This window comes from Caballeronia sp. LZ043 (assembly GCF_031451075.1).
GTDB lineage: Bacteria > Pseudomonadota > Gammaproteobacteria > Burkholderiales > Burkholderiaceae > Caballeronia.
Map to the genome: position 1 here is coordinate 453,644 of NZ_JARUXT010000001.1, position 115,343 is coordinate 568,986.

A 115,343-nucleotide genomic window follows, 5' to 3' on the forward strand; every position below is an offset into this window, starting at 1 on the left:
ACGCCGCGACGGCAACTTGCCGCCGGTACTCTGGTGTGTAATTCGGTCTGCCTTTGCGGTTCGATGATCGCGCATTCCGTGTGTCCAAAGTAGTCCCCATCACTTGAAGTAACGGACATTACTTTGAACACCGGCTTCAGCTCTGTCCATGCGGCCGCAGAATGACGCTTACAGCCGCGCCGCGGATGGTGCTTCCAAAGCTTGGAAGTCCCGGGCGTGGCCGGCTGCCGACCGGTTTCACCGGCGGCACCTAGCCATGCACCACCGGCGCCAAATCTGGCGGGCAATCGAGGAAACGCCAGACCAACGGATGGTAAGTAGTAAAGTAGCTTCCCCCTGCTAACTCCAGCCGCCGCCGCTCCACCGCCCCCGGGCCGGGAGTCTTCCGGCCACTCCCTTGCATGTGATTCCACCGCCGCTCACATCCGCGGCACGATGTCGTCGTTGCCCGCAAACAGACCCCCGGTTTTATTGCTTCCACGGAATGACCGTTCGCAAGACCCGGTGCATGGCCCGGTTTGCCGCATGCAACTGGCGTCAGAATCTGCAGCCTCTAGTCTCCAATTTGATGTACTTGCACATTGCCGCCCGGATTCATGCTCGCTTGTGCCGCGGCTTAACGATGTCATCAACGTCCTTCAATGCACTCGGTAGGGACCGCGGCCAGAGATGCGACCTCCCTCAGATGCGAGGGTTCGTGTGAGAGACATCCTATTTGTCTAAAGAATGCCTCGATTCGAGCCGTTTACTCAGTCAGCAAGCAATTCGGCGGAGCAAAACTGCACGCGTGTTTCAATGTGCGAGTCTTGCGCAAGTTGAATTCTCCACAGTGCTTTGGGAGCGGTGAAAGTAAAGGAATATGGAACCGTACGAGAACATCGTCATAGGCAATTTCTTATACAGCCTTGGGCTTACCGTCGGGCAGGAAAGCCACGGGTCAGTCCGGCCAATGTGCGTAAACTTAATGCAGCAAACACCGCTAGACGAAAGTCTGGGTGACCTGATGGTCTCAAACACGGGCGTGACGAGACTGCTTGAGTTCAAGCGCAAGAAAAACGACTCAATCAAGGAAGAAACAAAGCGCGAAGTCCTATCCCGCGCACTTGGCGCAGGCCAGCACATGCTAGCCATATCTCGGGAGATTCATTGGTACATCGAGACGTCGGAAGAGGAAGGTGCCTTCGTTTCCAGGGCGGTGCCGTATATCGACTTCGTGGATGAGACTGTTCCCGCCACCACAATAGAACGCTTCACGTCATCGGTCGCCAAGGATGCTGTCTCGAAGGTGATTGACGAAGCGACGCGTGCCTCATACGAGGCCTATCTAGCGTTGGTGTCTGTCTCGCACGGTGGCCTCCAAGGTTCATCCGGCGGATTGCTCATAAATTTAAGTCGGGAACAGGGGCTCCGCTACGTGCTCGTCCCAGACATAAGGGACCTGCTCCTGGACCATAGTCTGGTCCGCGAGGCGTACTTCGGGAGAGTGCAACAGCAATCTATGGAGTTAGAACGCGGGCATGCAGTAAGAAGCCGCCAACTGTCTTTAAAAAAAAAGCATAGACCGAGGTTTTGATTATGAATGGTGAAGTCCACGGCATGAAGTACGCCTATGACGCGCTGGGAACGTTGCTTGAGGCAGCAATGCGTGACCAGAAGTCGACGGCCGATGCTGTAAGAGCGATGAAATCCTTGACCGCAGCCATTGAGCAGCAGAGCCGGTCTATGCCCGCAGCAATCGTCGCCGATGTCAAAAGTCAACTCGATACAACAATCGAGGCCGCAGCAAAGACGCTCACTTCTCGGGTCGAATCGGCGAACTTGGCAGCAGATAGGGCAATGAAGGCGCTTGACCGTGCCGCGACCTTTTCGGTACTACGCATCTGCGCGCCCGTGTTACTGGTAAGTCTGGCGGCGATGGCTACATGGTATGGAGTGACCGCATGGTCCGTTTCCCGTCTTGAGCAGCAGAAGACGGACCTCGAACAGCGGGTCGCATATCTTGATAGCAGGGGCGGGCGACTCGACGTTACGTCGTGCCGGCTCGGCGACGGGCGCTCGGTGCCCTGTATCCGTGTCGATGAGACCGTATCGTACAAAGGTGGATATCGGATTCCGATTCGAGTGAAATAGCCTTCAATCCTTTTGATAGGCTTTCCGACCCGACACAACGCGGCGATGGTCGATGTCGGTGCTCGCCATTTGGCGGCGCACCGACATCTTTGGCGAGTGGTCTCAAATCAAACAAGCGGCCCAGATGGATTCCCACACGCGCGAACCAGAAGCGGAATCACCTGCTATAACAGCTACGGCGGCGTCCGAAGTTGTTCGAGATTTCGTGCGGGACGCCATGAAACGATTGAATGCCGCCATCTTTGCCGTCTTGGCAAGCCGGTACCAACGGGTTCTGTTCGTCGGCTTTGCACGTCTGAATGCGCCATTCGTTGCTGTCGCATCGGTAGGCGCTTCAGCGGCCCTAGAGCACGTCTTTCCGTCCAGCCTTATCAGCGTGGTTCTGCTAGCGATTGCCGGTCTTGCCGTGCTGAGCATGTTTGTTCGGGTGCGTAGAGAAAAATCGCTCTTGATGACCTCCGTGTACGGACGAACGATACGCGTACATCTTCCTCGCACTCAATTCAGGCCCCGTGACGCCCAGTGGCTAGCTTCGCAACTGCGAGAAGTAGTTCGCTTGGCAATGCGGGCGCGGGCAACGACAATCGCATTCGACTCACCATTGTTGGTGTCGTCCCGTACTTCTGCATTCCTAGCATCGCGTCTGCGTCAAGCGAGTGTGGCTGAGAAGACGAACCTAACTTTCGAGGCGGGCCATGCTCGGGAAGTTGGCCTTCTTCGGCAAAGGGCTTTTGGGCGGTACGCGCAAAGCTACTCACAGCTTCGGTCGGTGCGTCTGGAGGTCGGCGCAAATGGGCGATACCTTGGTCGCCGCATGCTGGTGCGCTTCGAACAGTAGCGGGTTCTGCTGACTGCGGGCCGTCTGATGACCCACCGCAAATCAATCGTATTGCCCCGAAAGACGAGTAAGCCCGCTCCGACGCACGTGGCGCCGCCCCAGAATGATTTCGGGCGTTCAATTCCCAGTCACGTGTCATCCGCTCGAACCGGGTCGAACGGAAAGGGGGCTGGATATGTTAAGCCGTCGATTACCGTCTCATGGTCGTCATGATGGTGTCCCGTGTGGGCTACAAAGAGCAAGTGCGCCGCCGATGCGAACGTGGTGAGTTGTTCACCGGGATGCTATCCAGGTCCGCAGACCAGAAGTGTCGCTACGGATTCCCAACAGGATAGCGCCGTCGCGGTGCGAATCGCTGCGGCCGTAGAAGTCGGCTCAGGCGCTGGTTGCGTCCCATTTGTGAATGTACACTTGCAGTTGCAGCTAATTTTAAAATAACCCTTGAAAGAGTATCGGCATGCGTTGGATTACAGCATTGAACTTACACCAATGGGCCGATACTATCCAGGCGAGAACGGCCTTTCCTAAACTTGTCGCCGATTTGATTAGAGCGACTGTGACCAGCATCGCTGACTTCCGGTTTCCCAATGGCGACAAAGGACAGGTCAGAGGTTTCGACGGGGAATTGGACGCACTCGGCGTTGCGCCTTATATCCCGGATGAAAAATCGATTTGGGAATTTGGGGTCACCGATGCGTCGAGTTCCAAGGCGACCAGCGACTATGAAAAACGTACTCTGCAAGTCGATGAAGCGACGCGCAAGCTGACCACATTTGTCTTTGCCTCGCCACGCGTGTGGGACAACCCGAAGGAGAAACTAAGTCATTGGGTTTCTGCGAAGCGTGACCTCGGACAGTGGAAGGACGTAAGGTACATCGACGGGGCGATGCTTGAAGATTGGTTGTTCTTGTGCCCCGCAGTCGCGGCGCGTTGGGCCAAAAATGTGCTTAAGGTTATGCCGCCGACTGGAGTGCGCAGCACCGAGGAGTTTTGGCATGAATTTGCATCTCGGTTTGCTCCGACGCTCGCCGAGGACGTTTTGCTTGCCGGACGAGAAGAGCAAGCTGTGGAACTCTTGCGAGGACTTAGTGGAGGCGTAGAAAGACCCGCCTACAGTGCTGACAGTCCCGATGAAGTCTTGGCATTCGCGATAGCCGCAATCCGGAAAGCCGAACCAGCGACGCGCTTTTTCTTTGAGGCAAGAACCTTAGTAGTCGACACGGAGGATGCAGCCCGTTCGTTCAACGGTCGAACCGACCTTATCTTTCTCCCGCGAGGGCAAGCTCGGGGACTCGCGGGCTTTCTCGCTCGGAGCGCTCCAACCATTGTCAGCGCGGGTGCCGACGAAAAACGCACTAATCATGTACTTTTGAATCGCCCTTCGAGTTCGGCACTCGGGAGGGCGTTTGTAGCCATGGGCCTTACAGAAGAGGAAGGTTATGCGATTGCAAGGCGTTGTGGTCGAAGTCTCGCCATCCTTGCGCGTCAGAGACCTAGCGGCACCGCGGTGACACCTGAATGGGTGGGTAGCGCCGATGCGTTGCTGCCGGCACTGTTTGCTGGGGCTTGGGAAGCAACGCGAAACTCGGACCAATCTGTTGTGCGCACACTTGCGTTTGATAGGGAATATGAGGCAGTAGAGGCACCGCTACGCAAGCTTGCCAAACTCCAGGACCCGCCGGTGGACCGCCTTGGAGATATCTGGACGATGCGTTCATCTGTCGACGCGTTCGTAAATCTCGGCCATCTGATTGGTCCGGAGCATCTCAAGCAGTTTGCTTTGGCAGCGAAAACCGTTTTTTCGTTCATACCAGCGACGCCGAGTGCTGATGACTTATTCGAAGCTCCATCCGAGCGGCAGTTGGGCCATAGTTCATGGCTCCGCGAAGGCATGATGACCATGCTTTTGCACATGGCTGTCCTGCACGAACAAGCTGATTTTTCCATTCCAGGGTCGACGCCCCAGCGATTTGTGGACGATATCGTTAAGGGGATACCCGCGCTTTCAAGCGACCACCGTCTCATTGCCAGCCTCGAGCGCAATCTCGCGCTACTCGCGGAGGCTGCGCCTATCCCTTTTCTTGACGCCCTCGAGCGCCTGCTCGAGGGCGACGCGTCGGCGATTCGGCCGATATTCGACGAGCAGAAGGGCTTTATTACCCCGCGTACATATCACACCGGCCTCCTCTGGGCGCTGGAAACCTTGGCTTGGGACGCTGGCCTGTTGCCGCGTGTCGCACTTTGCTTAGCGCGCCTCGCTGAAATTGACCCGGGTGGAAGCATATCGAATCGCCCCCTTATCAGCTTGCGAGAAATATTCCTAACATGGAGGCCGCATACGGCTGCGCCTTGCAAGACGCGAGTCGCGGTTCTCACTCAGATTATCCAGAAGGTCCCGGCCATCGCCTGGCCGCTGCTTGCCAAACTTCTACCCCAATTTCACGACACATCGAATCAAACGGCGCGACCAAAGCTGCGAGAGTTTGAGGCGGACCCTGAGGAGAAGCTCACGTATCGGTTGGTTTGGGACGCTCAGAACGCAGTAGTCAGACTTGCTCTTGCGCATGTTGGGAACGATGTCGACCGTTGGAGCACGGTAATAAGAGCTTTTGGTAACTTTCAGCCCGAGGTTTTCGAGGAAACTTGTATTCATTTAAGCCGAATGTTTGCTGAAACGTCTGGTGAGGTGCGCAATGACATCTGGGATACGTTGCGAAAAGAAGCCAACCGCCATCACGCATTTCCCGATGCCGAATGGGCGTTGGGTGCCGCTCAGCTGTCACGAGTTGACGCACTCGTGGATGAGTACCGACCAAATGACCCATCGCTTGAAAATACTTGGCTGTTTGACGACTGGCTACCTGCGATTGCGAAATCGTTTGCGACAGAGTCGGACCCTTGGGCCGAAATCGAGTCAGCGCGCCTTGGCGCTCTCAGGGAAATTGTTGAGCAAGGCGGCATCGGCGCGATAGTTGCGCTTCTCAATCGAGTCAAGCTTCCCCATCAGGTCGTCGGCGCAATACAGGCGTTGCATTTGTCACAGGACTTGTCAATTGAACTTGTGCGCATGACACTGGCGTCTAGCGAACAGCTCGACTTCGTTGTAGCCGCGCTGGTCGTGGACGGACTTTCCCGATATGGGGAGGAGTTCCTAGCGGCATTACGGCGAATCGTTGACTATCCGAAGCTCGAACCCGCGCGCGTCGCAAACATACTCATGGGATTGCCAGAAAACGACGATACGTGGACTCTGGTCGAAACTTTTGGGGAGGATACGAATACATCGTACTGGACCCGCAAGCAGCCAATCGAGGTGAGGGGCGACAAAGACGTATTGCTTCAGGCACTCGATAACTACGAGGCGAACGGGCGGGCGATATCAGCTATGCACGCGGTTGCTCGGCGCTTGCCTGATGTGCCGACTGCGTCGCTAATTCGATTACTCGATTCAGGTGTGCGTGAAATCAACACGTCTGGCAAGACTGTGGACACGATGACTCAGTACGTCGTAGAGCTGGTATTCAAAGAGCTTGAAACAAGGGACGACGTTGAGCCAATAGATGTAGCCAGGCGCGAGTTTGCGTATCTCCCATGCCTTGACCAGAGAAAAAAGCCGCTAGTATTGCATCGGCTGCTGACAGAACAGCCCATGCTCTATATGGAGGCTATCTGCGTTGTATATAAGACATCCGACGAAGATTCCACGCAGCTCACGGAAAACGAGCAGCAAGTCGCTATTGCCTCATACGAGTTACTCAGTGGAATCGAAGTAATCCCAGGGCAGAACGGTGACGATGTCGACGAAACCGCGCTTTTGAAGTGGTGTGAAGAAGTGCGTCGCCTAGCGGCAACGGCGAAGCGAAGTGATGTTACCGACTCCCGTATCGGGCACCTTCTTGCACACGCACCAGCGAGCAAAATTGATTTTGCTTGGCCACATGAAGCGGTGCGGTCAGCTATTGAGCTGTTTGCATCAGATGAACTCGAAAACGGCCTGATGGTTGAGCGCTACAACATGCGTGGCGTATATACCAAAGCCGTAGGTGAAGGCGGAACCCAAGAGCGTGCTTTGGCGGCGCAGTCGCTCGAATGGGCGAAAGCAATGCCCGAGTTCCCTCGGGCAGCGGCGCTCATGAGACGCATCTCTGAAGGATGGACACGTGACGCCGAGCGTGAAGATTTGCAGGCGGCACAGCGGCTCTTACGAGATTGAGTGTGATTTGCTAGGCCTTGTTGCTCGGCTCTATGAATACCGAAGCTACATTGTTCTGCCGGACAATTCGAAAACTATCAAACGCCGCCCGAGCTTTGAAAACCTCGACTCGCGCGTGCGTCGGCTGAACTGCCTCGGCGACGGTCTGGACGCTCGCGTTACACCGAGCACCTAAAATGACTTCTCGTAGCTTTATATGCGGCTCGAAGTTCAAATAGTACTTCCCGTCCTCTGGCGCTCTCTGGTCAAGGCGTGCAAACAGACGCCACTCTCGTTCGTACGACCAGTCTTTGAATTTTGTCGTGAGGATGGCATGCATCTGGTCTTCAAGTAGTTTCTTTCCGTGACCAATGTTAGCGAGCAACCCTGTTATGCGGTCTTCCTTGTAAGTGACCTCGTACGCGTCCGCTGCGTCCAAATCGAACCCGATGCAAACTCCCTGATGTTTGTTGCCGTAGTGGGCCCACATGACGGGACTTTCCCAGGAGCGCGATGTGCAAAGCATCCCAATTGTTTGTCTCCAATGCGAATGCAGCATCTGGTACACGCGGCGGGCGGTCTTTTCTCCCACAGCCGCCCCCAGTAGTTCGAAAGGGTCATTCAGCTCGGCAATAGTTGAAAGCTTGAATCGTTCTTCGCGAAGAATTTTTTCGGCCCATTTAAGTTCGGTCAGGTAGTAAAGTCGCATGCTTTTTTTCAGGGTCTCAGTGTTTATTCGTTCGCCGCAATAGTTACGTCGAGAGGGATGTTTCTGAAGCGACTCACTGCGGACACAAGTCATTGCATGTGAAAACGGTTCGCAAGTTCCATCAGCTTTGACAGATTCGTTTCGCCTGACACGCTAGCGTGTTCAGACAACTTCGTTATCACATCACGCGTACCATACGGCCAGTTGTTCGCATTTTCTGATAAAACTGCGGAGAGGAGGTCACACAGCTCTCTCGGATGGGTCAATATCGCTTCATCGACTTCGGCGCTGTGGTAAAGCGCCATAGACTGCGGGCGAAGTCTGACCAGGCGGGGAATCACCAATGGCGCGAGTTCAGCAAGTTGTTTTGGAAGGGCGAGACATAGCTCCACAAGCCTCTCTGACATTTGGTCTGTGCGAACCGCTTTCTGCCGTGGCCATACCGAAGCAAGGAAGTGGAGAACGAGTTTCGCAAATGGAGACGTCTGGTCTTGCGCCCAATGCTTCAAGTGAATTAGAACCATTGTTCTCAACTCGTCGTTCGCGTGAATGAGAACTTCGCGCAACTCATTGTCAGTCACTTCCTGTAATTCCAAATTCTTACGATTTCGGCCCCAACCGGCAAGGACCATTGCTGCTAGTGCAGTGGCGTCGCTCCGTCGCGAATCCTGCCGGGCCGCTAGTCTAAGAAATTGAGGTTTGAGCAGCGGATATAGTTCGACCTGCGGAATCTTGCTTGTCCATAGATAGCCAGCCCAAAATGCGCAATGCTCGGCCGATTCTCCTTCGCTATATGGCAACAATCGGTCTTTCGTCCAAACTGGACTGATGTGGAAAAGCCAGTTCAATCTGGCGGCCAAGAGGACAATCACGTGTAGTTGATGCTCTGCAGGCAGTTTCAAAAGGCCTGAGATTCTGTCCAGCCAAATATCTCGAATGCCCAAGGAGGAGTCTGACTCCTTGTAGTCAGGGTGGCCGAACCAAGTTTGCACCAGCTGGCCAGCGACGCTATTCATAGCCCTGCCCACCCAATCATGGTCCTCGGCATAGTTAGTTTCCACGGAAGGGTTCAAAGTCAATGAACGAAGCATTGCTTCCCACACTAGCTCGAATGCCTGTGGGCAGTGCACCCATAGTCGTTCACTATTAGTTGAAAGCCACTCGGAGACAGAACGTTGTATCTCCAACAGCTCTAGTGGGCTTAGACGCGCAATGCGCCCCGCTACCACCGTCAGGAATTGGCTGGACACATTCACAGACGAGCTGCCGTCGAGGAACTCGACCCACGCCCAAGCGACGAATCGCCCGCGGCGGGACTCGTGAGTGAGCACGCTAAGCGCGCGAGCCGGCTGCTTCGCTGATAGCCCTCGAAACGGACGATACGTAACCGCCGAACGTATCCGAAACTGCCGCTTTGCTTCTGCAGCGGCGAGCACTTGGTCAATAGGCAGCGAATTGAGAGCGACACTTTCGTAGTCAACGACTACCGACGTACCTTCTCCTACAGACGGGTGACCCACGAAGTCCAAGGCTTCTTCCGTCCAGCTGGTCGCAATGGCACGTAGAGAGGCAATAACAGATGGAGTATCAAAACGAAACGCGACGCCGTGGTCTGCTAGCCAATGAATGCGGTTTAGCCGATAGTACGCCGCAAGTTCATTATGGTCAGAACGTTCTTCTGCATAGGGAAATGGCCCGTCGACTAACCGAGCCTCAAGCGTGCAAATTGCTCTCTCGGTTAGGTCATTCCATCGAGTCTTCAGGGCGATTAAGAGGTCGGTTTCACAGGAGCCCAGCCAGAACGTGTCATCAGTGACTGTCGACAGGATTGTTGCTGCTTCGTCCGGCGTAGTAAGGTCCGCGCACCCCGTAGCCCAAATGAGCAGCCTCTCGAACACAGCGTTGTCGCGCGGCCATTGTTGCAACTCGCTTCGCGACGCGACTCCATCTATCTTGGCGAGTTCCAGCAGCATTGTTGCAAATAGTCGCACATGGCCAGTCAATCCGTTGTAGTTTGTATCGAGGATGTGACCTTCTGCATTGGACACTGAATCAAGGTGCAATCGGTCATGACCGTTCACTTCCGCTTCTAGGTCAACTGCCTGCCGAATGGTCTCCCGCAACGCGGCGACGGCTCGTGCGAGCATGTTCGGCGGGAACTTAAAAGGCTCGTGTGGTCGGGGATATTCGACGCTTACTCTGACAAGTTCAGCAACCGCGCAGTTTTGATTGACATCGGGGGCCACACTGTTGAATGGCCGGGACGCAGCAAGGCGAGGGTTATATATTGACATTGCCAAGGCGACTGTCGCCTTAGACCAGCCGTCTATGCTGGCGGCCCGCTCCACGGTGTATCTATCGCTATCGGGATTGACTTCCGGCTGTCGCCAACATCGAAGCAAAATACTCCAGCCCTGCCGGAGTGCCGGTGAATAACGGTCTGAATTGTGGACTAGTGAGCGCTCAATGTCGCGCTGAATCGACGGATGCAACGACTGCTGGTCCGCGGCCCACCACAGGGCAGCCGGCTGATGTGCAATCCTGCAAAGCCACCAGCCTAGATGTCCGAGCCGGGACGGCAGCGTCGAACTCTGCAAGTGGCTTGAACGAACGGCGGAAACTGCTGACTCGGGGAGATTGTCTCTATCTTCGACTGTGGTCAAGAACGCATCCCACGCCTCACTCGGGACCTGACGTGCTTCCAATCGATTGTTCGTGTTCGGTGGTTCCGGTTGAGCATCGCTGTCGATGCCGTAGTTATCGAATGGGTCATTCTTGTCATACGTCTCGGAATGCCAGTACAAACCCGGAAGCGAGTACCGGGCGGTCCGGTCAAAGACGCGCAGCCATTCTGCAGGCAACGTCAACGGTGAGTTCGCAAGCACCTCGGCTCCCGTTTTAGTAGCCGCAAGATGCGCGACCATTCCACGTTCATGTTTCGATAGCTGCGCTGGTCCGGCTTGGCCGGATTCGATTACGCGTCGGTACCAGCCGTCCGTATCTTTGGCCCTTTCTGCCCACGCCGATAGGGTGTTCCACAAGCCCGAGTAGTTGTCTGAACTATCGAATGTAAGCGGCGTGACCCCTCGGTGAGCCCACTGTTGTTTTGCTCGAAGTTCATCGCCTGAATGGAAGGCGAAAAGCGGATGGGCGGGGCGCTTGAATCGATTGAGAGCCTCAAGAAGGTACTGGACTGGCGGGTCGTCTGCCGCATATCCGACAAACACGATTGCGAACCGCTGCAAGAGTGCGAGAATGTATCTGGTAGCCCACCCATCTGATAGATACGCATGACCGAATTCGGCGCTTGAGAGTACAAACTCGTCGCCATCAGCATGTTTATATTGCTCATCAACGCGACCGTGCAGATGGATGATTCCTTGGAAATCGTTCTCGCGCTGCGGGTCGGGGAGATGCGGCGGAGTGAAAGAAGGGATGCTTGGATTGCATTCTTCGAATAGGCGGTCAAAATTTGTGGTAACAAGTCGCGGAAGCGAGCTTCGAGTCCGCGACAGGTCTAGCAAAGCCCGGTGTGGGCCTAGCGTATGATTAGGCGCAGGTCTAAGCGCGGTCACCACGGCTTCTCGAATGTCGGCCAGTTCAAATTCTCGTTCAAGCAGCCCGAACACTCGGTCGTAGGCCAACAAACCTCGAACACCCGACGTTTTCTCTGCGGCTCGGGCGTTCCTCAAAAGAGTTCTAGCTTCGCTATCTCCCGCAGAACCTAAGACCTGTAGCACGTTATCGGTGAGGGTTGCGAAGTCGGGCAATCCCGCTTCGGCTCTTGAAACGCCGGCTCCGCAAAAGAACAAGACCTGTCCTGCATCGCGGGCGACCAAAAGGTTGTCCGGTATCGATGGGCCGTTGGCAACGAAGCGCATTGTGGTCCCCGGTGTCGCGTATCAATGGATGGGTCGAACCTTCCCGAAATTCACAGCGTTTGCTTGCGAACAAGTAGCAACGTGTCGGTTCGAACCAAGTCCCAAACCGCATTCCAAGTCGGCGCGCTCTTGCAGCTTGCAAAGGCGTTTCCTAGGGCAACTATTGTCTTGCCCGCCGCGACTCTCAAAAGTGGCGACGCGTACAGATTGATTTTGCCAGAATATGAAAGCCGGCCGGTTTGGAGGTCAGACATCAAACCACATAATTTGGAAATCAGGACGTCGAGCTCTTCCTCGATGTGAATTCTTTGCTCGCTCTCAAGCAATTTTGTTAGTGCGTTGAGCTTCCGTTCAACCTGAAATTCAGCACCCCCACGCAGATTGGAAATTAGGTAGCTAATGCAACGTCGCGTCGATGCCGTTGGTTGTTCGTGCCTTGCGAGCCAAACTGATGCTGAATCAAGAGCATATCCGGTAACTGCCTCGTCTTGACTGCTGTCAAGATTGGCGATGAAACAGTCGAGCGCTGCGTCCTCGAACTCCGGCCACCACCTCGCACCGGCAAACAGCAGTGGACAAAGGGCTGAATCGATTCGCATGCCGGCATCCCAAATGGACTTGAACCAATCGTGATACCCGTGCGATTCGATGGCTTCGCGCGTCACCACGTCGGAAACGACGTAGTGAGTGACAGCAGCGATTGCTAAAAGACGGCCCGCGACGCCGGTGCGAAGCATGTCGTCAGTGGTTTTGCTTTCAGCTTCGATTGACAAGCGCTCACCTTCGCGGTGCCACCAGTTTCGCATTTTCTCCAACAAGTGCAGAAGCTCAGATTCTAACCACTTGACATCGCGACTGAAGATTGTACTGTTGGCGAGTTCGATGAAGAGAGTGTTATCTGGCATCCCTATAATTCGCCTACGCTCGCCGCCAATGTCCTCGTCACGTTCCATGTCCGGCACGTCTGTCTCGGCAAGCCAGTGTTTGAATGTTGACGTCACCTTCGCACGTTTATTTGGTGCTACTGGCCACATCAGAGCTATCGACCTTACAAACCCCTCAGCTCGCGGGAGACTTCCTTCCGGAACGTCGCGCCACACCAATGTTCCGAAACGTTCCTCTTGACGCTCCGTCATTTGCTTCGCAGCGAAAATCCAATGCAACGCCTTGAGATGCTGGGTCGCCTCGCTCGACTGGTTTAGAGAGGGCAACTGCTCAAGTTCATCGAGTAACTGGTCTGAAACAGTTGACAATGCGTGTTTCGGAAACGCGACATCTGGTCGCGGCAGCATTCTGGCAATGTCAGGCCACGAATAGCGGTTACCGGGCGAAGACGTCTTGCTGGTTGAGAGCACTAACAATCGCTCATAGAATTTCGCAATTTCATTCGCAGGAAGAAGAGACAGGGTCCGCTCGAATAAGGTCCGGAGCGACCGATGCATTTGATAATCCGACTGGAACAGCTTTAGACCATAGAGATGAATCGCCAGGTCGCATAGAGATATCGCTGATTCCACCTCTAGCCGGAAAGCTAATCTCGAAGCAATGTCTAGCATCGCTGAAAGTGAAAAACGAGTCGACCTGTCCAATCTGGTGTCTTCTGTTACCGATTGGATTCCGTTGAGGCACTGGCCGAAAATTGTACTGGCGCGCTCGGGACCAAGCATGGACACGATTGCAAGGTCGAGCGTATTCGCGCTTGAGCCCATTCCGGCACCAGCGCTGGCTCGCATAAGCAAGCGAAGGCTCGCGTTGGCAGCCCCCTTCAGAGACAGAATGCGAAAGCAGTTTTCCAGCGTCCGGGCACCGTAGCCCATGTTTCCAATAGCTGGCGGCAGTGAGACCCGCTCAATTAGCCGAACGTAAGTGTTCGCCGCCACCGCAGCCTCATTGCGGAGATACGGAGGCCTCTTTTCTGGCGGGACGCGACGTACGTCGAAATTGATAACGCTGCTATCGAGCATGCTTCCAGCGAGGTTCAGTTCGTATCTCGCGTCATCCATGATGGCGTATGGATGTTCCATATTATCTCGCGCGTTTTCGTTGCGTTCGACCTTCAGTTCCTGAACCTCCTCCACTTCAGTGTTTGCCTGTGCCTCAGCAATCCGCAATTGCAATCCAGACTCAGGAGACCACAAATCGCTCGTACTCGGAGCACTCTGCGAATTTGTCCCCGACAGATTCTTAGGGTCTCTTCGATTCGATGACATGAGAGCTTCGACAAGCCACTCACCCCATTGCTCTCGGGAGAGCAAATATGCAGATTCGCCGTCAAATTGAATAGCGTCTCTGATGTCATGCAAGCCACTTTTGGCAATTTCAAAACCTCGGGCGACAATATTTAGTTCACCGAAAAGCGCGCCAAGACGGATGCGCCAGTACGGGTCAACGTCGCCTCGTGTTACTGGGACCAACTTTTCAAGCAAATCGAGAGCGTCAACAATATGTCGATGCTCCAAGTGGTAAAGCAATTGCTCGTGAAGCAGGTCGCAGTGCTGCTCGGCCGAAAGTTGCTCATGTCCTAGCGCGTTGACCCAGCGTAACCATTTTTCGAAAGAGTTTCCGTCATCGTCTTCTCGTGCGTCACGCAGCATGGCCAGTGCCAACGTTGCCCGCATACGTACAATTTCGCTATCCGACACCCTCAACCTGTCCACACTGTCGGGCAACACAAAATTGACATTCTCGGCGCTCCGGTCTGTATCAAGCTCTTCTGCCATCAGAGACCAGTAAAACGGCAGCAAGGGCTTCATGACCACATCCATAATCCAAACGATTTCGTTTAGAAACACGACCCGTAGCCATTGCGGCAATTTTTCCTTTAAATCGTCGAACTTCTTCATCGCTTGCCCAAGCGAAGCTTGCTCGAATAGTCGGTCACGGTTGCCAGCAGGGGCAACAAGCCATCCCGGATACTCGACTCGGTTTTTTTGCACGATGAGCAACCAACCGACCAGTTCTTCCACGGTAGCGCCTTGATGGTTGAATTCGTGAGCGGGCCGGTGAAACGGCCATTTTGCGCGACGCACTGGCGGGTCGTCTTGCCAGTATGTGACCAGTTCAAGAAGTGCTTTACCGTAGTCCGACGTGCCATTGCCCTGCTGACCGAGGGGTTCAATATTGATGGGGTGGATATGTCTTTGCTCGAGAATCAATCGTTGACCCTCTGGGACAGGTCCACGAGTCACGTAGTACAGCGACGGTGACTTTTCTCCGAGATGGTCCCGCACCCATCCGGTCCAAGCCAGGAAGTTAGAGTCGTCACCGGAAAATCCAATCAGAACAAAGACATTCTCTAGCATTGACTGCTGGACGGTGTTGACGAATGGAGCGAACTCTCGCGGATAATTTCGGTAGTCCTCCTCGGTAACAATCAATCGTGTGCCTGAACGAAGCGTTCCGTGCAACTTGACAATGCGAGGCCTGCCATTCCGGCGAGAATACGCAACATCGCTCGCGGCGGTAACCACCTGATAGCGTGATTTGATGCGCGGAAAGGGAAAGCGGCGACGGTCAGCATCGAGCGTTCGCTCAAGCAGCGTGTCATAGTTCGTCGTGAAGACATCGGTCCAGTTTAGCGAGAGCAATCTGGTGTGTAATTCCCCCGGATTGACGACGCCAGCGTCAGGCAGCAACTCGTGAAGTCTCGCATCAAGCTGAGCCCGCTTGTGAAGCGCTTGGTACTCTTCCGCCAACCGAAGCATTCCGCTCGTCCCGCTAAAGCGACTCTTTGCCTGCTCCCGTGCCTTGCCCTCGGGATAAATGTCAGCAAGCAGGCCGTCCATTAGCGGCCCCCACAAAGGGAGCTTCTTGCCTCCGTCGGCATTTCGGCTGAACCCGGACCCAATCATCACTGCTGCGCGGCCCTCTTTGAGCGCATTTCGGATGGTACGTAAATGCGTCCCCTCTTGCATTTGGTCAATGATGTCGGCCGATTTCTTTTGCATATTCTCGCCTTCACTTCTTTTTCATTGTGGTTTGCGTCCTGATGACAGACATCGAACGTTAGTTAACACCTACGCCTAATTGCGGGCCATTTTAGTTGAAAACGGGTTTCCGGAGATGTGCGGACCTCCTGCTCGTACCTTGGACTTGCCCCCGCATAACCGGACACCCGGTCACGCTTAGGTTGGAGAAACTGCTTGCCGACGAAACTCACGAGGCGAGCGGTATTTCAGGGCGCTGTGCGGGTGTGACTCGTTATAGTGGTCGAACGCGATGGCCAGGTTTTGCAACGCCGTCCTGGCGTCGGGTTTCGGCATCCACGAAACGTAATCACGCTTCATCGTTTTAACGAAGCTCTCGGCCATCCCGTTGCTTTGCGGGCTTCTGACGGGTGTCGTGACCGGCTTCAGTCCGATTTTCCGAGAGAACTTTAATGTGTCGTCGGCAATGTAGCAGGAACCATTGTCGCTTAACCACTCGACTTCGGTTTCGGTCTTCAACGCGCCGGCGAAGCGGTTCTCGACGGCTTGAAGCATGACGTCACGCACCATGTCGCCAGTGTAACCGCCTGTGCTTGCGGCCCAACTCATGGCTTCGCGGTCGCAACAGTCGAGTGCGAAGACGACACGCAATGGAGCACCGTCATCGCAGCGGAACTCGAAGCCATCCGAGCACCAGCGCACGTTGCTTCTGTCCACCGCGACCTTGCCATCGTGCCGACGCGTAGACGAGGCTTGACGAGGGCGACGTTCAAGCAACAGGCTGTGGCGACGCATCACGCGATACACCCGCTTTGCATTGACGCGTGGTTGAGCCTGCGCATCCCGGCTTCGCCTCAGCAGCGCCCAAGCACGTCGGTATCCATATGTCGGCACGTCGCCTAACAGCTCGTGAAGTTCGGCCACAAGCGCCATGTCGTCGAGGACGGGCATCTTGCGGCGGTCGACCCAATCAGCCGACCGCTTCAATTTGACTGCCAGATTCGAGCGCGACACACCCAGGACTTCACAGACCGTTTTCAACGGTCGTCCCCCGGCAGCAATGGTGAGCGCGCAGTCAATTTTTTTGCTCGACCATACTCCACTGCTTCACGGAGGATTTCCACCTCCATCGTCTTCTTTCCCAGCAATCGCTGCAACTCACGAATCTGCTTCATCGCTTCGGCTAGGTCCGATGCCGGCACAACCTGCTCGCCGGCAGTGACCGCCGATAGGCTCCCGTCTTGATAGAGCTTGCGCCAGCCGAAGACCTGGTTGGCATTTACTTGATGCCGGCGAGCGACGCCCGAAACCGTTGCACCGGGCTCGAAGGTCTCGCGAACTATCGCCAGTTTCTCTTCAACAGAACGCCGGCGGCGCTGCTCCGGCTGGGTCAGAACTTCTAGTGGTTCCACGTTGTGACTAGGCTTAAACATAGGCAGAAGACTACCTCAAAATTTAAGCGTTGCCGCATGTCCGGTGTTTGCGGGGGCCGGCCCATACCTCCACTCAACGGATTTGGCGCAAAGCTCGGACAATGGGACGGGCGCAGCTTCATAGGTATCGATGTGTTTGTTCGGCCGCTCCTTTACGTACTCGACAGGTATTTGACCGGCAAAGAACTCGCGGTCGGCATTGAAGGCGATGACGGCCCCTTGATACTGGTGCCCGTCCGTCACTTGGACGACCGCGTCGAGCGGGGGCTTCGCGTCGAGGGGAGAGAGAATGTCGAACGAAAAGCTGATTTGTTCCTCCGTCTGGTCAGTCCGAACGATTATCTCAGGCAGCAGCTCGAATGGGTCATTGAACGCCCCAGGCTGGTTAGGCGGATGGACCCCCCAACTATCCGCTTCAGCGTGGAAACGTTGACGTACTTGAAGAGCAGGTTGCTCTCCAACAATGCCTCGCTTCAGTGTGTGGTGACATGCTGCTCGTTGCGCAGTAGACGCCCTGCCGGGTCAGTCTACATGGCAGCACAACCTTGGTCGACCGGGGTCAATGATTGCGACTGGGAGGAGGCGGGGGCGTATCATTCCAGTTCATGAAGACACCGTACGTCCACGCGAGACCAACGTCGTGTGCAACGACCTTTCCAGGAAGGACCCCCTCCGATGCCGATGTTGGACCGGCCGGAAAGCATTGAGGTGGCCAAGTCCTCTACGTGCCATGGCTTCGATGTACGGGCACAAGTCGTAATGCGGTACGCGCCAATTTGTTGGACCAAGTGCTTTCAGATGATGTCGCTCTCGTCGCAGCAATCAAGGAAGAGGCATTTGGTTCTGGTGCGGGGACGGCTCAGTAGCAGCCGACCCGAGTGAACCTGAGGGGAGCTGGAGGCGCCTGCACACGCATGTGCTTCCGGCTTTGTAGGAACTTGGGCAAAAATCCAGCCATCGCCTCGCGCTGCCCTGCGAGAATGCGATTGATACGTCAGAAGTGACTTGACCCGTGACGCAGGTTAAGCCGCCACGGAACCTTCTGGGCGTCGTCACTGGTCTGGCGCAAAGCCGACAATTATCAAACCGTAGGCTGTGTGTTCGAACGGTAAGGTAGTCATTGTTTCCCAGTCGATGACGTTCGAAAGCTCAAAATAGGAGCCCTCAATGCGGACCGCAGAGTCGACCGCGCTCCACAGGTCGCCCAGTGATTGAACCTTTTGGTTCGTCTCGATTCGTTCTGAGCCAGCCGAGAAGAGTTTGCAGGACCAGACGTTCTCAAGAAGGGTCAGCCACGAGACGAATTCCTTGTTCCCGCGCTTCATCTCCTTGAGACGTGAGGCCAAAGCGGCCCACATTTCAACGCTCCCATCGACGTCAATCCTATTGCCGGGATTTGCGCGCTCGCTTGCGTAACGGACCATATCAGATAAGCGTCGATTGATAGTCCGAGGCTTGACGTCCGGTCTGTCTCTCCAGCGGCTAAGCACAGGCACCAGCCACTCGAGCAGTGAAATCGCCCAAGTTAGCCTTTCATGGTTCTGACGCATGAGTATCGAAACTCCCACCCAAATGTCCTTTCTTCCTGGTACGGGTGCCCAGTCGAATCTACTTCCCGACATGCCGAATTCAATCTCGTCGGACAGGCTTGCGATGCCGTCAAACTGTTCTAACGCCTGAGTCCAGCAGAGGAAGTCACCTGCTTCCTTGAAAAGCAACGGTGCGTCAAAGTCCGACGGCGTGGCTTCCACCTCACCCGCGGGCGGGTCCATCAAAAGAACCTCTAACGTGTTATCCGGCGGCGCAAAGTAAGTCATCACGCACGCTTGCTCAGCTGGAACTGCGTTGACAGTGGTCAGTGAGCCTGCATCAAGCCATTGCAATTTTTTAAGCTTGCCCGCTTGGTATAAGCCCGATTTCAGGACTTCATTGTTTTGGTCTCCGAGTGACCCCTTGGTTTCGATGCAGGCCCAATGGCTGACGCGACCATCAAACCGTACTAAAAAGTCGGGATTGAGTGCCTTGCTCGCGCTCGTGACCTTGAAATTGACGGCATGACTGGAGAGCACGCCGTAGTGCCAGAACGCGCCAACTTTTCCCCACCTGTTTTCTTGCCCCCAAAGACCTGTTGCGACGCGGGCGTACAAAGTGCCTAGCAAGTATGAAAGAGCGGATTTCGCGGACTTCTCCAGTTCAGGAGCAAACGGCTGGAGGACCGATATTCCCCCTGTCCCCGACTTAATCAAGGACAGCGCCAAGTCTAGCTGGCGCCACAGATGCTGGTACAGCGAAACCCGGTCCTCAACAGGCATGGCCGGCATCGGTGCCGCATTCGCTCCGTATCCGCTGTCGAGTGCAGCGGCGAGCAAAGCTATGTATCCATGTAGCGTGGCGGGGTCCGGCAGTTTGGACGTGACTGGTGTTGCTGTTCCTGGTGTCGTCACGGCGCAGAACTGTGCTCGGAACGGTCCAGCGGTGAGCCTGAAATCGAGCGGGACGCTCGTCGAGAAAGGTTCGATATATTCAACGACGTTCGGCATGTAGTGAGCGACTCGGACGGTCTTTCCGGTTGGTATTGTGCGGTCCCCTGTCGATGACAGCATTGCGCGTGCAGGGCGTTGCTTTGAAGGAACCTTTGGCGCTGTGCATTATGCAACGGGACGCTCCGTTGCCGGTGGTTCAGGATTGGATTTGGAGGACGAGAGCATAGAAGGGAAGCAATGACCGCGGGCGTCCCTCCGGAAGGAGTGTGCGCGGCGCCCGGCCTGTGGAACGCGTAGGTTGAGCCGGCAAGCTCTAGCGACTAAAAGAAGAAGTGTCGCAATGGCGTGAGTGCCGCGCCGAGTGCAGATGCACCCCCGTCCATCAACAGTTGGGCGAGTGCGCGGGGTATCTGGCCACCAATGACATCGGCATTGGGGTCTATCAACCCGGAGATACCGTAGCACCTGGTCGCTGACAGTATGCTCGGCCGTGGAAGCTTGCCGAAGGCGACTTCATGCTCGGCGATGCGTTTGGTCATCAAGGCGGAGCATGTGGAGCAGTGGTTGAATCCGGACCCGAAGGATATGGCATCGGCCTACGCGATTCTTGTTGACCGACGTCGCCCGTATTAAGAGCACCGCTCGCGATGTAGCTATCACCAGCTCAAATCACCGATGGGCGCGCTGACATTTATGACCCGTTGAAAATAAGACGGGGCGCAAAGTACCCCGTTGCAAGCAGTCAGAGGGTGCTATCCCTCGGCGTTCAAGCTTTTTCGTATCCTCAATCATCAACGTAGCTGCGACACCTCGCTCGCCAGCGGCATCAGACGGGTAGCCATCCGGAGGTCATCGAAGTTGGTGCACGAGTAGTCGTGCGCGGGAGTGGTCACCGGCGCCTCGGCGGGCGCGCCGCAGTTCACAACCGTTCCCGAAATCGGACGATTGATGTCTTTGACCGTAATCGACGCATTCGAAGCGTCGGCCAGCGTGGTAGTCGACGTCAGCTTCGACAGCATCGTCGCCTTCGGGTGGCCGCCGTCGTTCGTAATCAGCCTGCCGGGGCGCCCACCTGCCGCAGCAGCTTCGAGCTTGCCATCAACAACAGTGGTGCCAACCGGCGAGCGCCGAGGAAGATAGGCCGCAACGAGGCCGTGGACGTGTCAATCACCTATGGCAACGGACCGCTGACGATGGTTGCAGCCTACCTAAAGGTGAATAATCCGGCGACAGCGGTCCGGGGCGTGGCGAGCGCACCTGTGGCAGGCGCGGCCTACACGAACCCGCTGTCTTCGCCTATGCCAAAGAACTTCTAGTAGAACCCGCGGTGGGATGAACCTGCTCCCTAGGACGCGGTCGCCTTGGCGGCTGCATTGGACTCGCCGATTGCACGATGAACATCGGCTCAATGCCGTGAAATCAGAAATCGACGAGGGAGTCACTTATATCATCGCTCGTCCACAGACCGCCGCACGTGACCTGCGATTTCTTACGTGAGCTTGCCTGTCCGTAGTCTTCGACCACATTGCCCTCTTGCCGACAACTGAGTCAGGGCGCGATGCATACAACGTTGTCCGTGGGATGCTCAACCAAGGGCGCACTTGGGTGGAGGTGTCCGCCGCTTACCTCATTGCAAAGGTTGGACCGCCGAGCTATGAAGACGAGACGAAGATGGTTCGGTCATACATTGCGGCGGCTCCCGAGCGGGTCGTTTGGGGCAGTGATTGGCCGCATTCTACCGAAAGGGTGAACAAACCGGACGATGCACAACTCCTCGATTTGCTGGCTGCATCGGCTCCCGATACGGTGACTCAACATTGTATTCTTGTCGACAATCCGGCGACTCTTTATGGATTTGGAACCGCAGCGACCTGACCGAGAATTACATTGAACCGGGACTGGTACACGTCGACTCATGCTCGGAACTGGGAAAACGCACTGAACGCTTGGCGCAGTGAACGTCGCCTTTTTCGTACCTCGACGCAGACTAATGCAGCTTGCTGGTTTCGGCATCTTTGCGTAGTACGTTCATCGCGCGGTGACAGCGCCGCTGTAGAACTGACCCTGTCGCGTGTCAGTTTTCGTGGACGTCAACAGACAGAAGATTGCAACCGACTCTCCTGCCTAAGTTTCATCGACGCGCGCCTTGCCGCGGGAAAGTTCAGCTAACGTGTTTCTCCGAGCGTCAGCGGCGCGCATTCTGACTAAGGCCTTCAACGCCCGCTTGCAGGTTCTGCCGCCCGGGATAGATAAGGAGGCTGGGTAGGTCGCCGAGGATTGCATTGATGTTCTAAACACGCGGCTACTCATCGATATCTCGGAAAATGGCTGCCGACGGGCTATCTGACGACGCGGTTGTACTGATTGGAGCGTCTGATGTCTCGGTGCCACGATATTCGTCTCTCATGTGGTCGAGATGTGAATCAACTAGTTGTGCCAATTCAGCTTTTACCGTCTTTTCGCGCATCGGAGCGGATAGTCGCACCAGAGCGACAACATCCTCAGATAAGTCATCGAAGAAACTGTCAGGGTCGTTGTCTCGCTGCCAGTCCTCTCTAGTGCGGACTACATGCTCTTCCAGCCGGTCGAGGACCTTTTCTTGAATATCGAGCAGCAACTGTTCCCTCTCTGAAGTTGTGAGCACGTCGAGAAAGCGGTCAGTGCGTACGACACTTCCGTCCGCACGGTCGAGTACCGCTTCAATCATTTGGTCTGCAAACTCTTGACGCTTGTGGTCGGGAAGCAAGCCAAATTCGTGAAGCCTGGCAAAGAAGTCGCTGTCTAAATCATCGGCTACCCGCTCATAGAACACAATCTTTTGCTCGATGAGGTCAGGCCGTTGTACGAGCATTTTTTTTGTGAACATTGAATCGGCCCGCGTGATGAGAAAGCTCTCAAGGTTGTACTTGGATGCGTCCGCGAAGCGCTTTACCAGCAAATCGTAAAACGACACGGGAACAACGACGAGCGAGCCTGCCAAAGCAACATTGGCGCATACGACTTCATTCATCAAACGCTCAACCTTGGCACCACGCAGATAAAGCTCCACGAGTTCGGGGTTTTCGGCAATGTATCGGCCCATGGCCTCAGCGATGGTTGGGTGTTTGAATCTCCAGTAGGGTCCAGTCTGACCTTGTGCATGGACGAGTAGCGTTTCGTTCAAGTCCTTTGCCGCCGACCTCACGGATGCCAAGCCAACCCCAAAGGCACTTTCGACCAGTGCTGTCTCGGGCGATGCCTCGATTGGCGATGGCACACGCCCGGCATTCACAAAAAGCAGCGCTAACGCAGCAAGATTCTCGGGCGTCAGCGTTCGAATCGTTTCTAGAAGAAACTCTGATGGGTTACCGAAAAATTGAATCAGTCCGGTTTGGCTTCTGCTCAGGCTGCTTGTAAAGATTGCATTTCCAAGTCTCCGGGCAGATTCCGGAAGGAAGTGATGACTTTCGACGACGGCGGGTAAGAAGGGCTTTATCTCCCGTCTGAATTGGGTGCTCTGGTCGCCTTCCTTGATATGGTTGTAGAGAATTTGCGCTTTTTCATCGGCTTTAAGCTTTTCAACCTGAATTGTGACGCTACTTTTGGTAAGTAGAGGCAGCGCGGACGTCTTCAGACCGTTCTTCGCGGCTTCCCATATGTACGTCCGCGAAGTGAACAGGAACTTGCTACCTTGCTTAATAGCACTTGCGATGTGAGGTAACACCCGGTTCCAGGCTTCGGTGTCGGACTTCTGGTATTGCGTCGCACCCCATGCGTCGTCGACCCAGAAGAACTGCTTCTCGTGCGGATTGATGCGGTCGCGAAGCTCGTTCGGCGAAGTCGGTTTTAGAGTCAAGCATCCCCAGATATCCGCAGCGCCAACCGCAAGACTTGCTCCGATTGTCGATTTCCCGGCAGCGGGAACCCCAAGGAGAAGCACAAATCCATGCTCGTTCAATGCGGCAACGCTTTTGCGATGGGCATCTGTCACGACGAGCTTTCTAATGTCATCACCCATCGAGCTCAAAATCATCTTCGCCTGCTCGTAAGCACGCTCGTCGAGGATGTTGCTCAAGTCGCCAATGCCGTACAGACGAGGAACAAGCATTCGCAACCGGGGAGACTCGTCTATTTGGCTGGTTATCCAGTCTCCTCCGAGCACGCGGCAGCGGGTCGCGCCGGCGGCAACGAATGCGGCCTCAATAGTCGCTGCGGAAACGCCCGAAACAGGGTGGTTGGTCAGAAGAAGGTAGTCCTCGGCAAGCCCCTGCTTCGCAAGCTCAGGAATTTTTGCAAGTTCATCGCTCACGTGTGAGAGAACCAGATTGCTATTGGCGATGGATGTGAACTTGCACTGAATCGTTGAGAATCCAGCACCCTCGCCGTCGTCCCATGTTCCGATAAAAGCGCCATCTCTTCCGCCGTCATGCGATGGTAGAAATCGTTGTACCGGGCGTTTAAGGCATTCCTGCGCCACCGACAGACACAGGTCTTGGAAAGCCTTCCACCCTAGGGAGTAAAGGCGATAGTCGCTGGCCAAACCGAACCTCGTATTTTGAAAAAGTCGCTAGGTGGTTACCGGATGGGCTTTACATGCCGCACACCGCGCGCATCGTTCATTGTTGGAGCAGCCCGAAGCCATGCGCGGCCTGTCGTCGGTGCAGTGTCGACTGGCTGCATCAATGTCCACCAAAGTTGAGTATCGTATCGCAAAGCTTTTCCAGTGAAGGGGGCTTGCCTCCTTTGTCGAGAGCTAGTGCGAGCTTTGCCCCAATGAGTAGCGGATTTTTGTGAAGCGACTTGGCGTTGCCGTAACTTGCGTGGGCTTCATTCTTTACGTCGTTGTATACGTTCTCGCCTAAAGATTCCTTCAGTTCCTGGTTGACCACGTCTCCGAAGTTCGTAGGCCACGCTACAAACGTATTCGCCCAAACGGTGTGCGTCGGGAAGGGGGCGCCATCCTCCATCGCAAGCAACCTAAACAATGACAGGTTATCTTTCTCATGCTTCGCTTTGTGATTCTCATGGCAATCAGCGTCACAATCGAACATACCGAAGACCGGTATCTGCAGTTGTCTGGCGATGATTATCGGACGTAAAAGACTACTTTTGCCGTCAACGGAGACGATGTGGCAGCCGAACCTGCGGAAATCGTAAAGTCGGTCCGTGAGGGCAAGCCAGGAGGTCAAATACGCGACATCTTCAATGCCCTCAACGAGAATGAGCCTTTGCGAGAAGAAGATTTCCGTCAAGGCCGGTTGAAGGATGGGTGCGATTCGCGCCAGGCTGCCCCGGTGGTCCAGTGGACGTTCGCCCGTAACGCGAGCAAGTTCGTCGTTGATTGATTTTGGGAGCGGCTGAATCACGGACGATGAATTGGAGGTCGAGTCACGTCGCACGAAACGAACGCTTTCAAAGGAATTACCGGAAACGAATAGCGGGCTATGAGTCGTTACAAGCACCTGAGAGCCTTTTTCGGCAAGGGTCGTCAATGTGCTCGCGAGATGCCGGGCTTGAGGAGGATGTTGGTAAAGTTCAGGCTCTTCACATCCCAGAATGAGCCGCGGTTCTTCTGTGTCGGTTTGACCAGCGAGCTCTTGTAGAAGTGCAAGCAGGAAGGAGCGTTGAAAGCCATGTCCGAATCGAGCTAGCTCACCAAAGAATGTTCCTTCACCTGCAATGATGCTCGCGAACGGCTCCTCAATTTTCACCGACTTGACTGGGTCCTGTTGCCAACTCACCTTCAGGCTAGCATTCGGGTGAGCCCATTGCATTAAACGGTTTTGCAGAGAGTTCGAGATTTCGTCTAATGCGCCTTGGCTCTCATCCAGGAGTTTTTGATACTGGTTTCGAGCCTCCTGTGCGACAGTCGTGAGACGTTCAGCGAAGTTCACTTTTGCACGAACGGAGCGTGCAAGAAGTTTTCCCAGCGCCGTTGCTTTCGTCTCTGACTGCTCCGTGCTCGCGTCCTTCACTGCGGGGACGTACACCCATTGCACATATTTACGCAGCCGGTCCGTGCCCTTGCTTACGCCATAGAACTGGTCTTCGCTCGCGATAAGTACACACTGTTCCGGGCGATTCGCTTCAAAAGTGCGAAGAGCGTCGGCCATCGCAGGGCCTGCCGCCGCCTTGGGCAGGTCGAACTGCTCCTGCAGCCTGGCATAGATACTCCGTAGTTCATCAATCTTCGCCTTGTCGCCCTGCCGCTCGAAGTAGGGCGCAAACTCAGTCATTGCAAGACGCTCTCCAAACTGACGGACTTCGGCGCGTCCCATTGCCGGGTCAAATGTGGCCTTCGCCGTCACAATGAGTCTGTCTTGGCGAACATAGTCCCTGAAGTCCTCCTTGGCCGCTTCACTCAGGTTGCAGAAGGTGACGGTGATTTCAACGGGCTGCGAGGTGTCTTTCTGGTGGAAATCCTCAGCAGTGAGATATTGGACGTCTGTCGATACTCCTTCGGATTCTCGGAAAAAGATATTGAGCGCAAGGAGAAGCGTCGACTTGCCAGCCCCGTTCGGACCCACAAGGCAGTTGTAAAAATCAAGCACAAAAACGGTGTGCTTGATGGTTCTAAGGTTCTTTATCTCGAGCTTCTCAATGTGCACGACGACCTCGCCACGTTATCCATTTTAGTTGACGTCTTGTTCAGCGCTCGCCTTCGGACAACAGGGGTGCATTAGCTGATGTCCCGCTCGAACGACAGAAGCCAATAGCAGAATAAGGAAAAACTTGCCCTGTGGAAAGCCCAAAGCCGAGGCGTGGCGAAGCTCAAGGCGCAAGGGAATGCTGACCTGACGGCTCTGTCGTTGACGCCATCCTCAACGTCTTGGAGGTGTTTCGGCAACCAGCGGTCGGCCCCATTTTAGACTTCACTGGACGCGTCGGCTTGGACAGCGCTCATTCAATGAATTAACGCGGGGTTTGAGGGCCTGCGCATCCATCCGTGGTGTTGAACACCCAAGAAAGGAGATGGTCGCGTCGCAGATGACTCTGCTATCGCAGCAATGGACTCTACCCAATTGTCCGCCGAGTGTCGGGCCCGGATAGGGCGTGATAATAGGCAGGACAGGTCCATGGCTCGATAGCCGAGGCGGGTGATGCAATCGGACGAACTATTGCTTCGAGCGCTAACGCGGCTCAGTTGGAAGTGCCGTGGTCTCAACGAGCGCAAGCCGACTCCTAAAACGACGAGCTGTCGCATCTACGCGTCTAAAACGGCGCTTTCACTCAGGTATCGCGCGAATTGCGCTGAAAACATAAAACCGCCGCCCTATATGTCCCGATACGTCGACCAGCGTCGCGTACAGGCACACCAGGGCCGCTATTGCACGCTCGTGGTCAAAAAACCCTCATCGAAACGATATGAAACTACTTGAACTCGAAGATTTGGCCGCTCTGCTTGGTCGCAGCCCGGAAACAATTCGCAAAGATATACGCCGCAACCCGATGGCGGTCCCGCCTCGCTTACACATTCCGGGCACACGCATGTTGCGCTGGCGTGAATGCGACGTGGATGCGTGGCTTGCGGAGCATGTTGTCGGTGGAGGGGCCAATGAATCTGCTTGACCAGCGGCTCGACATTCGCCGGGCTTTGAGTGAGCCCCCGCCGCCTCTTGACCATGTGTTGTCCGGCTTGTTGGCTGGAACGGTGGGTGCGCTGGTTGGACCTGGGGGCGTGGGAAAAACGATGCTCCTGATGCAAATCGCATGCGACATTGCGGCCGGCCTACCCGTCGGCGGTGGTGTCCTTACACCAGGCATGGTCTCGAACGCGGGCGCGCCGGTTGTGTTTCTGCTGGCTGAAGAGTCGCACGACGTGATGCGTTGGCGCCTGCAAGCAGCGTTACAACGCATTCAGGAGATGGCCGAATTCAAGGACGCGGGAGCCTGCGATGCGCTCGTCGAGCGATTGAGTCGACACCTTCTGGTGTTTCCACTGGCCGGTAAGAAGCGACTCAAGCTGATTGCTGACGGAGAAGTGGTCGAGGACGCGCTCATGAAAGTCGTCGAGATTGCGAAGAGTGCGAGGCTTCTGATAGTTGACCCGCTCAGACGTTTTCACTCGGGTGAGGAAAATGATTCTTCGCATATGACAACTGTGGTCGGAGCGTTTGAGCGGATTGCGATGCAGTCGGGTGCCGCGGTAATCCTGTCGCATCACGCGAATCGAAGTTCTGTGCTTGGTGGCGCGGGCGACCAAGCAAGTGCGTCGCGTGGCTCATCGGCACTCACCGACGGTATTCGGTGGCAAGCTAATCTCTCCGCCGTTGCAGAGTCGACGGCCAGTCATCTAGGTATCGCTGAGCCGCATCGGCGAAATCTCGTCCGCCTCGACATCGCCAAAGCAAACTATGGCTCCAAGGGCTTTGAACCGCTTATCCTCCGAAGGGACGCAAACTCCGGTGCGCTAGCTGTCGCCGGGTCATCGGGGACGACGCGACGTGTTTCCGCGAGTGACGTGGCGAAGACCAGGCGAACGTCCTCACGGCACACCGGAGCAACCAATGTCCGCTGAGCGCGTCGTGCGTTATGACCCGGCGTTCGCTTCGGCGGCCCTTTTTCAGCCGGTATTCAAAGGTTTCCGCCCGAGACTGGACGTCCGTTTTGATTTTAACGGTATCGGCTGGCGTTGGCGTGGGCCCGAACAGCTGGGCATCCCCGAGCAGACGCTGCTGCTTGTCTTGCTCGAGCTCGCGGCAGAGCAGAAAGCGGTTGAACCGGTGGATGAGACACGTCAGATTGAGTCGGACCTGTATCAGGCCGGCGAAGTACGGCGGCCTCGCACGGCCAGGCTCACGGTGAGTTTCTACGAGCTTTGTCGTCGTCTTGGCCGGGGTGCCGGCGGCAGCGCAACCGAGCAGCGACGTGCAGAGCTGAAACGGCTGTGCGAAGTGACGGTATGGTCGAAGACCGATGACGGCACAGAGTTCCAGAGCCGCCTGCTGAACTGGGAGGTCGGGAATGGAAAAGGGGTAACTGTGGTGCTGAACTGGAGACTTACGGAAGTCCTGTTCGGCGGTCACTTCTCCGTCGTCTGCCTTGATGAGCGCCTCTCCTTGAAGTCGGAGTGCGCGCGGGCGTTGCATTGCGCGTTGTCGCTCCGAATTCGTGCCGGTATGACGATGGCTTTCCACATCGACAAGCTTGCGAAATATATTTGGTCTGATGCGGGAGTCCATACTACATGGAGCCGGCGGACCGAGCATCGCCCTGAATCGGAAACACCTGCTGCCATCGCTGCCCGGCGCCGCTCGCGTGAGTTAAAGAAGGCTGTCACGGAAATGGCGGGGCTGAGCGCGTGGACGGTGAAACTCACGACGAATGGGGCGATACAGTTTTCGCGTCATGCGCTGACCAGAGTGGAAGAAACCTCGCGTCCTTGGCCACCAGAGCAGTCGCAGCTTCCCCGTCTGAGACAGGAGGCATCTCGAAGCCCCGCTGCGTTGCCCGGTGTCTGGACAATGTTTGCCCGACAGGACTCGTCGGCTGCCTCCAGCTGACGATTGCAATATGACGTGTCCATGGGTGACCCAGTCACGTCAAATTGCGAACGGTTTCACGTCGCAATGCGTCGGAGCCAGTTGCGTAACCTGTTGAAAATTAGAGACTATTTTGGCTTGTTGCGTGAGGCTCTATTTCAATCTAGTAAAAATGCCTGACATGGATTGCGAGAGCCTCCGGGGAAACGGGAGGACGCTCCGCTTCCGCCGGGAGTCATGTGCGAAGGGCGCGAGCCCTTCTTTGCCCATGGTTGCCCAGTTGTTGACCCCGAGGCATTCGCAATCTCAGACCGGAAAGGTAAAAGTCGGTCTGCAGTGACGATTGACACATGACAAGGAGAGTTGGCCCCGACCGCTACACTCAATGGCGGGCGCTTGGACTCACGCGACAACTGACAAGGATTCGTAGCCCAAGAGTCGCTTGGACGCTGCGCGTACATCGTGAATTGGGAAGACGCTGAGGTCCTCTTTGGACGCTTGCTCGCGGAGTTCATCGACCATGTCTGAAACGAGGTCATACTCCCGGTCTGAGTAAATAGGCAAGTCAGCAGAAGGGACCCAGGCCGTCAACTCAAATTTGTCCGGTGTGATAAATCCAAAGCTGTCTCGTGCTCGAGCCAGTCTCCACAGCGCTGCCGACGGTGCCCGAAGACGTACCGCACTCTTGCTTTTCGGGTCGATAGCGGCATAACAGGTCGCATAGGCCTGACCCACGTAGTCAATCGCGAAGCCCGTCGACGATTTCGACAAACTGAATGTCCGGTTAAAGCCGGCGTGAAGCGACGGCTTGCGGATGAGGACTTCCTTTTTTACCGATTGAGCGAACCGGTTCTCGAAGGCTGGTCGAACCACGCGTATGTCATCTTCCGATGACAAACTCGAGATAGTCGACCGGCGATGAAAGAGTGAGCATCTCTCCAGTGCTGCCTGAACTACGCCTTCCTCGTCTTCTGCATCGACATCGAAGGCCTTGCCAATCTGGATACCGCTCAGTGGGCTAACCCATTGGGAGGGGCGACCCTTGTGTACGCTCCAGTCGAGATAATCCGCTACGATAAGTGCACCGAAAGAATGGATAGTGATGCCTAAATCGTCAGGCAGGCACTTCAGGACCTTGCGTGTGACGACTCGCGCGAACGGTGTCCCACTCTCGAATTGGCCAAGGACGGCGATTGCAACCCGCTCGCCCGACGTTTCAATATCGAGATACACGAGACGAGCGCTTCCCGTGCACATGTCGCCGGACGATAGAAAAGTCAGTTGCTCGAAGATAGTCATTGCAGTGAAGTGCCAACGTCATTACGCCGGATGTTGAAGAGCTCAGAAAAGCCAAGCGCCTGGGACACTTCTTCGTGAAGACGGTCCACACTCAGTGCAAGATAGCGCTCCATCTGCTCGGCGAGAAACGCGGTGGACGCGACGTGTTCCAGCGGGATGCGCTCGACCGCGCTGATGCACTCCGCGCAGAATGAATTCACGGTCGGACGCAGGGCGTGACGTCGGGCGCGCGGCAGCTCGCTCAATCGGCGCAACAGATAGTTGGGGCCTGGACGGGGCGTCGTCGAGAAAAGGTTCATATTTTCACCTCCCATCGCTTTCTCGTGGTCGATGAGTAACGCGCCAACGCGTGGCGCCCAGACCAGGTTGTCGTCGTGTCGGTCGTCGTTGCCAATCAACGCATCGTACATCGCGATTCGCGCCAGCAGCGCATCATCAAGTTTAATGTGCGTTGCGAGAACCTGGTCGGACAGCCGGTCAAGTTGGACCGGTTGAGCGTTGGCAACATATTCCGTAGCGAAGCAGCGTTTGAACGGCGTGTCGCCGTATGGCCAGCCATCGGTCAGACGGTTTTTCTCAACCCAGACCCAGAAAGCTTCGGGCGTTGGGAGCCTAAGCTGTCGAGCAAGCCAGGCACACGCCGATTCGACTGAGAAGCCCCGGTCCGTCAGGAGCTTTACAACCGCGATGACGCTGCCCGTTCTGACCTGAATCTGGACACGCCCCCGCACGACCAGGTTCGTCGCATTCGACATGCGGTCTACCGGCCGGAACTGGAGTCGGCCTTCAGCAAAAGGTGTGGCGTCCCCACTTTTCGCTGCTTCGAATAAGCTGCTCATACAAGTCCTACTGACGCGCAGCAGGACTTGTGCGCGAATGCATTTGCGGGGAATCCGAGGGCACGATGTGTCGACCAAGGGCTCAATAACCAAAGGTCGCGAACACTTCATCTTGTGTGCCGCGGAAACATGGACACCAAGTATAGTGCATTTTGTCAACGCATTGAACTTACCGTCGCCAGCCTCCAGCATGAATCCTGACCCGCTGCGAATGACGGGACGCGAGGGCGACAGAGGTACCGTTGCGGACAGCGACGGTTCGCCCGCTTTTTCCCTTGGGCGTCTGCGCTGGGGAACTGCGGGCGTCCCCGGGATTGTCATCGCCCGCGTCGTTTCGGGCTCGCGCCGGGGCTGGAGGCGCGCAGCACGCTCAGGCCGATTCGGACGTCGTCGTTTGTTTCAACAGATGGCCCAATTGAAGTGCTGGAAAGGACAATTTGTGCATCGCATCGACGAGCAGTTCGAACGGCAAGCGTTTTTCTCCTTCTTCGTTTCGCCCGTACAGACTGTCTGGCGCATGTCCAATCAGTTCTTCAATGACCGCGTTGTCGATGCCAGACAGCAACCCAAAGGCTTTGAACGTATGCCGGAAACTGTGAAAGTCGAGGCGCGGGTCGTCGAGCCCCTCGGCATCTAGGTATTCGTTGAACCAGGTACTAAAAACTGCGCTGAGCTGGCCGTACTGGTTCGGCTTCAGGTCGGGAAAAATCAGACCGTCCGCGTCCTGCGTCGCGACGTAGTCGAGCCAGCCTAAGTTAAGCAGTGTTTGATGAAGCGGTACGTGTCGCATGATGCTGGCTTCGCCCGTGCGGTGTTCGCGCTTGGTGTCGTGCAGGTGCAGACACCACACTCCGGCGCGCTGCACGACGTCCCGCGTGCGGAGGCGGCACAGGTCTTCAAGGCGCGCGCCTGTATGCGGCCCAAGGAGCGGCAGCCAGTAAGCCGCCTCATGGGCGCCTTTTCCTGGACGATGACCGCTCACATAAACGCGGGATGCGTAAAGCAAATTGAGCTCGCCAATCGTGTACGCATCGCGCTGCGATTCGGGGGCGGTATCTTTGCGAACGGCCTTCCGGGAGAACTTCGCACGTCCGAAGGGGTTGATTTTGAGCTGAGTCGTCCGGCTCTCTATGGCATGATTCACGACAGCGGACAGAAGCGACAAAATCGTGTTGACGCGGCTTTTGCCAATTGACTCCCGGGTCAGGCATGCCGACTTGAATTGCGCGACATGCTCGGGCGCCACGGCGGAGAGCGGCATCACGCCCACCAGCCGCTCGAATCGTGCAACTTGCGCGCGCACTTCGCTCGCGGTCTTCGGTCGCGGCGCCGCGTCTTCGACCCACCGCTCGATAGCAACCGCCCAGGTGTCGTCCGGGTCGACCAGAGGAAGGGCGTGGGGTGTTTCGGCACCCTCTCCGTCAAGACGGCGTAACTCCTCTTCGACCACCCCAAGTTGCGCTTCTGACATAACCCGCAAGAGGGTCTCAAATTCTTCCGACACTGCAGGCAGCCAGACGCGCTCCCAGGTCAGAAATTCTTCAACCGATTCCTGGATATCCGAGAAATTCTCCGATGCGCGGGCGCGACGCAGGCTCGTGCGCGCTTCCAGCAGCAGGCTTCTGTGGGCGTCCGGGTCGTATCCATCGTCGTCGTAGAGGTCCGAATCGGCGGGCTCATGCAGCACCTTGCGGAATGCGACGTCGCAGTCCAGCGCGGTCGCCCTGAAACGCTCAACCAGCCGGGGAAACTGAGTCGATGTGACGCGTGTGGTTCCGTGTGGCTGTACGGTCGGGTGATACGCCGGTGGCTCGCTGACGGCGCGCAGGCCGTGCGGCCACCAGGTCTCCGCGGGTTCGGCTGCCGCCTGCGCTCGTGCAGGTGCAATCAGGTGGTTGTATTCCAGTGCCGCGGCAGACAGGCGGCTTATCGCGGTCGTCTTGCAAGGCGTCTCGAGGCTGCGCCAGAAATCCTTGCGATTGAGGAGGGGTTGCAGTTCGAGCGGAATCTTCCGTCGGTAGTAAAAGTTCGACGAACCGTGACGCGTGGTGAGATAGGGGTGCTTCATGACATGTCTCCAGAAAGGTAACAGTGCCGTGTAGCAACCCGTCTGCGGGAAATCGGCAGAACCTAAAACGGATACACATAACGCGCCGTTTTAGAGGATTTTTGCCGCAAGAACGCAAAAAAGCCGCTGTCCTTGTGGAACAGCGGCTTTTTCTTGCAACTGGTGGCGAATCAGGGATTCGAACCCCGGACCTGCGGATTATGATTCCGTCGCTCTAACCGACTGAGCTAATTCGCCGAAAGACGAGATTATGCAGAGGGCGGTCCGGGCTGTCAAGCCTTCCCCTGCGATTTATTAAAACAGCCCGCCCCGGCCTCCTCAATCCTCGTGATACACGTTCGACTTGCGCGTGTCCTTCACGAACAGCATGCCGATCACGAACGTCGCCAGCGCAATCACGATCGGATACCACAGCCCCGAGTAGATGTCGCCCTTGGCCGCGACGATCGCGAAGGCCGTCGCCGGCAGGAAGCCGCCGAACCAGCCATTGCCGATGTGATACGGCAGCGACATCGACGTATAGCGGATCCGCGCCGGGAACATCTCGACCAGCATCGCCGCGATTGGCCCGTACACCATCGTCACGAAGATCACGAGGATGGTCAGCACCACGATCGCCATCGGCCAGTTGATCAGCGCCGGATCGGCCTTCGCCGGATAGCCCGCGCTCTTCAGCGTGCCGGCGAGCGTCTTGTCGAACGCGGCGCCCTGGGCCTTGGCGTCGGCGCCCTTGCCGTCATAGGTGTTGACGACCGTTTCGCCCACCTTGATCTGCGCCAGCGTGCCCGCCGGCGCCGCCACGTTCTCATAGTTCAGGCCGGCCTTCGACAGCGCGCCCTTCGCGATATCGCACGACGACGTGAACTTCGACGTGCCCACCGGATTGAACTGGAACGAGCACTCGTCCGGATTCGCGATCACGACGATCGGCGACTTGAGCGTCGCGGCCTCGAGCGTCGGATTGGTGTAGTGGGCGAGTGCCTTGAACAGCGGGAAGAACGAGAGCGCGGCGATCAGGCAGCCGGCCATGATGATCGGCTTGCGTCCGATGCGGTCCGACAGCGACCCGAAGAACACGAAGAACGGCGTGCCGATCAGCAGCGCCACGGCGACCATGATGTTCGCGCTGGTGCCGTCCACCTTGAGCGTCTGCGTGAGGAAGAACAGCGAATAGAACTGGCCCGTGTACCACACGACCGCCTGGCCCGCCGTCAGGCCGAACAGCGCCAGCAGCACGATCTTCAGGTTCTTCCACTCGCCGAACGCCTCGGTGAGCGGCGCCTTCGAGGTCTTGCCTTCGGCCTTGATGCGCTCGAACACCGGCGATTCATGCAGCTTCATCCGGATCCACACCGACACCGCGAGCAGCAGGATCGACACGAGGAACGGGATGCGCCACGCCCATGCGCCGAACTGTTCCTCGCCGACCGCCGTGCGCACCGCGAGAATCACGATCAGCGAGATGAACAGGCCGAGCGTCGCCGTGGTCTGGATCCACGCCGTCCACGCGCCGCGCTTGTTCGAGGGCGCGTGCTCCGCGACATAGGTGGCCGCGCCGCCGTACTCGCCGCCGAGCGCGAGGCCCTGCAACAGACGCATCGCGATGAAGATGACCGGCGCCGCGATGCCGATGGTCGCGTAACCTGGCAGGAAGCCGATCAGGAACGTCGACAGGCCCATGATCACGATCGTCACGAGGAACGTGTACTTGCGCCCGACCATGTCGCCGAGCCGCCCGAACACGATCGCGCCGAACGGACGCACTGCAAAGCCCGCCGCGAAGCCGAGCAGGGTGAAGATGAAGCCGGCCGTCGGGTTCACGCCCGAGAAGAAGGTCTTGCTGATGTAGACGGCGAGCGAGCCCGCCAGATAGAAGTCGTACCACTCGAACACCGTCCCGAGCGACGAAGCGAAAATGACCTTCTTTTCCTCCGCCGTCATCGGTGCGTGCGAAACGCGCCCCTCAACCGTAGCCATGTACCGCCTCCTGTCCTGATCTGATTTTTCGAATACGTCGGTCCGCGACCTGGCGGTTCCGGTGCTACGATTATTGGAACGAAAACTTACGGCGTTCTGACGCGCGGCGTCAGGCCTTCAGCGCTGCCTTTGCTGGAAGAACGCAGCGATTTGACGGGATCGTGGTGCAAACGATCGTTTAATTTCGGGCAACGTCGGGCTTCGAACGCCCAAGCGAGGAAAAATCGATCCGGACGCTCAGGGTTTGTCCCGGGCAGGATAAACCCGCTGGAGGCTGACCCGTACAAGGGTTCCGGCCAGCCGGGGGCTGTCCTGATACACGTGATCCTCGATCGTGAGCGTGCCGCCGTGCATCGTCGCGATCTCCTTGACGATCGCAAGTCCGAGCCCGCTGCCGTCGCCTTCGCGCCCGAGAATCCGGTAGAAGCGCTCCACCACGCGCTCGCGCTCCGCCGCCGGAATGCCGAGCCCCGAGTCTTCTACTTCGAGATGCACGAGATCGAGGTTGTCCTCGTCCGTCCGCACGCGCACGGTGATGCGCCCGCCCGCGGGCGTGTAGCGGATCGCGTTGTCGATCAGGTTCGAGAGCATCTCCCGCAGCATCACGACATTGCCTTCCACCTCCACCGGATGAGGCGGCTCCTCATAGCCCAGGTCCATGCCCTTGGCGAGCGCAGGCTGCACCCAGTCGCGCACCGCGAGGCGCGCGAGCGCCGTCAGCTCGATACGCGCAAAGATGCCGCCCGCCGCGCGATTCTCGGCGCGCGCCAGCGCCAGCAATTGCGTGACGAGGCGGGCGGCATGTTCGGAGCTCGTCGCGATCTGTTCCAGCGAGCGCTGCACCTCCGCCGACACCTCCTGGCGCATCGCAAACTCGGCCTGCATGCGCAAGCCGGCGAGCGGCGTCTTCATCTGATGCGCGGCATCGGCGATGAAACGTTTCTGGAACTCCATGTTCTGTTCGAGCCGCGTGAGCAGATCGTTGAACGAGGCGACCAGCGGCGCGATCTCCGGCGGGGCGCGGTCGGCCTCCAGCGGCGAGAGATCGTCCGGACGGCGCGCCCGGATATTCGATTGCAGCGCATGCAGCGGCGCAAGCCCGCGCGACAGTCCGAACCACACCAGGATGATCGCGAGCGGCAGGATCACGAACTGCGGCAGGATCACGCCCTTGATGATGTCGTTGGCGAGCTGGCTGCGTTTGTCGAGCGTCTCGGCAACCTGCACCAGCACCGGCTGGGTGCTGGCCGGATCGCGTCCGGGCGCGAGTCCGGGCAGATCCACCGTCGTGTAGGCGACGCGGATGTCGTTGCCGCGCAGTACATCGTCGCGGAATTCGACGATGCCGGGCTGCGGCCGGTCGTCGTCGTGCGGCAGCGGCATGTCGCGGTCGCCGCCGACCAGCTCGCCGCGCGTGCCGAGCACCTGGAAGAACACGCTGTCGATGTTGTCGGCGCGCAGGAAGTCGCGGGTAGCGTCGGGGAGGCGCAGTTCCGCGACGCCGTTGACCGGCTGGATCTGCCGCGCCAGCACGTAGGCGTCGGCTTCGAGCGCGCGATCGAAGGGCCCGTTGGCGATCGACTTGGCGACGAGATAGGTCACTGCGATGCTCATCGGCCAGAGCAGCAGCAGCGGCGCCAGCATCCAGTCGAGAATTTCACCGAAGAGCGAGCGCGGATGCGCGTGCGCATCGGGCTCGAGCTCGTCGGGCGGCGCGAACGGGTTGGCGTAGCGCGCGTCGCGCTGGGTGTCGGAGTCGGCGGAGGCTTCAGCGGATGGCTTCTGCGCGCGCGATTCGGTGGAAGCCGACGACGCCATGCCGCCTACTTGTAGTGATGGCTGGCGGGCATCGGGTCGGCCGGCGGCTGCGGGCCCGCGCCGTTCGACGACGCGCCCGCTTTCTCCAGCGTGTAACCGAGTCCGCGTACCGTGATGATCTTCGCGCCGCTCGGCTCGATCTTCTTGCGCAGCCGGTGCACGTAGACCTCGATGGCGTTATTGCTGACTTCCTCGCCCCACTCGCACAGATGATTGACGAGCTGTTCCTTCGACACGAGCCGGCCGCTTCGCTGCAGCAGCACTTCGAGCACGCCGAGCTCGCGCGCGGACAAGTCGATGACCTGCTCGCCGATCGTCGCGATGCGTCCGACCTGGTCGAAGCTCAGCGCGCCATGCTTCACGACCGTCGGACCGCCGCCCGCGCCGCGCCGCGTCAGCGCGCGCACGCGCGCTTCGAGCTCGTTGAGCGCGAAGGGCTTGGCCATATAGTCATCTGCGCCGAGGTCGAGTCCCTTCACGCGCTCGTCGACGCTGTCGGCGGCGGTGAGGATCAGCACGGGCATCTGCGAATTGCGTGCGCGCAGGCGGCGCAGCACCTCCAGGCCGGGCATCAGCGGCAGGCCGAGATCGAGGATCAGGAGGTCGAAAGTCTGTAGCGAGAGGGCGGTATCGGCCTCGACGCCATGCTTCACATGGTCGACGGCATAGCCCGATTGGCGGAGTGATCGGACGAGACCGTCCGCGAGTATGCTGTCGTCTTCGGCAATGAGGATTCGCATCGTCGTGTGCGCCTTGGTACGCCCGCATGCGCGGCGAAGCGCAGCGGCATTGCCGGCACCGAATGTCGCCCGGCGCGGCGGTCTCCAGGTGTATCGCGGTTCTTGCGCAGGGCGTGCAACTTGGGCGACGCGGAAAAAAGCAGCGTCGCACCTTTACCTGCTTGCAAAAACTACTGTTTTTTTATACAGTGTCTGCGTGCGTGTGAAAAGGCCTTTCGAGAAGCTCGTTCGAGCAGCGGAAATGCCCGTGAACACCGCCTCAGACGCCGTTCATCATAGCAAAGGACGATTCATGGAAGAAAGCAAGAAAGGCCCGGCTGGAATGACTGCGGAGAAGAGCAAGGCCCTGGCCGCCGCGCTCTCGCAGATCGAAAAGCAATTCGGCAAAGGGTCGATCATGCGGCTCGGCGCAGGTGAGGCGGTCGAAGACATTCAGGTGGTGTCCACCGGTTCGCTCGGTCTGGACATCGCACTCGGCGTCGGCGGTTTGCCGCGCGGCCGTGTGGTGGAAATCTACGGTCCGGAATCATCGGGCAAGACCACGCTCACGCTGCAGGTAGTTGCCGAAATGCAGAAGCTTGGCGGCACGGCGGCCTTCATCGACGCGGAACACGCGCTCGACGTTCAGTACGCAGGCAAGCTCGGCGTGAACGTGCCGGAACTGCTGATCTCGCAGCCGGACACGGGCGAGCAGGCACTCGAAATCGCGGACGCGCTGGTGCGCTCCGGCTCCATCGACATGATCGTCATCGACTCCGTAGCGGCGCTCGTGCCGAAGGCGGAAATCGAAGGCGAAATGGGCGACTCGCTGCCGGGTTTGCAGGCGCGTCTGATGTCGCAGGCGCTGCGCAAGCTGACTGGCACCATCAAGCGCACGAACTGCCTGGTCATCTTCATCAACCAGATCCGCATGAAGATCGGCGTGATGTTCGGCAACCCGGAAACCACTACCGGCGGTAATGCGCTCAAGTTCTATTCGTCTGTGCGTCTGGATATCCGCCGCATTGGCTCGATCAAGAAGAACGACGAAGTCATCGGCAATGAAACGCGCGTCAAGGTCGTGAAGAACAAGGTCGCGCCGCCGTTCCGCGAAGCCATCTTCGACATCCTGTACGGTGAAGGCATCTCGCGTCAGGGCGAAATCATCGACCTGGGCGTGCAGGCGAAGCTGGTCGACAAGGCCGGCGCCTGGTACAGCTACAACGGCGAGCGGATCGGTCAGGGCAAGGACAACGCGCGTGAATTCCTGCGCGAGAATCCGGACATCGCACGCGAGATCGAGAACAAGATCCGTGAATCGCTGGGCGTGGCTGCGCTGGGTGAAGTGGTTGCCGTCAAGGCCGAAGTGGCCGACGACGAATAAGCGTCGAGCCTGAAGGACGATGCTCAGGCGCCGGCCCGGTTCGAAGACGGATTCGAAGGCTGATCCGGAGGCTGGTTCGGAGCCTGCTTCGGAGCCCGGTCCGGCTGATGAGGCAACGGAGGAAGGTTGTGCATCCGTCGACCGCTACGAACGAAGCAGCGAACGGCGCGGAGTCTCGCCCAAAGGCGCATTCCCACGCAGTGACAAGAAACTCGCCGACGCGAAGAGGTCTTTCGCGTCGGCGCGTCGCGTTTCCGGGGCAAGCATGGGCGGGCGGTCGGACGAGCCGGATACGGCATCGGACCTGGCGGCTGCATCGGACGCCTCTCTAAGCCACGCAAACCCCCGCTCAACGCGCCTCGCACACGCTCGCGCCCTGCTGAAGCAGGCGACCGAGCAGCCCCCAGCACAGCGCGCCAAACGCACATCGGCGTCCGTCGAGTCCCCGTCCACGTCCGCGCCCCGGCGCGCGCGGCCAGCGCCTCCGCCATTCACAGATCCCTTCGAAGACGCCGACCCCTTCGAGCCATTCGAGCAACGCGCGCCGGCTGAAGCACCACCAGCCGCGGCGGACGAAGCAGTGTTCACCCGCACGAGCCAGCGCACTCGCAAGACTTCGGTTGCCGAAGCGAGCGACCCAAGGCGTCCGAAGCGCTCGTTGAAAGGGCGTGCGCTCGCGGCGCTGTCGCGTCGCGAGTTTAGCCGGGCCGAGTTGTCGCGAAAGTTGAGTCCGTATGTCAGCGAAACCGATTCCCTGGACACCGTGCTGGACGACCTGGAACGCGACGGCTGGCTGTCGAACGAACGCTTCGTGGAGAGCGTCGTGCATCGGCGGGCCGCGCGCATGGGCGGCAGCCGGATCATCAGCGAACTGAAGCGCCATGCGGTCGGCGAGTCGCTCATCAGCGAGACCGCCGACAAGCTCGCGCAAACCGAGACCGACCGCGCCCGGGCCGTATGGGAGAAGAAGTACGGCACCTTGCCGGACACGCCCGCTGAACGCGCCAGGCAGGCGCGCTTCCTGGCGGCGCGCGGCTTCTCCGGCGGCACGATCGGCAAGATCCTGAAGGGCGGCGACGAGGACTGGAGCGAAGAGATCGTCGACGACTGAGCACAGCCGCTCGAACCTGCATCACGCCACACGGCAACAGGTATGCGCCGATCCTCAGGGGCATGTCCGGCCGGAAATACCCAATATGCTAAAATCGCACGGTTTTCTCCGTACCGGCTCACTTCCAGCATGCCTCTCTCGCCTCCCGCTCCCCGACACTTGCGCCATCGACGCGCAATTCGGCTGGAAGCCTTCGAGCGCGAAGATAGTCTGTGGGATATTGAAGCCTGTCTAACCGACGAGAAGCCGCGCGACTTCACACTCGCGACGGGCGTCCGGCCGCTCGGCCTGCCGATCCATGAACTCTGGCTGCGCATCACCATCGACCGCAATTGCACCATCGTCGGCGCGGAAGCATCGTCCGACTGGGCGCCCTATGGCGGTCTGTGCGCCGAGTCCAACACGGCCTATCGCAAGCTCATCGGCCTCAACCTCCTGCAGAATTTCCGCCGCGAAGCCAATCAGGTGCTGCGCGGCACGGTCGGCTGCACGCATCTCACGGAACTGTGCGGCGTGCTGCCGACCGCGGCTGTCCAAGCCTTCGCGGGCGACGTCTGGAAGATCGAAAGCGGCAATCCCTTCAAGCGGTCCGAAGCCGGCCAGCCCGGCAGCAGCGCGCCCGAAGAGCCGCCGTTCCAGCTCGGCCGCTGTCATGCGTTGCGCTTCGACGGTCCCGCGGTCAAGGAACATTACCCGCGCTGGTTCGGCCATGAGCCGGCCGCAAAAGAACCCACGGTCGCCACGCATGACGCAAGCGCGCAAACCAGCGAGCAAGCAGATCCGAAAGACAGGCGGGAGACATAGTTCGCCTCGTGCAGCACACCCGCTCACGCGGACGCACGGCAATCTGAAAAGAAGAATCGAAAGAATCAACGGTTCAAACACATAGAAGTTCACTCCAACTCTCAGACTGAAGGAATCACGCATGAAGATTCACGAGTACCAGGGTAAGGAAATCCTGCGGAAATTCGGCGTCGCGGTCCCGCGCGGCACACCCGTGTTCTCGGTGGATGATGCGGTCAAGGCCGCGGAAGCGCTGGGCGGCCCGGTTTGGGTCGTGAAGGCGCAGATCCACGCTGGCGGCCGCGGCAAGGGCGGCGGCGTGAAGGTCGCGAAGTCGATCGAACAGGTCCGCGAGTACGCGAGCCAGATCCTCGGCATGCAGCTCGTCACGCACCAGACCGGCCCGGAAGGCCAGAAGGTGAACCGCCTGCTGATCGAAGAAGGCGCGGACATCAAGAAGGAACTGTACGTCGGCCTCGTGCTGGATCGCGTGACGCAGAAGATCGTCGTGATGGCGTCGAGCGAAGGCGGCATGGACATCGAGGAAGTCGCGGAAAAGACGCCGGAACTGCTGCACAAGTTCGCCGTCGAGCCGTCGACCGGCCTGCAGGACAAGGACGCGGACGACCTGGCCCGCAAGATCGGCATTCCGGACGCATCGATCCCGCAAGCGCGCGCGATCCTGCAAGGCCTGTACAAGGCGTTCTACGAAACCGACGCATCGCTCGCGGAAATCAACCCGCTGATCGTGACCGGCGACGGCAAGGTCATCGCACTGGACGCCAAGTTCAACTTCGACGCGAACGCGCTGTTCCGTCATCCGGAAATCGTCGCGTACCGCGATCTGGACGAAGAAGATCCGGCTGAAGTCGAAGCGTCGAAGTTCGACCTCGCGTACATCTCGCTCGACGGCAACATCGGCTGTCTGGTGAACGGTGCTGGCCTGGCAATGGCCACGATGGACACCATCAAGCTGTTCGGCGGCGAGCCGGCGAACTTCCTCGACGTCGGCGGCGGCGCCACGACCGAGAAGGTCACGGAAGCCTTCAAGCTGATGCTGAAGAACCCGAACCTGAAGGCGATCCTCGTGAACATCTTCGGCGGCATCATGCGCTGCGACGTGATCGCGGAAGGCGTGATGGCGGCTTCGAAGGCGGTGGACCTGAAGGTGCCGCTGGTCGTGCGCATGAAGGGCACGAACGAGGACCTCGGCAAGAAGATGCTGGCGGACTCGGGCCTGCCGATCATCTCGGCCGACAGCATGGAAGAAGCTGCGCAGAAGGTCGTCGCGGCGGCCGAAGGCAAGTAAGCGCACGCGCTGCCTGCCTCAGAAGAGCGTTCCACCAGATACGAATGGCGGCGCGGGGCTCGAGCCTTGGCGACGCCAAACGAACAGAGGTCACTACATGTCGATTCTGATCAACAAAGACACGAAGGTCATCACGCAGGGCATCACCGGCAAGACCGGTCAGTTCCATACGCGCGCCTGCCGCGAATACGCGAATGGCCGTGAAGCCTACGTCGCGGGTGTGAACCCGAAGCGCGCGGGCGAGGATTTCGAAGGCATTCCCATCTATGCGTCCGTCAAGGAAGCAAAGTCCGAGACCGGCGCCACGGTTTCGGTGATTTACGTGCCGCCCGCGGGCGCTGCCGCGGCGATCTGGGAAGCCGTCGAAGCCGATCTCGATCTCGCGATCTGCATCACGGAAGGCATTCCGGTTCGCGACATGCTCGAAATCAAGGACCGCATGCGCCGCGAAAACCGCAAGACGCTGCTGCTCGGACCGAACTGCCCCGGCACGATCACGCCGGACGAGCTGAAAATCGGCATCATGCCGGGTCACATCCACAAGAAGGGCCGCATCGGCGTGGTGTCGCGCTCGGGCACGCTGACGTATGAAGCAGTCGGTCAGCTGACGGCGCTGGGTCTTGGCCAGTCGTCAGCGGTCGGTATCGGCGGCGATCCGATCAACGGTCTGAAGCACATCGACGTGATGAAGATGTTCAACGACGATCCGGATACGGACGCCGTCATCATGATCGGCGAGATCGGCGGTCCGGACGAAGCCAACGCGGCTTACTGGATCAAGGACAACATGAAGAAGCCGGTGGTCGGCTTCATCGCGGGCGTCACGGCGCCTCCGGGCAAGCGCATGGGCCACGCAGGCGCGCTGATCTCGGGCGGGGCGGACACGGCGGACGCCAAGCTCGAAATCATGGACGCGTGCGGCATCAAGGTCACGAAGAACCCGTCCGAGATGGGCCGTCTGCTGAAGTCGGTCATCTAAGACCGATGCGGACAAACTACGCGAGGGTTTGGTACTCTTACTGATTCCTTTCGTATGAGCCGATACCAAGCGAGGGAGCGTTGCTTCCTCGCTTTTTTTTCGGCTTCCGTTTTCGCTTTCACTCCGCACCATGCTCGAATTCTTCTCCACGCTTCACTGGGGAGCGGTCGTCCAGATCATCGTGATCGACATCCTCCTCGGCGGCGACAACGCCGTCGTCATCGCGCTGGCGTGCCGCAATCTGCCGGACCGGCAGCGCACGCGCGGCATCGTGCTCGGCACGCTCGGCGCCATCATCCTGCGCGTCGTGCTGATCGCCTTCGCGGTGCTGCTGCTGGACATTCCCTTCCTCAAGTTCGTGGGCGGGCTGCTGCTGCTGTGGATCGGTATCAAGCTGCTGCAACCGGATCACGACGAGCACGAAATTAACGCATCCGATCGTCTCTGGGCCGCGGTGAAGACCATCATCGTCGCGGATGCCGTGATGAGCCTCGACAACGTGATCGCCATCGCGGGCGCGGCGGAGGCGGCGGATCCGCGCCACCGGCTGACGCTGGTGATCTTCGGGCTGGTCGTCAGCATTCCGCTGATCGTGTGGGGCAGCACGCTGGTGCTGAAGCTGATCGACCGGTTTCCGATGGTCGTGCTGCTCGGGGCGGGGCTGCTGGGCTGGATCGCGGGCGGCCTGATCATCGACGATCCGTTCATCGACCGCTGGCCCGCGCTCAACACCGATTTCGCGATCTACGCGGCGCGAGTGGCGGGGGCGGTGCTAGTGGTGGCGTTGGGCTGGCTGCTCAAGCGCCGTGCGCTCGAAGCGGGAAGGCGAGCGGCAGGCTGAGGCTCTGTTGGACCTAGGCCATCTGGCTGACTGTCGCCTGAGGCGTGCACTGAATACGATCGAAGCGTCCTGTCCGCATTGCGCGGCAGGGCGCTTTTTTCGTTTTCCCGGGAGCAGAGATGACAACGTTGGTGCTGGGTGTGATGCACGCGCCGCGCGAGCCGCGCGTGTGGTGGTTGGGACGGGCAAGGGACATGCTGGTGCGGGGCTTTACGCTCATCGAGCTGATGATCGTGCTGGCAATCGTGGGCGTGGTCGCGGCCTATGCGATTCCTGCGTATCAGGATTATCTGGCGCGCAGCCGGGTGGGCGAGGGCATCGCGCTGGCGGCATCGGCGCGGCTGGCGGTGGCCGAGAACGCAGCCAGCGGCGCGGACTTCGCGGGCGGCTACGCGTCGCCGCCGGGTACGCGCAATGTCGAATCCATTCACGTCGATAGCGACACAGGGCAGATCACCATCTCGTATTCGACCCGCGTCGCGCCGGCGGGCTCGAACACGCTCGTGCTGGTTCCGTCCACGCCGGACAACGCCGAGACGCCCACCGCACGCGTGACGTTGAGTCGCGGCGTGGTGCAGGCGGGCTCGGTCACGTGGGAATGCTTCGCGGCGGCCAAGACGGTTTCGTCCCTGCCGGCGCCGGGTTCGGGGCCGTTGCCGGTCGATCCGGCCACCTTGCCGGCCAATCTTGCGCCACCGGAGTGCCGCGCGTGAGGGGCACATGAGTGGAGCGTCGTGACGCGGGATACCGCTGAGGTGAAGCATCAAGGCGCGGTGGCAGCATTTACGGGGCCACCGCGCCTTGCGGGTCGTTTTTGCGGCAAAGGCGGGGTTTTCGTCGTAAATCCGTTGGTTCGACGGACAGCAGGGACAAAGTTTTGTATAGTGCGCCGGTTCCCGACGTTCCCAGTCCCTCATGCCTTCCCAATTCGCGCGTTACCTTTGTTTTGCGGTCCTGTGCCTGGCGTTGACGATCCCTTTCGCCGTCGTCAACCACACGTATCCGATCCCGACTTTCTACGCCGAATACAGTGCGCTTGCGCTCTACCTGGCGCTCGGCGCGACCGTGGCGCTGCTGGTGCGCGTGGCGGAGCCGAAGGTGTCGTTCGCCTCGCCGGTCGTCGCGTTGATGCCGCTTGCCTTCGGCGTGCTGCTGGTCGCCCAGACCGTGTTGCTGCCGATCGCGCAGCCCTCCATGAACTGGCTGGGCGGCGCCTATCTGCTGGCGTCGTTCGTCGCCGTGCATACGGGCTTCGGGCTCGTGCGCGCGGGGCTTGGAGAGAAGGCGCTGCGCGTCGGCGCGGCGGCGCTGATGCTCGGCGGGCTGTTCGCGGTGTTCTGCCAGGTCGTGCAGCTGTTTCATCTCGAGGTGAAGTTCACGCCCTTCGTGGTGGCCTACAACGTCATGACCGAGCGGCGTCCGTTCGGCAACATGGCGCAGGCGAATCACCTGGCCACGGTCATTGCGTTCGCCATGGCGGGCGCGCTGTTCTTCGTGCAGACGCGTCGGCTGCCGCTCGTGGTGTGGGTCGCGGTGTCGGTGGTGTATTCGCTCGGACTGGCCTTGACCGTGTCCCGCGGGCCGTGGCTGCAGACGGCGGTGATCGTCGTCGGCGGCTTGTGGATGGCGTTCGTGCAGGGAAGGCCGCGCTCGTCGGACGGCTTCGACGGGCCGGGCAAGCGCGACCGGCGCGCGTGGCTCGTGCCGCTGCTGCTCGCCGTCGTGTTCTTCGCGGTCAATGCGGCGGTGCGCTGGGCCAATACCCGTTACGACTTTGGTCTCGCGCAGTCGGCGGCGGAACGCATGCAGGACGCCAACCAGATCGCGCCGCGTCTTGCGCTGTGGAAGTACGGCTGGACGATGTTCAGGACGCATCCGCTGCTGGGCGTCGGCTGGGGTGAATTTCCGCGCTATCAGTTTGAGATTGTCCGCGAGCTCGGCGGTGTCGAGATTGCCAACAATGCGCACGACATCTTCATCGACCTGCTCGCGAAGACCGGTGTGCTCGGCGTGGCGATCCTCGTGGCGGGCGTCGTGTTCTGGCTGATTCGCGTGCTGCGGGCGCCGCATACGCCGGCGCGTATCTTCGGGCTGTCGCTGCTCGGCGTGCTGATGATGCATGCGCTCGTCGAATATCCGCAGCAGTACATGTTCTTCCTGATGCCGGCGATGCTCGTCATCGGCCTGCTGGACACGCGGCCGCTACGGCTCGTCGCGCGGCCGGTGTCGTACGGCGTTTATGTCGTGCTGGTGCTGGGCGGGCTGGCCGCGCTGTATCCGACACTGCGTGACTACAACCGCGCCGAGGTGCTGTATTACGGGTCGCGGCCGGCGGAGCAATATCGTGACGCGCCGTCGCTCCTGTTCACGGCGTGGGGCGAGTACGGGGCGGCGACGCTCTTGCCCATCAACGCGCAGAACGTGCAGGCGAAGCTTGCGGCGCACCGGAAGGCCATCGCGCTGTTGCCGGGCGAGACGGTCCTGCGCCGCTATGCGGTGCTTCAGGCGCTCGCCGGACAGAAGACCGAGGCGCTCGATACGATGGCCCGTCTCAAGATCTTCGCGACCGAGTTGCACGACTGGCCGAAGCAACTGGCGGCGGTGTATGGATTGATCGATGAGGCGGGCACGCCGCTCACCGCGTTCAAGGCCGATCTGGTCAGGCTGTATGGGATGCCGAAGGACGAGCCGGCTGCGGCGGATGGGGATGATGAAGACAGTGATTGAGCATCGCGGCTGAGGCGATGCTCGGAAGGGCAGGTGTGCGGGCTGTCGCGGTGAGCGTGCGGCTTCACGCCGCCACCCAATCCCCCGACTTCCCCCCATGCTTCTCCATGACCCGAACGTTGTTGATGGTCATGCCGCGATCGACCGCCTTGCACATGTCATAAATCGTCAGCAATCCGACCTGCACGGCGGTCAACGCTTCCATCTCGACCCCAGTGCGCCCGACCGTCTCCACGCGTACTTCGCAATGCACGCCGGGCAGCGTCTCATCGATGGCAAAATCCACCGCAACCCGCGTGAGCGCGAGCGGATGGCATAGCGGAATCAGATCGGCGGTGCGCTTCGCGCCCTGGATCGCGGCGATGCGCGCGACGCCCAGAACATCGCCTTTCTTCGCGCGGCCATCGAGAATCAGCGCGAGCGTGGCATCGAGCATCACGATCGAACCGCGCGCAACCGCGACCCGGCGCGTCTCGTCCTTCGCGCCGACATCGACCATGTGCGCCTCGCCGGCGGCATCGAAATGGGTGAGTCCGGACATGGCGTCTCCTTCGAAATGGGCGCCTATCATAACAGCGTGAAGAGGCGCGGTTCCCGGCCCGCGGACCCCGTTTGCATCAAGACTCATGCAGCAAGCAGGCAGCAAATCCGGCCGCCGCGCGCCCTACACTTGATACGATAAGCCCGTTCCCTTTTTCCAGCCGGTTGCCGGTCCCGCATCGCCTTCGCGTCTCATGCCTTCGACACGTCCGAGCCGCGTGCTCGTCTTCCTGCTGTGCGTAGCCCTCGCCGCGCCGCCCGCCGTGCTGGCGCAATCGGCCGCGCCCGTCGGGAGCGCGAACACCGCCAACACCGCGAACACGATCGGCGGCACCGGGACGCTGGCCGCGTCGCAGCTCCGCTCGGCGCAGGAAGGCAGCAACCCCGGCGACCTGCCCGGCAACGTCGCGGAAGGCGTCTTCGGCGTCTATGGCGGCGCGGAAAGCCGCTTCGCCAACCGGCCGGGCACGATGTCCGGCCTGCGCGCGCCGCTCTCGTCGGTGCAGCTGCCCGATCTCGGCGACGGCTCCGGCGGCTCGCTGACGCCGCAAGCCGAACGCCGCGTCGGCGAACGGGCGATGCGCGAAGTACGCGCCGACCCCGACTATCTCGACGACTGGCTGATCCGCGACTACCTCGATTCCGTCTCCTCCAAGCTGTCCGCGGCGGCCGCGACGCAGTATCTCGGCGGCTATCGGCCCGACTTCGACCTGTTCGCCGTACGCGACGCCCAGATCAACGCGTTTTCGATGCCTGGCGGTTTCATCGGCGTGAATACGGGGCTGATCGCGGCGACCCAGACCGAATCGGAGCTGGCGTCGGTCATCGGTCATGAAATGGGACACGTGCTCCAGCGGCACATCGCGCGCATGCTCGGCGCACAGGAAAAGAACAGCTACACCGCGCTCGCCGGCATGCTGGCCGGACTGCTCGCGGGCCTGCTCGCGCACAGCGGCGATCTCGGCATGGGGCTCGCGATGGGCGGCCAGGCGCTGGCAGTCGACAACCAGTTGCGCTTCTCGCGCGCGGCCGAACACGAGGCCGATCGCGTCGGCTTCCAGATGCTGGCGGCGGCCGGCTACGATCCGTATGCGATGGCCGCGTTCTTCGAACGCCTCGACCGCTCGACGATGGCCGACAACGGCGTGCCGCCCTATGTGCGCACGCACCCGCTGACCACCGAGCGTATCGCCGACATGGAAGGCCGCGCGCGGCGCGTGCCGTACCGGCAGCCGCGCCAGTCGGCCGAGTATGCGTTCGTGCGCGCCCGCGCCCGGGTGCTGCAAGTGAATTTCGCGAGCGACTATCGCGAGGTGGCGAGCCGCCTGAAGGCCGAAATCGACGATCAGACCGCGCTCAATCCCGCCGCGAACTGGTATGGCATTGCGCTGGCGCAAACCCTGACCGGCGATTACGCCGCCGCCGACGAAGCGCTCGCCCGCGCGCGCAAGCTCTTCGAGGGAGAGGAAGCGAGCAGCGCGGCGGCGTCGGCGCAGGTTCGGCAGGAGAACGCGAAGGGGACGGGCACGGCGGCATCGGGCGTCAGGCCCGCGACGCCGCCACCGCGTACCGCAACCGCCGCCGATGCGAGCTCATCGCTACGCAATGCGGACTCGCTGACGACCGCGACACCGCTCGACCGCACGCACGCGTCGCTTGACCTCGGCCGCGTTCCTGCCCAACCGAAAGCCGCGTCGGTGCCTCAGGCGCGCTCCGTCGGCGATATCGCGCTGGCGCCGGTGCGCATCGAAGGCGGTCCCGCGCCCGTGGCGAAAACGCCGGCTGCTCCCGCGGCCGTTCGCAGTTCGCCCAGCCTCGACGTGCTCGACGCCGACATCGCCCGGCGCGCCGGCCGGCTGGACGATGCCATCCGGCTGGCGGCGAACGCCAGGAAACGCTGGCCCGAATCTCACGCCGCGCTCGATGTGCAGTTGCAGTCGCTGCTGGCCGCGCACCGCTATGGCGAAGCGCAGACGCTCGCGCGCCAGGAAACCCGCGCGGAGCCGACGCGCCCCGACTGGTGGCTCTATCTCGCCCAGGCGAGCAAGGGGCTCGACGACCCGCTGCAACAGCATCAGGCCATGGCGGAAAAGCTCGCGCTGGACGGCGCGTGGCCGTCCGCGATTCGTCAGCTGAAGGAGGCGCGCGACGTGAAGAACGCAAGCTTCTACGATCTGTCCGCGATCTCGGCGCGCCTGCACGACTTCGAGGCGCGCTACAAGGAAGAGCGCGAACAGGAGAAGAACGGCTAGTCAGCCCGCCGCCGCGGCCCGCGCCGCCGGACTCGCCGCGAAGCCGAAGCGTTCCGCGACCTGGGCGCGCGCGATCGGGCTGACGGCGAGATCAGCGCCCTCGCGCCAGTGGAACACGCCGCTCGCGCCGGCTTCATCGAGTGAAGCATGGTTCGCGAAGAGTTCGAGATCATGATCGTGCAGCGCCGCGATACGCGCGGGCGTGGCGTCGTCCGAGAACAGGATGTTGCCTTCATCGTCGAGCCACGCACGCGCCGGCTCGAAGTCGGCGCCGGCCTGATCGGTCAGGCGCAGGCGCCCGTCCACGTCCAGCAGTCGCACGATCCACGGCGTATAGCCCAGCTCGACATACACCCGCTGCGGCCCGTTCTGGAAGAACCACTGGCCGTCGGCATCGCATTCGTAGTTGCGGTTGATGAAGCCGAGCAGCGCGTCGTGGCGGATCGGCGTGCCGGGTTCTCCGGCAGCTTGCGCCGCGTCATCGCGCATGCGCCACTGGCCGCGCCGGTCCAGCATCAGCCAGCCCGTGCAATGCGGGACGTTGGGCCATTTGGCGAGCGCCTGCCTGACGATGTCATCCATGATCGGTCACGAAACGAATTGCTCCAGATAGCCGAACACGCGCAGCGACAGCCAGTCGATGCGGCCCGGAAACGGCCCGGTCATGAAGCCGACGTGTCCGCCATGATTCGGCTGATCGAGCGTGACGCGCGCCGACACTTCCGCCTGCGACGGCAACGCGAATTCCGGCAGGAACGGGTCGTTGCGCGCGTTCAGCAGCAACGCGGGCACGTCCACATGCTTCAGATGGGCGCGGACGGTCGCCGTCGACCAGTAGTGGTTGGTGTCGCGGAAGCCGTGCACCGGCGCCGTGACCACGTTGTCGAACTCGTACAGCGTGCGGGCGGCGAGCACGGCCTCGCGGTCGTACAGCCCGGGATACTGGCCGAGCTTCGCGAGCGCCTTCTTCTTCAGCGACTTGAGGAAGCTGCGCGTGTACACCATGCCGAAGCCGCTCGAGATCGCTTCGCCGCCCGCGTGGACATCGAGCGGCGCGGAGATGGCAGCCGCCGCACGGATGATCGACGCGTCGCTGCCGCGTTCGCACAGCCAGTGCAGCAGCACGTTGCCGCCGAGCGAGACCCCCGCCGCGACGATCGGCCCGCGATGCCGCTGCGCGAGCCGCCGCAGGATCCAGTCGGCTTCGGCGCCGTCGGCGAGATGATAAAAGCGCGGCAGCAGGTTCAACGGCCCGCTGCAGCTGCGGAAATGCGGCACCACACCGTGCCAGCCGCGCGCCTGGGCGGCCGCCATCATCGTGCGGGCGTAGTGGGAGTCGGAATTGCCTTCGAGACCGTGGAACAGCACGAAGAGCGGGGCGGTCGCGGCGGGTTCGGAGGCCGGGTCGTGCGCGAGGAAGTCGAGGTCGATGAAATCGCCGTCCGGCGTGTCCCAGCGTTCGCGCCGGTACTGCACGGCGGGCTTGCGGCCGAACAGCGCGGGCACGATGGTTTGCGCATGGCTTGTCGGCAGCCAGCGCGGCGCGCTGTAGAGCCAGTCCGCCGCGCCCGGCGTGAGCGCCCGTGCGGCATCGCGCAGTGCCATCGCAGGCGCCTTGTCCACGAACGACGAGTCGTGTGTCAACAACGGATCGCGCTTCATGGCCCCTCCCCGACAAACGTCTTGTTCAGCGCTTCATTCTTCTTAATGCAGCGGTCCCTGACCGTGCCGCAGCCTGGCCGCGTACTGTCCCGCTGTTTCCATCGGCATGGCGCTCGCGTGGATGTGCGCGATGCGCCATTCGCCGCGCTCATGAACCATCACGTAGGTCGCGTAGACCATGCGCGGCACGCCATTCGACGCCGCCGGCTGATGCGCCTCCGCAATCGCGTACACGACCGTGCCGAGGCTGTCGTACACGCGGATGTCGAGCGGCTCGATGGTCACCGGCTGCGCTTCGAACTGCTTGCCGAGACCCGCGCGGATGCTCTCCAGCCCGTGCAGGTGCGTCCCGTCCGGGCAGACGCACGTGGCGAATTCCTCGTCGAGCCACAACGACATGACCGCGTCGATGCTGTTGTCCGCGACGGCCTGATAGTAAGCATTGAGAGTATCGGCGGCGGCTTCGAAGAGGCGGGCGAAACGTGGCATGGCTCGTGGGTCTCTGGCATTCGATGCGGGCGCCGTCCGTGTTGCCGTGCTGCCGCGGGTAGCGGCAGGGCGGCGCGCTGCATCGGTCATTGGTCAAAGCATGCCCCCGTTCGGAGACATTCGCGTGTCCGCGCCCGCACACACACGGCGGCTAACCGCCTGAACCCGCCGTTATGGAGGAATTTCAGCGATGCGCGAGCAGCATGCCGCGCAAGTCGCCGAAAACCTGTTCGGCGGTGAGTTCGCGAAGGCAGTTCAGATGGCCGAGCGGACACTCGCGGGCAAAGCACGGACTGCATTCAAGATGCAGCCATTGTACCTTTGCGAGATCGGACAAGGGCGGCGTATGGCGCGGGTCGGTCGAGCCGTAGACCGCGACCAGCGGCCGTCGCGACGCCGCCGCGACGTGCATCAGCCCGGAATCGTTGGTGACGACCGCGCTTGCCCGCGAAATCAGTGCGCAGGCCTCGCCGAGCGAGGTCTGGCCGCACAGGTTGCGCACGTTGGGCGCGCGGTCCGCGATGGCCTGCGCGATCGGCGCGTCCTTCTTCGAGCCCAGCGCGACGATGCGGGCATACGGGAACGACTGCGCGATGAACTGCGCGAGCGAGGCAAAGTGCTCGGGCGGCCAGCGCTTGGCCGGGCCGTACTCGGCGCCCGGGCAGAACACGACGAGCGGCGTGCGCGTATCGAGATTGAAGCGCGCCGAGACGCGCGCGGCCTCGTTCGGATCGGCTTCGAGGCGCGGCACCGGCAGCGTCTGCGCGTCGGGGCGGGCGGCGGCCTCGGGCTGTGCGAAGCGGTCGACGAACGGCAGCTTCGCGCCGGGCGCGTAGGCGAGCGCGGCGTAATGCGCGGTCATCGGCGGCCGCTCGGTCTTCGGCGGATTCGCGTGGCGCACGTTCAGCAAGCCGTAGCGGCTCTCGCCCTTGTAGCCGATGCGCAGGTTGATGCCCGCCATCCACGGAATCAGCGCGGACTTCACGGAGTTGGGCAGCACGTAGGCGGCGTCATAGCCGACGTCGCGCAGGTCGCTCGCCAGCTGCCAGCGGCGCAGCAGCTGCAGCTTGCCGTGCGCGAGGTCAGTGGCGTAGACGTCGCGGATCTCGGGCATGCGCTCGAGCACGGGCGCGACCCACGTCGGCGCGACGGCATCGATCGCCATGCGTGGATGCAGCTTTCGCAGGAGCGTGAAAAGCGGCTGCGCCATCAATGCGTCACCGATCCAGTTCGGTGCTATAACCAGCGCGCGGCGCATCTGTCTTTATCCGATCTCAAAAAAGAAACGCGGCCCGTCGTCTTGGGGCGGGTCGTCGGGTGTCGTGGATTGCGTGGGAGCGCGGGCATGTGCCCGCGCGGAGGCTGTCGAAGGCGTCAGTGGCCGCCCTTGATCACTTCGCCGTCTTTCAGCTTGTAGCGCGTGCCGCAGTAGGGGCAGCGTGCTTCGCCGTGCGTCACGTCGATGAACACGCGCGGATGCGTGCTCCAGCGCTGCATCTTCGGGTTCGGGCAGAAAGCGGGCAGGTCCTTGGCGGTCAGTTCCACCAGCGGCATTTCCTTCAGGTCGCTCATTGCTATCTCGTGTCAGGTGTCGTGCGTTGCGTTTGCGTGCGTTTGCGTGCGTTTGCGGGCCGGAGCCGGAAGTACACGGCGGACGCGCGCCCGCCGTTTCGGTGCAAGCCTCGCTCAGACCTTCGAGAGCCAGCTCGCGTACTTCTCGTTCTTGCCGCCGACCACGTCGAAGAAGGCGCTTTGCAGCTTCTCGGTGATCGGGCCGCGCTTGCCGGCGCCGATGGTGCGGTTGTCCAGTTCGCGGATGGGCGTCACTTCGGCGGCCGTGCCGGTGAAGAAGGCTTCGTCGCAGGTGTAGACCTCGTCGCGCGTGATGCGCTTCTCGATCACCGGAATGCCGAAGTCGCGCGCCAGCGTGATGACCGTGTCGCGCGTGATGCCGTCCAGGCACGAGGCCAGGTCGGGCGTATAGATCTTGCCGTTGTTCACGAGGAAGAAGTTCTCGCCCGAGCCTTCGGAGACGTAGCCGTCGACGTCGAGCAGCAGCGCTTCGTCGTAACCGTCCGTGACGGCTTCCTGGTTGGCGAGGATCGAGTTCACGTACCAGCCGGAGGCCTTGGCGCGCACCATCGACACGTTGACGTGATGGCGCGTGAACGACGACGTCTTCACGCGAATGCCCTTGGCCAGGCCGTCTTCGCCGAGATACGCGCCCCACGGCCACGCCGCGATGGCCACATGGATGGTGTTGCCCTTGGCCGAGACGCCGAGTTTTTCCGAACCGACCCAGATGATCGGGCGCAGGTAGCACGACTCCAGGTTGTTTTCCTTGACGACTTCGAGCTGCGCGGCTTCGAGCGTGGCCTGGTCGAACGGCACGTCCATCTGGAAGATCTTGGCCGAATTGAGCAGGCGCTTCGTGTGTTCCTTCAGGCGGAAAATGGCGGTGCCCTGCGCTGTCTTGTACGCGCGCACGCCTTCGAATACGCCCATGCCGTAGTGCAACGTGTGGGTCAGCACGTGGATCTTGGCATCACGCCAGTCGATCAGCTTGCCATCCATCCAGATCTTGCCGTCGCGGTCGGCCATTGACATACGGTTCTCCTAGCTCTCGTTCAAGTGGGGTCGGGCAGGCCGCCCGGGGGTGTGGGACGGCGCTCGTGCGCGGGTTTGCGTGCGGTTCCTGTGTCGCAGAGTTGGACATGCCTGCGGGAGGAACGCGCGCCCGAGGCGCAAAGGCGGCGAAAGAGCGTCATTTTAGCGTCTTTTCGCAACGAAACCGATCTGGGCGCGTCTTTCACGACGCTATAATTTGCCTTTCGCCGCGGCTTGCCCGCCTCGTCGATCGCCGCAGCCGAACCGCGCGGTCGAAAACCTCCGGCGGCTTGTCCGGGCCCGCGCCTGCAACCCGAGCCTCGGGATTCGAGGCCCGCCGTCCGGCTTTTCCTCCAGGCCTTGCCCCGATCCATGTTCGACCGGCTGTCCGACACCAATCGCCGCGCCTTCTTCGAGGGCGTGCGCACGTTCTCTCCCGCCGTCCTGGCGACGCTCTCCTGGGGCCTCGTGACCGGCATCGCGATGACCAAGTCCGTCCTGACGGTGCCCCAGGCGCTCGGCATGACCGTGATGGTGTACGCGGGCTCCTCGCAACTGGCCGTGCTGCCGCTTTTCGCCGCGAAGCTGCCGCTCTGGACCATTCTGCTGACCGCCGGGATGGTCAATCTGCGCTTCGTGATCTTCAGCGCCGGGCTCGCACCGCATTTCGCCTATCTGCCGCTGAAGCGCCGCCTGATGCTCGGCTACTTCAACGGTGACATCGTCTACCTGATGTTCTCGAAGCGAAACTTCGCGACCGGCTGGCAGCCCGGCAAGGAAGCGTTCTTCTGGGGGCTGGTCGCGTGCAGCTGGGGTTCCTGGCAGATTTCCTCGGTGCTCGGCATCCTGCTGGCGAGCCTGATTCCCGACAACTGGGGCCTGGAACTGGCCGGCACGCTGGCGCTGCTGCCGCTGATCGTCTCGGCGATCGCCACGCGCTCGACTTTCGCGGCAGTGGCCGTGGCGAGCGTGGTGGCGCTGCTGTCGTTCGACCTGCCGTACCGTCTGGGCCTGCCGCTGGCGGTGTTCGCCGCGCTGATCGCCGGGACGCTGGCGGACCTGATCGCCGCCCGCGCGCGCCCGAAAGCGCCGGAAACCCCGCAAGCCCCGAAAGCCCCGAAAGCCGACCCCACGAGGACCGTCCGATGAGCGCGCTGCAAATCTGGCTGGCGATCATCGCGATGTGCATCGTCACCGCGCTGACGCGCACGCTGTTCCTGATCGGCGGCGAGCGCATGGTGCTGCCGCCCGCCGTGCAGCGCGCGCTGCGCTACGCGCCGGCCGCGGCGCTCACCGGCGTGGTCGTGCCGGATCTGCTGGAAACGTCCACCGGCATTTCGCTGGCGTTGTCGAACCATGCGCTGTGGGCGTCGGTGGCCGCGCTCGCGTACTACCTGTGGCGGCGCGGCATGATGGGCACGATCGCCGTCGGCATGCTCGTGTTCACGCTGCTGCGGCTCGTCGCCTGAGGCGAACCGGCCTCGCCAAATACGGGTCATCATCGATTGCCAGCTAAAAGCATTCAGGGTGATCGGTTAAAATGTGCGTCTTTTCCGAGTGAGCGAGGTCGAAAGTGTGTCCGGCAGTCACCCCGCTACGGTTGTCCACCTCGTCGCGCACGCTTTGGCCGCACCGGCTGCCGTGTCCGCATGACGGCGGCCCGCGCCGGATGCCCCTGTCCGACTCCTTCCTCCCGCCCATGGTCCGCGCCTCCGGTTTCGACGCGCGGCCCTCGCCGCCAGCCTGATCCGCGCGCGAGCCGTCCTGCCCGGCGGCCCGTGCGCGGCGACTCCACGAACCGGCCGGTTTCCCCACCGGTCTTCTCGCCCGAACCGCTTCTCTACCTACGTTGACTCCCATGACGAAAGTACTGCGTTTCACCGATCTGATCGCCGAAGGCAAAGTCTCCGGCAAGCGTGTCTTCATCCGCGCGGATCTCAACGTGCCGCAAGACGACGCCGGCAACATCACCGAAGATACGCGCGTGCGTGCGTCGGTCCCGGCGATCCGCGCGGCGCTCGACGCCGGCGCGGCCGTGATGGTCACCTCGCACCTCGGCCGTCCGACGGAAGGCCAGTTCAAGCCTGAAGATTCGCTGGCGCCGGTCGCGCAGCGCCTGTCGGAACTGCTGGGCGCGGACGTGCCGCTGGTCGCCGACTGGGTCGACGGCGTGCAGGTGCAGCCCGGCCAGGTCGTGCTGCTGGAAAACTGCCGCTGCAACAAGGGCGAGAAAAAGAACGACGACGGCCTCGCGCAGAAGATGGCGAAGCTCTGCGACATCTACGTCAACGACGCCTTCGGCACCGCGCACCGCGCCGAAGCCACCACGCACGGCATCGCGAAGTACGCGGCCGTGGCGTGCGCGGGTCCGCTGCTGGCCGCCGAACTCGACGCGCTCGGCCGCGCGCTCGGCAACCCGAAGCGCCCGCTGGTGGCGATCGTCGCCGGCTCGAAGGTCTCGACCAAGCTCACGATTCTCAAGTCGCTGGCGGAGAAGGTGGACCAGCTGATCGTCGGCGGCGGCATCGCCAACACGTTCATGGTCGCGTCCGGCCTCAACATCGGCAAGTCGCTCGCGGAGAAGGATCTCGTCGGCGAGGCGAAGGACATCATCGAGCAGGCGCGCACCCGCGGCGCCTCGGTGCCGATTCCGAGCGACGTCGTCACCGCGAAGGAATTCGCGCCCACCGCGAAGGCCGAAACCAAGCCAGTCGCCGCCGTCACCGACGACGACATGATTCTCGACATCGGTCTGGACACGGCCAAGGCGCTCGCGGCCCAGCTGGAAACGGCGGGCACGATCGTCTGGAACGGCCCGGTCGGCGTGTTCGAGTTCGACCAGTTCGGCAACGGCACGAAGACGCTCGCGCAGGCCATCGCCAGTTCGTCGGCGTTCTCGATCGCGGGCGGCGGCGACACGCTCGCGGCCATCGCGAAGTACGACATCGCCGACAAGGTGAGCTACATCTCGACAGGCGGCGGCGCCTTCCTCGAATTCCTGGAAGGCAAGACGCTGCCGGCGGTCGAAGTGCTCGAATCGCGCGCCGGAGCCTGAGGCGTTGGCGGCCCGCAATAGTCCGGCGAAGGCAGCAAGGAAGGGCGCGCAGGAAGCCGGCGGCGCGCAGGCAGAGGTACAGGAGGCGGGCGGCGCCATCGACGCCGCCGCGGAGGCCGCCCAGGTCATCGCCGATGCGGCGCGGCCGGAGCAGGCCGAACCGGGCGCGGAGGGCGTCATTCCCGCGACGCCGCCGGTCATCATCGGCGGCATGCCCGCTCACGCATTGAAGGACATCGACAAAGCGACGCCGGCACGAACCGGCGCGCGCGCGCAACCGGTGAGCAACACCTCATCGCAAGCGCAACGTGCTCGCAGCCTCAACACAGGCGTTCCTACAGAGACGAGGAAAGACATGCATCGCGCCACCAAGATTGTTGCCACCATCGGTCCGGCTTCGACAAGTCCGGACATCCTCCTGCAAATGCTGCAGGCCGGCCTCGACGTCGTTCGTTTCAACTTCTCGCACGGCACCGCCGACGACCATCGCCAGCGCGCCGAGATCGTGCGCGAAGCAGCGCGCCAGGTTGGCCGCGAAGTCGCGATCATGGCGGACCTGCAGGGCCCGAAGATCCGCGTCGGCAAGTTCGAGAACGGCAAGACCATGCTCGTCGCGGGCGAGCCGTTCATCCTCGACGCCAATTGCCCGCTCGGCAGCAACGAGCGCGTGGGCCTCGACTACAAGGACCTGCCGCGCGACCTGCGCGCCGGCGACACGCTGCTGCTCAACGACGGCCTGATCGTGCTCGACGTGACGCGCGTGATCGGCGAGGAAGTGCACACGGTCGTGAAAGTGGGCGGCGAACTGTCCAACAACAAGGGCATCAACCGCCAGGGCGGCGGCCTCACGGCGCCCGCGCTGACCGAGAAGGACATGGAGGACATCAAGACGGCGATGTCGCTCGGCGCGGACTTCGTCGCGGTGTCGTTCCCGAAGAACGCGACCGACATGGAAATGGCCCGCCAGCTCGCGAACATCGCGGGCGCGCCCTACGGCATCAAGCCGAAGATGATCGCGAAGATCGAGCGTGCCGAGGCCATTCCGGCGCTGCAGGGCATTCTCGACGCGTCCGACGGCATCATGGTCGCGCGCGGCGATCTGGCGGTGGAAGTCGGCAACGCGGCCGTGCCGGCGCTGCAGAAGCGCATGATCCGCATGGCGCGCGAGTCGAACAAGCTCGTGATCACCGCCACGCAGATGATGGAGTCGATGATCCACGCGCCGGTGCCGACGCGCGCCGAAGTGTCCGACGTGGCGAACGCCGTGCTCGACGGCACCGACGCCGTGATGCTGTCCGCCGAAACCGCGGCGGGCAAGTATCCGGTGACGACCATCGAGACGATGGCGGCCGTGTGTATCGAGGCGGAAAAGTCGGAGGAGTCACAGCTGGACCGCGATTTCCTGGACCGCACGTTCACGCGCATCGACCAGTCCATTGCGATGGGCGCGCTGTTCACCGCGTTCCACCTGGGCGCGAAGGCGGTCGTGGCGCTGACGGAATCGGGCTCCACGGCGCTGTGGATGTCGCGTCACTGGACCCACGTGCCGATCTTCGCGCTGACGCCGCGCGTGTCCAGCGAACGCACGATGGCGCTGTACCGCAACGTGACCTCGCTGCACGTCGACACCAACATGGACCGCGACGCCGCGCTCAATCAGGCGCTGGAAGTGGTGGTGTCGAAGGGCTATGCGGCGCGCGGCGACATGGTCGTGCTGACGGTCGGCGAGCCAATGGGCGCGGCGGGCGGCACCAACACGCTGAAGATCGTGCGCGTGGGCGATCACATCTAGGCAGCATGCGCAGGAAATAAACGCGCAGAACAGACGGAGGCTCATGCCTCCGTCTGTCGTTCAAAAAACCGAAAACGCCCCAGAGCGGAATCGTGCGCACAGAATTCGTTTCACCTTTGGAGTCTCACCACAATGCCTCTCGTATCAATGCGTCAACTGCTGGATCACGCAGCCGAAAACGGCTACGGACTCCCGGCGTTCAACGTCAACAATCTGGAGCAGGTCCAGGCCATCATGGCCGCCGCCAGCGAAGTGAACGCGCCCGTCATCATGCAGGCGTCGGCCGGCGCGCGGAAGTATGCGGGCGAAGCCTTCCTGCGCCATCTGATCGAAGCGGCCGTCGAGTCGTATCCGCAGATTCCGGTCGTGATGCACCAGGATCACGGCCAGTCGCCGGCGGTGTGCATGGCCGCGATCCGCTCCGGCTTCACCAGCGTCATGATGGACGGCTCGCTCGAAGCCGACGGCAAGAGCGTCGCGTCCTACGAGTACAACGTCGCGGTGTCGAAGCAGGTCGTGGACTTCTCGCACGCGATCGGCGTCACCGTCGAAGCCGAGCTGGGCGTGTTGGGCTCGCTCGAGACCATGAAGGGCGACAAGGAAGACGGCCACGGCGCCGAAGGCACGATGACGCGCGAACAGCTGCTCACCGACGTCGAGCAGGCCGCCGACTTCGTCAGGCAGACCCAGTGCGATGCACTGGCGATCGCCATCGGCACGTCGCACGGCGCGTACAAGTTCTCCAAGAAGCCGACGGGCGATATCCTCGCCATCGACCGCATCAAGGAAATCCATCAGCGCATCCCGAACACGCACCTGGTGATGCACGGATCGTCGTCGGTGCCGCAGGAACTGCTCGCGCAGATCCGCGAATTCGGCGGCGACATGAAGGAAACCTATGGCGTGCCGGTCGAGGAAATCCAGGAAGGCATCAAGCACGGCGTGCGCAAGGTGAACATCGACACCGACCTGCGTCTCGCGATCACCGGCGCGATCCGCCGCTTCCTGATCGAAAATCCGTCGAAGTTCGACCCGCGCGACTACCTGAAGCCGGCCCGCGAGGCGACCAGGGAAATCGTCCGCCAGCGCTACATGCAGTTCGGCTGCGAAGGCATGGCGGGCAGGATCAAGCCGGTGCCGCTCGAGAAGATCGCCGAGAAGTACAAGTCCGGCGAGCTCGCGCAGATCGTCAAATGACGGCGAATTGAGCGCCCGCTGAGCGTCGCGGTCTTTGTAAAGTAAAATCAACGGGTTCCGGCGACGGGACCCGTTCGCTTTGCCCCGCCGTCCCGGCTTCCGGCCCGCCAGGGTCCGGGGCGGCAGCCCACCTTTCCAGCACTCTTCGGTACACGACGATGTCCACGCTATACGAATCCACGATCAAATCGCTGCCGCTGCTCGGCCGCGGCAAGGTCCGCGACAACTACGCCGTCGGTCAGGACAAGCTCCTGATCGTCACGACCGACCGCCTTTCCGCATTCGACGTCGTGATGGGCGAGCCGATCCCGAACAAGGGCCGCGTGCTGAACACGATGGCCGATTTCTGGTTCGACAAGCTCGGCCACATCGTGCCGAACCACAACACGGGCATCGACCCCGCGACGGTCGTGACGGCGGACGAAGCCGCCCAGCTCGAAGGCCGCGCGGTCGTGGTGAAGCGCCTGGAGCCGATTCTCGTCGAGGCGGTGGTGCGCGGCTATCTCGCCGGCAGCGGCTGGAAGGACTATCAGGCGACGGGCGCGGTGTGCGGCGTCGAACTGCCGCCGGGCCTGCAGAACGCGCAGAAGCTGCCCGAGCCCATCTTTACGCCGGCAGCCAAGGCCGAAATGGGCCATCACGACGAAAACATCACCTACGACGAGATGGAACGGCGCATCGGCACGGAACTGTCGGCGACCATCCGGCGCATTTCCATCCAGCTGTACCAGGAAGCGGCGGAATACGCGGCGACGCGCGGCATCATCATTGCGGACACCAAGTTCGAGTTCGGCCTCGACAACAAGGGCGAACTGTTCCTGATGGACGAAGTGCTGACCGCCGATTCGTCGCGCTTCTGGCCCGCCGACGGCTATCAGGTCGGCACCAATCCGCCGTCCTTCGACAAGCAGTTCGTGCGCGACTGGCTCGAAACCCAGCCGTGGAAGAAGGAACCGCCCGCGCCGAAGCTGCCGGACGACGTGATCGCGAAGACCTCCGAGAAGTATCAGGAAGCGTTGCAGCGCCTGACCGGCCAGACGCTCTCCTGAGGTCGGCGGGAACAGGTCGAGTTTGACTGGCGCCGCTTGCCGGACTGTCTCAGGCGGCGGCGCATGCATTTCAAGGGAAACGGAATGAGCGAAGTACAGACCGGCGCGCATGTGCATGACGCGCCGCTCGTCGGTGTGTTGATGGGTTCCAGTTCCGACTGGGACGTGATGAAGCACGCCGTGGCAATCCTGCAGGAATTCGGCGTGCCTTACGAGGCGAAGGTGGTGTCCGCGCACCGCATGCCGGACGAGATGTTCGTCTACGCGGAGCAGGCGCGCGAGCGCGGCCTGCGCGCGATCATCGCGGGTGCGGGCGGCGCGGCGCATCTGCCGGGCATGCTGGCCGCCAAGACCACGCTGCCGGTGCTGGGCGTGCCGGTGGCGAGCAAGTATCTGAAGGGCGTGGACTCGCTGCACTCGATCGTGCAGATGCCCAAGGGCGTACCGGTCGCGACCTTCGCCATCGGCGAGGCGGGCGCGGCGAACGCGGCGCTGTTCGCGGTCTCGCTCCTGAGCGCCACCGAGGCGAAATTCGCCGATGCGCTCGCGGCGTTCCGCGTGAAGCAGAATCAGGCGGCGCGGGACATGGCGCTGCCGCCGCTGTAAGGACTGTGCGCGCGGCCTGCATGTCGAAAACGGGCCGCGCTCCCACTTATCATCCCGACGACGCTTTCCTGAACCGCTCGCCAGCCCCCCAGCCCCACGATGAACCCACATAACTCCCCGATCTCCCCCATCCTGCCGGGCGCCTGGCTCGGCATGGTGGGCGGCGGCCAGCTCGGCCGCATGTTCTGCTTCGCCGCGCAGTCGATGGGCTATCGCGTCGCCGTCCTCGATCCGGACGCGACGAGTCCCGCCGGCGCCGTCGCGGACCGTCACATCCGCGCCGCCTACGACGACCCGAACGCGCTCACCGAGCTCGGCCGCCTGTGCGCGGCGGTCTCGACGGAATTCGAGAACGTGCCGTCCGCGAGCCTCGAATTTCTAGCGTCCCGCACCTTCGTCAGTCCGGCCGCGAGCTGCGTGGCGATCGCGCAGGATCGCGTGGCGGAAAAGCGCTTCATCGCGCAGGCGGGCGTGCCGGTAGCGCCGCACGTGGTGATCGAATCGACCGAAGCGCTCGCCGCGCTGTCCGACGAGCAACTCGTCGCCGTGCTGCCCGGCATCCTGAAGACGGCGCGTCTCGGCTACGACGGCAAGGGGCAGGTGAACGTGCGCAACGTGCAGGAAGTGCGCGAGGCGCATGCGTCGCTGGCGGGCGTGCCGTGCGTGCTGGAAAAGCGCATGCCGCTCAAGTACGAGGTGTCCGTGCTGATCGCGCGCGGCGGCGACGGCAAATCGGCCGTGTTCCCGCTCGCGCAGAACGTGCACGTCAACGGCATTCTCGCAAAGACGGTCGTGCCCGCGCCCGATGCGTCCGACGCGCTGGTCGCGCAGGCGCAGGACGCGGCGCTGACCATCGCGGCGAAGCTCGGTTATGTGGGCGTGCTGTGCGTGGAGTTCTTCGTGCTGGAAGACGGCTCGCTCATCGCCAATGAAATGGCGCCGCGTCCGCACAATTCCGGGCACTACACGGTCGATGCCTGCGCGACGAGCCAGTTCGAGCAGCAGGTCCGCGCGATGACCGGCATGCCGCTCGGCGACACGCGCCAGCATTCGCCGGCCGCGATGCTGAACCTGCTCGGCGACATCTGGTTCGACGGCGACAAGTCGCGTCCGCCGGCCTGGACCGAGGTCGCGGCGATGCCGGCGGCGCGGCTGCATCTGTACGGCAAGGAAGAGGCGCGGCGCGGGCGCAAGATGGGGCACATCAACTTCACGGCGGCGACGCTCGAGGAAGCGCGCACGGCGGCGCGCGACTGCGCGCGCATGCTGCACATTCCGCTCGACTGAGCCTCACCGAAGCAGCAGGCCATGACCCTCCATTTCCCGAGCGCCGCGCAGATCGACGAGGCAGCCGCCTTGCTCGATGCCGGCGAGCTCGTCGCGTTCCCGACCGAAACGGTCTATGGCCTCGGCGGCGACGCCGAGAATCCGGACGCCATCGCGCGCATCTATGCGGCGAAGGGCCGCCCGGCGAATCATCCGGTGATCGTGCACCTGGCGCCCGAGGCCGATCCCGGCTACTGGGTGCGCGAGCTTCCCGCCGATGCCCGCAAGCTTATCGATGCATTCTGGCCCGGCCCGTTGACGCTGATCCTCAAGCGCGCAGCACATATTCCGGCTGCGGTGAGCGGCGGACAGGATTCGGTGGGCGTGCGGTGTCCGTCGCATCCGGTGGCGCAGCAGCTGCTGTCGGCGTTTCACCGGCGGCGTCTCGGCACCGGGCGGCAGGGCGGCGTGGCGGGGCCGTCGGCGAACCGCTTCGGACACGTCAGCCCGACCACCGCGCAGCACGTGCGCGACGAGTTCAGCGGCGCGGTGCATGTGGTCGACGGCGGTGCGGCGGAGGTCGGGATCGAATCGACGATTCTGGATCTGTCGCGCGGTTTCGCGGCGTTGTTGCGCCCGGGGCACGTCAGTCCGCAACAGATCGCGGACGTGCTGGGCGTGGCGCCGCGCCTGCCCGACGGTTCGGACGCCACCGCGCCGCGCGCATCCGGCACGCTGAAGGCGCACTACGCGCCGCGCACGCCGCTCGCGCTGTTGCCGTTCGCGGCGCTCGCGCCCTTGCTCGCCGCGCAGGACCGGTCGAGCGGCAGGAAGATCGCACTGGTGGCGCGGGCGTCGAGCGCGGGCGAGTGGGCCCATGCGCCGAACGTGCACTTCGTCGCCGCGCCCGAGGATCCGCAAAGCTATGCGCGCGATCTGTACGGCCTGCTGCGCGCGCTCGACCGGGCGAACGTGGAACGTATCCTGATCGAGAAGCTGCCTGAATCGATGGAATGGATTGCGGTCAACGACCGGCTGGGCCGGGCGGCGGCGGCCTTCGAAGCGGACGCCTGACCACATCCGAAGCATCCAAACAAAACCGCCCGGTCGAAATCGACCGGGCGGTTTGTCTTTGAGCGTGGCCTCGCGGCGGGCTTACTTCCCGAGTCCCGATGCCGCGATCGTCTGCTCGGCCTGTTGCGCATAGAGCGCATGCAGGTGCGTGGTCGGATGCACGGTGTCGGCGTACATGTAGGTCTGGTCCGCGCCGGCCTCGGTCTGCACCTGCGGCGAGCAGAACAGCGAAGTCGCGAAGTCCTGCGGGTCAGGCTCGCCGTATTTCGCGGCGGCCGCGGCCATCGCCTGCAGGTTGCACGCGGTGCCCGTGTTCGACACCTTGAAGCCGAGTTGCTGGTAGTTCGCGGTGATCTGCGCGAGCTTCGGCGGCACGTCCAGATAGATGACCTTCGACTTGATCTGCAGCCCTTGCAGCGTCAGGTCGAGCGCGTTGTTGAAGCCCTGCGATGCCGCGGTGAGCGCGCCGCGCGTGACGGCATCGCTCAAGGCGCCCTGCGGCGTCGTACCGATATCCGGCACGTTCGACACCAGCACGTGGGTCGCGCCGTGACTCAGGATCGACGCGACGATGCCGCCCAGCTGCTGCGCGGCCAGTCCGATCGCGGCGAAGGCGTCGGTCTGGCTGATCGCGCCGGCCTTGAGCGCCTGCAGGTTATAGAGGATGTCGTTGGCGCCGCCGTTGACGATGACGAGCTGGTTCGCGTTGAAGCTGCCATGCGCGGCCAGGTAGTTCTGCACCTGTGCCGAGACCGGCACGGTCAGCGCGCCGGCGTAGCTGTTCGGGTCGGTGGCGTGGCCGATGCCCATCGCGTTCGTGACGCGCGAGCCGCCCTGCGCGTAGCCCAGGCCGGTCTGATTCACCGGCGCGACGCCGAAGCCGCCGGTCATGGCCGGGGTCAGCGTGCCGCCGTAGTATTGCGCGACGTTCTGGACCCAGACCTGGCCCGGATTTGTCGTGAAGCGTCCGCCGCCGAAATTGGCCGCCGCGACCGGCGCGTAGGTGCCGACGTCCGACAGGCTGTCGCCGAACGACACCACCTGCAGCTTGACGCCGCCCGCGGGCGTGGAGTTGTTGTCGTCACCGCCGCCGCCGCATGCGGCGAGTGCGGCAATCGCGGCGCAGGCCGTCGCGGCCTGGGTCAGGCGCGTCAGGGCGGCGCGCATCGAGCGTTGCTTCTTCATGGACCTCGTCTCCGTCTTCTGGTGTTTATAGTTCGATCGCGGCGTTCGGGCTTTCTTTCCGGCCCTTTCGCCTCGCCTCGCTACCGCGAGTTTAAGTGATGCAGCGGATCCGGCCCAGGCGGCCGAACGCCGTGCCCGACAGCGTACACGCCGCACGCATTGTTCCGGACTCGACTTCGTAGAAGAAATCTTCGGTAGCCCGGGCTTTGGCCGTGCCTGAGGACGTGCCTGAGGACATGCCTGAGGACGTGCCTGAGGACATGCCTGAGGACGTGCCTGAGGACATGCCTGAGGACGTGCCTGACGACGTGCCTGAGGACGTACCCGCGCGCCGTATATCCGGCCGCTCTCAGTCCTCGACGCCCGCCTTGCGCGCGCCCTCGTAGACCCATTCGAGCAGCGCATCGTGCGCGGCGCGCGCGGCCTCGGCGCGCGGATCGTTGATGAAGCTCACGACCACATAGCTCTCGCCATTCTCCGCGCCGACATAGCCCGCGATGGCGCGCACGTCGCGTAGCGTGCCGGTCTTGATGTGGGCATTGCCGAGCGCGCCCGCGTTGGTGAGGCGGTTGCGCATCGTGCCGTCGACGCCTGCAATCGGCAGCGATTCGATGTACACCTGCGCCACCGGGCTTGCATTCGCGGCCAGCAGCAGGTCGGCGAGCGAGGCCGCGCTGATGTGCTCGTCGCGCGACAGACCCGAGCCGTTGTCGAGCACGAGACCGTTCATCGGCAGCGCGCTGCGGCGCAGGAACGCCTGGATGGCCTGGGAGGATTTAGCGGTAGTCGCGGGCGGCTTGAGTTGCGCCGCGCCGATCGTCAGGAACAGGTTGCGCGCCATCACGTTGTTGCTGAACTTGTTGATGTCACGCACCACATCTGACAGCACCGGGCTGCGATGCGTGCCGACCAGCCGTGCATTCGACGGCGTCGGACCTTCGCGCGTCGTGCCCTGGAAGGTGCCGCCCGCCTGCTTCCACAACGCGAGGAAGCCGCCCGCGAAGAAGGTCGAGTGATCGAGCGCCGCGACGTTGACGGTGCGCGGGCCGCAGCGCAGCGGATAGTCGCCGACGAATGACGCCTGCACGAAGCCGCCCTGGACCTGCGCCACCGAAGGCGAAGCCGCCTGCAACGAGCCGACGCAGGCGCCGCGCGTGACGCGCAGTTCGTTGTCGATCTGCAGTTGCGCGAGCTGCGGCAGCACGTCGATGGCCACCTGTCCGTCCGTGCCCGGCGTGAGCGTGAAGGACAGCGACTTGAACGCGTACAGCAGCGGATCCGGGCCGACGTTATAGGGCGCGGAATCCTCGTTGTCGAAGGCGGGCAGATCGCGCGTGGAGACGTCGAAGTAACGCTTGTCCAGCACCAGCGCGCCGTCGATGCCGTTAATGCCGCTCTTGCGGATCTGCTCGACGAGATCGATCAGTTCCTCGGGCACGAGCTTCGGATCGCCCGTGCCCTGGATATACAGATTGCCGTGCAGCACGCCTTGCGCATCGAGTTCGCCGTCGGCGTAGGCGGTGGTCTTCCAGCGGTAGTCGGGGCCCAGGATCGACAGGCCCGAAAAGGTCGTGACGAGCTTCATCGTGGAGGCGGGCAGCATCGGCTCGTTCGCGTTGATCGCCACGAGCGGCACCGGCGCGCCGACCCGCTGCACGACGACGCTCATCGACGACAGCGGCACATGCGCGCGCGCGAGCGCGGTCATGACCGAGGCGGGCAGCGGGCCGGCGGGCACGCTGATCTTCGCTGCGCGTCCGGCCTTTGCTGCCTGCTTCGAAGACGCGGCGCCCTTCGTGCCTTTGCCGCCCCTGGGCGCCCGTTCCGGCGCATGAGCCTGGGCTTCGGCTTTCGTGCCGCCGCGTGCATAGGCATCGGGCATCGCGCCGAGGGCCACGGCGCCGGCCATGACAGCGAGAGTGAACGGGGCAAGACGGCGGTACACGGAGCGGAAAGCGAGCGGCATGGACGAACGATCGATTCGAAGCGGGTTGGCGGGCAGCGGCTATTGTAGACAAGCTGGCTTGCGAAAATCGTACGAATGGGCTTGAGTTGCGGAGGGTTTCGGCATGCGCGCGACATGGGGCAGCGCCGGGCCGCAGCGCATGCATGACACGCTGTTAAGACCCGCTTAAGCCTGCGCCGGAGCCGCGCGGCTACAATGAACCGCGGCCGAGAGGACCGCTCCACGTAACCACCGATAGACATGTGCCATGCGAATCCTGCTTGTCGAAGATGACCGGATGATCGCCGAAGGCGTGCGCAAGGCGCTGCGCGCGGACGGCTTCGCAGTCGACTGGGTGCAGGACGGCGAGGCCGCGCTCACGGCAGTCGCGGGCGAGCCCTACGACCTGATGCTGCTCGACCTCGGCCTGCCCAGGCGCGACGGCCTCGACGTGCTGAAGACATTGCGCGCGCGCGGCAACGGCTTGCCGGTGCTGGTCGTGACGGCGCGCGACGCCATCGCGGACCGCGTCAAGGGGCTCGACGCCGGTGCGGACGACTACCTCGTCAAGCCGTTCGATCTCGACGAACTCGGCGCCCGCATGCGCGCGCTGATCCGGCGTCACGCGGGCCGCGGCGAGTCGCTCGTGCGGCACGGCGAGCTGGCGCTCGATCCCGTCGGGCACCAGGTGACGCTCGCGGGCAATCCGGTGGCGCTGTCGGCGCGCGAGTTCGCGCTGCTCGAAGCCTTGATGGCGCGTCCCGGCGCGGTGCTCTCCAAGAGCCAGCTCGAGGAAAAGATCTACGGCTGGGGCGAGGAGATCGGCAGCAATACGGTCGAGGTGTACATCCACTCGCTGCGCAAGAAGCTCGGCGCCGATCTGATCCGCAACGTGCGCGGCCTGGGCTACATGGTCGCGAAGGACGCCTGATGCGGTCGATCCGCCGCACGCTGCTCATCTGGCTGCTCGCGCTGGTGATTTTCGGCGTCGGTTTCGCGGGCTGGCTGATCTACCGGCAGGCGCTCGCCGAAGCCAACGAACTCTTCGATTACCAGCTGCAGCAGATCGCGGCGGCGTTGCCGTCGGAGCCGTTTTCGTCGGTGCTCAGTTCACGCAGCGAAAGCGACGAAGGCGTCGTGATCCAGATCTGGAATCGCAATGGCGTGCTGATGTACTACTCGCATCCGCGCGTCCCGCTCGCGCCGCATGCGGAACTCGGCTTCTCCACCGAAACCACGCCGCGCGGCGAATGGCGCGTGTATAGCGCGATCGTCGGCGACAACGTGGTGCAGCTCGCGCAGCCGCTGTCGATCCGCAACCGCGTCGCGGCCGGCGTCGCCTGGCGCACGCTGTGGCCGCTGGTGCTGCTGTTGCCGCTGCTGGGCGTCGCGATCTGGGTCATCGTCGGACGCGGGCTCGCGCCGCTGCGACGCGTGACGCATGCGCTCGACACGCGTCATCCCGAGGCGCTCGATCCGCTCTCCGACCGGCGTCTGCCGCAGGAAGTGCGGCCGGTCGTGCGTGCGCTCAATGCGCTGCTGTCGCGGCTGTCGGCGGCGCTGGACACCCAGAAAGCCTTCGTCGCCGACGCCGCGCACGAGTTGCGCACGCCGCTTGCCGCGGTGCAGATCCAGGCGCAGCTGGTCGGGCGTGCCCAGGACGATGACGCGCGGCGCGAGGCGCTCGCGGACCTCAACGAAGGCATCGCGCGCGCGACGCGGCTTGCCGAGCAGCTGCTCGCGCTGGCGCGGTCGGAGCCGGATGGCCAGGGTGCGGGCGTGACGGTCGACCTGTGCGCGCTGCTGGAAGGCTGCGTGCGCGGTTATGTGCTGGTGGCGCAGGAGCGCGGCGTCGATCTGGGCATCGAGGCGAGCGAGCCGGCGAGCGTCGAGGGCAACCCGGACGCGCTGCGCGTGATGTTCAACAATCTCATCGACAACGCGACCAAATACACGCCGCGCGGCGGCCGCGTGGATGTCTGCCTGAAGGTGCGGGACGGGCGGCCGCTGGTCGAGATTTCGGATACGGGACCGGGCATCCCTCAAGAAGAACGAGAAAGGGTGTTCGACCGCTTTTATCGCGTCGGCGAAGGCGCGGACCGGGCGCGTACCGATGTGGCCGGCAGCGGGCTGGGCCTGGCGATCGTGCGCAGGATCGCCGCTCAGCATGGCACGCGTGTGGAACTCGGGGAATCGCAGGCCGGCGGGTTGAAGGTATCGATCCGGTTCTGAGCATTGGATTGACCGGGTCTGCCGGACAGCGGTTCTTGCTGCTGACCAGCAGTTGGCGTGTTTTATCTTCTGACCGTCAGCGCTTGAATGGTTTCTTTTGGCAGCATTCATGAATGCTGCCTCCATCAGAGAAAGACGAATTTCATATCTCACCGGCGATTTTGAGACTTTACTCATACGCCGCCGGCATCCCGATTCTTAGAATTAAAAAAGCGGCAATCGACGGATTCCTAAAGATCCATCCGAGATCCACCGGAATTCCTGACACCACTCCCGTCTGTTCCAGAGAAGGTCGTCCGACGAGTGATCGGCGTGGGCGAGCGCGCGCTCGTCTGACTGCCCGGCTTCATTTCGAATCTTCCCTCTGTTTCGACATTGAGCGTGTCGCCGATTCATGCCGTCGAGGCGCCCCGGAGAGGCCGGGGTGTTCATAACAAAAAGATTCCTGGGAAAAGAAATGAATTCGAAGTTTGGAGCGTTGTGGGACGGCACCTTCCGGCGTGCCGTGCAGGCATGTGTCGAGGCGCGTGGCGAGGGCAGGCCAGGGCGCATCAGGCGGGTCACGTGTGGAGCGGGAGCGGTCACGTTCTTGCTGTCGGGAAGCGCATGGGCGGATATGTGTGCAAATAGTGGATCGGCCAACTTCAATTACACGTCAGGGAACGTCCTGTCGAACTGCGGATTATGGGGGAGCGGGGACATCATCGGCGACCTGCCTGCCGTCGGCATCTGGAACGCGATGGGCAGCGGCACCACGCAAATCGTTGCTTCGACGACGCAGAAAAAGCTGGCGTTCTCGCCAGGTACGTATATCGCCACGATGACTGACAGCGTGAACGGCGGCGTTTTGCTGTCGGGCATTGCGGCGGGCTTGAGCGGACGGGACGCCATCAATGTCGGTCAATTCAGTCCGATGGTGGCCGCGCTCGGAGGCGGCGCTTCACTCAATGCAACGACGGGTGCTGTCACCGGGCCTTCCTATGCGCTCGCCAGCACTAACCTGATTGCCGGCACGAGCGGCGCGGCGGGCGACATCGGCACGGGATTCTCCAAGGTCGATGCGGCGCTGGGCGCGCTCAACACGTCCGTGGCGAACAACACGACTTCCGTCGCCAATATCACCAATCAGCTCAACAACGGGGGCGTGGGACTGGTGCAGCTGGACGGGGTATTGGGCACCGTGACGGTGGCCAAGAACTCTGTCGGCGCGACGGTCGACATTTCCGGCATCACGGGCACCCGCACGCTGGCGGGCTTGACCAACGGCCTGGTGAACGGCGCGAGCACGCAGGCCGTGAACGGCTCGCAGTTGTTCGCGCTGTCAGGGTCGGCTGCGGCGGCGCTGGGCGGCGGCGCGGCGGTGGGCATCGACGGGACGATCGCGCTGCCTACGTTTACGGTTGGCGGTCTGCCGGTCAACAATGTCGGTGACGCGCTGTCGAACATCGACGCACGCACGACCCAGAACCTGGTGGACATTGGCGACATCAGTGCGCAGATCAACATCGGTGCAATTGGGCTGGTGCGGCAGGATCCGCTGACGCGCAAGATCACCGTTGCAGGCGCCTCCGATGGTGCGACGGTTGATTTCACTGGCCTCGCGGGCGCGCGTACGCTGATGGGATTGGCCGATGGCGCGGTGAACGGCGGAAGCACGGAAGCAGTGAACGGGTCGCAGCTTTTTGCGGTTTCAAGTTCGGCGGCGGCGGCGTTGGGTGGTGGCTCGTCCGTGGATGCGAACGGGCTGGTGACGATGCCGGCTTATTCGCTTGGCGGTCAGTCCGTGCAAGGGGTTGAGGCGGCGTTCGCCAACATTGATGGGCGCACGACGCAGAACACCACGGACATCAGCACGATCAACACGCAGATCAGCGACGGCACGATCGGACTGGTGCAGCAGGACGTTGCTTCGCGCGTCATTACCGTGGCGAAAGACACTGACGGCGCGGTGGTCGATTTCACTGGATCGGCGGGCGCGCGTACGCTGATGGGGGTGGCGAACGGTGCGGTGAACGGTGGAAGCAATGAAGCCGTCAACGGCTCGCAACTCTTTGCGGCTTCGGCTTCAGCCGCAGCCGCGTTGGGCGGCGGGTCATCCGTAGACATAAACGGCCTGGTCACGATGCCGACCTACACCCTTAACGGTCAACCTGTGCAAGGGGTAGAGGCAGCATTCACCAACCTCGACGGCCGCACGATACAAAACACCGGCGACATCACGAACAACACGGCCGCGATCAACAACATCACGAATCAGATCAACAACGGCACGGTGGGCCTGGTTCAACAAGACCCGGCAACGCGCACGATCACGGTTGGCAAGGACGCGCACGGCTCGGTGGTCGATTTCAGTGGATCGGGAGGTGCGCGCACACTGATGGGCGTGGCGAACGGCTCGGTGAATGGCGGAAGCACGGAAGCCGTGAACGGGTCGCAACTCTTCGCAACTGCCAATTCGGCCGCAGCCGCGCTGGGCGGCGGCGCATCCGTAGACGCCAACGGCCTGGTCACGATGCCGACCTACACCCTCAACGGTCAATCCGTGCAAGGCGTGGAGGCGGCATTCACGAACCTCGACGGACGCACGACGCAAAACACCACGGACATCAGCACGATCAACACGCAGATCAGCAACGGAACGATCGGACTGGTGCAGCAGGACGCCGTCTCGCGCGTCATCACGGTGGCGAAAAGCACCGATGGCACCGTGGTCGATTTCACGGGTATGGGCGGGGCGCGCACGCTGACGGGCGTGGCGAACGGTGCAGTGGACAGCGCGAGCAAGCAAGCCGTGAACGGTTCGCAACTCCACGGTCTCGCGAATTCCACGGCCGCAGCGCTGGGCGGAGGCTCCTCCGTGGACGCCAACGGCGCGGTCAGTCAGCCAGCCTACACCCTCAGTGGCCAATCCGTGCAAGGCGTAGAAGCCGCATTCACCAACCTCGACGGCCGCACGTCGCAAAACACGTCGAACATTTCAAACTTGCAGGTGAACGTCGCGAACAACACCGCCGCCATCGAGAAAAACACGACCGATATCGCCGACATCACCACTCAGATCAACAGCGGCACCGTCGGTCTTGTCCAGCAGGATCCGGTTTCGCGCAAGATCACGGTGGCGCAGAACGCCAACGGCACGGTCGTCGACGTGACCGGTAGCGAAGGCACGCGCACGGTCACGGGCGTATCGGCAGGCACGCTTTCCGCCGACAGCACCGAGGCCGTGAACGGCTCCCAGTTGTGGACGACGAACCAGCAAATCGCCGACATCACGTCGCGAGTGCAAAACTTTGCGGGCGGCGGCAGCGGCACGGTGATCGCCGCGCAGACCAACGACACACCCGCTGTCGCCAGCGGCACGGATTCCACCGCAATCGGCAACGGCGCCAATGCTTCCGGCAACAATGCGGTCGCACTGGGCAGCGGTTCGGTTGCCGATCAGGACAACACCGTGTCGATCGGCGCACAGGGCAAGGAACGCCGTGTGACCAACGTGGCGCCGGGCGTGAACGGAACCGATGCCGTCAACATGAACCAGTTGGGCGCAATGCAGAACAGCGTCAACACCGTGGCGCGTCAGGCTTTCGCCGGCGTCGCCGCCGCGATGGCCATGCCGAACCTGACGCCGAGCGCGCCAGGCAAGACCGTCGTTGCAGTGGGCGTGGGCAACTACAAGGGCTACACGGCAGTCGGGCTCGGCGGCACGTATCGTTCGGAAAACAATCGCTGGCTCGTGAACGGCGCCGCGTCGATCACACCGCACGGCGACACCGGCGTACGGGGGCAGGTGGGCTATGAGTTCTGAGCATCGTTGCATGAAACAGTCGGCTGTAATCAGACAGTAAAGCAGTTCGAAGCAAACGGTCGGCGGTGCGAAGGACGGCAGCCTTGACGGGCTGCCGTCCGAACCTTTTCTGATGCAATTCCAAGCCGGACACAACCACGCCCAGCCCCTCATGAACTTTAAGAAAGCTTTAAGCGACACCCCGTAATCTTGCTCCATCGAAATAGCGCGCTCCAGAAGAGCGCATCCCTCGTCAGGAGCACACGATGAACGCAAAGATCCTCACCCGTAGCGCCGTTGCAGCGGCGGTTGCCGTCGCCTTGTCAGCGGGCTATGTGGCCGGCCATAACAACGTGCCTGCTCCGCAGGTGATTTCGCCGGCTTCCGCGGCCATGATGCCCGCCGAAGCCGCCGCCAAGACCGGCATTCCCGACTTCTCGGGTCTCGTGGAGACTTACGGCCCGGCCGTCGTGAACATCAGCGCCAAGCATGTCGTGAAGCAGACGTCCAATCGTCGCAACATGAACCAGGTGCCGATGGATCCCGACGATCCTTTCTATCAGTTCTTCAAGCGCTTCGGCGGCGTGCCCGGCATGGGCGGCGGCGACGGCGGCCAGGGCGCCGATCGTCCGAGCGAAGGACTGGGATCCGGCTTCATCGTGTCGAGCGACGGCTACATCCTGACGAACGCGCACGTCGTCGACAACGCCAACATTGTCACCGTCAAGCTCACGGACAAGCGCGAGTACCGCGCGAAAGTCATCGGCGCGGACAAGCAGTCCGATGTCGCCGTGCTGAAGATCGACGCGAAGAATCTTCCCACCGTCAAGATCGGCGATCCGAACGGCAGCAAGGTCGGCCAGTGGGTCGTGGCAATCGGCTCGCCGTACGGGTTCGACAACACAGTGACCTCGGGCATCATCAGCGCGAAGTCGCGCGCGTTGCCCAACGAGAACTACACGCCGTTCATCCAGACCGACGTGCCGGTGAATCCGGGCAACTCGGGCGGACCGCTCTTCAATTTGCAGGGCGAAGTCATCGGCATCAACTCGATGATCTACTCGCAGACCGGCGGCTTCCAGGGCCTTTCGTTCGCGATCCCGATCAACGAAGCCATCAAGGTGAAGGACGCGCTCATCAAGACGGGTCACGTCGATCGCGGCCGGCTCGGCGTGACGGTGCAGGGCATGAACCAGACCCTGGCCAACTCGTTCGGCATGAAGTCGCCGCAAGGCGCCTTGGTGAGCTCGGTGGAACCGGGCGGCCCGGCCGCGAAGGGCGGCCTGCAACCGGGCGACGTGATCACCGCGCTGAACGGCGTGGCCGTCTCGGATTCGACGTCGCTGCCGTCGCAGGTCGCAGGCCTTGCGCCGGGCACGTCCGCGAAGGTCACGGTGTGGCGCGACAAGGGATCGAAGGACCTGAGCGTCACGATCGGCGCGCTGAAGGACGCCAAGACCGCCAGCGCGGACACCAAGGGCGACGACGACGCCGGTGCGCAGGATGCCCGCCTGGGCGTCGCGGTGCGGCCGCTCACGCCGGACGAAAAGCAGAGCGATTCGCTCTCGCGCGGGCTGCTCGTGCAGCAATCGAACGGCGCGGCGGCCAATGCGGGCATTCAGGCCGGCGACGTGATCCTGGCCGTCAACGGCCAGCCGGTGACGTCGGTGCAGCAGTTGAAGACCATGGTGTCGCACGCCGGCGACAGCATCGCGCTCCTGATCCAGCGCGACAACGCGCAGATCTTCGTGCCGGTCGACCTCGGCTGAGCCCGCGCTCCAGCATCGTGTCCGCGCCGCGGGCACGATGCATGCTCACCTGTTCCCCGGTGCCCTATCGCGTGAAACCGGTTGAAACCGGCGCATCGGGCGTGACGTCGCCATGACACCAGTGCAGTCTTCGGGCGTCGCGACATCGACAAAAAGGAGCAAGACATGACTAGCAAAATCACGGGCAAACTCACCGCTGCGCTGCTCACGGCGGCCTTGGGCGCAGGCATGACAGGCGGCGCGTGGGCGCAAGCCCCGGGCGCAACCACGGGCGGCAACACGGCCGATCAATCGAGCGCCGGCAATACCAACGGCGGCGGCCTGCCGCAAGTCCAGCAGCAGGGCGACGTGTCCTACACGTCAGGCGGCGTCGGGCTCGACGAATCGCACGCGTTGATCCGCGAGCAGGCGCACTGGCCGCTGTCGCTGCGCTTCACCGGACCGACCGCCGATTACCTTTCGGGCGTGCGTGTGCGCATCGTCGGCGGGAAGGGCGGCGAGGTGCTGAACACCGAATCGATGGGCCCTTACATGCTCGTAAAACTGCCGCCGGGCAGCTATACGGTGTACGCGAAGTACAAGGATCAGGAAAAGAAGCAGTCCGTCAGCGTGGCGGGTCCGGGCAAGGCCAAGGCGGCCTTCCACTGGAGCATTCAGTAAGCGATCAGGACAGCTGCCCGGGATAGCTGCAGGAGGGAGACAGGCCGTCGAAAACGCGCGCCACCCGGCCGGGGCAGTTTGTCCCATAATGAAGTCACGAGCGTCGGTCAGCAGGCGGGCGCTCGTGGCTTTTTCGTTTTCGGACGCCACGCAGGAGGCGCATCACGATGGGCACGGAACTGAACGACGCACATGACGCGGCGCATCGCATCGAGATCACGCCGAACAGCCGGCGCTGTCGCGTGATCCATCAGGGCGTCACGTACGCCGATACGCACGCTTCTTTCACGCTCCATGAAGGCGGCACTGACAAAGTGCATTATTTCCCGCGCGCCGACGTGAACATGGCGCGGCTGGAGCGCTCGATTCACGTGACGCATTGCCCGTTCAAGGGCGAGGCCACGCACTATCATCTGCTGACAGAAGACGGTCCGGTCGAAAACGCCGCCTGGAGTTACGAGGCGCCGCTCGACGCCGCAGCGAAGATCAAGGGCTATCTTGCGTTCTATCACGGACGTGTCGATCGCATCGACGAAACGTCCTAGGCGGGCATCCGTACAGACAGCTTTCCATCCACTCGGCGATAACGGACGCATGCGTTTCCCGGCCCGGAGGCTTGCATGGAAGTCACCGATGCGTTTCGCGTTCCGCTCGACCCGGATCACGTCCGGGAGGCGCTGGGCGATCTCGCGCTGGTCCGCGCCAGTCTCGACAATTGCGAATCCTTCACGCGCACTCCGGGCGGCGAGTACGCGCTGACGCTGATCGTGCCGCTTGGCGCGTTGCGTGCGCGTTACGCGATTCGCGCGCACCTGGCCGGGCGCACGCGTGAAGCGGCTCACGAGGAAGGCGCGCCCACCGGCGGCAACGAAGACGCGGGCGCCGGCTACGCGCGCACGCTAAGCTTCAAGGCGCGCGGAGAGGGCGTGGGCTCGCTGCGCGGACAGATCGCGGTGACGCTGAATCCGGAGGACGAGGGCCGTTCGACCTGGATCGAATACACGGTCTGGGCGACGATTTCGGGTCCGCTCGCGGGCCTGCCGCCGCGGCAGATCGAGAATGCGCTGCGCGAAGGCGCCGACGATTTCTTCGCTGAATTCTGCGAAGTGGTGCGGGCGAAGCACGGCTTTGCGTCGCTGCGCGCTGCGGACGGCGATACGCCGCGACGCCACGTGTTCCTGCGCCCGGGCGCGATGTCGACGGTATTGTCGCGACGCCCCGGCGCGACACGCAGCCTCGCCGCGGACCCGCACGCGAGCGGCGTGCTGCGGCATCGTCTGCATGGTCAGGCGTTCGGGCATCGCGAGCGCGACCATTCGCATGATCCGCATCCGCTCGGCCTGCCTGCCTGGGCCTGGGCGGCGATGCTCGTGTGCGTCGCGCTGTTCGCGTTCGTGGCGCAGTACGTCGGGCTGCAGTAAGGCAGGCCGCATGAGCGCCGATCGGACGCATCGGCGACAATGCGCCGGTCCAACCCGCGCTTATCCGCCGAGGAGCCGAACATGCCGCGCCGCGCCCTGATCGTCATCGACGTGCAGAACGAGTACGTCACCGGCAATCTGCCGATCGAATATCCCGATGTGAACGTGTCGCTCGCCAACATCGGCCGGGCGATGGATGCCGCCGAAAAGCACGGCGTGCCGGTCGTCGTCGTGCAGAACTTTGCGCCTGCCAGCGCGCCCATCTTCGCGCGCGGTTCCGCGCTGGCCGACCTGCACGAGACGGTGGCGTCGCGGCCGCGCGCGCATTACGTCGAGAAGTCGCTGCCGAGCGCATTCGCCGGCACCGATCTCGCCGACTGGCTGAGCGCCCGTGAGATCGACACGCTCGTGATCGCGGGCTACATGACCCACAATTGCGACGATTCCACCGTCAAGCACGCGGTGCATGCAGGCCTTGCCGTGGAGTTTCTCGCCGACGCCACCGGCGCCGTGCCCTACGAAAACCGCGCGGGAAGGGCGAGCGCGGAGGAGATCCATCGGGTCTTCACGGTGGTGATGCAGTCGCGTTTCGCCGCCGTGCTCGATACCGCCGAGTGGCTCGCCGCGCTGGAAAGCGGCGAGCCGCCCGCGCGCGACAACATCTACGCGTCGAACCAGCGGGCGCGCGCCGCGAGGTAACGCGACCTCAGGCGCTGGCCGGCAGCAGCAGGGCCGCGCTGGAGCGCAAAGCGTCGAAGCTGGCGTCGATGAGCGCTTCGGCATCGCGCTCCGGATCGACGAGGTCGGGCAACATCAGCGAGTCGTGCAGGATGCCCGTGAAGAGGCAGTGCAGCATGGTCGTGGCGCGGCGGGTGTCGAGCCGGGCGGGCAACTGCTGCTTGTCGACGGCATTGCGCAGCGCCCGCTCGATGCGCTCCATGCCGTCGCGCATGTTGTTCTGATGGCGCTCGCGCACCGGCCCCATCTCCTCGACGAATTCACACTTCATGAACAGGATGTCGAAGACGCGGCGGCGCTGCGCGTCCGTCGTGATGTTGTGCATGCACCAGACGAACAAAGCCCGCAGGCGCGCAAGCGGATCTTCTTCCTTGCCGTCCAGCGTGGCTTCGATGAGTTCGTCGAGCGGCAGCAGGCTGCGGTCGAACATCGCGTTGAAGAGGTCGCCCTTGTTGGCGAAGTGCCAGTAGATTGCGCCGCGCGTGACGCCCGCCGCCTGCGCGATGTCCGCCAGCGTCGTACGCGACACGCCTTTTTCGTAGAAGACCCGCTCGGCCGCGTCCAGAACGCGATTGCGCGTGGCCTGCGCTTCTTCCTTGGTTCGTCTGACCATATCGTCCGGTCCGTGGACCGTGTGCTCCAGATGCTGCCATGAAAGCCGCGCACGAAACGCGGCGATGTCGAAGGTTTGTCGTACGTAATCGATTCCCCGAGCGGATTTCTCTCGCGGCTTATCAGGAGAAACACGTACAGTTTTTTACATTCATTCGTGAATGTATATACAATACCACCCGTCGACCGATAGCCCAAGTAGCAGACCGCGAGTAGTATCCGAACCTAGCTTTCATTTCGATTGCCGTTCTGGCCGTCCATGGCCTCGAGGCGGCGCTCCACGAGCGTCGCGCACGGAATTGTGAAAGCCCGGCCGCTGGCCGGCGGTTGCGCTCACTGGTCTCACTGGTTGGTTATTGGTCAGCGTCTTGCGACGCTCGTGCGCGGCATTGCCCGGGGAAGGCCGCCGCGCACCCACTTCACTCTCAGTCTTAGACAGAGGTCGCTCCATGCGTGTCGAACGGGTACCACTCCGCTTAATCACCGCCGCGACGGCTGCCATGTTCCTGGCGGCGTGCGGGCAAAAACAGTCAGCCCCTCCTCCGCAGACGCCGGAAGTCGGCATCGTCACCGTCCAGCCGACGAGCGTGCCGGTCGTCGCCGATCTGCCGGGCCGCACCAGCGCTTTCCTGGTCGCGCAAGTGCGCGCGCGGGTCGACGGCATCGTGCTGCGCCGTGAATTCACCGAAGGCTCCGACGTCAAGGCCGGCCAGCGTCTCTACAAGATCGATCCGGCGCCTTACATCGCCGCGCTGAACAACGCCAAGGCCACGCTTGCAAAGGCGCAGGCGAACGTCGCGACGCAGAACGCGCTGGTGCAGCGCTACAAGGTGCTGGTCGCGGCCAACGCGGTGTCGAAGCAGGACTACGACAACGCCGTGGCGACCCAGGGCCAGGCCGTCGCGGATGTCGCGGCGGGCAAGGCGGCCGTCGATACCGCGCAGATCAACCTCGGCTACACCGACGTGCTTTCGCCGATCTCCGGCCGCACCGGCCTGTCGCAGGTGACGCCGGGCGCGTACGTGCAGGCGAGCGCCGCGACGCTGCTCACGACCGTGCAGCAACTCGATCCGATCTACGTCGATCTGACGCAGTCGAGCGTCGAGGGTCTCAAGCTGCGCAGGCAGATCCAGGAAGGGCGTCTGCAGACCGAGGGCATTCACGCGGCGAAGGTCACGCTGGTGCTCGAGGACGGCCGCAACTACACCGAGCAGGGCAAGCTGCAGTTCTCCGACGTGAGCGTCGACCAGAGCACCGGTTCGGTCACGATCCGCGCGATCTTCCAGAACAAGGACCGCGTGCTGCTGCCGGGCATGTTCGTGCGCGCGCGCATCCAGGAAGGCATGAACGACCACGCGCTGGTCGTGCCGCAGATCGGCATCACGCATGACCAGAAGGGCACGCCGACCGCGCTCGTCGTCAACAAGGACGACAAGGTCGAACTGCGCCAGCTCGTCACCGGCGGCACCAGCGGCAACAACTGGGTGGTCGACAGCGGCCTGAACCCGGGCGACCGCGTGATCGTGAACGGTGTCGAGAAGGCCAAGCCGGGCATGCAGGTGAAGCCGGTCGCCGCCCAGTTCCCGTATCCGGCATCCGGTGCGCAGGCGGCATCGGCGCCGGCGGCGTCCGATGCACAAGGCGCACAAGGCGCACAAGGCACGCAGGGCGCGTCGGCTCCGGCAAACGGCAGCGGCGCACAGCCGGCTTCGGCCTCGGCCGCCTCCGCTGCGTCAGGCGCGCAATAAAAGGGAGCCTGTTACATGGCAAAGTTTTTTATCGATCGACCTATCTTCGCGTGGGTGATCGCGATCATCCTGATGCTGGCGGGGATGGCCTCGATCTTCACGCTGCCGGTCGCACAGTACCCGACCATCGCGCCGCCCGCGATCCAGATCAGCGCGTCGTATCCGGGCGCATCGGCGAGCACGGTGGAAAACACCGTGACGCAGGTGATCGAGCAGCAGATGACCGGCCTCGACCACTTGCTGTATCTGTCGTCGACTTCCGATGACTCGGGCACGGCCACCGTCACGCTGACCTTCGCGGCGGGCACCAACCCCGACATCGCGCAGGTGCAGGTGCAGAACAAGCTGCAGCTCGCGACGCCGCTCCTGCCGCAGGTCGTGCAGCAGCTCGGCACCAAGGTCACGAAGTCGAGTTCTTCGTTCCTGCTGGTGCTCGCCTTCGTGTCCGAAGACGGCAGCATGAACAAGTACGACCTCGCGAACTACGTGGCGTCGAACATAGCGGATCCGCTCTCGCGTCTCGACGGCGTCGGCACCACCACGCTGTTCGGCTCGCAGTACGCGATGCGCGTCTGGCTCGATGCAACCAAGCTCACGAACTACTCGCTCACGCCGGTGGACGTGAAGAACGCCATCACCAACCAGAACGTGCAGGTGGCGGCGGGCGCGCTCGGCGGCACGCCGTCGGTGCCGGGGCAGATGTTGCAGGCAACCATCACGGAAGCCACGCTGCTGCGCACGCCCGAGCAGTTCGGCGACATCCTGCTGAAGGTGAACCAGGACGGCTCGCAGGTGCGCCTGAAGGACGTGTCGCACATCGAGCTCGGCGGCGAAAACTACAACTTCGACACCAAGTACAACGGTCAGCCGACGGCGGGCTTCGGTATCCAGCTCGCCACCGGCGCGAACGCGCTGGCCACGGCGAAGGCGGTCCGCGCGAAGGTCGACGAGCTGTCGAAGTACTTCCCGCACGGTCTCGTCGTCAAGTATCCGTATGACACGACGCCGTTCGTGCGCCTGTCGATCGAGGAAGTGGTCAAGACGCTGATCGAAGGCATCGTGCTGGTGTTCCTCGTGATGTATCTGTTCCTGCAGAACCTGCGGGCCACGATCATCCCGACCATCGCCGTGCCGGTGGTGCTGCTCGGCACCTTCGCGATCATGTCGGCGGTGGGCTTCTCCATCAATGTGCTGTCGATGTTCGGCCTCGTGCTTGCCATCGGCCTGCTGGTGGACGATGCGATCGTGGTCGTGGAGAACGTCGAGCGGGTGATGTCCGAGGAGCACTTGTCTCCACGCGAGGCCACCCGCAAGGCGATGGACCAGATCACCGGCGCGCTGATCGGCGTGGCGCTGGTGCTGTCGGCGGTGTTCGTGCCGGTGGCGTTCTCGGGCGGCTCGGTGGGCGCGATCTACCGGCAGTTCTCGCTGACGATCGTGGCCGCGATGGTGCTGTCCGTGATGGTCGCGCTGGTGCTGACGCCGGCGCTGTGCGCGACGATCCTGAAGCCGCATCCGGAAGGGCACACGGGCGAGAAGAAGGGTTTCTTCGGCTGGTTCAACCGCAACTTCAACAAGAGCCAGGACAAGTATCACAAGGGCGTGCAGCACGTGATCCGGCGCTCGGGCCGCTGGCTGATCATCTATATCGTGGTGATCGTCGCGGTGGGCATGCTGTTCCTGCGTCTGCCGAAGTCGTTCCTGCCCGATGAAGACCAGGGCACGATGTTCGTGCTCGTGCAGGCGCCGGCCGGTTCCACGCAGGAGTACACCGCGCACGTGCTGAAGGACGTGCAGGACTATCTGCTGAAGGACGAGAAGTCGATCGTCGAGTCGGTGTTTACGGTGAACGGCTTCTCGTTCGCGGGCCGCGGCCAGAACTCCGGTCTCGTGTTCGTGCGGATGAAGGACTACGCGGACCGCCAGCACAGCGACCAGAAGGTGCAGGCGCTGGTCGGGCGGATGTTCATGCACTTCGCGCCCTACAAGGACGCGATGATCTTCCCGGTCAATCCGCCTTCGATTCCCGAACTCGGCACGGCGGCGGGCTTCGACTTCGAGCTGCAGGATCGCGCGGGGATGGGGCACGCGAAGCTGATGGAAGCGCGCAACATGCTGCTCGGCATGGCGGCGAAGGACCCGATGCTCGCGCAGGTGCGTCCGAACGGCCTGAACGACACGCCGCAGTTCAAGGTGAACGTCGACCGGGAGAAGGCGAACGCGCTGGGCGTGGCGGTGACGGACATCGACCAGACTTTCTCGATTGCCTGGGCGTCGCAGTACGTAAACAACTTCCTCGACGTCGACAACCGGATCAAGAAGGTCTACGTGCAGGGCGATGCCCAGTTCCGCATGACGCCGGACGACCTGAACAAGTGGTACGTGCGCAATGCCTCCGGAACCATGGTGCCGTTCGGCGCATTCGGGACCGGCGAATGGATCTACGGTTCGCCGAAGCTCGAGCGTTACAACGGTATCTCGGCGATGGAAATCCAGGGCGCGGCCGCGGCGGGCAAGTCGACCGGCCAAGCCATGACGGCGATGGAAGCGATCGCGGCGAAGCTGCCGGCGGGTATCGGCTACGAGTGGACGGGCCTGTCGTATCAGGAACGCCAGTCGGGTTCGCAGGCGCCGATCCTGTACGGCATCTCGATCCTCGTCGTGTTCCTGTGTCTCGCGGCGCTGTATGAAAGCTGGTCGATCCCGTTCTCGGTCATCATGGTGGTGCCGCTGGGCGTGCTCGGCGCGCTGCTTGCCGCGACGCTGCGCGGGCTGGAGAACGACGTGTTCTTCCAGGTCGGGCTGTTGACGACGGTGGGTCTGTCGGCGAAGAACGCGATTCTGATCGTGGAATTCGCGCGGGAGTTGCGCATGCAGGGCATGTCGACCGTGGAAGCGGCGATGGAAGCGGCACGGCTGCGGCTGCGCCCGATCCTGATGACCTCGCTCGCGTTCATTCTCGGCGTGATGCCGCTCGCGATCAGCAACGGCGCGGGTTCGGCGAGCCAGCACGCGATCGGCACGGGCGTGATCGGCGGGATGCTGACCGCGACCTTCCTTGCCATCTTCATGATCCCGATGTTCTTCGTCGTGATCTCGAAGTTCAGCAAGAGCAAGGATGTGGCCTCGCCGGGTTCGGGCGGTTTCGATGGTCCGCATGGCGACTCGCACGGCCCGGATGCATCGAATAAGGAAGGACATTGAGATGCTTAAACATTCCTTGATCGCGGCCGCCGTGGCGCTGTTCGCCGCCGGCTGCACCATGGCGCCGAAATACGAGCGCCCGGCCGCGCCGGTCACGCAGGAGTTCCCGCAGGGCGGCGTCTATGCGACCCAGCCCGACGCGAACTCCACGGCGAGCAACGGCCGCACGGCCAACGGCCAGAGCGCGCCGGAGATCGGCTGGCGCGACTTCTTCGCCGACGCACGACTGCAGCAGATTGTCGCGCTCGCGTTGAAGAACAACCGTGACCTGCGCGTGTCGGTGCTGAACGTGCAGGCCGCGCAGGCGCAATACCGCATCACGCGCGCGGGCCTGTTCCCGACGCTCGATGCGGCTGCGTCGCAAAGCAAGCAGCGCACGCCGAGAAACCTGTCGTTCTTCGACCAGACGATCTCGAATACCTACAGCGTGGGTCTGAACGCCTCGTGGGAAATCGACTTCTTCGGCCGCATACAGAGCCTGAAGGACCAGGCACTGGCGCAGTATCTGTCGACGGCGGAATCGCGCAAGGCGGCGGAGATCTCGCTGGTGTCGTCGGTGGCGGACCAGTATCTGACGATGCTCGCCTACGACGATCAGCTCGTTGTCACGCAGAACACGCTGAAGACGGCGCAGGAGTCGTATCGCATCACGAAGCTGCAGTTCGACAACGGCACGGGTTCGGAACTCGACCTGCGCCAGTCGGAAGGCGTCGTGCAGCAGGCGCAGGCGAATCTGCAGGCCCAGGCGCGTCTGCGCGCCCAGGCCGAGAACGCGCTCGTGCTGCTGGTCGGCGAACCGCTGCCGGAAGGGCTGCCGAAGGGCATGCCGCTCGACACGCAGAACCTGCTCTCGGACATCCCGGCGGGCTTGCCGTCGGATCTGCTGACGCGTCGTCCGGATATCGCGGCCGCCGAGCAGTCGCTGCTCGCGGCGAACGCGAACATCGGCGCGGCGCGCGCGGCGTTCTTCCCGAAGGTGTCGCTGACGGGCAGTTTCGGCACGCTCTCGCCGAGCCTCGGCGGTCTGTTCAAGCCGGGCTCCGCCGCGTGGTCGTTCGCGCCGACGATCGATCTGCCGATCTTCGAAGGCGGTCAGAACGTGGCGAACCTGGATCTGGCGAACATCCAGAAGCGTGTCGAGATCGCGAACTACGAAAAGGCGATCCAGACCGCCTTCCGCGAAGTGGCGGACGGTCTGGCCGCGCGCGGCACCTACGACGAGCAGATCAAGTCGCTCGAGCGTTTCGTGCAATCGCAAAGCCGCCGGCTGGAGTTGTCCGACCTGCGTTACCGCAACGGCGTGGACAGCTATTTGACGGTGCTGACGGCGCAGACCGACCTTTACTCGGCGCAACAGCTGCTGATTACGGCGCGTTTGAATCGCCTGACCAACCTCGTCGATCTGTATCAGTATCTCGGCGGCGGCTGGATCGAGCATTCCGGCGATGCCCCGCGCCCCGCGGACGCGCCCGTGGACTACGGTTCGCAGAGCGCGCCGCAGCCGGCCTCGGCGCCGGCGGGCTGACGCCTTCCGTTCCGCTCGATGCAATGAAGCCCGGCCTTGCGCCGGGCTTTTTTTCGCCCGTAACGGGCCAGCGATGACAGCGTTTGTTGAAATTCAACAAGCAACGACAAACGTTGACGGATCTGCCCGATGATCGGGCGGACTGAACGCGCGCGCTCACTATAATCAATTGCTTGCCGCAGCAACTACTGCGTCAGTCTCTGTGGCCTGTCCGTGGGGTCGTCCGGCGTGTGTTGAGCGCCAGTCGAAACAACGCGGCGGGCTGTATCGAAACGCTGAAATCCCGCGATGCGAGCAAGCAAAAAGATTAGTCATCCCGAAATATTCCGATCCGCTTTCCGACACGACGCGCGGCGCTCTGCACGGCGCCTTTCCAGCGCGAGGTCCAGTCCGAAGTGCCAGTGATTCCCACCATCGGGGCTGCCTGAGCGGCCCTCGCATCGCATCTTGCACAGCGTGCGCACGGCCATCGTGTCCGGCGCGCGTGGCTGCGCACGCGCGGGTCCTCGCGGGTGCCCGCGGGTGCCCCTGGGTGCCCTGCGTCATTTCAATTTCAGTCATCAAAGAGGTTCGCGTTCCATGCGTCTCACACGGATTCCATATCGCTTCATCGGTGTCGCGACGGTCGCCATGCTGACCGCCGCCTGCGGGGAAAAGCGTCCCGCGATGACGCCGCACACGCCGGAAGTCGGCGTCGTCACGCTGGCGCCCGTCACGGTGCCCGTCTCGACCGAACTGACCGGGCGCACCAGCGCCTACCTCGACGCCCAGGTGCGGGCGCGCGTCGACGGCATCGTGCTGCGCCGCGAGTTCACCGAAGGCAGCGTCGTCAAGGCCGGGCAGCGTCTGTACAAGATCGATCCGGCGCCATACATCGTGCAGTTGAACAACGCCCGGGCGTCGCTCGCGAAGGCGCGCGCCAATCTCGACTCGACCACCGCGCAGGCCACGCGCTACAAGGTGCTGGTTGCATCGAACGCGGTCAGCCGGCAGGACTACGACAACGCCGTCGCCGCGCAGTCGCAGGCCGCGGCGGATGTCGCATCGGCACGGGCCGCGATCGACGCCGCGCAGATCAACCTCGGCTATACCGATGTCGTCGCGCCCGTCACGGGCCAGGCCGGCATCTCGCAGGTCACGCCGGGCGCCTATGTGCAGGCCGCCCAAGCCACGTTGATGGTGACGGTCCAGCAGCTCGACCCCATGTACGTGGACCTGACTCAGTCGAGCATCGACGGTCTCAGGCTGCGCCGGCAGATCCAGGAAGGGCGGCTCGCCACCCATGGCCCGAACGCGGCGAAAGTGAGCTTGATCCTGGAAGACGGCCGCGTGTACCCCGAGCAGGGCAAGCTGCAATTCAGCGACGTCACCGTGGACCCGTCCACCGGCTCCGTGACCGTGCGCGCGATGTTCGAGAACAAGGACCGCGTGCTGCTGCCGGGCATGTTCGTGCGCGCGCGCATCGAGGAAGGCGTGAATCCGAACGCGCTGGTCGTGCCCGTGCAGGGCGTGTCGCACGACCAGAAGGGCGGGGCGCAGGCGCTGGTCGTCGGCCGCGACGAGAAGGTCGCGCTGCGTCCGCTCGTCACCGGCGGCACCTACGGACAGAACTGGATCGTCGACAGCGGGCTGCAGCCGGGTGAGCGCGTGATCGTCGAGGGCATCGACAAGGTGCGTCCCGGCATGACGGTGAAGACGCAGCCGGCGCATCTGCCGGGCGCGTCCGCCGCAACGCCGGTTGCCGCTTCCGGCGGTTCCGGCGCCGGTGGTGCGTAAGGACGGGAGACACGCGCCATGGCCAATTTCTTCATCGATCGCCCGATTTTCGCGTGGGTGATCTCCATCATCCTGATGCTGGCGGGCGCGGCGTCGGTCGCGACCTTGCCGGTCGCGCAGTATCCGACGATCGCACCGCCCGCCATCCAGATTTCCGCCACCTATCCGGGCGCCTCGGCCCAGACCGTTGAAAACACGGTGACACAGGTGATCGAGCAGCAGATGAGCGGTCTCGACCATCTGCTGTACCTGTCCTCCACCTCCGACGACAGCGGCACCGCCACCGTGACGCTGACCTTCGCCGCCGGCACCAATGCCGACATCGCACAGGTGCAGGTGCAGAACCGCTTGCAACTGGCTACGCCTAACCTGCCGCAGGTCGTGCAGCAACTGGGCACCAGCGTGTCGAAGTCGAGCAGCAGCTTCCTGCTGGTGCTCGCGTTCGTGTCGAAGGACGGCAGCATGAGCCGCGAGGACCTCGCGAACTACGTGGCGTCGAACGTGCAGGACGCGGTGAGCCGTCTCAACGGCGTCGGCACGGTGACGCTGTTCGGCACGCAATACGCGATGCGCATCTGGCTCGACCCGAACAAGCTGACGCAGTACAGCCTCACGCCGGTCGATGTGCAGAACGCGCTGCAGACGCAGAACGTGCAGGTCGCGGCGGGGCAACTGGGCGGCACGCCCGCCGTGCCCGGCCAGGCGATGCAGGCGACCATCACGGAAGCCACGCTGCTGCGCACGCCCGAGCAGTTCGGCAACGTGCTGCTGAAGGTGAACCAGGACGGCTCGCAGGTGCGCATCAAGGACGTCGCGCGCGTGGGCCTGGGCGGTGAGAACTACATCTTCGAGACGCGCTACAACGGCAAGCCGGCCGCCGGCTTCGGCATCCAGTTGGCGACCGGCGCGAACGCGCTGGCCACCGCCAACGCCGTGCGCGCGAAGATCGACGAGCTCTCGAAGTTCTTCCCGCCGGGGCTGGTCGTCGAGTATCCCTACGACATGACGCCGTTCGTCAGGCAGTCCATCAGCGAAGTGGTGAAGACGCTGTTCGAGGCCATCGTGCTGGTGTTCCTCGTGATGTACCTGTTCCTGCAGAACCTGCGCGCCACGCTGATTCCCACGCTTGCCGTGCCGGTGGTGCTGCTCGGCACCTTCGCGATCATGTCGGCGGCGGGCTTCTCGATCAACACGCTGTCGATGTTCGGCATGGTGCTCGCCATCGGCCTGCTGGTGGATGACGCGATCGTCGTGGTGGAGAACGTCGAGCGGGTGATGACCGAGGAGGGTCTCGGACCGAAGGAGGCCACGCGCCGCGCGATGAGCCAGATCACCGGCGCGCTGGTCGGCGTGGCGCTGGTGCTGGCGGCGGTGTTCGTGCCGGTGGCGTTCTCGGGCGGCTCGGTGGGCGCCATCTACCGGCAGTTCTCGCTGACGATCGTGGCCTCCATGGGCCTCTCCGTGCTCACGGCGATGATCCTCACGCCGGCGCTGTGCGCCACGCTCCTGAAGCCGCTGCCGCCGGGACACGGGCCGAAGACCACCGGCTTCTTCGGCTGGTTCAACCGCGTGTTCGCTCGCAGCCAGGAGAAGTATCACGACGGCGTGTATCAGGTGATCCGCCGCTCGGGCCGCTTCATGATCGTCTATCTGGTGATCATCGCGGCGGTCGCGCTGCTGTTCGCGCGGCTGCCGAAAGCCTTCCTGCCCGATGAGGACCAGGGAACGATGTTCGTGCTCGTCGCGACGCCAGCCGGCTCCACGCAGGAACTGACGCAGCGCGCGCTCGACGACGTCTCGGGCTATCTGCTCAAGCAGGAAGGCGCGATCGTCGAATCAGCCTTCACCGTGAACGGCTACAGCTTCGCGGGCCGCGGCCAGAATGCGGGCCTCGTGTTCGTGCGCCTGAAGGACTTCGCCAAGCGCACCGGCGCGAAGGAGAAGGTGCAGGCGCTGGTCGGCCGGACCTTCGGGCACTTCGCCGGCTACAAGAATGCGCTGGTGTTCCCGGTGAATCCGCCGTCCATTCCGGAACTCGGCACGGCGGCGGGCTTCGACTTCGAGTTGCAGGATCGCGCGGGCCTCGGTCATGAGAAGCTGATGCAGGCACGCGCGATGTTGCTCGGCATGGCGGCGAAGGATCCGTCGCTGGCGCAGGTGCGTCCGAACGGCCTCAACGATACCGCGCAGTTCCGCGTCAACATCGACCGCCAGAAGGCGCTTTCGCAGGGCGTCGATCCGTCGGCGATCGACCAGACCTTCTCGATTGCGTGGGCGTCGAAGTACGTCAATAACTTCCTCGATACCGACAGCCGCATCAAGAAGGTCTACCTGCAAGGCGATGCGCCGTTCCGCATGGCGCCGGAGAACATCGACAGCTGGTACGTGCGCAATGCGTCGGGCGCGATGGTGCCGTTCTCGTCGTTCGCAACCGGCAGTTGGAGCTACGGCTCGCCGAAGCTCGAACGCTACAACGGCCGTTCGTCGATCGAGATCCAGGGCGTTGCCGCGCCCGGCAAATCCACCGGGCAGGCCATGACCGCAATGGAAGCGCTCGCGGCGAAGCTGCCGGCGGGCATCGGCTTCGAATGGACCGGGCTGTCCTATCAGCAGATCCAGTCGGGCTCGCAGGCGCCCGTGCTGTACGGCATCTCGATCCTCGTCGTGTTCCTGTGTCTCGCGGCGCTGTACGAGAGCTGGTCGGTGCCGTTCGCCGTGATCATGGTCGTGCCGCTCGGCGTGATCGGCGCGTTGTTTGCCGTGTCGCTGCGCGGCCTGGAAAACGACGTGTTCTTCCAGGTCGGCCTGCTGACCACGGTGGGGCTGTCGGCGAAGAACGCCATCCTGATTGTGGAATTCGCGCGCGACCTGCAGCTCACCCAGAAGATGGGTCCGGTCGAAGCAGCGATGGAAGCGGCGCGCCTGCGTCTGCGGCCCATCCTGATGACCTCGCTGGCCTTCATTCTCGGCACGCTGCCGCTCGCCATCAGCAACGGCGCGGGCTCGGGCAGCCAGCACGCGATCGGCACGGGCGTGATCGGCGGCATGCTCACCGCGACCTTCCTGGCCATTTTCATGGTGCCGATGTTCTTCGTCGTCGTGCGTTCGCGCTTCGGCGGCGACAAGGAGGACCCGCAAGCCGCGCTCGCGCACTACGACCAGAAGCGCCGCGCGGAAGCCGGCAAGGAGGGACACTGACATGCTGAGACTGACCTTGATTGCCGCCGCCATCGCGTGGCTTGCCGGCGGCTGCACGCTCGCGCCCAAGTACGCGCAGCCGGCGTCGCCGGTGCCCGCGGACTATCCCGCCGATGGCGTATATGCGGCGCAGGCTGCACAAAACGCGTCCGCCACGCCCGCCGCCGATGTCGGCTGGCGCGATTTCTTCATCGATGTCCGCTTGCAGCAACTCATCGACATCGCCTTGCGCAACAACCGCGATCTGCGCGTCGCGGTGCTGAACGTGCAGGCGGCGCAGGCGCAATACCGCATCGCCCGCGCCGGGCTGCTGCCGTCGGTGAGCGCGCAGGGCGGACAGACGAAGCAGCGCACGCCGCGGGACCTCGCGTTCGCCAACCAGACGATCCAGAACAGCTACTCCGTGGGCCTGAACGCGTCGTGGGAAATTGACCTGTTCGGCCGCGTGCAGAGCCTGAAGGACCAGGCGCTCGCCACCTATTTCGCGACTGCCTATGCACGCAAGGCGGCCGAGATTTCGCTGGTCGGACAGGTGGCGACGCAATACCTTCAAGTGCTGCAAGCCGACGATCTCCTCGCCGTCACGCGCGAGACACTGAAGAGCGCGGGCGATTCGTTCGGCATCGTCAAGCTGCAGTTCGACAACGGCACGGCGTCTGAGCTGGATTTGAGCCAGTCGCAAACCGTGATGGAAACCGCGGCGGCCAATCTGCAGGCGCAGGAACGCGCGCGGGCCCAGGCGGTGAACGCGCTCGCGCTGCTGCTCGGCGAACCCGTGCCGGACGATCTCCCGGAAGGCCAGCCGCTCGCTCGCCAGCCCATGCTGACCGACCTGCCAGCGGGACTGCCGTCGGACCTGTTGCTGCGACGTCCGGACATCATGGAGGCGGAGCAGAACCTGGTTGCCGCCAACGCGAACATCGGCGCGGCGCGCGCGGCGTTCTTTCCGAGCATCTCGCTGACCGGCAGCTTCGGTACGCTGAGTCCGTCGCTCGGCGGGCTGTTCAAGCCGGGCTCGGCGGCGTGGAGCTTTGCGCCGACCATCACCCTGCCGATCTTCTCGGGCGGCCAGAACGTCGCGAACCTGGACCTGGCGAACGTCAGCAAGCGCATCGAGGTGGCGCGCTACGAGAAAACCATCCAGTCGGCGTTCCGCGACGTCGCCGACGGTCTCGCCGCGCGCGGCACCTTCGATCAGCAGATCGCGGCGCTCGAGCGCGATACGGCTGCGCAGCAGCGTCGTCTGGATCTTTCGACGCTGCGCTTCCGGCAAGGTGTCGATGGCTATCTGAACGTGCTGACGGCGCAGCAGGATCTCTATGCCGCGCAGCAGACGCTCGTTTCCGCGCGCACACAGCGGCTGGCGAATCTGGTGAGTTTGTATCAGGCGCTCGGCGGCGGGTGGATTGAGAAGACGGGAGACGCGCCGCGTCCGGCGGACGCGAGTTCGTGATGGGCGCAGGCGTCGTGAGGCGCCTGCCGCTTACACGCCGCGCTACGCCTGCGGGTCACGCGAGCACACAAAAAAAAACGCCGCAACTTTCGTCGCGGCGCTCAACGCAAGCACTTCCTGGGACTACTCCATCATCAATGCGCGTCGCCTGCGTGCGCCGCGCCATCGAAATCGTGCGCGGCTTCGCGGATCTCGCGCCGCGCCTCGCGTTCCTTGCGCACGCCATTGAACACGATGTTCAGAATCACCGCCGTCACCGAGGCCAGCAGAATGCCGCTGTGGAGGATCGGTTCGAGCGCGTGCGGCAGTTGGGTAAAGAACTTCGGCGCGACGACCGGCACCATGCCCATGCCCACGCTGACCGCGACGATGAACAGGTTGTGATGATTGGTCGAGAAGTCCACGCGCGACAGCGTCTTGATGCCGTTTGCCGCGACCATGCCGAACATCACGATGCCCGCGCCGCCCAGCACGAACGGCGGCACGGAAGCCACGACCTGCGCCATCTTCGGGAACAGGCCGAGCACGACCAGGATGACGCCGCCGGTCGCGCAGACGAAGCGGCTCTTCACGCCGGTCACGCCGATCAGCCCGACATTCTGCGAAAACGACGTATGCGGGAACGAGTTGAAGATGCCGCCGATCAGCGTGCCCAGGCCATCGACGCGCAGTCCGCGCACCAGCGACTTCTGATCGACGGGACGTTCGACCAGATCGCCGACCGCGAGGAACATGCCGGTCGACTCGATGAACGTGACGAACATGACGATGACCATCGTCGCGACGGAGAGCGGATCGAAATGCGGCAGGCCGAAGTGGAACGGCAGCACGATGCCGACCCACGGCGCATGGGCCACGCCGTCCATGTTGACGCGGCCGAGCAGCGCGGCGATGACGAAGCCCGCGACGATCCCGAGCAGCACCGAGATATTGGCGATGAAGCCGCGCGCGAACTTGTTGATGAGCAGGATCAGCGAGAGCACGACGAGCGAGAGCAGCAGGAACACCGGGTTGCCGTAGTCGGGATTGCCGACGCCGCCCGCCGCCCAGTTGATGCCGACGCCCATCAGCGAGAGCCCGATCACCGCGATGACCGTGCCCACCACGACCGGCGGGAAGAAGCGCAGCAGCTTGCCGATCATCGGCGCGAGCAGGATGCCGATCACGCCGGCCGCGATGGTCGAGCCGAAGACATCGAGAATGCCGAGCGAGGGATTCGTGCCGATGGCGACCATCGGGCCGACCGCGGCGAAGGTGCAGCCCATGATGACCGGCAGGCGGATGCCGAAGATCCACAGGCCGAGCGTCTGGATCAGCGTCGCGACGCCGCAGGAGAACAGGTCAGCGCTGATGAGGAACGCGACCTGGTCCTTCGGCAAGCCCATTGCGGCGCCGAGGATCAGCGGCACCGCGACCGCGCCGGCGTACATGACGAGGACGTGCTGGATGCCGAGGGTCAGCAACTGACCGGCAGGTAGCCGCTCGTCGCACGGATGCACGGACGGATTCACCGAACTTGATGCCATGTCTCTCTCCTTTATTGCCTTCTAACAAGAATGGCCTCCACGTTAAGTGCATCAAAATGCATGAACAAGACCACGCGGCGCTATACGTCGCGTTCGCCCGCCGATATGGATCGGGCGCGGCGGCGCGGACGCAAACGTGCGCAGGTCCCGGCTACAAGGGGTTTGGCGCATTGCAAGGGAAATTCGTCGGGTCGTGCAAGGCGCACTTCCTGCGGTGCTCGTTATGATGTGCATTACCCCGTGCGTATAGTCGATTTTTGACGCGGGTCGCGCGGCGCAGGGGTAAACCCCCGTTTTGCGCGTTTTCCCTAAGGCCTTTTTTCGCTCCGCCGTCCCATGGTTTTTCCTGGAATCGATGCGCTTTACATCGCCGGTTTGTCGCTCGACGAACGCTTCCTGCGCGTCCTCGATCCGGACACGCGGTCCGACGGCGGGTTCACGGTCCGCCGCGAGAGCGCTTAAACTTGCGTACCCTCGAAGCCGATGCAACGCGCGCCGCGCATCATGAAGCGACGCTTCATATGAGCGGCGCATGATGCCCGCTATCGTCCAGCTCACTCCGGAATCCGCCATGCCCGCACCTTCGCCGTCCCATCCTGACTTCCGTTCGCGCGCCTTCCTGCTGGACCACGTGCTGCGCACGATGACCTTCTATCACCCGCACTGCATGGACCCGGCGGGCGGCTTTTTCCACTACTACAAGAACGACGGCACGATCTACGACCGCACCTCGCGGCATCTGGTGTCGAGCACGCGCTTCGTCTTCAACTACGCGATGGCCTGGAAGCATTGGGGCATGGACGAATATCGCGGCGGCGTGGTGCATGGCATCGACTATCTGCGCGAGTTTCACCGCAATCCGCAGACGGGCGGCTACGCGTGGACGCTGAACGGCCGTGAGGTGACGGACGCGACCAATCATTGCTACGGACTGGCGTTCGTCATGCTCGCGTATGCGAAGGCGGTCGAAGCCGGCGTCGACGAGGCGCGCGCCTATCTCGACGAAACCTGGGACCTGATGGAAGCCCGCTTCTGGGACGCGCCGCATGGTCTCTACAAGGACGAGGCGAGCGCGGACTGGGACGTGTCGGAGTATCGCGGCCAGAACGCCAACATGCACACCTGCGAGGCGCTGCTCGCCGCGTTCGAGGCCACCGGCGCCGCGCGCTATCTCGACCGCGCCGCGCTGCTCGCCGACAACATGGTGAACCGTCAGGCGGCGCTCGCGGGCGGGCTCGTGTGGGAGCACTACAAGCCGGACTGGTCCGTCGACTGGGACTACAACAAGGGCGACCGCAGCAACATCTTCCGGCCGTGGGGTTTCCAGCCGGGACACCAGACCGAATGGGCGAAGCTGCTGCTGATCCTCGACCGGCATCGTCCGGAAGCCTGGCATGCCGTGCGCGCGCGCGAACTGTTCGACCGGGCGCTGGAACGCTCGTGGGATCACGAGCACGGCGGCATGGTCTATGGCTTCGACCCCGAAGGCCAGTTCTACGACGAGGACAAGTATTTCTGGGTGCAGGCGGAATCGCTCGCGGCGGCGGCGCTGCTCGCGGAGCACGCGCGCAGCGCGGGCGACACGACGCTCGCCGCGCGCTACTGGAACGACTACGACCGCCTGTGGGCCTATTCCTGGGAGCATTTCGTCGATCACAAGTGGGGCGCGTGGTATCGCATCCTGACGCGCGACAACCGCCAGTACAGCGACGAAAAGAGTCCCGCCGGCAAGACCGACTATCACACGATGGGCGCATGCTACGAAGTCTTGAACGTCGTGCGCTGAACTGAATCCGCCAATCAAAACCGAGGAGCTGAACGATGAAGACGAAAGCCGCAATCGCATGGGAAGCAGGCAAGCCGCTGACGATCGAAGAGGTCGATCTCGAAGGTCCGCGCGCCGGTGAGGTGCTGATCGAAGTGAAGGCAACCGGCATCTGCCATACCGACTACTACACGCTGTCGGGCGCGGACCCGGAAGGCATTTTCCCGGCGATCCTCGGGCACGAGGGCGCGGGCGTGGTCGTCGATGTCGGACCGGGCGTCGGCACGCTGCGCAAGGGCGATCACGTCATTCCCCTCTACACGCCGGAATGCCGTGAGTGCAAATTCTGCCTGTCGCGCAAGACCAATCTCTGCCAGAAGATCCGCGCGACCCAGGGCAAGGGCCTGATGCCGGATGCCACTTCGCGTTTCTCGCTCGACGGCAAGCCGCTCTTCCACTACATGGGCACGTCGACGTTCTCGAACTACATCGTCGTGCCGGAAATCGCGGTGGCCAAGGTGCGTGAAGACGCGCCGTTCGACAAGATCTGCTACATCGGCTGCGGTGTGACCACGGGCGTCGGCGCGGTGGTGTATTCGGCGAAGGTCGAGGCGGGCGCGAACGTCGTCGTGTTCGGGCTGGGCGGCATCGGACTGAACGTGATCCAGGGCGCGAAGATGGTCGGCGCGGACAAGATCATCGGCGTCGACATCAATCCGGGCCGCATCGAGCTGGCGAAGAAGTTCGGCATGACGCACTTCATCAACCCGAAGGAAGTGGAGAACGTCGTCGATCGCATCGTGCAGCTGACCGACGGCGGCGCGGACTATTCGTTCGAATGCGTCGGCAACACGACGCTGATGCGCCAGGCGCTCGAATGCACGCACAAGGGCTGGGGCCAGTCGTTCATCATCGGCGTGGCGGCGGCCGGGCAGGAAATCAGCACGCGGCCGTTCCAGCTGGTCACGGGCCGCGAGTGGAAAGGTTCGGCGTTCGGCGGCGCACGCGGGCGTACCGACGTGCCGAAGATCGTCGACTGGTACATGGAAGGCAAGATCAATATCGACGACCTGATCACCCACCATCTCAAGCTCGAGCAGATCAACGACGGCTTCGACCTGATGAAGAAAGGCGAGTCGATCCGCTCGGTCGTGGTCTACTGAACCCGGAGGCCTTCATGCTGGAACTCGTGGAAGAGCACCGCTGTTTCGACGGCGTGCAGCGCATCTACAAGCACGACGCCCGAAGCATCGGCCTGCCGATGCGCTTCTCGGTCTTCCTGCCGAAGCAGGCCGCGTCGGGCAAGGTGCCGGCGCTGTTCTACCTCGCCGGCCTGACCTGCACCGAAGAAACCTTTCCGATCAAGGCGGGCGCGCAGCGTTACGCCGCGGAGCACGGCATTGCGCTGATCGCGCCGGATACGTCGCCGCGCGGCGCCGACATTCCCGGCGAGAAGGACGCGTGGGACTTCGGCGCGGGAGCGGGCTTCTATGTCGATGCGACGCGCGAGCCATGGTCGAAGCACTACCGGATGGACTCGTATGTGACGCAGGAATTGCGCAAGACGGTGATCGCGGAACTGCCGGTGCGCGAGGACCGCATCGGCATCTTCGGTCATTCGATGGGCGGGCACGGCGCGCTCGTGCTGGCGTTGCGCAATCCGGACATCTATCGCAGCGTGTCGGCGTTCGCGCCCATCGCGGCGCCGTCGCAGTGTCCGTGGGGCGTGAAGGCGTTTTCCGGCTACCTCGGCGACGATCGCGAGGCGTGGAAGCAGTATGACGCGAGCGAGCTCATCAAGGGCGATGCGGCCGCGCGCTTCGAGGGCGGCATCCTGATCGATCAGGGGCTGGCGGATCAGTTCCTCGCCGAACAGTTGCATCCCGACGTGTTCGAGCGCAATGCGCGTGAAGCCGGACACACGGTGAACGTCCGGCGGCACGAAGGCTACGATCACGGCTACTTCTTCATCTCGACCTTCGTTGGCGAGCATGTCGCGCATCACGCGCGGGTGTTGTGCAAGTGAGTTTGCAGGACGGCGCCGGCGAGAGAACTCAGTCGCCGCGCCGTCCGATCAGACTCGCGCCATAGACGACGGCGGCGAGCATGGTGATCCAGAAGCTCGTCGGCCAGTCGGTGTAGTAGGCGAGCGTCAGCCCGAGCCACGCCTGCCCGAGCGCGAACGCGGCGGCCAGCAACAGCCCTGACGACAGCCGCGTCGTGACGTTCTGCGCGGCGGCGGCCGGACCGACCATCAGCGCGAATACCAGCAACACGCCCACGATCTGCGTACACGCTGCCACTGCGAGCGCGGTGATCGCAAGAAACAGCACCGACACGAGCCGCAGCGACACGCCCTTGGCCTCGGCCAGTTCCGGTTGCAGCGACGCGAACATCAGCGGCCGCATGATGAACGCCAGCGCCGCGAGACTCACCAGCGCGAGACCGAGCAGTACGATCAGCGTGTCATGGCTGACGCCTAGCACGTTGCCGAACAGAAGCGCGGTGGCTTGGGTGGCATAGGCGGTGAAGAAGTGCAGGAACAGCAGGCCGAAGCCCAGCGACAACGAGAGAATCACGCCGATCGCCACGTCGCGGCCCGAGAGCTTTTCGCCGAGCGCGCCCATGCCGATGCCCGCCGCGAGCGTGAAGCCGACCATGCCCCAGAGCGGCGGCATGCCGATCAGCACCGCGCCGGTCGCGCCGGTGAAGCCGACGTGCGAGAGCGCGTGGCCCGCGAAGGTCTGCCCGCGCATCACCAGAAAATAGCCGACGATGCCCGCCAGCACCGCGACGATTCCCGACGCCGCGAATGCATTCACCATGAAGTCGTATTCAAACATTGTGCGTGTGGCTTCCCTTCTTGCCCTGAGCGCCGGCGTGCTCATGATGATGCGCATGGCCATGCCCGTGCCCGTGGTCATGATCGTGCGTGTGTTCGCCGTCTTCCTCGTGGGCGTGATCGAGTTTGTCGATCTCGACATCGCCCGACATCACGAAGATGCGCCCGTTCACCCGCATCACGTCGATCGGCGAGCCGTACAGCCGTGACAGCACCGGCTTCGAGATGACCTCGTCGACGGTGCCGAGCGCCGCGCGGCCGCTGCCGAGATAGAGCACGCGGTCGAGCGAGTTCAGCAGCGGATTGAGTTCGTGCGCCGAAAACAGCACCGTGATGTTCAGTTCGCGCTGCACGCGCCGCACCAGTTCCACCACGCCGGTCTGATGCCGTGGATCGAGGCTGATGAGCGGTTCGTCGAGCAGCAGGAGACGCGGATTGCCGAGCAGGCATTGCGCGAGCAGCAGGCGCTGCCGCTCGCCGCCCGACAGTTCCGACAGCGGCCGCGACGCAAGCTGCCGTGCGCCGACCAGGTCGAGCACGCGCTCGACTTCGGCACGCACGCGCGCATCGCGATGCGGCAGGCCCCAGCGATGCCCGTCCGCGGCCATCGCGACGAAATCGCGGCCCAGCACGCGGCGGTTGGCGAGACCGCTGCGGATCTGCGGCATATAGCCGATCGACGCATTGCCGCGCACCACGGCCTCGCCGTTGACGCGGATCGCACCGCTCTTCAACGGCACGAGGCCGAGCAGCGCGCGCATCAACGTGGTCTTGCCCGCGCCGTTCGGTCCGAGCACGCCGATGAACTCGCCGTTGTGGACCGTGAAGCTCGCGTCGTTCAGGATCTCGCGACCGCCGAGTTCCAGCGTGACGTGTTCGACTTCGAGCGCGGGTCGTGCTGCATTCATTGCTGCCATCCTTGCAGCGCGCCCGCGAGTGCGTCGAGCTGCGACTGCATCCATTGCTGATAGGTCTTTTTCGCCGGCAGCGTTTCCGTGACGCTGATGCTCGGCACGTGCGCGTCCTTGGCGACGCCCAGCAGGCGCTTCGTCAGCGCGCCGGTGGCCTGGCTGTTGTAGATCAGCACGTGCACGCGGCGTTCGCGCAAGTCCTTCTCGAAGGCGGCGATGTCGGCGGGGCTCGGTTCGGTCTCGTTCATCGACGCCATCTGGAAGCGCAGGTTACGCATCTCGAAGCCGATGGCATCGGCCATATAGCCGAACACCGGTTCCGTGGCCGTCACGGGCACGCCCTTGTAGTGCGCCTTCAGTTGCGCGACGCTGGCGTCGATCGGCTTCAGCGAGTCGAGGAAGGTCGCGAGACGGGCGTCGTAGTCGCTCTTGTGCGACGGATCGGCGCTCACGAGATAGGCGCTCACCGCGCGCGCGACGACCGGCATGGTCGCCGGGTCATACCAGAGGTGCGGATTGTCGCCGGCCTTCTTGCCGACGAGTTGCGCCGCGACGATCACCGTGCGCTTGTCGTTGCTCTTCGATGCCGCGAGCAGCTTGTCCATCCATGGATCGTAGTCCGCGCCGTTGTACACGACGAGCGACGCATGCTGCAACGCGCGTGCGGTTTTCGGGCTGGCCTCGAACAAGTGCGGGTCTTCGTCCGGATTGCTGAGGATGCTCGTCACTTGCACGTGGTCGCCGCCGAGCTGGCGGATCACGTCGCCGTAGAAGTTTTCTGCCGCGACGACCGGCACGCGCGCCGCCTGCGCGGAAGCGGTATTGCAAAAGCCGAGCGCGAGCGCGAAGCAGGTCAGGACGTGCGCGAATTTCATCGATTTCCTCGTGTGGTGGCGGTCAGAGCCGGGATGGGTGTCGTTGCTGGCGGGCGCTTCAGGCGCCTTGCGGGCGATGCTGCGCCCGATGTTTCTTCTGGCAGTCGGCGCACAGGCCGCTCAGTTCGACGACCTGGTGATGCACCTTGAAGCCATGCGCGGGCGGACTCGCCGACAGCGACGACGCGAGTTCGCGGCCCTGGATTTCGAGCGTCGCGCCGCATTCGTCGCAGATCAGAAACTGGCTTTCGTGCGGCTTGCCCGCATCGCAGCAGGCGACAAACGCGTTCTTCGATTCGATGCGATGCACGAAACCGTTCTCGACCAGGAATTCAAGCGCCCGGTACACGGTCGTGGGCGGCACGCGCGAGCCGCGCTGAGGCTGCATGGCGTCGATGAGATCGTAGGCGCCGATCGGCTTGTGCGCCTGAAGGACGAGTTCGTACACGTGGCGGCGCAGCGGCGTCAGCGCGACGCCGCGCTCGGTGGCCAGCACCTCGGCGCGCGCGAGCTTGGTTTCGACGGAATCAGTCATGACATTCGGGCCACGCGGAGCGTGAGCCAGGCAAGGGGTGAATGCGGAGCGGACCAGCCGCTCGCAATGCAATCCGGCGATGATATAACGTATCAACGGAAGATGCACGCGGGGTCAAGAGCGACCGTGCTCCGCGGCCCTCCGCCTTCAACGTTTCGACAGATGCCCGGCGAGTGCGTCGTGCATGATGGCGTAGATGAGCGGGTCGTTCGTCACACGGATGCGTCCCACATGCACGACTTTTCCCGCGACGGTCGTCACGCCGCGAACGAACTGGCAATCGTCATAGCAGGTCAGGGTTCCGCCGCTCGCGCCGTCCTGATAGCGGACCGACGGCGTCCTGCCGGTCCGGTTGCCCAGATACCAGACGAGCACGCGACGTTCGGCCGCGCCTTCGCCGGCGGACATCCGGGCGTATTCGAACGCGTCGCCCTGGCGTCCGATGTAGTAGTGAGCTTGCGCGGCGTCGTCCGCACTGCGGGCGTCCGCGCCCAGCAGGACGAGCGCGGCGGCCAGCCAGCGAAGTCTCGATCCGGACGCGCGCATGGCGTTCTTCTGAGACATGCGTCAGACGCGCGAACCCGCGCGCTGCGCCGTGCCGGACTTCCCGGACAGGGCGGCGGCGTCGAGGTCGATTTCCTGGGCGGCGACGAACTCGGCCATCGAACGCCATTCGGGCATGCCCTTCGGCGAGCCGAACGTCAGATCGTCGTCTTGCGGGACGTGGTCGGGGTCGGGCGGTGCGGTGAAACTGCGCTTGCGCCTGGCGACCGCCACCAGGGTTTTCGCTCCGGAGGGCGACACACGGAAGACCCGGATCCACGCGGGACGCTCGCCGAGCGCGGTGAGATCGCTGGCTTCCTCGTCGGCGGACGCGGCAACACGCGCCCAGCCGATGACGACGATCTGCGTCGTGCGGCCGGTTGAATCAAGCCGTTCCTGACGCTGCACGCGCCCGCCCAGCAACTGGAAGCGCGCGACCGGAATGTGCGAACGAGCGGGGAAGTATTCGGCAATGACCCATTTGCCGCCGGAGGAGACGATCGGGACGTCCCTGCGGCGCTCGTAGCGATAGATGTCCGTCAGGCGATGCAGCACGGCTTGCGGAACGTGTGCGCGCGGGAACGAATAGCGGGCGGGCTTGAAGTCGTCGGTTTCGGATCGGACCGAGTTGTGCGCGTTCATGTCGAGCTTCAGGCGCATGGGCTGAAGCTGGATCGACAGCAGCGTGCCATCTGAGACACGCGCCACGTAGGGTGGATTGGAGGATTCGATCCAGCGGCCGGGCGCCGTTGCATGCAGCGGCGACGAAAGGCTCAGGAAGACAGCGACGGCGATGGCACCGAAACTCGATAACAGCGATTTCATGTTCTGGTCAGGCAAGTGGGGCGAGCGGACATCGCTCGGCGCGGTAGTGGAAAAACGTCATTGAGATTCGGGGCAGCGGTTTCGCATCGCGTGCTTGATTTCCTCGATACCGCCGTCGCCCGCCCGGCAGAACCACGCCTGGGCGGCGCAGTAGTTGGTGGGCGTGCCCATGCCCTGGGCATGCATGAAGCCGACGAGCAACGCCGCCTCCGGATCACCGTCCCGCGCAAGCTGCGAGAGTGAGCGAAAAGCGTCCTGCACTTCGCCCTGGCCGGATTCGCTCAGCAGCGCCCGGGTGCTTTCCATGAATGGCGAGGGCGTCGGCGATGCCTGCGACGCGTTCGGTCCATACGGAAGGCGTGCGTCGATGGCGCTTCTGACGTCCGGCCAAGTCGCGACGGAGCGCAGGAACTTGCCTTCCGATGCGCAGGGAGCCGCTGCCTGCGAAAGCGCCGCGTTCGCGGTCGCTGTCGCGAGGAGACACAGGCCGCACAGGATCGCGTGCAGTGTCATGCGCATGGACGCACCAGCAGTTGCCGATGGGTCGCGCGGGCAGCGGGCAGGCAAGCAGTCAGCGCCTGCAGCAGGGTGTGCGCGATGATGCCCTTGGTGTGCGCGAACGCGGCCGGTGCATGATCCGCCAGCCGGCGAGCCCAATGCAGGGCCATGGGCATCAGTTCGTGTTCGCGCACCGCGAAGTTGACCAGACTGTGTTCGAGCGCGGTGATGGCGCCAAACTCCTTGCAGCCATAGACCATTTCCGACACCACGCCATGGGGCACGAAGTGCCGCAACATCGCCGCGCCGACAGCACAACTCACGCCCTGCGCGAGTTCTGGCTCGGAAAAGCGCGCGCCGTAAGCCGCGATGCGGATGTCGCACAGCAGCGCGAGTTGCAGGCCTTGTCCTTTCACCTGACCGTCGATGGCGGCGATCACCGGCTTCGGAAACCTCAGGACGGCGTGATACAGCGCCATGATGCTGTCGAGCCAGGCATCGACGTCCGACTCGCTGTTCAGGTTCGACACTTCCTGCCCATCGCCGCCGCCGCAAAATGCGCCGCCCGTCGGACCTGACAGAATCAATGCGGCTACCTCCGGGTCCGTGGCCGCCGCTTCCAGCGTCCCGACGATGCGCCGCCGCACCGCCGTATCGAGAACATTGGCCGGTGTCGCGCCGTGCAGCGTCAACTGCACGATGCCCGAACGCGAGTCATCCAGCGGAACCAGGCGCTGCGTCATGTCGATTGTGCCAAGTGTTTCCATGCGTCCTCTGAACAGGTGAGCCAGAAAGCGCCACGCGCCGGCCGATCATCGATGGGCCGGGGCATGGCGCGAAGTGCGGCAAAAGTCACGCTGAGAAGCGTGCAAATCAGCCCAGACCGATATCGCGCACCGGGCCGGATGCACCTGTCTCCGCTGTCTGTCCGCGCCAGAGCACGCGTTCGATGGCGGGGTCGTTGAATTCCTCGCGCTCATGAATGCTGCGGCGATTGTCGGTAATGAGCAGGTCGCCGCGGCGCCAGAAATGCGTATAGGTGTAGCGCGGGTTCTTGAAGAATTGCGAAAGCTCGGTGAAGAACCTCTTAGTCTCGTGAGGGGTGAAGCCGACGATGCGCGGTTCCCAGCTGGCGGGCTGTCCCTCGTCGAACGGGAAGTAGAGCAGCATCTTCCTGACCCAGCCGAGATCCGTGAAGACCGGCACCTTGAACCAGCCCTCGGGCGAGACGTCGACGTAATAGCCGCGCTCGGTCACCCGCACTTCAAACGTTTCTTCCTCCAGCACGTTGCGCAGATGGAGCGGCAGTTCCTCGCACGCGAGGACGTGATCCGTGACCAGTGTGGCGCCGCGAAACCGCATGTTCTCGATGCGCGCGCCGTACAGGAACACGAGGTCGACCTGACTCAGCAGCAGGCCGCCGTCCGCATGAAACGGCAGTTGACCGCGGCCGGTGACGATCTTGCGTTGATCGCCGTCGAGTTCCAGCGTGTCCCGATAGCCATAGCCGACCTTTTCCCGCTCGTTCACATACGCGACGATGTTGCCGTAGCGCGCATACAGGTTCAGGAAGTCCTGTCGTTCGAAGTCGAGATCGCGGACGAGCACGAAGCCCTTCTCCATCAGGATCGACTTGATGTCTTCCGGGTCGGCCGCAAGGAACGCCTCGCGGTTGAGGATCGCTCCGAAACCGGACGCCAGCACCGATTCCCTTTCGTAAAGCCGTACGCGTGTATCCATTCAATGCTCCATGCTGATGACAAACAACGGGATGTCGTGACGCACTAGGTGGTGTAGTGGCTGTTCAGTGCGACATAGGCCGGCGACAGGTCGCAGCCCCATGCCTCGGCGCGGCCGTGTCCGGCCGCGAGGTCGACGCGGATATCGATGTGCTCTGCCGCCGCCATCGTCCCGCGCAACGCCGAGAGCGTGGCTTCGTCGATGACGGCGGGATACACGCACGTGCCGCAGATCGATATGCGGGTGCGCTGCGGATCAATCTGGTACTTCCGGTCGCACTTGCCGATGGCCATCGCGACGCGGCCCCAGTTCGGGTCCGCGCCGTGGATGGCCGTCTTGACGAGCGGCGAATTGGCGATGGATTTCGCGACGGCGCGCGCGACGGCATCCGACTCGGCATGCTCGACGATCGTGGTGAATACCTTGGTGACACCTTCGCCGTCGCGCAGCACGAGCATGGCCAGGTGCGAGGCGACGTCCAGCAGCGCGTCGGCGAAAGCGTTCGTTTCGACGGGTCCGGCAAGCCCGCTCGAAAACGCGACGCAACTGTCGCTCGTCGAGGTGTCGGAGTCGATCGTGATGCAGTTGAACGTGCGGTCCGCCACCTGGGTCAGCATCGACTGGAGGGCGGGCTGGGGGATGCGCGCGTCGGTGAAGAAGTAGACGAGCAGCGTGGCCATGTCCGGCTCGATCATGCCGACACCCTTCGCGATGCCCACCAGCACGCTCTTGCCCACGCGCATCGCGACGGCCTTGCGCGTGGTGTCGGTGGTCATGATCGCTTCGGCGAAGGACAGGAAGTCGGGTGGCCGCGACAGGCGTTCCCGCGTCTGCGCGAGACAGGCGGCGATGCGCCCGACGGGCAGCCGCTTGCCGATCACGCCGGTCGCCGCCGTCTGGATGTCATCGCGCGAGATGGAAAGCTGCTGCGACAGCGTCTCCAGCAAGACATCGAGATCCGCCTCGCCCTGGACGCCGGTCGCGACGTTCGCGTTCTTGGAGATGACCAGCAACGCGCGGGCGCTGCCCTTCGCCAGTTGCGTGCGGGACGCCCGCACGGCCGCGCCGGCAAAGTGACTGCGCGTATAGACGCCGGCCACGGCGCACGGCGCATCGGCATGCACCACGGCGATGTCGCGCGCGTGATTCCGTATGCCGGCGCTCGCGACGAAGGTCGCGAAGCCTTGCGGAACGGGTGAGCGGGCATCCAGCGGACGCGAGAGAAAGGCGCCGGGTTTCATCGCGTGGCTCATCGTTTGGCGGCCTCGACGTGTTCGTCGCCCAGTACGCGGGCAAAGTGCGCGTGAGGACTGCGCGCGGCGAAGGCGGCGCGATGCACGCGCCGGGACGATTCGGCCGATTGCTCCAGCACCGCCCGCATGCCGGCGACGATGGTGGCCTTGGTCGCGCGATACGGCACTTGCGGGTAGCTCGCGAGCGTTTCCGCGCGGGCGATGGCGTCACGCAGCAGCGCATCGGGCCGCGAGAGGCGGTTGACGATCCGGTAGTCCACGGCGTGTTCGGCGGAAATCGGCTCGCAGGCGAAGACGATGTCCTGCATGGCCGCATGGCCGATGGCATGCCGCAGAATGGCGACGCCCATCGAGCAGCCGATGCCATGACGCAGTTCGGGCATGCGGAACTCCGCCGTGGTCGCGGCCTGACGCCAGTCGAACATCAGCGCGAACTGGAAGCCCATGCCGATGGCGTAGCCGTCGATGGCCGCTACCGTGGGCTTCTCTACGTTCAGCACGCTGAGGTACAGCTCTGTGACGCGATCGATCCAGTCGTCGACATCCGTGCCGCCCTTGAGCAGGCGCACTTCGTTGAAGTCGCCGCCGGCGCTGAACGAGCGGTCCTGGCCGCCGGTCACGACGACCGCGCCGACCTTCGGGTCGCGGTCGGCGCGGGCGAGCGCAGCCTTGACGCTGTCTTCGAGTTCCGCGCTGAACGGGTTGTTGCGATTGGCGTGCCGCAACGTGATGACGCGGATGCTGCCTTCGTCTGCTTCGGAAACTGCTGCCATGCCTGTCCTCCTTCGCTTCCTTGCGGTTCCTTGAGCTTCCTTGAAGTGACTCGCGTCACGGCGCATGCCTCAAAGCGCGTCTTCTCCGCTGAGCAACGCGCGATAACGGCGATAGGTGTAGCGGGTCTTGCCGACGTAGTCGCCGGTCTCGACGCCGATATGGGACGCGTAGATCTGATTGACCGACGAGCCCTCATGAATGCCGATCTTCTTGCGCCACACGATCTCGTCCGGCAGCAGCGCGTGCTCCGCGGCGCACTCGCGCAACATCACCTTGACTTCATCGGCGGCCACCTTCATGTCGGGCGCGAGGTTCAGTGCGAACGCGACAAGCCGCGGCGTCCAGAACGGGTGATGCACGTCCAGTCCGTAGCGATTCGCCCCGAACGGCGAGAACTCGCCGGTCCAGCGCGTGCGATAGATCTGCCGCCAGAGTTCGGGGTTCGCGTCGGCCGGCGCGCTGCCTGGCTTCAGAACGCCGCCGAACAGCAGGTCGGAGCCATAGCCGGTGATGACGCGTCCGCCGATGCCCTCAAGCGTTCGATAGAGGCACAGCAGGCTGGCCTGGATCTCGGCGGAAAGGCCGTCGAAGATCTCGTTGTAGTAGATGGCCTCGTGCGCGCCGCGCAGGATTTCCTGGTCCGTGAAGGTTTGTTCGCTGTGCGTGGTCCGGACGTGGCGCGAGACGGTGCGGGCAAACGGAAATTCGTTGCTTGTCCCGGTGCCGATCGCCAGGGTTCGGACGTCGTCCCGGTGGCGTGCCGCGATGGCCGTGACCATGCTCGAATCGAGCCCGCCGGACAGCGGAATGGACAGCGGCCCGGAACAGCGCGACAGCGACCGGATGGAGTCGGACAGCAGCGAATAGGTCAGTTCGCGGGCGTGCTCGCGGCGCAAGCGCTGCGGCGCGGCCAGCCGATGGCCCAGATAGCTGACGGAATGCATGACGGGATGTTCGCGGCCATCGGACCCGAACGAATACGCCGAGCCCGGCCGCAGGCGTGCGCCGTTGCGCAGCGGCAGGAAGGTGTCTGCCCGGTTGTCATGGGCGAGCACGTCATCCTCGGGGAGGAAGTCCAGTTCATCGCGCCGGCAACGCGCGACGTTCTTCAGTTCCGAGGTCAGCCAGAACGCGCTGCGCCCGCTCACCGCATGCACCGGTTGCAGGCCGTGGGCGTCGGTTTTCACCGCCAGCGTTCCGCGCGAGCCGAAGGTCAGGAACGTGTACGGCCCTTCGACCATGGCGAAGACGGCTTCTCCGTACACCTGGTGCAGGGTGTGCAGGACCGCGGCGTCGTTCGCGGTGAGCGCCTCCGCGGTAATCGTGGCGGCGAGCACGCGCAGTTCGTCGATGTTCGTGACGCTTCCGATCAGCACATGCGTCTGGTGGCGTTCCACATGCGAGAGCGCCGCAAACGACTCGGCGCGCCAGGTCTTCAGCCAGAGTTGCCAGCCTGCAATTTCGAAGCATTCGCCTTCGCTCTGCAGATTCGCGAGAGAAGGTGAAGGCTTGCGTCCTGAATGAGGTACCGCGATGAATGAGAAGGTCATGAACGGTCGCCAAGAAAAAGGGGGCGTGATGTCCGCCGCGATTGTTTGAATATCGATGAACAACTGCTGCGCCGAAAATCACGGGCAAGCACCTTGTCCGTAAAAATTAAATCACGAGGCAATCCTGATTTCTCGCTAAGCGTTCGTAAAGTTTTGTTTTCAGACAAACAAATTCACTGCTGGAAATAGCAGTTAATTAGCCTTAACGAAGGTATGTCAGGATTTGACTGCTACTAATGCATTCGACCGAGCTAACGACTGCAAATGGTCAGCTATAAGTTCTTGACGAGGAAAACCGATAGCGAGAAACCAGCGCTGTGAAAGTCGTAGGCGCCATCGGTGAAATTGACGTAATAGAGCGTGCCCGGAATCTCCGCGGCGGTGGCGCTCCAGAAATTCGCGCCCTCGCCGAAATCCGAGGCGGCGACGGCGGGGAACACCTTGGCGTCGATCTTCGGACCGCTGCAGGTCTTGCGTCTCAGACTGCCCAGTTCTTCGGCTGTCGGCAGGCGCCAGCCGGGTCCGGTTCGTTTCGCGGCCTTTTTCGCTTCGTCATGACTCAGGCCCAACGGATTTCCCGTGCAACGTCCGCTGCGCTGGTCCCATTCCATCCCCACGGCGCAACGCTTCCAGACCAGCCGCTTTCCGGGATCGGTTGCTTCACTCGCGTTGATGCTCCATGAACTGTCGGTTGCCTGAACGCAAGATGCGGAAGTTAAAACGGAATGGAGCGCCAATGGGAGTGTCGTGCACACTAATCCGATATTTCGTTTCATGCTGCTGGATAATGTCATGGTCTTATGATTGAAGTTGCTGCTGTTGATTAACGGATCAAAGAGATCATTTGCCTTGTCTTGGCAAATGACTGCCAACAGGAAGCTAAGCTGTCGGTTCGAGTTAAGGCCAAATCCAAGCAAACCAGCCTAAGCGACATCAATCTTGTTTTGGAAGCATTCAAGAGTCACAAATCAACAAACGGCTGAACCGAACCGTCCCGCACAAGCAAGCGAAAAATGCTCGTACGGGAACGTGCGTTGCTCGTTTCGCGCCATGCCAGATGGGGTTTCCCCGAGCAAACCGGCTGATTGCGCGTCGCAGCATCGAAACCTGTGCCGGATGCCTTGACACGATCCCGCGCAGCGCCGATCATTCGATCAAACTAAGAGCAATTGCTCACTCGTGGAGCGTTCGCTCACCCGCGTGAGTGAAGCGGAAGAAATCGGAGACATCGGTGAGACTGAGAGACAAGGTCGCGATCATCACAGGCGCCGGCGGTGGCATCGGCGAGGCGGTCGCGCAGCGCTATCTGGAAGAAGGCGCACGGGTCGTCGTCGTCGACGTGCGGGACGAGAGCGAACTCGCCCGGCGCTTCACGGAAGACGCCACGCGCGTGCTCGCGCTCAAGGCCGACGTCACGCGCCGCGAGGACATCGCGCAGATCGTCGGGCGCACGGTGGAGCGCTTCGGCGGCATCGACATTCTCTTCAACAACGCGGCGCTGTTCGACATGCGCCCGCTGCTCGACGAATCCTGGGACATCTACGACCGCCTCTTCGCGGTCAACGTCAAGGGCATGTTCTTCCTGATGCAGGCCGTCGCCCAGCGCATGGTCGAACAGGGCCGGGGCGGCAAGATCATCAACATGTCATCGCAGGCCGGACGGCGCGGCGAGGCGCTCGTGTCGCATTACTGCGCGACCAAGGCGGCGGTGATCAGCTATACGCAATCGGCGGCGCTCGCGCTCGCAAAAGAGCGCATCAACGTGAACGGCATCGCGCCGGGCGTCGTCGATACCCCGATGTGGAAGGACGTCGACGCGCTGTTCGCGCGCTACGAGAACCGGCCGATCGGCGAGAAGAAGCGGCTCGTCGGCGAAGAAGTGCCGCTCGGGCGCATGGGCCTGCCCGCCGACCTGACGGGCGCGGCGCTGTTCCTGGCCTCGGCGGATGCGGACTACATCACGGCGCAGACGCTCAACGTCGATGGCGGCAACTGGATGAGTTGACGCGGCGCGGCGCGCTGCATGCGGCTTGAAGCACAGGAAGCACCGTCTATAGTGAAACGGCGTCACAGCAGACACGAAGCGCGGCACACGCAACTGCACACCCGATAGCACACGCAACGAAAAACGCAACGAAAAAACGCAACGAAAAAACGCAACGAAAAAACGCAACGACAAACGCGCGATTCCGGTCGCGCACCCTCAAAAGCAGTCAGCGGCAACCACGGCGCCCGCGGTCATTGCAGCGGGACCCTCCACGGCGTCCGTGCCAACAAAAAGGAGACGAACCTCATGAAACGCACTCAACGCATCGTTCGAACCCAACCGCGCGCGCGCCGCGCACCGTTCGCGAGCGGGGCGCTGTCGGCGGCGCTGGCTGCCGCCGCGCTCGTGCCGCTGTCGGCGCATGCCGCGACCATCACGATCGCGACGCTCAACAATCCGGACATCATCGAGTTGAAGAAGCTCTCGCCGGCGTTCGAGAAAGCCAATCCCGACATCAAGCTGAACTGGGTGATCCTCGAGGAAAACGTGCTGCGCCAGCGCGCCACGACCGACATCACGACCAACAGCGGCCAGTTCGACGTGGTGACCATCGGCACATACGAGGCGCCGCAGTGGGGCAAGCGCGGCTGGCTCTCGCCGATGACGAACCTGCCCGCCAACTACGATCTCGACGATGTCGTGAAGACGGCCCGCGACGGCCTCTCCTACAACGGCACGCTGTTCGCGCTGCCGTTCTACGTCGAAAGCTCGATGACGTACTACCGCAAGGACCTGTTCCAGGCCGCCGGCCTCAAGATGCCGGACCAGCCGACCTACGACCAGATCAAGCAGTTCGCCGACAAGCTCACCGACAAGTCGAAGGGCCAGTACGGCATCTGCCTGCGCGGCAAGGCGGGCTGGGGCGAGAACATGGCGTATGTGTCGACCGTGGTGAACACCTACGGCGGCGAGTGGTTCAACGAGAAGTGGCAGGCGCAGCTCGACACGCCCGAATGGAAGAAGGCGGTCGGCTTCTACGCGGACCTGCTGAAGAACGACGGCCCTCCCGGAGCCAGCTCGAACGGCTTCAACGAGAACCTCACGCTGATGTCGTCGGGCAAGTGCGCGATGTGGATCGACGCCACGGTCGCCGCCGGCATGCTCTACAACAAGGCGCAGTCGCAGGTGTCGGACAAGATCGGCTTCGCGGCGGCGCCGGTGGCCGTCACGCCGAAGGGTTCGCACTGGCTGTGGTCGTGGTCGCTCGCCATTCCGAAGACCTCGAAGCAGCAGGACGCCGCCAAGAAGTTCGCCGCATGGGCGACGTCGAAGGAATACATCGAGATGGTCGGCAAGGATGAAGGCTGGGCCTCGGTGCCGCCGGGCACGCGCAAGTCCACCTACGCACGGCCCGAGTACAAGCAGGCCGCGCCGTTCGGCGACTTCGTGCTGAAGGCGATCGAAACCGCCGATCCGAACGACGCCACGCTGCACAAGGTGCCTTACACCGGCATCCAGTTCGTCGGCATTCCGGAGTTCCAGTCGTTCGGCACGGTGGTCGGCCAGTCGATTGCAGGCGTGGTCGCGGGCCAGACGAGCGTCGATGCCGCGCTGAAGGCCGGCAACGCCGCCGCCGATCGCGCGGTGAAGCAGGCCGGGTATCAGAAGTAAGAGAAGCACGCTGCATGCGGTAACGCGCTTCATCCATCGCGGTACACGGGCCGTCCCGTCACTGGGCGGTCCGCCGGCGTCAATCATCGAGAGGTGACACGATGAGTCAACTGAATCCCCCCATCACCGATCATCATCTGGAGGAGTCCGCCGCCGAGCGCGACAAGCGGCGCGCGAAGTCGGTGCGCTGGCTGATCTCGCCGTCCACCGGATTGCTGTTCCTGTGGATGGCGATCCCCCTCGCGATGACGATCTGGTTTTCGTTCTCGCGCTACAACCTGCTGAATCCCGACGTCAAGGGCTTCGCCGGTCTCGACAACTTCGAGTTCCTGGTCACCGATCCGGCGTTCGGCCCGTCCATCGCCCACACGCTCACGCTGATCATCTCGACGCTCGTCATCACCGTGGTCGGCGGCGTGCTGCTCGCGGTGCTGTTCGACCGCAAGTTCTGGGGGCAAGGCATTGCGCGCCTGCTGGTGATCGCGCCGTTCTTCGTGATGCCGACCGTTTCGGCGCTCATCTGGAAGAACATGATCCTGCATCCGGTGTACGGCCTGATCGCGGGACTGATGCGCTCGCTGGGCATGCAGCCGATCGACTGGTTCGCCGAATATCCGCTCTTCGCGGTGATCGTGATCGTCTCGTGGCAATGGCTGCCGTTCGCGTTCCTGATCCTCTTCACGGCGATCCAGTCGCTCGATCAGGAACAGAAGGAAGCGGCGCGCATCGACGGCGCGGGTCCGTTCGCCATGTTCTTCTTCATCACGCTGCCGCACCTGAAAAGGGCGATTGCGGTCGTCGTGATGATGGAAACCATTTTCCTGCTGTCGATCTTCGCGGAAATCTACACGACCACGGGCGGCGGCCCCGGCACCGCGACGACCAACCTGTCCTACCTGATCTACGCACTCGGCCTGCAGCAGTTCGACGTCGGCCTGGCTTCGGCGGGCGGCATCCTCGCGGTCATTCTCGCCAACATCGTTGCGTTCTTCCTCGTGAGAATGCTCGCGAAGAACCTCAAGGGGGAGTACGAGTCATGAGCACACCCGTCCGCACTCAAGCCATGAGCGGCGCGCCGCGCACGTCCGCGCTCGAGCATGTGAAGAACATCGTGCCCGGCATCGTGGCGTGGATCGCGTCGATCCTGCTGTTCTTCCCGATCTTCTGGATGACGATCACGGCGTTCAAGACCGAGCAGCAGGCGTATTCGTCGTCGCTGTTCTTCACGCCGACGCTGGACAGCTTCCGCGAAGTGTTCGCGCGCAGCAATTACTTCGGCTTCGCGTGGAATTCGGTGCTGATCTCGGTCGGCGTCACGGTGATCTGCCTGCTGCTCGCCGTGCCCTGCGCCTACGCGATGGCCTTCTTCCCGACCAGGAAGACGCAGAAAGTGCTGCTGTGGATGCTCTCGACCAAGATGATGCCGTCGGTCGGCGTGCTCGTGCCCATCTACCTGCTGTGGAAGAACACGGGCCTGCTGGACACGGTGTCCGGCCTCATCATCGTCTACACGCTGATCAACCTGCCGATCGCCGTCTGGATGGCCTACACGTACTTCAACGAAGTGCCGAAGGACATTCTCGAAGCGGGTCGCATCGACGGCGCGTCGACCTGGCAGGAAATCGTCTTCCTGCTGATGCCGATGTCGCTTCCCGGACTGGCCTCGACCGGCCTGCTGCTCATCATCCTGTCGTGGAACGAGGCGTTCTGGAGCATCAACCTGTCGAGCTCGAACGCGGCGCCGCTCACGGTGTTCATCGCGTCGTATTCGAGTCCGGAAGGGCTGTTCTGGGCCAAGCTCTCGGCGGCTTCGCTGCTGGCGGTCGCGCCGATCCTGATCGTCGGCTGGCTGTCGCAGAAGCAACTCGTGCGCGGTCTCACGTTTGGCGCGGTGAAGTGAGGGCGCGCTCGTGAATCTCACACCCTCCAACGAAGCCAATCTCGACGATCGCCTGCTGATCTGCGACTGCGACGGCGTACTCATCGACAGCGAGGCCGTCGCCGCGCGCATGCTCGTCACCGAGCTGCAGGCGCTGTGGCCGGGCGTCGATGTCGAACCGGTCGTGATGCCGCTGCTCGGGCTGCGCATCGAGGCGGTGCTCGCGAGCGCCGCCGACACGGTCGGCCGCACGCTGACGCACGATCAGGTGGTCACGATCCGGCGCGCGGTCGAGGCGGCGGCGATCCAGGCGCCCGCGGTGCCGGGCATCGCCGAGGCGCTCGCGGCCGTGCCGTTCATGAAGGCCTGCGCGAGCAACAGTTTCTCGACCTATGTCGATGCGGTGCTGCAACGCACCGGCCTCGTGCGCTTCTTCGGCGCGCGGCGCTTCTGCGCGGACATGGTCGAGAACCCGAAGCCCGCGCCCGACGTGTATCTCGCGGCGGCCCGCGCGATGCGCATCGATCCGCTGCGCTGCCTGGTGGTCGAGGACAGCGTGACGGGCGTGACGGCGGCGCGCGCGGCGGGCATGCCGGTGCTCGGTTTCATCGGCGGCGGACATGCGACTGAAGGACAGCTTGGCGCGCTCCAGCAAGCGGGCGCACACGTGGTATTCGACGACATGACGCGCTTGCCGGCGCTCGTGGCGCACTGGCTGCAAGACGCGTCGTTCGACATGGGAGACACACATCATGGCTAGCCTGACCCTGCGCAACATCAGCAAGCGTTATGAAGAAACCGAGGTGATGCGCAACATCAACCTCGACATCAACGACGGCGAGTTCGTCGTGTTCGTGGGTCCGTCGGGCTGCGGCAAGTCCACCCTGATGCGCATGATCGCCGGGCTGGAGGACATCAGCGGCGGCGAGCTGATGATCGACAACACGCGCGTCAACGAACTCGCGCCCGCCAAGCGCGGCATCGCGATGGTGTTTCAGTCGTATGCGCTCTATCCGCACATGACGCTGTACGACAACATGGCGTTCGGCCTCAAGCTGGCGGGCGAGAAGAAGCCCGCCATCGACGCCGCCGTGAAGAACGCCGCGAAGATCCTGCACATCGACCATCTGCTCGACCGCAAGCCGAAGGCGCTCTCGGGCGGCCAGCGGCAGCGCGTCGCGATTGGCCGCGCCATTACGCGCAAGCCGAAGGTGTTCCTGTTCGACGAACCGCTGTCGAACCTGGACGCCGCGCTGCGCGTGAAGATGCGGCTCGAGTTCGCGCGCCTGCACGACGACCTCAAGACGACGATGATCTACGTGACGCACGATCAGGTCGAGGCGATGACGCTCGCCGACAAGATCGTCGTGCTGTCGGCGGGGAACATCGAGCAGGTGGGCACGCCGAACACGCTGTATCACGCGCCGGCGAACCGCTTTGTCGCGGGCTTCATCGGCTCGCCGAAGATGAACTTCATGTCCGGCACGGTGGCCGCCGTGCAGAACGACGGCGTGCTGGTCAAGTACGCGACGGGCGAGACGCAACTGGCCGGCGTGCTGCCGGGCAATGCCAAGCCGGGCGATACCGTGACGGTCGGCGTCCGCCCCGAGCACTTGCAGCCTAATTCGACCGAAGCGGGCGAGTACGGCGTGTCGGCTTCGGCGATGACGGTCGAGACGCTCGGCGACGCGGCCTATCTCTACGCCGAAACCGATGTCGCGCCAGATGGGCTGATCTCGCGCATTCCGCCGCTAGAAAAGCATGCGCGCGGCGAGAAGCTCAAGCTCGGCGCCGCGCCGGAACACTGCCATCTGTTCAACGCGGAAGGGCAGGCGTTCACGCGCAAGGTCGTGGATGGCTGGCAGCGCGAGCACGCGACGGCCGCCTGAAGCGTCGCACCATCGCGGCACAGGGGCATGACGATGGCGCCGTTCGCAGGAACGGCGCCGTATTTTTTTAGCCGACGTAGGATAATCGCGTGTACGACCGGCCGCGTCCGACGGCCGGCGCGCTCCCACCGACATCGCCATGCCCGTCCTGAATGAACTCTTTGTCTATCCGGTCAAGTCCTGCGCGGGTATCGCCCTGAAGCGCGCGACGCTGCTCGAAACCGGTCTCGAATACGACCGCCACTGGATGATCACCGAGCCGTCCGGCGCCATGCTCACGCAGCGCGCGCATCCGCGCATGGCGCTGATCCGGACAGCCTTCGCCGACGATTCACTCGTGCTCGACGCGCCCGGCATGCCGACGCTGCGCACGCCCTTGCGCGCCGAAGCGCTCGTCGATCCGAAGCCGCTGCGCACGACCGTCTGGCGCGACACCTTCGATGCGCTCGATACCGGCGAGGAAACGGCGCAATGGTGCAGCACGTTCCTCGACATGCCGGCGCGGCTGACCCGCTTTGCGCCGCAGGTGCGCCG

88 protein-coding genes and 1 tRNA gene (1 of these 89 cut by a window edge) are annotated in these 115,343 nt (G+C 62.8%); 50 read left to right on the top strand and 39 right to left on the bottom strand.

Translation table 11 applies throughout. The features are described from left to right. The first annotated feature begins 859 nt into the window (after nucleotides 1-859). The 4 genes from QCE64_RS02155 to QCE64_RS02170 all read left to right on the top strand — a co-directional run bounded on the left by QCE64_RS02155 (nucleotide 860) and on the right by QCE64_RS02170 (nucleotide 7,181). Nucleotides 860-1,573 (top strand): hypothetical protein, encoded by a 714-nt coding sequence (locus QCE64_RS02155; RefSeq protein WP_310002534.1) that lies wholly within the window; start codon nucleotides 860-862, stop codon nucleotides 1,571-1,573. Between the two features lie 23 nt (nucleotides 1,574-1,596). Further along, entirely contained in the window at nucleotides 1,597-2,130 is a 534-nt protein-coding gene (locus QCE64_RS02160; protein WP_310002535.1) for a hypothetical protein, read from the top strand. 52 nt (nucleotides 2,131-2,182) lie between these two features. Next, nucleotides 2,183-2,968, top strand: a complete 786-nt coding sequence (locus tag QCE64_RS02165) for a hypothetical protein (RefSeq protein ID WP_310002536.1) — start codon at nucleotides 2,183-2,185, stop codon at nucleotides 2,966-2,968. Nucleotides 2,969-3,425: 457 nt separating this feature from the next. Continuing rightward, the gene (locus tag QCE64_RS02170; RefSeq protein ID WP_310002537.1) at nucleotides 3,426-7,181 is read left to right on the top strand and encodes a hypothetical protein; all 3,756 of its coding nucleotides are present in this window, start codon (nucleotides 3,426-3,428) and stop codon (nucleotides 7,179-7,181) included. Nucleotides 7,182-7,191: 10 nt separating this feature from the next. Here the strand turns inward: QCE64_RS02170 and QCE64_RS02175 are convergent, their stop codons facing one another. From QCE64_RS02175 to QCE64_RS02200, 6 genes are all read right to left on the bottom strand, one after another. Beyond that, on the bottom strand, nucleotides 7,192-7,869 hold the full coding sequence (locus tag QCE64_RS02175) for a DUF2971 domain-containing protein (protein ID WP_310002538.1): 678 nt from the start codon (nucleotides 7,867-7,869) through the stop codon (nucleotides 7,192-7,194). Between the two features lie 89 nt (nucleotides 7,870-7,958). Further along, nucleotides 7,959-11,750, bottom strand: coding sequence for an SIR2 family protein (locus QCE64_RS02180; RefSeq protein WP_310002540.1), 3,792 nt, complete (start codon nucleotides 11,748-11,750; stop codon nucleotides 7,959-7,961). A gap of 50 nt (nucleotides 11,751-11,800) precedes the next feature. Further along, nucleotides 11,801-15,697: an SIR2 family protein gene (locus QCE64_RS02185; protein ID WP_310002541.1), complete on the bottom strand. Its 3,897-nt coding sequence runs from the start codon at nucleotides 15,695-15,697 to the stop codon at nucleotides 11,801-11,803. Nucleotides 15,698-15,874: 177 nt separating this feature from the next. Beyond that, nucleotides 15,875-17,109, bottom strand: a protein-coding gene (locus QCE64_RS02190; RefSeq protein ID WP_310002543.1) for an IS3 family transposase whose coding sequence is annotated in 2 segments (ribosomal slippage) — nucleotides 15,875-16,755 and nucleotides 16,755-17,109 — 1,236 coding nt in all. Because the reading frame shifts where the segments join, the coding sequence is not laid out codon by codon here. A 1,052-nt stretch (nucleotides 17,110-18,161) separates the two neighbouring features. Further along, nucleotides 18,162-19,649 (bottom strand): hypothetical protein, encoded by a 1,488-nt coding sequence (locus tag QCE64_RS02195; protein ID WP_310002544.1) that lies wholly within the window; start codon nucleotides 19,647-19,649, stop codon nucleotides 18,162-18,164. Nucleotides 19,650-20,383: 734 nt separating this feature from the next. After that, on the bottom strand, nucleotides 20,384-20,611 hold the full coding sequence (locus tag QCE64_RS02200; protein WP_310002545.1) for a hypothetical protein: 228 nt from the start codon (nucleotides 20,609-20,611) through the stop codon (nucleotides 20,384-20,386). A 484-nt stretch (nucleotides 20,612-21,095) separates the two neighbouring features. On the opposite strand from QCE64_RS02200, the gene QCE64_RS02205 reads away from it, so the two are divergent. After that, nucleotides 21,096-21,467, top strand: coding sequence for an amidohydrolase family protein (locus tag QCE64_RS02205; protein WP_310004117.1), 372 nt, complete (start codon nucleotides 21,096-21,098; stop codon nucleotides 21,465-21,467). Nucleotides 21,468-21,894: 427 nt separating this feature from the next. On the opposite strand, the gene QCE64_RS02210 is transcribed toward QCE64_RS02205, so the two are convergent. Together QCE64_RS02210 and QCE64_RS02215 are read right to left on the bottom strand one after the other, a co-directional pair. Continuing rightward, on the bottom strand, nucleotides 21,895-24,111 hold the full coding sequence (locus QCE64_RS02210; protein ID WP_310002546.1) for a hypothetical protein: 2,217 nt from the start codon (nucleotides 24,109-24,111) through the stop codon (nucleotides 21,895-21,897). A gap of 139 nt (nucleotides 24,112-24,250) precedes the next feature. Then, entirely contained in the window at nucleotides 24,251-26,179 is a 1,929-nt protein-coding gene (locus QCE64_RS02215) for an AAA family ATPase (RefSeq protein WP_310002547.1), read from the bottom strand. A 757-nt stretch (nucleotides 26,180-26,936) separates the two neighbouring features. Between QCE64_RS02215 and QCE64_RS02220 the strand changes: the two genes are divergently transcribed. The 3 genes from QCE64_RS02220 to repC are packed head-to-tail and all read left to right on the top strand — an operon-like array spanning nucleotide 26,937 to nucleotide 29,074. Further along, on the top strand, nucleotides 26,937-27,140 hold the full coding sequence (locus QCE64_RS02220) for a hypothetical protein (RefSeq protein WP_310002548.1): 204 nt from the start codon (nucleotides 26,937-26,939) through the stop codon (nucleotides 27,138-27,140). Further along, the gene (locus QCE64_RS02225) at nucleotides 27,127-28,089 is read left to right on the top strand and encodes a helicase RepA family protein (protein ID WP_310002549.1); all 963 of its coding nucleotides are present in this window, start codon (nucleotides 27,127-27,129) and stop codon (nucleotides 28,087-28,089) included. Before QCE64_RS02220 ends, QCE64_RS02225 begins: the two co-directional genes overlap by 14 nt. Beyond that, a complete protein-coding gene (repC, locus tag QCE64_RS02230) occupies nucleotides 28,079-29,074 on the top strand; it encodes a replication protein C, IncQ-type (protein ID WP_310002550.1) in 996 nt (331 codons plus the stop codon). Before QCE64_RS02225 ends, repC begins: the two co-directional genes overlap by 11 nt. A gap of 381 nt (nucleotides 29,075-29,455) precedes the next feature. Here the strand turns inward: repC and QCE64_RS02235 are convergent, their stop codons facing one another. The 7 genes from QCE64_RS02235 to QCE64_RS02265 all read right to left on the bottom strand — a co-directional run bounded on the left by QCE64_RS02235 (nucleotide 29,456) and on the right by QCE64_RS02265 (nucleotide 37,794). Beyond that, nucleotides 29,456-30,352 (bottom strand): hypothetical protein, encoded by an 897-nt coding sequence (locus tag QCE64_RS02235; protein ID WP_310002551.1) that lies wholly within the window; start codon nucleotides 30,350-30,352, stop codon nucleotides 29,456-29,458. Next, nucleotides 30,349-31,191 carry a HipA family kinase gene (locus QCE64_RS02240; protein WP_310002552.1) on the bottom strand — a complete coding sequence of 281 codons (843 nt, stop codon included), beginning with the start codon at nucleotides 31,189-31,191 and terminating at the stop codon, nucleotides 30,349-30,351. The genes QCE64_RS02235 and QCE64_RS02240 overlap by 4 nt, the downstream gene beginning before the upstream one ends. A gap of 370 nt (nucleotides 31,192-31,561) precedes the next feature. Continuing rightward, on the bottom strand, nucleotides 31,562-33,259 hold the full coding sequence (locus QCE64_RS02245) for a site-specific integrase (protein WP_310002553.1): 1,698 nt from the start codon (nucleotides 33,257-33,259) through the stop codon (nucleotides 31,562-31,564). A 160-nt stretch (nucleotides 33,260-33,419) separates the two neighbouring features. After that, nucleotides 33,420-33,496, bottom strand: a tRNA-Met gene (locus QCE64_RS02250). An 81-nt stretch (nucleotides 33,497-33,577) separates the two neighbouring features. Next, nucleotides 33,578-35,236, bottom strand: coding sequence for an MFS transporter (locus tag QCE64_RS02255; RefSeq protein ID WP_309913957.1), 1,659 nt, complete (start codon nucleotides 35,234-35,236; stop codon nucleotides 33,578-33,580). Between the two features lie 237 nt (nucleotides 35,237-35,473). After that, nucleotides 35,474-37,054 (bottom strand): sensor histidine kinase N-terminal domain-containing protein, encoded by a 1,581-nt coding sequence (locus tag QCE64_RS02260; RefSeq protein ID WP_309929234.1) that lies wholly within the window; start codon nucleotides 37,052-37,054, stop codon nucleotides 35,474-35,476. 5 nt (nucleotides 37,055-37,059) lie between these two features. Continuing rightward, complete coding sequence (locus tag QCE64_RS02265; RefSeq protein WP_309929236.1) at nucleotides 37,060-37,794, bottom strand: response regulator transcription factor; 735 nt, start codon at nucleotides 37,792-37,794, stop codon at nucleotides 37,060-37,062. Between the two features lie 292 nt (nucleotides 37,795-38,086). On the opposite strand from QCE64_RS02265, the gene recA reads away from it, so the two are divergent. The 8 genes from recA (at nucleotide 38,087) to QCE64_RS02305 (ending at nucleotide 46,907) form a co-directional block, all read left to right on the top strand. Next, nucleotides 38,087-39,157, top strand: coding sequence for a recombinase RecA (gene recA, locus QCE64_RS02270; RefSeq protein WP_309807330.1), 1,071 nt, complete (start codon nucleotides 38,087-38,089; stop codon nucleotides 39,155-39,157). A gap of 580 nt (nucleotides 39,158-39,737) precedes the next feature. Next, a complete protein-coding gene (gene recX / locus QCE64_RS02275; protein WP_310002554.1) occupies nucleotides 39,738-40,268 on the top strand; it encodes a recombination regulator RecX in 531 nt (176 codons plus the stop codon). A 129-nt stretch (nucleotides 40,269-40,397) separates the two neighbouring features. Then, complete coding sequence (locus QCE64_RS02280; protein WP_309913967.1) at nucleotides 40,398-41,072, top strand: DUF2889 domain-containing protein; 675 nt, start codon at nucleotides 40,398-40,400, stop codon at nucleotides 41,070-41,072. A 106-nt stretch (nucleotides 41,073-41,178) separates the two neighbouring features. Further along, nucleotides 41,179-42,360 carry an ADP-forming succinate--CoA ligase subunit beta gene (gene sucC / locus QCE64_RS02285; RefSeq protein ID WP_309919563.1) on the top strand — a complete coding sequence of 394 codons (1,182 nt, stop codon included), beginning with the start codon at nucleotides 41,179-41,181 and terminating at the stop codon, nucleotides 42,358-42,360. Nucleotides 42,361-42,457: 97 nt separating this feature from the next. Further along, entirely contained in the window at nucleotides 42,458-43,339 is an 882-nt protein-coding gene (gene sucD, locus QCE64_RS02290) for a succinate--CoA ligase subunit alpha (protein ID WP_309807333.1), read from the top strand. 130 nt (nucleotides 43,340-43,469) lie between these two features. Beyond that, nucleotides 43,470-44,180, top strand: a complete 711-nt coding sequence (locus QCE64_RS02295; protein WP_309913968.1) for a TerC family protein — start codon at nucleotides 43,470-43,472, stop codon at nucleotides 44,178-44,180. A gap of 143 nt (nucleotides 44,181-44,323) precedes the next feature. Further along, complete coding sequence (locus QCE64_RS02300) at nucleotides 44,324-44,893, top strand: pilin (RefSeq protein WP_404987347.1); 570 nt, start codon at nucleotides 44,324-44,326, stop codon at nucleotides 44,891-44,893. Between the two features lie 202 nt (nucleotides 44,894-45,095). After that, nucleotides 45,096-46,907, top strand: a complete 1,812-nt coding sequence (locus tag QCE64_RS02305) for a Wzy polymerase domain-containing protein (protein WP_310002555.1) — start codon at nucleotides 45,096-45,098, stop codon at nucleotides 46,905-46,907. A 64-nt stretch (nucleotides 46,908-46,971) separates the two neighbouring features. On the opposite strand, the gene moaC is transcribed toward QCE64_RS02305, so the two are convergent. Continuing rightward, complete coding sequence (moaC, locus tag QCE64_RS02310; protein WP_309929244.1) at nucleotides 46,972-47,448, bottom strand: cyclic pyranopterin monophosphate synthase MoaC; 477 nt, start codon at nucleotides 47,446-47,448, stop codon at nucleotides 46,972-46,974. A gap of 193 nt (nucleotides 47,449-47,641) precedes the next feature. On the opposite strand from moaC, the gene QCE64_RS02315 reads away from it, so the two are divergent. Beyond that, the gene (locus QCE64_RS02315; protein WP_310002556.1) at nucleotides 47,642-49,699 is read left to right on the top strand and encodes a M48 family metalloprotease; all 2,058 of its coding nucleotides are present in this window, start codon (nucleotides 47,642-47,644) and stop codon (nucleotides 49,697-49,699) included. Here QCE64_RS02315 and QCE64_RS02320 read toward each other — a convergent pair whose 3' ends face one another. The 6 genes from QCE64_RS02320 to QCE64_RS02345 all read right to left on the bottom strand — a co-directional run bounded on the left by QCE64_RS02320 (nucleotide 49,700) and on the right by QCE64_RS02345 (nucleotide 54,457). Beyond that, nucleotides 49,700-50,281: a DUF2946 family protein gene (locus QCE64_RS02320; protein ID WP_310002557.1), complete on the bottom strand. Its 582-nt coding sequence runs from the start codon at nucleotides 50,279-50,281 to the stop codon at nucleotides 49,700-49,702. It lies immediately after the preceding gene. Between the two features lie 6 nt (nucleotides 50,282-50,287). Then, nucleotides 50,288-51,361, bottom strand: coding sequence for a YheT family hydrolase (locus tag QCE64_RS02325; protein ID WP_404987206.1), 1,074 nt, complete (start codon nucleotides 51,359-51,361; stop codon nucleotides 50,288-50,290). Nucleotides 51,362-51,403: 42 nt separating this feature from the next. Then, the gene (locus QCE64_RS02330) at nucleotides 51,404-51,850 is read right to left on the bottom strand and encodes a nuclear transport factor 2 family protein (RefSeq protein ID WP_309913981.1); all 447 of its coding nucleotides are present in this window, start codon (nucleotides 51,848-51,850) and stop codon (nucleotides 51,404-51,406) included. 184 nt (nucleotides 51,851-52,034) lie between these two features. Continuing rightward, nucleotides 52,035-53,108 (bottom strand): lipopolysaccharide heptosyltransferase II, encoded by a 1,074-nt coding sequence (gene waaF, locus QCE64_RS02335; RefSeq protein ID WP_310002558.1) that lies wholly within the window; start codon nucleotides 53,106-53,108, stop codon nucleotides 52,035-52,037. A 116-nt stretch (nucleotides 53,109-53,224) separates the two neighbouring features. Then, nucleotides 53,225-53,422 (bottom strand): zinc-finger domain-containing protein, encoded by a 198-nt coding sequence (locus QCE64_RS02340; RefSeq protein WP_309807346.1) that lies wholly within the window; start codon nucleotides 53,420-53,422, stop codon nucleotides 53,225-53,227. Between the two features lie 114 nt (nucleotides 53,423-53,536). Next, entirely contained in the window at nucleotides 53,537-54,457 is a 921-nt protein-coding gene (locus QCE64_RS02345; RefSeq protein WP_309807347.1) for a branched-chain amino acid transaminase, read from the bottom strand. Between the two features lie 372 nt (nucleotides 54,458-54,829). Here QCE64_RS02345 and QCE64_RS02350 point away from each other — a divergent pair, with 372 nt between their 5' ends. The 9 genes from QCE64_RS02350 to QCE64_RS02390 all read left to right on the top strand — a co-directional run bounded on the left by QCE64_RS02350 (nucleotide 54,830) and on the right by QCE64_RS02390 (nucleotide 64,496). Continuing rightward, entirely contained in the window at nucleotides 54,830-55,606 is a 777-nt protein-coding gene (locus tag QCE64_RS02350) for an AzlC family ABC transporter permease (protein WP_310002559.1), read from the top strand. Further along, entirely contained in the window at nucleotides 55,603-55,926 is a 324-nt protein-coding gene (locus QCE64_RS02355; protein ID WP_309807350.1) for an AzlD domain-containing protein, read from the top strand. The genes QCE64_RS02350 and QCE64_RS02355 overlap by 4 nt, the downstream gene beginning before the upstream one ends. Nucleotides 55,927-56,315: 389 nt before the next feature. Beyond that, nucleotides 56,316-57,512 carry a phosphoglycerate kinase gene (locus QCE64_RS02360; RefSeq protein ID WP_310002560.1) on the top strand — a complete coding sequence of 399 codons (1,197 nt, stop codon included), beginning with the start codon at nucleotides 56,316-56,318 and terminating at the stop codon, nucleotides 57,510-57,512. Between the two features lie 355 nt (nucleotides 57,513-57,867). Beyond that, nucleotides 57,868-59,304: a pyruvate kinase gene (gene pyk / locus QCE64_RS02365; protein WP_309919567.1), complete on the top strand. Its 1,437-nt coding sequence runs from the start codon at nucleotides 57,868-57,870 to the stop codon at nucleotides 59,302-59,304. 132 nt (nucleotides 59,305-59,436) lie between these two features. After that, complete coding sequence (gene fba, locus QCE64_RS02370) at nucleotides 59,437-60,501, top strand: class II fructose-bisphosphate aldolase (RefSeq protein WP_309913995.1); 1,065 nt, start codon at nucleotides 59,437-59,439, stop codon at nucleotides 60,499-60,501. A 158-nt stretch (nucleotides 60,502-60,659) separates the two neighbouring features. Beyond that, a complete protein-coding gene (locus QCE64_RS02375) occupies nucleotides 60,660-61,550 on the top strand; it encodes a phosphoribosylaminoimidazolesuccinocarboxamide synthase (RefSeq protein WP_309913999.1) in 891 nt (296 codons plus the stop codon). A gap of 84 nt (nucleotides 61,551-61,634) precedes the next feature. Then, a complete protein-coding gene (gene purE, locus QCE64_RS02380; protein WP_309914002.1) occupies nucleotides 61,635-62,156 on the top strand; it encodes a 5-(carboxyamino)imidazole ribonucleotide mutase in 522 nt (173 codons plus the stop codon). A 99-nt stretch (nucleotides 62,157-62,255) separates the two neighbouring features. After that, entirely contained in the window at nucleotides 62,256-63,443 is a 1,188-nt protein-coding gene (locus QCE64_RS02385) for a 5-(carboxyamino)imidazole ribonucleotide synthase (protein WP_310002562.1), read from the top strand. A 21-nt stretch (nucleotides 63,444-63,464) separates the two neighbouring features. Next, nucleotides 63,465-64,496: an L-threonylcarbamoyladenylate synthase gene (locus tag QCE64_RS02390; RefSeq protein ID WP_310002563.1), complete on the top strand. Its 1,032-nt coding sequence runs from the start codon at nucleotides 63,465-63,467 to the stop codon at nucleotides 64,494-64,496. A gap of 81 nt (nucleotides 64,497-64,577) precedes the next feature. On the opposite strand, the gene QCE64_RS02395 is transcribed toward QCE64_RS02390, so the two are convergent. Then, on the bottom strand, nucleotides 64,578-65,681 hold the full coding sequence (locus tag QCE64_RS02395; protein WP_309914010.1) for an SGNH/GDSL hydrolase family protein: 1,104 nt from the start codon (nucleotides 65,679-65,681) through the stop codon (nucleotides 64,578-64,580). Nucleotides 65,682-66,030: 349 nt separating this feature from the next. Beyond that, nucleotides 66,031-67,647 (bottom strand): D-alanyl-D-alanine carboxypeptidase/D-alanyl-D-alanine-endopeptidase, encoded by a 1,617-nt coding sequence (gene dacB / locus QCE64_RS02400; RefSeq protein WP_310002564.1) that lies wholly within the window; start codon nucleotides 67,645-67,647, stop codon nucleotides 66,031-66,033. Nucleotides 67,648-67,894: 247 nt separating this feature from the next. Between dacB and QCE64_RS02405 the strand changes: the two genes are divergently transcribed. The 8 genes from QCE64_RS02405 (at nucleotide 67,895) to QCE64_RS02440 (ending at nucleotide 78,191) form a co-directional block, all read left to right on the top strand. After that, nucleotides 67,895-68,557 (top strand): response regulator, encoded by a 663-nt coding sequence (locus tag QCE64_RS02405; protein ID WP_309807361.1) that lies wholly within the window; start codon nucleotides 67,895-67,897, stop codon nucleotides 68,555-68,557. Next, a complete protein-coding gene (locus QCE64_RS02410; protein ID WP_309807362.1) occupies nucleotides 68,557-69,858 on the top strand; it encodes an ATP-binding protein in 1,302 nt (433 codons plus the stop codon). The genes QCE64_RS02405 and QCE64_RS02410 overlap by 1 nt, the downstream gene beginning before the upstream one ends. A 457-nt stretch (nucleotides 69,859-70,315) precedes the next feature. Continuing rightward, nucleotides 70,316-73,663, top strand: a complete 3,348-nt coding sequence (locus QCE64_RS02415) for a YadA-like family protein (protein ID WP_310002565.1) — start codon at nucleotides 70,316-70,318, stop codon at nucleotides 73,661-73,663. A 245-nt stretch (nucleotides 73,664-73,908) separates the two neighbouring features. Continuing rightward, on the top strand, nucleotides 73,909-75,411 hold the full coding sequence (locus QCE64_RS02420) for a DegQ family serine endoprotease (RefSeq protein WP_309914016.1): 1,503 nt from the start codon (nucleotides 73,909-73,911) through the stop codon (nucleotides 75,409-75,411). Nucleotides 75,412-75,576: 165 nt separating this feature from the next. Continuing rightward, complete coding sequence (locus tag QCE64_RS02425; protein ID WP_310002566.1) at nucleotides 75,577-76,071, top strand: carboxypeptidase regulatory-like domain-containing protein; 495 nt, start codon at nucleotides 75,577-75,579, stop codon at nucleotides 76,069-76,071. Nucleotides 76,072-76,238: 167 nt separating this feature from the next. Beyond that, nucleotides 76,239-76,616 carry a DUF427 domain-containing protein gene (locus QCE64_RS02430; RefSeq protein WP_309914022.1) on the top strand — a complete coding sequence of 126 codons (378 nt, stop codon included), beginning with the start codon at nucleotides 76,239-76,241 and terminating at the stop codon, nucleotides 76,614-76,616. A gap of 75 nt (nucleotides 76,617-76,691) precedes the next feature. Continuing rightward, nucleotides 76,692-77,492 (top strand): SRPBCC domain-containing protein, encoded by an 801-nt coding sequence (locus QCE64_RS02435; RefSeq protein ID WP_309929264.1) that lies wholly within the window; start codon nucleotides 76,692-76,694, stop codon nucleotides 77,490-77,492. A gap of 81 nt (nucleotides 77,493-77,573) precedes the next feature. Beyond that, nucleotides 77,574-78,191, top strand: a complete 618-nt coding sequence (locus QCE64_RS02440; protein ID WP_309914028.1) for a cysteine hydrolase family protein — start codon at nucleotides 77,574-77,576, stop codon at nucleotides 78,189-78,191. 7 nt (nucleotides 78,192-78,198) lie between these two features. On the opposite strand, the gene QCE64_RS02445 is transcribed toward QCE64_RS02440, so the two are convergent. Continuing rightward, the gene (locus QCE64_RS02445) at nucleotides 78,199-78,843 is read right to left on the bottom strand and encodes a TetR family transcriptional regulator (RefSeq protein WP_310002567.1); all 645 of its coding nucleotides are present in this window, start codon (nucleotides 78,841-78,843) and stop codon (nucleotides 78,199-78,201) included. A 448-nt stretch (nucleotides 78,844-79,291) separates the two neighbouring features. On the opposite strand from QCE64_RS02445, the gene QCE64_RS02450 reads away from it, so the two are divergent. The 6 genes from QCE64_RS02450 to QCE64_RS02475 all read left to right on the top strand — a co-directional run bounded on the left by QCE64_RS02450 (nucleotide 79,292) and on the right by QCE64_RS02475 (nucleotide 91,746). Then, a complete protein-coding gene (locus tag QCE64_RS02450; protein ID WP_310002568.1) occupies nucleotides 79,292-80,590 on the top strand; it encodes an efflux RND transporter periplasmic adaptor subunit in 1,299 nt (432 codons plus the stop codon). A 15-nt stretch (nucleotides 80,591-80,605) separates the two neighbouring features. After that, nucleotides 80,606-83,794, top strand: coding sequence for an efflux RND transporter permease subunit (locus QCE64_RS02455; protein ID WP_309914036.1), 3,189 nt, complete (start codon nucleotides 80,606-80,608; stop codon nucleotides 83,792-83,794). A gap of 1 nt (nucleotide 83,795) precedes the next feature. Then, nucleotides 83,796-85,319 (top strand): efflux transporter outer membrane subunit, encoded by a 1,524-nt coding sequence (locus QCE64_RS02460; RefSeq protein WP_309914039.1) that lies wholly within the window; start codon nucleotides 83,796-83,798, stop codon nucleotides 85,317-85,319. Nucleotides 85,320-85,898: 579 nt separating this feature from the next. Continuing rightward, nucleotides 85,899-87,095 (top strand): efflux RND transporter periplasmic adaptor subunit, encoded by a 1,197-nt coding sequence (locus QCE64_RS02465; protein WP_310002569.1) that lies wholly within the window; start codon nucleotides 85,899-85,901, stop codon nucleotides 87,093-87,095. An 18-nt stretch (nucleotides 87,096-87,113) separates the two neighbouring features. Beyond that, on the top strand, nucleotides 87,114-90,293 hold the full coding sequence (locus QCE64_RS02470) for an efflux RND transporter permease subunit (RefSeq protein WP_310002570.1): 3,180 nt from the start codon (nucleotides 87,114-87,116) through the stop codon (nucleotides 90,291-90,293). A gap of 1 nt (nucleotide 90,294) precedes the next feature. Continuing rightward, entirely contained in the window at nucleotides 90,295-91,746 is a 1,452-nt protein-coding gene (locus tag QCE64_RS02475) for an efflux transporter outer membrane subunit (protein WP_310002572.1), read from the top strand. Between the two features lie 134 nt (nucleotides 91,747-91,880). Here the strand turns inward: QCE64_RS02475 and QCE64_RS02480 are convergent, their stop codons facing one another. Further along, nucleotides 91,881-93,272 (bottom strand): nucleobase:cation symporter-2 family protein, encoded by a 1,392-nt coding sequence (locus tag QCE64_RS02480; RefSeq protein WP_309807377.1) that lies wholly within the window; start codon nucleotides 93,270-93,272, stop codon nucleotides 91,881-91,883. A gap of 571 nt (nucleotides 93,273-93,843) precedes the next feature. Between QCE64_RS02480 and QCE64_RS02485 the strand changes: the two genes are divergently transcribed. From QCE64_RS02485 to fghA, 3 genes are read left to right on the top strand one after another with little or no spacing between them, the layout of a single operon-like run. Continuing rightward, nucleotides 93,844-95,058: an AGE family epimerase/isomerase gene (locus QCE64_RS02485; RefSeq protein ID WP_309914053.1), complete on the top strand. Its 1,215-nt coding sequence runs from the start codon at nucleotides 93,844-93,846 to the stop codon at nucleotides 95,056-95,058. Between the two features lie 35 nt (nucleotides 95,059-95,093). After that, complete coding sequence (locus tag QCE64_RS02490) at nucleotides 95,094-96,200, top strand: S-(hydroxymethyl)glutathione dehydrogenase/class III alcohol dehydrogenase (protein WP_310002573.1); 1,107 nt, start codon at nucleotides 95,094-95,096, stop codon at nucleotides 96,198-96,200. A gap of 14 nt (nucleotides 96,201-96,214) precedes the next feature. Beyond that, nucleotides 96,215-97,063 carry an S-formylglutathione hydrolase gene (fghA, locus tag QCE64_RS02495; protein WP_309929280.1) on the top strand — a complete coding sequence of 283 codons (849 nt, stop codon included), beginning with the start codon at nucleotides 96,215-96,217 and terminating at the stop codon, nucleotides 97,061-97,063. Between the two features lie 28 nt (nucleotides 97,064-97,091). Here the strand turns inward: fghA and QCE64_RS02500 are convergent, their stop codons facing one another. The 13 genes from QCE64_RS02500 to QCE64_RS02560 form a co-directional block, all read right to left on the bottom strand. Next, on the bottom strand, nucleotides 97,092-97,880 hold the full coding sequence (locus QCE64_RS02500; protein ID WP_309914062.1) for a metal ABC transporter permease: 789 nt from the start codon (nucleotides 97,878-97,880) through the stop codon (nucleotides 97,092-97,094). After that, nucleotides 97,873-98,787 carry an ABC transporter ATP-binding protein gene (locus QCE64_RS02505; protein ID WP_309914065.1) on the bottom strand — a complete coding sequence of 305 codons (915 nt, stop codon included), beginning with the start codon at nucleotides 98,785-98,787 and terminating at the stop codon, nucleotides 97,873-97,875. The genes QCE64_RS02500 and QCE64_RS02505 overlap by 8 nt, the downstream gene beginning before the upstream one ends. Further along, complete coding sequence (locus QCE64_RS02510; RefSeq protein WP_309914066.1) at nucleotides 98,784-99,665, bottom strand: metal ABC transporter solute-binding protein; 882 nt, start codon at nucleotides 99,663-99,665, stop codon at nucleotides 98,784-98,786. The genes QCE64_RS02505 and QCE64_RS02510 overlap by 4 nt, the downstream gene beginning before the upstream one ends. A gap of 58 nt (nucleotides 99,666-99,723) precedes the next feature. Continuing rightward, nucleotides 99,724-100,200, bottom strand: coding sequence for a Fur family transcriptional regulator (locus QCE64_RS02515; protein ID WP_309914068.1), 477 nt, complete (start codon nucleotides 100,198-100,200; stop codon nucleotides 99,724-99,726). Between the two features lie 147 nt (nucleotides 100,201-100,347). Beyond that, the gene (locus QCE64_RS02520; protein ID WP_309914070.1) at nucleotides 100,348-100,764 is read right to left on the bottom strand and encodes a hypothetical protein; all 417 of its coding nucleotides are present in this window, start codon (nucleotides 100,762-100,764) and stop codon (nucleotides 100,348-100,350) included. Between the two features lie 3 nt (nucleotides 100,765-100,767). Further along, nucleotides 100,768-101,568 (bottom strand): hypothetical protein, encoded by an 801-nt coding sequence (locus QCE64_RS02525; RefSeq protein WP_310002574.1) that lies wholly within the window; start codon nucleotides 101,566-101,568, stop codon nucleotides 100,768-100,770. 57 nt (nucleotides 101,569-101,625) lie between these two features. After that, nucleotides 101,626-102,087 carry a hypothetical protein gene (locus tag QCE64_RS02530; RefSeq protein ID WP_309914076.1) on the bottom strand — a complete coding sequence of 154 codons (462 nt, stop codon included), beginning with the start codon at nucleotides 102,085-102,087 and terminating at the stop codon, nucleotides 101,626-101,628. After that, nucleotides 102,078-102,833, bottom strand: a complete 756-nt coding sequence (locus QCE64_RS02535; protein WP_309914079.1) for an enoyl-CoA hydratase/isomerase family protein — start codon at nucleotides 102,831-102,833, stop codon at nucleotides 102,078-102,080. The genes QCE64_RS02530 and QCE64_RS02535 overlap by 10 nt, the downstream gene beginning before the upstream one ends. Nucleotides 102,834-102,939: 106 nt before the next feature. Further along, the gene (locus QCE64_RS02540; RefSeq protein WP_309914081.1) at nucleotides 102,940-103,806 is read right to left on the bottom strand and encodes a TauD/TfdA family dioxygenase; all 867 of its coding nucleotides are present in this window, start codon (nucleotides 103,804-103,806) and stop codon (nucleotides 102,940-102,942) included. Nucleotides 103,807-103,850: 44 nt separating this feature from the next. Next, nucleotides 103,851-105,047, bottom strand: coding sequence for a bifunctional glutamate N-acetyltransferase/amino-acid acetyltransferase ArgJ (gene argJ / locus QCE64_RS02545; RefSeq protein ID WP_309914084.1), 1,197 nt, complete (start codon nucleotides 105,045-105,047; stop codon nucleotides 103,851-103,853). Between the two features lie 8 nt (nucleotides 105,048-105,055). After that, a complete protein-coding gene (locus QCE64_RS02550) occupies nucleotides 105,056-105,832 on the bottom strand; it encodes an enoyl-CoA hydratase/isomerase family protein (RefSeq protein WP_309929294.1) in 777 nt (258 codons plus the stop codon). Nucleotides 105,833-105,901: 69 nt separating this feature from the next. Continuing rightward, nucleotides 105,902-107,383, bottom strand: coding sequence for an asparagine synthetase B family protein (locus tag QCE64_RS02555; RefSeq protein ID WP_310002575.1), 1,482 nt, complete (start codon nucleotides 107,381-107,383; stop codon nucleotides 105,902-105,904). A 272-nt stretch (nucleotides 107,384-107,655) separates the two neighbouring features. Further along, entirely contained in the window at nucleotides 107,656-108,159 is a 504-nt protein-coding gene (locus tag QCE64_RS02560; protein ID WP_310002576.1) for a DUF1566 domain-containing protein, read from the bottom strand. Nucleotides 108,160-108,614: 455 nt separating this feature from the next. Between QCE64_RS02560 and QCE64_RS02565 the strand changes: the two genes are divergently transcribed. The 7 genes from QCE64_RS02565 to QCE64_RS02595 all read left to right on the top strand — a co-directional run. Next, nucleotides 108,615-109,388 (top strand): L-iditol 2-dehydrogenase, encoded by a 774-nt coding sequence (locus QCE64_RS02565; RefSeq protein ID WP_310002577.1) that lies wholly within the window; start codon nucleotides 108,615-108,617, stop codon nucleotides 109,386-109,388. Between the two features lie 288 nt (nucleotides 109,389-109,676). Next, complete coding sequence (locus tag QCE64_RS02570) at nucleotides 109,677-111,041, top strand: sugar ABC transporter substrate-binding protein (RefSeq protein WP_309914099.1); 1,365 nt, start codon at nucleotides 109,677-109,679, stop codon at nucleotides 111,039-111,041. 101 nt (nucleotides 111,042-111,142) lie between these two features. Beyond that, nucleotides 111,143-112,081 (top strand): sugar ABC transporter permease, encoded by a 939-nt coding sequence (locus tag QCE64_RS02575; protein ID WP_309807402.1) that lies wholly within the window; start codon nucleotides 111,143-111,145, stop codon nucleotides 112,079-112,081. Continuing rightward, a complete protein-coding gene (locus tag QCE64_RS02580) occupies nucleotides 112,078-112,941 on the top strand; it encodes a carbohydrate ABC transporter permease (protein ID WP_404987219.1) in 864 nt (287 codons plus the stop codon). Before QCE64_RS02575 ends, QCE64_RS02580 begins: the two co-directional genes overlap by 4 nt. A 10-nt stretch (nucleotides 112,942-112,951) precedes the next feature. Continuing rightward, a complete protein-coding gene (locus QCE64_RS02585) occupies nucleotides 112,952-113,680 on the top strand; it encodes an HAD-IA family hydrolase (RefSeq protein WP_310002578.1) in 729 nt (242 codons plus the stop codon). Further along, complete coding sequence (locus tag QCE64_RS02590; protein ID WP_309914103.1) at nucleotides 113,673-114,809, top strand: sn-glycerol-3-phosphate ABC transporter ATP-binding protein UgpC; 1,137 nt, start codon at nucleotides 113,673-113,675, stop codon at nucleotides 114,807-114,809. The genes QCE64_RS02585 and QCE64_RS02590 overlap by 8 nt, the downstream gene beginning before the upstream one ends. A 139-nt stretch (nucleotides 114,810-114,948) precedes the next feature. After that, nucleotides 114,949-115,343, top strand: partial view of an MOSC N-terminal beta barrel domain-containing protein gene (locus QCE64_RS02595; protein ID WP_309929309.1) — the 5' portion only. The gene runs 457 nt beyond the window's last position; the window shows 395 of its 852 coding nt (coding positions 1-395); it begins with the start codon at nucleotides 114,949-114,951; its stop codon lies off the right edge, out of view.

Excerpts from the sequence above, each read along its gene's own strand:
- QCE64_RS02155 (WP_310002534.1), top strand. The coding sequence starts at position 860 with ATGGAACCGTACGAGAACATCGTCATAGGCAATTTCTTATACAGCCTT.
- QCE64_RS02160 (WP_310002535.1), top strand. The coding sequence starts at position 1,597 with ATGAAGTACGCCTATGACGCGCTGGGAACGTTGCTTGAGGCAGCAATG.
- QCE64_RS02165 (WP_310002536.1), top strand. The coding sequence starts at position 2,183 with ATGTCGGTGCTCGCCATTTGGCGGCGCACCGACATCTTTGGCGAGTGG.
- QCE64_RS02170 (WP_310002537.1), top strand. The coding sequence starts at position 3,426 with ATGCGTTGGATTACAGCATTGAACTTACACCAATGGGCCGATACTATC.
- QCE64_RS02175 (WP_310002538.1), bottom strand. The coding sequence starts at position 7,869 with ATGCGACTTTACTACCTGACCGAACTTAAATGGGCCGAAAAAATTCTT.
- QCE64_RS02180 (WP_310002540.1), bottom strand. The coding sequence starts at position 11,750 with ATGCGCTTCGTTGCCAACGGCCCATCGATACCGGACAACCTTTTGGTC.
- QCE64_RS02185 (WP_310002541.1), bottom strand. The coding sequence starts at position 15,697 with ATGCAAAAGAAATCGGCCGACATCATTGACCAAATGCAAGAGGGGACG.
- QCE64_RS02195 (WP_310002544.1), bottom strand. The coding sequence starts at position 19,649 with ATGCCGAACGTCGTTGAATATATCGAACCTTTCTCGACGAGCGTCCCG.
- QCE64_RS02200 (WP_310002545.1), bottom strand. The coding sequence starts at position 20,611 with ATGCTGTCGAAGCTGACGTCGACTACCACGCTGGCCGACGCTTCGAAT.
- QCE64_RS02220 (WP_310002548.1), top strand. The coding sequence starts at position 26,937 with ATGAAACTACTTGAACTCGAAGATTTGGCCGCTCTGCTTGGTCGCAGC.
- QCE64_RS02225 (WP_310002549.1), top strand. The coding sequence starts at position 27,127 with ATGAATCTGCTTGACCAGCGGCTCGACATTCGCCGGGCTTTGAGTGAG.
- repC (WP_310002550.1), top strand. The coding sequence starts at position 28,079 with ATGTCCGCTGAGCGCGTCGTGCGTTATGACCCGGCGTTCGCTTCGGCG.
- QCE64_RS02235 (WP_310002551.1), bottom strand. The coding sequence starts at position 30,352 with ATGACTATCTTCGAGCAACTGACTTTTCTATCGTCCGGCGACATGTGC.
- QCE64_RS02240 (WP_310002552.1), bottom strand. The coding sequence starts at position 31,191 with ATGAGCAGCTTATTCGAAGCAGCGAAAAGTGGGGACGCCACACCTTTT.
- QCE64_RS02245 (WP_310002553.1), bottom strand. The coding sequence starts at position 33,259 with ATGAAGCACCCCTATCTCACCACGCGTCACGGTTCGTCGAACTTTTAC.
- QCE64_RS02255 (WP_309913957.1), bottom strand. The coding sequence starts at position 35,236 with ATGGCTACGGTTGAGGGGCGCGTTTCGCACGCACCGATGACGGCGGAG.
- QCE64_RS02260 (WP_309929234.1), bottom strand. The coding sequence starts at position 37,054 with ATGGCGTCGTCGGCTTCCACCGAATCGCGCGCGCAGAAGCCATCCGCT.
- QCE64_RS02265 (WP_309929236.1), bottom strand. The coding sequence starts at position 37,794 with ATGCGAATCCTCATTGCCGAAGACGACAGCATACTCGCGGACGGTCTC.
- recA (WP_309807330.1), top strand. The coding sequence starts at position 38,087 with ATGGAAGAAAGCAAGAAAGGCCCGGCTGGAATGACTGCGGAGAAGAGC.
- QCE64_RS02280 (WP_309913967.1), top strand. The coding sequence starts at position 40,398 with ATGCCTCTCTCGCCTCCCGCTCCCCGACACTTGCGCCATCGACGCGCA.
- sucD (WP_309807333.1), top strand. The coding sequence starts at position 42,458 with ATGTCGATTCTGATCAACAAAGACACGAAGGTCATCACGCAGGGCATC.
- QCE64_RS02295 (WP_309913968.1), top strand. The coding sequence starts at position 43,470 with ATGCTCGAATTCTTCTCCACGCTTCACTGGGGAGCGGTCGTCCAGATC.
- QCE64_RS02300 (WP_404987347.1), top strand. The coding sequence starts at position 44,324 with ATGCACGCGCCGCGCGAGCCGCGCGTGTGGTGGTTGGGACGGGCAAGG.
- QCE64_RS02305 (WP_310002555.1), top strand. The coding sequence starts at position 45,096 with ATGCCTTCCCAATTCGCGCGTTACCTTTGTTTTGCGGTCCTGTGCCTG.
- moaC (WP_309929244.1), bottom strand. The coding sequence starts at position 47,448 with ATGTCCGGACTCACCCATTTCGATGCCGCCGGCGAGGCGCACATGGTC.
- QCE64_RS02315 (WP_310002556.1), top strand. The coding sequence starts at position 47,642 with ATGCCTTCGACACGTCCGAGCCGCGTGCTCGTCTTCCTGCTGTGCGTA.
- QCE64_RS02320 (WP_310002557.1), bottom strand. The coding sequence starts at position 50,281 with ATGGATGACATCGTCAGGCAGGCGCTCGCCAAATGGCCCAACGTCCCG.
- QCE64_RS02325 (WP_404987206.1), bottom strand. The coding sequence starts at position 51,361 with ATGAAGCGCGATCCGTTGTTGACACACGACTCGTCGTTCGTGGACAAG.
- QCE64_RS02330 (WP_309913981.1), bottom strand. The coding sequence starts at position 51,850 with ATGCCACGTTTCGCCCGCCTCTTCGAAGCCGCCGCCGATACTCTCAAT.
- waaF (WP_310002558.1), bottom strand. The coding sequence starts at position 53,108 with ATGCGCCGCGCGCTGGTTATAGCACCGAACTGGATCGGTGACGCATTG.
- QCE64_RS02340 (WP_309807346.1), bottom strand. The coding sequence starts at position 53,422 with ATGAGCGACCTGAAGGAAATGCCGCTGGTGGAACTGACCGCCAAGGAC.
- QCE64_RS02345 (WP_309807347.1), bottom strand. The coding sequence starts at position 54,457 with ATGTCAATGGCCGACCGCGACGGCAAGATCTGGATGGATGGCAAGCTG.
- QCE64_RS02350 (WP_310002559.1), top strand. The coding sequence starts at position 54,830 with ATGTTCGACCGGCTGTCCGACACCAATCGCCGCGCCTTCTTCGAGGGC.
- QCE64_RS02355 (WP_309807350.1), top strand. The coding sequence starts at position 55,603 with ATGAGCGCGCTGCAAATCTGGCTGGCGATCATCGCGATGTGCATCGTC.
- QCE64_RS02360 (WP_310002560.1), top strand. The coding sequence starts at position 56,316 with ATGACGAAAGTACTGCGTTTCACCGATCTGATCGCCGAAGGCAAAGTC.
- pyk (WP_309919567.1), top strand. The coding sequence starts at position 57,868 with ATGCATCGCGCCACCAAGATTGTTGCCACCATCGGTCCGGCTTCGACA.
- fba (WP_309913995.1), top strand. The coding sequence starts at position 59,437 with ATGCCTCTCGTATCAATGCGTCAACTGCTGGATCACGCAGCCGAAAAC.
- QCE64_RS02375 (WP_309913999.1), top strand. The coding sequence starts at position 60,660 with ATGTCCACGCTATACGAATCCACGATCAAATCGCTGCCGCTGCTCGGC.
- purE (WP_309914002.1), top strand. The coding sequence starts at position 61,635 with ATGAGCGAAGTACAGACCGGCGCGCATGTGCATGACGCGCCGCTCGTC.
- QCE64_RS02385 (WP_310002562.1), top strand. The coding sequence starts at position 62,256 with ATGAACCCACATAACTCCCCGATCTCCCCCATCCTGCCGGGCGCCTGG.
- QCE64_RS02390 (WP_310002563.1), top strand. The coding sequence starts at position 63,465 with ATGACCCTCCATTTCCCGAGCGCCGCGCAGATCGACGAGGCAGCCGCC.
- QCE64_RS02395 (WP_309914010.1), bottom strand. The coding sequence starts at position 65,681 with ATGAAGAAGCAACGCTCGATGCGCGCCGCCCTGACGCGCCTGACCCAG.
- dacB (WP_310002564.1), bottom strand. The coding sequence starts at position 67,647 with ATGCCGCTCGCTTTCCGCTCCGTGTACCGCCGTCTTGCCCCGTTCACT.
- QCE64_RS02405 (WP_309807361.1), top strand. The coding sequence starts at position 67,895 with ATGCGAATCCTGCTTGTCGAAGATGACCGGATGATCGCCGAAGGCGTG.
- QCE64_RS02410 (WP_309807362.1), top strand. The coding sequence starts at position 68,557 with ATGCGGTCGATCCGCCGCACGCTGCTCATCTGGCTGCTCGCGCTGGTG.
- QCE64_RS02415 (WP_310002565.1), top strand. The coding sequence starts at position 70,316 with ATGAATTCGAAGTTTGGAGCGTTGTGGGACGGCACCTTCCGGCGTGCC.
- QCE64_RS02420 (WP_309914016.1), top strand. The coding sequence starts at position 73,909 with ATGAACGCAAAGATCCTCACCCGTAGCGCCGTTGCAGCGGCGGTTGCC.
- QCE64_RS02425 (WP_310002566.1), top strand. The coding sequence starts at position 75,577 with ATGACTAGCAAAATCACGGGCAAACTCACCGCTGCGCTGCTCACGGCG.
- QCE64_RS02430 (WP_309914022.1), top strand. The coding sequence starts at position 76,239 with ATGGGCACGGAACTGAACGACGCACATGACGCGGCGCATCGCATCGAG.
- QCE64_RS02435 (WP_309929264.1), top strand. The coding sequence starts at position 76,692 with ATGGAAGTCACCGATGCGTTTCGCGTTCCGCTCGACCCGGATCACGTC.
- QCE64_RS02440 (WP_309914028.1), top strand. The coding sequence starts at position 77,574 with ATGCCGCGCCGCGCCCTGATCGTCATCGACGTGCAGAACGAGTACGTC.
- QCE64_RS02445 (WP_310002567.1), bottom strand. The coding sequence starts at position 78,843 with ATGGTCAGACGAACCAAGGAAGAAGCGCAGGCCACGCGCAATCGCGTT.
- QCE64_RS02450 (WP_310002568.1), top strand. The coding sequence starts at position 79,292 with ATGCGTGTCGAACGGGTACCACTCCGCTTAATCACCGCCGCGACGGCT.
- QCE64_RS02455 (WP_309914036.1), top strand. The coding sequence starts at position 80,606 with ATGGCAAAGTTTTTTATCGATCGACCTATCTTCGCGTGGGTGATCGCG.
- QCE64_RS02460 (WP_309914039.1), top strand. The coding sequence starts at position 83,796 with ATGCTTAAACATTCCTTGATCGCGGCCGCCGTGGCGCTGTTCGCCGCC.
- QCE64_RS02465 (WP_310002569.1), top strand. The coding sequence starts at position 85,899 with ATGCGTCTCACACGGATTCCATATCGCTTCATCGGTGTCGCGACGGTC.
- QCE64_RS02470 (WP_310002570.1), top strand. The coding sequence starts at position 87,114 with ATGGCCAATTTCTTCATCGATCGCCCGATTTTCGCGTGGGTGATCTCC.
- QCE64_RS02475 (WP_310002572.1), top strand. The coding sequence starts at position 90,295 with ATGCTGAGACTGACCTTGATTGCCGCCGCCATCGCGTGGCTTGCCGGC.
- QCE64_RS02480 (WP_309807377.1), bottom strand. The coding sequence starts at position 93,272 with ATGGCATCAAGTTCGGTGAATCCGTCCGTGCATCCGTGCGACGAGCGG.
- QCE64_RS02485 (WP_309914053.1), top strand. The coding sequence starts at position 93,844 with ATGCCCGCACCTTCGCCGTCCCATCCTGACTTCCGTTCGCGCGCCTTC.
- QCE64_RS02490 (WP_310002573.1), top strand. The coding sequence starts at position 95,094 with ATGAAGACGAAAGCCGCAATCGCATGGGAAGCAGGCAAGCCGCTGACG.
- fghA (WP_309929280.1), top strand. The coding sequence starts at position 96,215 with ATGCTGGAACTCGTGGAAGAGCACCGCTGTTTCGACGGCGTGCAGCGC.
- QCE64_RS02500 (WP_309914062.1), bottom strand. The coding sequence starts at position 97,880 with ATGTTTGAATACGACTTCATGGTGAATGCATTCGCGGCGTCGGGAATC.
- QCE64_RS02505 (WP_309914065.1), bottom strand. The coding sequence starts at position 98,787 with ATGAATGCAGCACGACCCGCGCTCGAAGTCGAACACGTCACGCTGGAA.
- QCE64_RS02510 (WP_309914066.1), bottom strand. The coding sequence starts at position 99,665 with ATGAAATTCGCGCACGTCCTGACCTGCTTCGCGCTCGCGCTCGGCTTT.
- QCE64_RS02515 (WP_309914068.1), bottom strand. The coding sequence starts at position 100,200 with ATGACTGATTCCGTCGAAACCAAGCTCGCGCGCGCCGAGGTGCTGGCC.
- QCE64_RS02520 (WP_309914070.1), bottom strand. The coding sequence starts at position 100,764 with ATGTCTCAGAAGAACGCCATGCGCGCGTCCGGATCGAGACTTCGCTGG.
- QCE64_RS02525 (WP_310002574.1), bottom strand. The coding sequence starts at position 101,568 with ATGAAATCGCTGTTATCGAGTTTCGGTGCCATCGCCGTCGCTGTCTTC.
- QCE64_RS02530 (WP_309914076.1), bottom strand. The coding sequence starts at position 102,087 with ATGCGCATGACACTGCACGCGATCCTGTGCGGCCTGTGTCTCCTCGCG.
- QCE64_RS02535 (WP_309914079.1), bottom strand. The coding sequence starts at position 102,833 with ATGGAAACACTTGGCACAATCGACATGACGCAGCGCCTGGTTCCGCTG.
- QCE64_RS02540 (WP_309914081.1), bottom strand. The coding sequence starts at position 103,806 with ATGGATACACGCGTACGGCTTTACGAAAGGGAATCGGTGCTGGCGTCC.
- argJ (WP_309914084.1), bottom strand. The coding sequence starts at position 105,047 with ATGAAACCCGGCGCCTTTCTCTCGCGTCCGCTGGATGCCCGCTCACCC.
- QCE64_RS02550 (WP_309929294.1), bottom strand. The coding sequence starts at position 105,832 with ATGGCAGCAGTTTCCGAAGCAGACGAAGGCAGCATCCGCGTCATCACG.
- QCE64_RS02555 (WP_310002575.1), bottom strand. The coding sequence starts at position 107,383 with ATGACCTTCTCATTCATCGCGGTACCTCATTCAGGACGCAAGCCTTCA.
- QCE64_RS02560 (WP_310002576.1), bottom strand. The coding sequence starts at position 108,159 with ATGAAACGAAATATCGGATTAGTGTGCACGACACTCCCATTGGCGCTC.
- QCE64_RS02570 (WP_309914099.1), top strand. The coding sequence starts at position 109,677 with ATGAAACGCACTCAACGCATCGTTCGAACCCAACCGCGCGCGCGCCGC.
- QCE64_RS02575 (WP_309807402.1), top strand. The coding sequence starts at position 111,143 with ATGAGTCAACTGAATCCCCCCATCACCGATCATCATCTGGAGGAGTCC.
- QCE64_RS02580 (WP_404987219.1), top strand. The coding sequence starts at position 112,078 with ATGAGCACACCCGTCCGCACTCAAGCCATGAGCGGCGCGCCGCGCACG.
- QCE64_RS02590 (WP_309914103.1), top strand. The coding sequence starts at position 113,673 with ATGGCTAGCCTGACCCTGCGCAACATCAGCAAGCGTTATGAAGAAACC.